The following is a 111,569-nucleotide window of genomic DNA, read 5'->3' on the forward strand; positions in this document are numbered from 1 at the left end:
GTCGACAAGTCCGTCGAGAGCCGGACGAGCTATGGCGGCGCGGCGCCCAAAAACGTGCGCGAGCAGGCGCAGGCCTGGCTGCAACGGCTTGCATAAGGTCGAGGGGGGAGCTCGGCCGTTGATGGCTTGCGCGCGAAAGACCGGAATTGAGCTACCGAAATAACGGCTCCTTTACGCGCAAGTCCTAGCTTCGAGGCCTCGCCCTCCAGCGGTCCCAGGAAACACGATGCAACTGCGCCACCCGACCCTTCACGGCGCCTCGGTTTGGGGCGACGAGGAATTTCTCCTTCCGCCCCGCGTCGGCGTGGCGAGTCCTGCGCCGCCCCCGCCGACCGTCGTCCCCCATATCGAGACCGTGCTCAATTCCATAGGCGAGCTCGTTTATGTTTGGGATCTCGTCACGGATCGGATTTCCTGGACGGGAGATCTCCCCCGGACGCTCGGGTCGCTCGGCGAGGTCGATCTCTCCTCCGGCATCGCCTTCGGCGATCGCGTCTCGCCGGAAAGCGTCGTCTCCCGATATGAGGCGATCGTAAAATCCGACCACAGGGATGAAGGAGACGGCGTCCCCTATCAGCTCGTCTATGGGCTGCTGCAGCCGCGCGAGCTGGGGATTTCCGGTTCGGTGTGGGTCGAGGACACCGGGCGCTGGTATGGCGGCGCGGACGGTCGTCCCGCGCGTGCACAGGGCGTGCTGCGTGTCGTCACGGAGCGCCACAACGCCGAGCGGCTCCGCGCGCGTCACGCCCATATCGATTCGCTGACCGGCTTGCTCAACCGCTCGCATCTTTCCGAAAAGCTGCAGCGCCTCATCGAAGCGGCTGAACGCAGCCGCAAGCCTTTCGCGCTGCTTCTGGTGGGACTTGAAAATCTGTTCGCGCTCAATCGCAACTATGGTTACGACGCCGGCGACGAGGTCATCGCGGGGCTCGCGCGGCGTCTTTGCGCCAACATGCGCGCTTCCGACCTTCTCGCCCGGCATGCGGGCAATAAGATCGCGATCGTCGCGCCCGAGTGCGACCTCGAACAGATGCAATCCATCGCCATGCGCCTGATCGACTGCGTAGCTGCAGAGCCTTTCGAAACGAAAGCGGGAGCGGTGCCCGCGACGATCCGCGTCGGCGGCGTGATTGGTCCGCGCCACGGCCGCTCGAGCCAAATGCTCTTCCAGCACGCCGAGGAAGCGCTCGACGCCGCCCGAGAGAGCTCCAGCGCGCGCTTTTCCGCTTTCAGCCCGTCCCTCGCCCGCGGGCATCAGCGGATGCAAGCCTTGAGCGTCGCCGAGAGCATCGTCTCCGCGCTCGATGAGAACCGCGTCGAGCTCGCGCTCCAGCCCATCGTGCGCGCCAAGGACGGCGAGGCGGCCTTCTACGAGGCTCTCCTCAGGGTGCGGCTCGGCGACGGCTCTCTCGTGACGCCAGGATCGATCTTGCCGGTCGCCGAAAAGGCGGGGCTGGTTCGGCTGCTCGATCGGCGCGTCTTGGATCTGGCTCTGGAAAAGATGAGCGCCGATCCCCGCTTGCGGCTTTCCGTCAACGCCTCGCTCTCAACCCTGCTCGATCCGGAATGGCCCGACCGTCTCGCCCGCGCCTTGGAGATGCGACAAGGCGTCGCGGAGCGGCTGACGATCGAGATTACCGAGACCAGCATGATCGAGGATATCGAGACGACTGGCCATGTCGTCGCCTCATGCAAGCGGCTCGGGATCAAGATGGCGATGGACGATTTTGGCTCCGGTCACACCTCCTTCCGCAATCTGCGGGCGATGGCCTTCGATCTCGTCAAGATCGACGGCGCCTTCATCCGCAACATCGTCAATTCAGAGGATGACCGCTTCTTCGCGCGCACGCTGACTGCGCTCGCCCATCATTTGAAGCTCGAGATCGTCGCCGAATGGGTCGAGGACGAGGCGACGGCGGCCATGCTGCGCGAGTGGGGCGTCGATTACTTCCAGGGCGCCTTCTTCGGAAGCGCGGAAGGCTGAGCAGGCTGAGGCGCTTTCTCGCAGGGGCTGCGGCGCGCTAACTCGCCGAGCCGCTGAGCTTGTCCACCTTCTGGTTCAACTCCGCGAGCTGGCGTTTCAATTCGTCCACCTCGGTCAGCGACGTGGCAGCGGCCGACTCCTCGCCATCAGTGCGGAGGGGGGCGCCGCCCTCGATTGCGACGCCGAACGGATTGAGGATGCTGAGCGCCTGGCGAAACACCGCCATGTTCTTCCTCGTCTGCTCCTCCATCGCGGCGAAGGCCTGTCGGGTCGGCTCGCCAAAGGGGCCGGCGACGCCCAGCGCCGTATTGATCTGCTCGCGGAATTTCTGCTGATCGCGCGTGAACTTGTCGATCGAGAACTCGAGGTAGCTCGGCACCAGCATCTGCATGGAGTCGCCATAGAAGCGGATGAGCTGCCGCAAGAAGGAGATGGGCAGCAGGCTCTGCCCGTCCTTGGACTCCTGCTCGAAGATGATCTGCGCGAGGACGGAGCGCGTGATGTCCTCCCCAGTCTTGGCGTCGCTCACGACAAAGTCCTCGCCCCGCTTGACCATGGCGGCGAGGTCCTCGAGCGTGACGTAAGTGCTCGTGCCCGTGTCGTAGAGGCGGCGGTTTGCGTATTTCTTGATCGTGGTAGGCTTCTGCTCAGTCATGAGGCGCGCCAATGCTTCCGTCTAGGACGCCGCAGCCGCCCGCGCAGCGACGCAAAGACGCCGTCCCGGTTCAGGAGATACGCACAATTCGCGGCCTGCGGCAATATTTTCGTCGGCAACGGCTTTCGCTCCGGGCCAAACCATGCAAAACGACCGAGCGCGTCGCGCCTCATCCCGCGAGGCGCGAGGATGGCCCGATGGCTCCGCAGCCCGGGCCGGCCTCGCTAAGAGGCCAGTTTTCGAGGAGAGGATCATGACGACCGACATTGTGATCGTATCCGCGGCACGAACTGCCGTCGGGTCGTTCAACGGAGCCTTCGGCGGCGTTCCCGCCCATGAGCTCGGCGCCGCCGCCGTCAAGAGCGCGCTGGAGCGGGCCAAGGTCGCCCCGAGCGAGGTTTGCGAGGTGATCCTCGGCCAGGTGCTCGGTGCGGCGCAGGGACAAAATCCCGCCCGCCAAGCGGCGATCAAGGCCGGCGTGCCGGACAGCGCCACGGCCTTCGGCATCAATCAGGTCTGCGGTTCGGGTCTGCGCGCGGTGGCGCTCGCCGCCCAGCAGATCCAGGCGGGGGATGCGCAGATCGTCGTCGCTGGCGGACAGGAGAGCATGTCGCTCTCCACCCACGCCGCCCATATGCGCGCGGGCACGAAAATGGGTCCGGTGAGCTTCGCCGACACGATGATCATCGACGGCCTGACCGACGCCTTCAACAATTACCACATGGGCATCACCGCGGAGAACGTCGCGGCCAAGTGGCAGATCTCGCGCGCCGAGCAGGACGCCTTCGCGGTCGCCTCGCAAAACAAGGCCGAGGCGGCGCAGAAGGCCGGCAAGTTCAAGGACGAGATCCTGCCCTACACGATCTCGACCCGGAAGGGCGACGTCGTCGTCGACAGCGACGAATACGTGAAGCACGGGGTGACGCTCGAAAGCGTCTCGAAGCTGCGCCCCGCCTTCACGAAGGACGGCACGGTCACCGCGGCGAACGCCTCGGGCCTCAACGACGGCGCGGCCGCCCTCGTGGTGATGAGCGCGGCGGAGGCCAAGAAGCGTGGACTCGAGCCGCTGGCGCGCATCGCCGCCTGGGCGACCGCGGGCGTCGATCCCTCGATCATGGGCAGCGGGCCCATTCCGGCGACGCGCAAGGCGCTCGAGAAGGCGGGCTGGAAAGTCTCGGACCTCAATCTTGTCGAGGCTAACGAGGCTTTCGCGGCGCAGGCGATCGCGGTGAACAAGGACCTCGGCTGGGATCCCGCCATCGTCAACGTCAACGGCGGCGCGATCGCGATCGGCCATCCGATCGGCGCTTCGGGCGCTAGGATCCTGACGACGCTGCTCTATGAGCTCAAGCGCCGGGGCGGCGGCAAAGGTCTGGCGACGCTGTGCATCGGCGGCGGCATGGGCATCGCGCTGGCGGTGGAACGATAAGAAGCGAAGGGCGATGGGCGAGCAGCGAATTAAAGATTCCGGCTCGCCGCTCGCCGTCCAAGAAACTTATTCATAAGAGGGAGAACCCATAGTGAGCAGAACAGCGGTTGTGACCGGCGGCACGCGCGGCATCGGCGAGGCCATTTCCAAGGCGCTCAAGGCGGCGGGCTACAAGGTCGCCGCGACCTACGCCGGCAATGACGAGGCCGCGAAGAAGTTCAAGGAAGAGACCGGCATCGCCGTCTTCAAATTCGACGTCTCGAACTACGACGCCTGCGTGGCGGGGATCGCGGCGATCGAGAAGGAGCTCGGCCCCGTCGAAATCCTCGTCAACAACGCCGGCATCACCAAGGACGGGCTGTTCCACAAGATGACGCTGGAGCAATGGAACGCCGTCATCGGCACCAATCTCAACTCGCTCTTCAACGTCACGCGCCCGGTCATCAATGGCATGCGCGACCGCGGCTTCGGGCGCATCATCGTGATTTCCTCGATCAACGGCCAGAAGGGCCAGGCCGGACAAACCAACTATTCGGCCTCGAAGGCCGGAGACATCGGCTTCGTGAAAGCGCTGGCGCAGGAATCCGCATCGAAGGGCGTCACCGTCAACGCGATCGCGCCCGGCTATATCGCGACCGAGATGGTGAAGGCCGTGCCGCAGGAAATCCTCGACAAGAACATCATTCCGCATATTGCGGTGAAGCGCTTGGGCGAGCCCGAGGAAATCGCCCGCGCCGTGGTGTTCCTGGCCTCCGACGACGCCGGCTTCATCACCGGCTCGACGCTGACGATCAACGGCGGTCAATATATGACCTAAGGCCGAGCCGGAAGGGTTCGAGGATGCTCGGCGCAAAAAACCTGCTGGCGATTCTGGCGCTGACCATGGCGCTGGCGGTCATATTCTTCTCCGGGCGCTACTATGCGAGCTTGCGTCCGGAGAAGGAGGATCTCGGCGAGATCTCGCTCGCGCTGGAGCGCGAGGCCGAGGAGCTCAACGCCACCCTGCCCGAGATGGTCAGCGAGAATGTGCGGCTCGACAAGGCGACGACCGGGCCGGGCAACGCCCTCACTTATTTCTATACGATCGTCGACGAAAGCGAAGCCAATGCGATCGCCTCCGACATCAGAAGGACGGACAAGCTCAGAAAGCAACTGCTCGAGCGCGTCTGCACGATGATGCCGGAGTATCGGGAGCGCGGCACGATCGTCGGCTATACGTTGAGGAACCCGGCAGGCTCGACGATTGCAGAAATCTCGGTCAATCCGCGAGACTGCTCGTAGGGCGGGCGCTTCGTGACGAAGACCCCGCCAAAGCAGCAGGGCGCCGCCCGCAACCTCGATCCGCAGGATTGGGACGCGTTCCGGGACGAGGCGCATCGCGCGCTCGATGCGATCATCGACAATATTCGCGGGCTTCGCGATGGGCCGGTGTGGCGCCCTGCGAGCTCGGAAGCGCGCGCTTTTTTCCGTCGCGAGGCGCCGCGGGAAGGGCAAGCGCTCACCCGCACGCTTCAAGAGTTCGAGCGCTACGTCGCGCCCTTCTCGATGGGCAACCGACATCCGATGTTCATGGGCTGGGTTCAGGGCGCGGGGAGCCCGACCGGCATGGTCGCCGAAATGCTCGCGGCCGGGCTCAACGCCAATTGTGGCGGCCGCAACCACATCGGGCTCGACGTCGAGCGCCAAATTGCCCGATGGATGGCGCGCGCCTTCGGCTTTCCCGAGGACGCCTCGGGGATTTTCGTCACCGGCGCGTCCATGGCCAATTTCCTCGCGCTTCTCGTCGCCCGCCATCACGCGACGCAGCAATTGAACGTGCGGCTCAATGGGCTTGGCGCGCTGAAGACCACGCTCGTCGCTTACGCATCACGCGACGTGCATAATTGCGTGCGCCAGGCGATGGAGCTATCGGGCCTCGGCGCGCGGCATATGCGGCTGATCGCCTCGGACGAACGCCGGGCCATGCGCGTCGGGGATCTCGCCCATGCGATCGCCGCCGATCGCGCGGCCGGCTTGCAGCCGTTTCTCATCGTCGGCTCGGCCGGGACCGTGGACACGGGCGCGATCGACGACCTCGACGCGCTCGCCGATCTGGCGCGCGAGGAAGACGTGTGGTTCCACGTCGACGGCGCCTTCGGCGCGCTCGCCGCGCTGTCGGAGAAGCTCAGGCCCCTGCTCAAAGGCTTGGAGCGCGCCGACAGCATCGCCTTCGATTTCCACAAATGGCTGCATGTCCCTTATGACGCCGGCTTCGTGCTGGTGCGCGATCCACAGGCGCATCTGGACGCCTTCAAATCGGATGCGGCCTATTTGACGCGCGCGCCGCGCGGACTCGCAGCCGGCGAAATCTGGCCCTGCGATCTCGGTCCCGATCTCTCGCGAGGATTCCGAGCGCTCAAGACCTGGTTCGCGATCCAAACCTTCGGCGTGGACTTGCTTGGAGAGTGCATAGAGCGCACCTGCCGCCTGGCGAAAAAGCTCGAGGGGATGATCGAAGCCTCCGCAGATTTTTCGATGCGCGCGCCGGTCACGCTCAACATCGTCTGCTTCGGCGTTACGCAGGATCCCGAGGGCGCGCTCGCTTCCGAGATCGTCATGGCGCTGCACGAGAGCGGCGAAGCGGCGCCGTCGCTCACGATCTTCGACGGGACGCCTGCGATCCGCGCCGCCATTGTCAACCACCGCACGACGGAGGAAGACATCGACCGCTTCATGGGACTGCTCAACGGCGAGCTCGCGCGGGCGCGCCAGAGGCTCGCCGCCGCTGACGCCAAAGCGCGCGCGCCGCAGCCCCGCGAGGCTCCGCGAGGACCTGGGCGCACGCCGCTTTCACAAGATTGAACAGCGGCATGCAGCAGCCCGCTGGCGCGGAGAAGCGCGAGCCCGGTCCGGATCGCCTGCGCGGCCTCGTCATCGTGCTCATGGCGCTCGATCATGCGCGCTTTTTCTTCCATGAGGACGCGCTACGCTTCAGTGCGACCGATCTGACGCAAACCTATCCGGCGCTGTTCTTCACCCGCTTCGTCACGCATTTTTGCGCGCCGACCTTCGCGCTGCTCGCGGGGCTCGGCGCCTTTCTGCATTACGCCAAGAACCGCGATCAGGCGCGCACGGCGAAATTCCTGCTCACGCGCGGCTTGTGGCTCGTCTTTCTGGACGTGGCGCTCATCAGCCCGATCTTCTCGCAGGAGATCGGCAAATTCGCGCTCGGCACGCTCTGGGCAATCGGCTGCGGTCTCGTCGGGCTGAGCGCGCTTTGCTTCCTCGGGTCGCGCGCCGTGCTCGCGATCGGCTGCCTGATTCTCGCTTCTCACGATCTCTTCGACAGCGTGCACGCCGCCTCTCTCGGCGCCTTCGGCCCCTATTGGAGCCTCCTGCACGAGCCAGGCCCTTTGCCGCTGGGGATCGCGGGCCGCGTCGCCTACCCCATCCTACCGTGGATCGGCGTCGTCGCGCTCGGCTATGGGCTCGGTCCGCTTTTCCTCGAAGACGGCGCCAAGCGCGCGCGCATCCTCACGGCGGCCGGCCTCGCGGCGGTGTTCGCGTTCATTCTGTTGCGTGGCGTCAATCTCTACGGCGACCCCAAGCCCTGGAGCGTCCAGCCGCAGACAACGATGACGGCGCTCTCCTTTCTGAACGTCAGCAAATATCCGCCTTCGCTGCTTTATGCGCTCGTCACGCTCGGCCCCGCGTTGATTCTTCTGCCGCAGATGGAAAAGCTCGGCGGCGCGGCGGGGAGAATTCTCGCCGATTTCGGAAGAGCGCCGCTCTTCTTCTATGTGACGCATCTCTATCTGGGCGTGGCGGCCGCGCTCATCTTCGCGCAGCTCGCCAAGACGCCGGAGGCCTATCGTCTCGGCCTGCCTTGGGTCTATGTCGCCTGGCTCGCGTTGGTTGCGGTGCTCTACCCGCCCTGCCGCTGGTTCGCCAATCTCAAACGCCGCAGCAGCGCCTGGTGGCTGAGCTATTTGTGAGAGTGGCCGTTTCGAATGTCGGGCTCTTGCCTGGAGAGCAGAGCTTTCCATCGCTCAAGTGAAGCTGCGGAGGGCGCCAGGCTCCGGAGCCGAAAAAGCCGGCTCGTTTTTCTTGCCTCCTAAGCGGGCTCCGATTGGAGCCTCCAATAAACCTAGAGAAGCTTCTTCAACGAATCGAGAATATCGCTCGTTAAACCCATTGCGCGACCCACGGCCTTCTCGATCAACGCAGCAACAACCTCCCACGTTCCTTTTTCTATAGCCTCGCCAAGCTCGCTAGCAAACCTCTCATCGCTATCGATGGCCTCGTTTACAAATGCTTTTAGCTCGGCTTCATTCATGGGTAGCTCCTCAATCAATCGCTTCAACATCAAAGATAACTTGATTTGTTCCTCGATCGAAGAAAACAGGCAGCCCTAGCCCTTTTACCTTCGCCCAGGCAAGATTACTGCCAGCCTTCTGGATTGACCGTCCAAATCTTAACATCGACGCTCCTTCGGAGTTTTGAGCGAGCTTCACCTTGACTGCGTTGAGGTTGAATGCGTATTTTGCAGAACAGCATACAGCTTTAGATTGTTCGTATATTCTAGAAAGCTCATCTCTCGCCGATGGATTCGCAACTATCAATTCTGCGTAGCGCGTCTCATCAAAGCCGCCCTTATGGCACAGGAAAGCTTTAGAATTGCTCATCCAAAAATCATTTGGAAGCTTCATCAATGCATCTGGATTTGAAGTTATGAATGTCCTGCGCACGATGTCGGCTTGGTGGGCGCCGAACAAGCCATCATAGAAATATACGGCCTTTCTACCGAGGGCAATCGCCGTTTCTTTGCTCGTTGCTATTGTTACATTTTCTCCATTTTTTGCAAAAATCCATGGCGAATTTGATACAGCGTCAGCTTTGGTAATCACCACGGACAAACGGCTCAGGAATTTCTCCTTCTCCTCTGCGCCAATTCTGCTTATGATCGTTTCAAGAGCCGTGCAGTCGTAAGTAATTGTACGTGTATCCGCTTGAAACGCCCAAAGGACCACGTCGCATGTTGTGGCGTAATGAGCATATAGATCGAGATAGGCCTGATCAGCGCCCACAGACTCGCCTATTCCGGGCAAATCCCAGAAAATGACCGGGTTCCCCGCGGAGTCATGACCCCTATGAGCCTGAGGCTCCTTTGTGCAGGGTTTGACGTCATCCACGTCAAAATTGGTGCCAAAAATGGCGTTTATTAGGGAGGTTTTTCCAGACCCCGTTTGACCAAATATCGCAGCAGTAAGTGGTCTCTTTCGCTCCTTAGCAATCAGTTTTTTCACCGAGAGTAAATCGGAGCCAATTTTTTGTTCGATTTTCCGCAAGAGATCAAGAAGTCCGTCTTTCATGGTTCAGACCTTTGCGTTTGACGTCTAGGTGGCGCTAGCCAGCCGCGGGCTCTTCGAATCGGGCGAGCATTTTCGCCTACTATACCTTTATCGGCAAGATCGAATCAGACAAGCGCCCCGCTTCAGCAGGCCGAAGGGCGCCATCGTGAAGGCCCATTATGGCGCATTCGTGCCCGTCGCGACGCGCGCGGATGAGGAACAGCGGACAGGCAGACCGAAGCTCAGCCATCTGCGATGCAGCTGTCGAATCGCCCTTCGCTGTGCTAACCACCCGTCATGCTTGAAGGTCTGCCGCCCAATGGGGCAAGCACGCTGCTGCGCTTTATCAGTGACGCGTCGCGAGCGCGCGCCGTCGCCGATTTCATCGTCGAGACATTCGACCCTGCCGAGACCGCGGCCTGCGTCTTCGAGGACGAGAAGACGGGCTTATGGACCGCCGAGGTGTTTTTCCAGGAGCCGCCCGACGAGGGCGAGCTGCGCGCGCTCATCGAATCCGTCTTCGACGCCGAGACTGCAGGGGCTGTCGCCTTCGCCGCAATCGAGGAGCGCGACTGGGTCGAGAACGCGCTCGCGGGCCTGAAGCCCGTGCGCGCAGGGCGGATTCTCGTCCACGGCGCGCATGATCGCGCGCGCCTCTCCGCCAATGACGTCGGCGTCGAGATCGAAGCGGCGCTCGCCTTCGGCACCGGCCATCACGGCACGACGCTCGGCTGTCTTCTCGCGCTGGAGGAAGTTCTCAAGCGCCGTCGTCCCCGCCGGGCGCTCGACGTCGGCACGGGAACGGGCGTGCTGGCCATCGCCGGCGCGAAGCTGTTGCACCAAGCTGTCGCCTGCGGCGACATTGACGCGGTCTCGGTCGCGACCGCCCGCGCCAATGCGCTCGCCAATGGCGTCGGCCCCTATGTGCGACCGTTGCTCGCCACCGGCGTGCGGCACGAGGCGCTGCGGGGGCGGCGCTTCGATCTGATCTTCGCCAATATCCTGGCCAAGCCGCTGCGCCTGCTGGCGCCGAGCCTCACGCGCGTCGCGGCGCCGAACGCCGAGCTCATCCTGTCGGGGCTCCTTGCGCGCGACGTTCCGGGCGTCCTCACCGCCTATCGCGCACAGGGCTTTCGGCTGCTGCGACGCCGCGACATCGATGGCTGGGCGACCCTGCTCCTCTGTCGGTGAGGCAAAATTGGAGGCCGCATGTTCTTCGTCGCTTCAAAGGTTCTGGAATTCTTTTTCGCGCCCTCGCATTTTGTCGTCTTCTGCGTGCTTGTCGGCGCGGTGCTCGCCTTCACGCGCTTTCGGCGTTTCGGCGCTTGGCTCAGTCTCATATCCGCGCTCTTACTGGTTTTGATGGGCTTCGGGCCGCTCGGATCTTTTCTGGTCGGCCCGCTCGAAGCGCGCTTTCCCGAGCTTGGAGACGACATGGAGGCGCCGGACGGGATCATCGTCCTCGGCGGCTCCGTCGACGAAGAGCTTTCCGCCGAGCGCAGGCATGTGGTCTTCACGGAGGCCGCGCAACGCCTGACCGCGCCGATCGAATTGAAACGGCGCTTTCCGAAGGCGCGCCTCGTCTTCACAGGCGGCAGCGGTCTGCTCGCGAGCTCTGGCGCGACGGAGGCCGACGCGGTGCGACGCTTCTGGCGCGCCATCGGGCTCGATCAGGACGACGTGATCTATGAGGATCGCTCGCGCAACACATTCGAGAATGCGGAGTTCACCAAGGCGCTCGTTCAGCCGAAGCCCGGCGAGCGCTGGTTGCTCGTGTCTTCCGCGAGCCACATGCCGCGCTCCATGGGAATCTTCCGAAAGGCGGGCTTTCCGGTGATCGCTTTTCCAGTCGATTTCCACACGACGGGCAATGTCTGGCGCCCGCGCATTCCGCACTCGACCTCGCGCGGCATGGGTCTCACCGACATGGCGGCGCATGAGTGGATCGGCCTCGTCATCTCCCGTCTGACGGGAAAAAGCGACGCCTTGCTGCCCGGATCATGAGCGCAACCGCAGAGTCTGCGCTCTGCTCCAAGCCGACTTGTGACGGGCAAGCATAGAAACGCGAAGGCCAGCGCATATCTCCTATCGCCATCGGCGCGAAACCGACGGAGACCGAAATGGGCGACCTCATCCTCACCACCTTCGACTGGGTCCCCGAGGCGCCGCGCGGCTTCGTGCGCGACATTCGCGTGCGTTGGGCGCTGGAAGAGGCTGGACTGCCCTATCGCATTAAGAGCACGCCATTTTACGATCGGGGCGACGATCATTTCGCGCACCAGCCCTTTGGGCAAGTCCCCTGGCTGACCGACGGAGACCTTTCGATCTTCGAGAGCGGCGCAATTCTGCTTCATCTCGGCGATCGCAGCGGCGCGTTGATGCCGGTCGATACCGTCAAGCGCAGCGAGGCCGTTCAATGGCTGTTCGCGGCGCTCAATTCGGTCGAGATGGCGAGCCTGCCTTGGGCCATACTGAAATTCTCGGACGGCGCCGGCGATACGCCGGCATGGAAATTTCTGGACGACTTCCTCAAGCTTAGGCTCCAACGGCTGGAGCCGGTCTTGGCGGGACGCGAATGGCTCGCAGGGACCTTCTCCATCGCAGACATCGCCATGACGGACGCGTTGCGTCTCGTCGATCGGTTCGACGGGCTCGCGCAATATCCCGCCTGTCGCGATTATGTTGCGCGCGCCGCGAGCCGCCCGTCCTTCGTGAGAGCGCATGCGGATCAGATGGCGCATTTTGCTGCGGGGGACTAAATTGCCGCCATGCTCGCAACGCTTCTCGCCAGCATTGCAGAAAAGAAGGCGCGGCTCGACCGCTTGCGTCCGTTGAGGCCGCAAGCGCTTGCCGGTCTTCAAAAGCACTATGACGTGCAGCTCACATACACGTCGAACGCCATCGAGGGGAATACGCTCACGCTGCGCGAAACGGCGGAGGTCATTGAGCATGGCCTCACGGTCGGCGGCAAACCGTTACGCGATCATCTCGAAGCGGTCGATCATTACGAAGCCTTGTTGTGGATGCGCGCGCTGGCGGCGACCGAAAATCCCGTCGATGAAAACACCGTCTGCGAATTGCATCGGCGCATCGTCGCTCGCAGCCAACCCGACATCGCCGGAATCTACAGTCGCAATCCGCGCCGTATCGCTGGCTCGCCCGTCGTCTTTCCAAACCCCGCTAAGATCCCCGAGCTCATGGAGCAATTCGGGGCATGGCTGAAAACCCCGCCGCCTGAGCCGGCCTCGGCCTTTGAAGCCCATTTCCGACTTGCGGCGATTCACCCCTTCGCAGACGGCAATGGGAGAACGTCGCGCCTCTTGATGAATTTGCTGTTGATTCGTGGGGGCTACCCACCCGTCGCCGTGCGTCCGGAAGACCGCAAGGCATATCTTGATAGTCTTGAACGGGCGTCTCTGGCCAACGATCTCCTCCCGTACAAAACGCTCTTGCACCAGCGACTGGAGGCGACCTTGGAAGAGTATTTGGGCGCGTTGCGGGAAGCGCTACCGGAATAGACTCTTTCGCTCCACCGGGGGCAAGTTCAGCTCAGCCACGCGAAGGCGCGGCGCACGAAAGCTTTGGCGTCGTGCTCTCGCGGGGCGCCGTGAGCGATAAGGACGCGCTCGATTTTCCATGCGAGAATGCGCGAGAGCGCGGCGCGGGCAGCTTTGCGATCTAGGAAGCTCAATCGCCACTCCCTTGGCGCGCCTGGATTTGGCTCGACAACGCCGTCGAGCCGGGCGACGACGGCTCTCCATCCCTTCACGGAGTCGCGCGGCAGATTCTCGATGAGATCGGCAAAAATCGCGGTGCGGCTCGCATGATGGAAGAACACCGCCTCGCTCATGATCACGCTGCCCTTGAATAGGACTTGGTCGATGTCCTCAGCCCATCCTGGGTCCGGCGCATCGTCGAGGTCGGCGTCGAAGACGAGGTCCTTTCGGCGCCGCCGAAGGCCAGGCGATGCGAGGAGCTTCGCCTCTGGAAAAGCCGCTTTCCACTCGCCAAGGAAGAGATGATGAAGCTTGTTTGGCGAAACGAGGAACTTCGGGGGCCCCAAGGCTTCGACTTCGGCCCTCAGCTCAGCTGTCAGCGCGACCGGCGACCAGACGAAGAGTCCCCCGTCGCCAAGGCGTATGAGAGCCATGCGGGTCGGGTAAGGGAAGGAGAAGAAAGACACGCTCGGGCCGTCGGCGGTCCAGATTTCTGGCCCGAAAGCGCAAAGTCGCGTCTTGGGCCCCGGAGCGGACTCCTCCATTGACGCCTTCTTTAACCGAACGGCCTTAGCGGCCCGACGACGGAAGATTACATTGTCAATCTGCGCTCGAAACGCCACTGGCCAATGCGGCCTCGGCGAGCCCGTGGCGCGTCTCCCCTACTCGATCCGCCCCTGCGTCCTGCGGCTCCGCCCTATCGGCCCATCGACGCCGCGTCCGCCGGCGCCCTGTCCCCCAGGCCAAGCGCCATGCTTCATCTCCAAGAAGAGCGCGATCGCCTGCGCGCGGTTCTTCACGTCGAGCTTCTCGAAGAGATTGCGAAGGTGGAATTTGATGGTGTTGATCGAGACCCCAAAATCCTTGGCGAGTTGACTGTTCGTCTGGCCGGAGCCAAGCGCGGAGAGCAAGCTCCTCTCGCGCAACGTGAGATTCTCGAGAGGATCGGCGCGCATCTTGCGGATGTCGACGAAAGGGAAAACCATGTCGCCCGACGCGACCGCGGCGAGAACATCGAGCAGGCGCTCGGGCGGCGCGCGCTTGCTGACGAAACCCGCGCCGCCAAGCTGCAGCGTCTCCGCCGGAGCGGCGGGATCGTTCGTGCCGCTGTAGATCACGATCTTGGGCGCCGCGGCTTGGCGCGACAACGTGCGCAGCACGTCGCGCGCATGCAGGGTCGGCAGTTGCCAGCCAATCACCGCCACTGAGAAGCGTGGGTGCCGCGCCGCCTCCAGGAACTCCTCGCCGTCCATGACTTTGAGCACCAGCCGAAAGCGACGGTCGTCATTGATGAGCGCCTCGAGTCCGGCGAGGATGAGCGGGCTCTTGTCGCAAACGGCGACGGCGATCGGCTCAAGAGCGTCCGAACGCGTTCTGTCGCCGCCGCTTTGTCCCCGCGCCGCCGCAGGCGCAGCCTGGTCCGGGCTCGCGGCCGTTATCCCAGTCGTCTGGGTGGGCGTCATTCCGCTCCTGTCTCCAAAATCCTGTGAATTTCGGCCGATCGGCAAGCCAAGCGCCTTCAAAGCCCCTGCCCAAAGATACGGGAGCGACACCATACATGGCGGCGGCGCGATTGCAACTTCGAAACCTCGAGGCCCGGAGACGCTCAAAGCTGCGGCTGCCCCATCGCGCGCAGCAGCGCAGCCGAGGCGCGCCGCGCATGAGCGGAAAATTCCGCGCCGAGACGAAATTCCGCGTCGCGCGGCGCCGTGGGATCGATCACGATCTCGCCGATGACACGCCCGCCGCCAGACGAAAGCACCACGACGCGCGTCGAGAGATAGACGCTCTCGGCGACAGAATGGGTGACAAAAACGATGGTCGTATGGGTTCGTCTCTTGAGCTCGATCAATTCGTCGTTGAGGTTGAAGCGGGTGACCTCGTCCAGCGCGGCGAAGGGTTCGTCCATCAAGAGCAGCTTGGGCCGCGTGACGAGGGCGCGTGCGATGGCGCAGCGCATCTTCATGCCGCCGGAAAGCTCACGCGGGAATGCGTCGCGCGCGGACTCGAGTCGCACCATCGCAAGCGCGTCCAGCACGCGGGGCTCAGCCTCTCTCCGATCCACGCCGGCGAGACGAAGGGGCAGATAGACATTGGCGAAGACATTGGCCCAGGGTAGCAACGTCGCATCCTGAAAGACGAAACCAATGCCCTGACGCGCCTCCTCGCTCGACCAGGAAATCTCGCCATGCGTCGGCGACGCGACGCCGGCGATGAGCCGCAGCGCTGTGGACTTGCCACAGCCCGAAGGACCGAGGAGCGTCAGCGTCTCGCCGGGAAAAACGTCGAGATCCAAAGCGTCGAGCACGACTGCGCCATTGTCGAAAGTTTTTGAGACGGCGCGCAGCGAAACGAGCGGCGTCATCGACGAACCAGCGCGAGGCGCAGGCGCGCGTGTTGAGCGCCGTCATGGCCGAGTTCGTGGCGGCGGTCCACGCCGGCCCGCTGCAGCATTCGTTGAAGAGCGCCCAAAATCCCAGGCCTCCAGTCCTCTCGCCGCACCGCTCTTGGCGAAGCCCAGAACCCAAAACGAGCAAAGGAGCGGCCAAGCTTCGCTCCCGCCAAGGCACACATATTTGATTTCGAGATAGTCGTCGACGCCGTAACGCGAGCCTTCGCGGCCTCAGCTCCGCAGGCGCCCATAGAGCGCGCCGCAAAGCAGCACGGCCCAGAGCGCAGGGAAGACGAAGGAGCCGTATCGCGCGAAGAAGGTTGGCGACGCCGGTTCCGGCAGCGCGCCGTCGATGACGCCTTCGACGCCGAGCGGCAGGCTTTGCAGGATGCGGCCGTAAGGGTCGACGATGGCCGAGACGCCGGTGTTGGCGACGCGCACGAGCGGCAGCCCCTCTTCGACGGCCCGCAGGCGCGCCTGGGCGAAATGCTGATAGGGTCCGCTCGTTTTTCCGAACCAGCCGTCATTGGTGACGTTGAGCATCCACTCCGGCCGCGGGGGCCGCCCGTCGACGGCCTCGCCTGAAAAAATCGCCTCGTAGCAGATCAAGGGCGCCACCGGCGGAAGGCCGGGAATGGACAGCCGTCGCGGTCCCGTCCCCACATCCCAGATTCCCGGCACGAGATGATTGACGCCGAAGGGCCGTAGAAGCCCCTCGAGCGGCAGATACTCGCCGAAGGGAACGAGGTGCATCTTGTCATAGGCGGAGACGAGACGCTCGCCCTCGAGCACGTCGATCGCGTTAAAGAGCTTCGTGTGGCCAGCCGCTTCCTCGGCGCGCGCTGCGCCCGTGATCAGCACACTGCCCTGCAGCCTGCGGGCGATTTCGGCCAGCGCCCTGGGCTTGCGAGTCACGACGAAGGGAAAGGCCGATTCTGGCCAGAAGACATGGGTCGCATCACCGACGCCGCCATGCGCCGGCCCCGCTTGGCGATCCGAGAGCGCAAGATAGCCTGCGAGAATGGCCTCGCCGTTCTCGGGACGGAATTTGGCGTCCTGCGGCAGATTGGGTTGCACGACACGCAGGGCGGTCCCGGGAACGAAGCTTGTCGCATGCGCCCGCAGACGCATGGCGCCGCCGAACGCCATCAGCGCAAGCGCCATGACCGCGACGCCGACGAGCGGCTGCAATCTCCAGTTCTTGCCCTCGCCAGGATCTTCGATCAGCGTCGCCGGCGCGGCAAAGATCACGATCGCCACGAGGTCGAGGCCATGCAGACCGAAGAGCGAAGCAGACTGGGCGAGCGGCAGCGCTCCGGCCAGCGCCATGCCGATATCGTTCCAGGGAAAGCCGGTGAGGACGTGCCCCCGCAGCCATTCGGCGCCGCCGAGCCCCGCGGCGAGCGCAAGCACGCGCAGCGCGCCTGGCGACCAGAGCAGACGGGCGAAGGCGAAGCCTGCCGCCGGGAAGAGCGCCAGCGCGGCCGGCATGCCCAGGATCGCGAGCGGCAAGGCCCAGGCGAACTGATCGGGCTCCACCAGCATCGCGGTCCCGAGCCACCAGAGCCCGGCCAGAAAATAACCGAAGCCCCACCACCAGCCGACGCCCGCCGCAGCGCGGATGGGCGCCATTCTGGCGGCAAGGCCTGCGTCGGCGGGAGAGTCTGCGCAGCCGTCCAGAAGCCAAACGGCCAGGATCAGCGAGGCCGCCATCGCCGGTGCGAAGCCCAAGGGCTCGAGCGCCAGGGCGCCGCTGGCGCCTGCGAGAAAGGCGAGACTCCGACGGGACCAGCCCTCGGCGAGAATGACCCGATGCGGCCAGGAAAGAAGCTTAGGCGCCGGACGCAATCTCTCGAGCGTTTCGTTCATCAGGGATTGTCTCGCCGAATCAGCACGGCGACTCTATAGCCTTTTCGCTGGCGCAGGTCCGGACGCCGCTCCTTCCTCCCTCAGGAGGCCCAGAGGCCCTCCGGACAATGAACCGGGGTCAACTCCCTTCTCCGCGCGACAGGCCCCATCGTAACAGGGCCGCGGCCATGAAGCCGAACGTCAGCCCCAGCGTGCTGGTCAGAGCGTCCAGAATGCTGGGCGAGCGCCCCGGAATGAAATTCTGCAGGATTTCGAACACGCCGCTCGCAATCGCCAAGCCGATCCAAAACAAGGCGCGATCTCGGGGACCGGAATAGCCGAACCAGAAGAGGAAGCCCGTCCCTGCATAGGCCATGGCGTGCTCGAAGCGACCCGACAATCCCGTATGAGGCCGCTCGTCGCCGGGAAGGAGCGAAAGCACCGTGATCGTCAACACGCATAGCCACGCGAGCGCGCGGACAAATCGCAGGACGGGGCCGGAGAAGATCTGCTCGAAAAGCACACGCGCTCCTTTGCCTCTTCGTCGGGGTCGACAGGCTGCCGCGCAATACAGAATTTTGGACGCCGCCGGCGCTTTCCTGAACAACAGGCGCCGAGATCACGCTTCGTTCAGGCGGAGTGCCTGAACGCAGAAAACGTGATCGATTCTAAGAGTTTAGAGCGCGATTTGTACGAAAAACCGGTTCCACTCTTTTGCGTCGCGCTCTAGGCGACCGCGCTTTCCGGCGCGCGCGCTTCGTCCGAGACGGGAACGCGCTTCGGCTTCGCCTCGATGACGATCGCGTCGCCGCCGGTGGGCGCAATCTCGAGCCCGCAGGCCTCTGCGACAAGGCCGGCGTAATAGGCTTGAATCGCGCGCGCATCGAGCGTGGCCTCGTCGGACTCGCCGGCGAGCAGCCTCGCGACCTCGGGCGCGAGACGGGCGTTTGGCCCTTTCGCCTCGACGCGGAAGGAAATCTCGTCGCCTTCGCCCTCGCCGGAAATGGTCAGCGCGCCGCCACGCGGGATCGCCATGTCGGCGATGAGGCAGAGATTGAGCAGGAGCTTCACCTTGTTCTTCGCCATCAGCACGCGCGGCAGCTTCCACTCCATGCGCGTGCGCTCGTCGGCGAAGAGCTGGCGCGCGACATGCTCGGCGTCGCCCGTGTCGATCGACGCCCCCTTCGAGCCGGCGGCGCCGAAGGCCAAACGGCAGAATTGTAGCCTCGCCGAGGCCTCCGCCGCGCTGGACTTGATCAAATCGAGCGCGTGGCCGCGCATCTCCGCGTCCTTCTCGTCCTCGAGCACCTCGAGGCCGTTGATGATCGCGCCCACGGGCGAGATCACGTCGTGGCACACGCGCGAAGACAAAAGCGCCGCGAGGTCGAGGGCGTCCAGCGAGAAAGTCGGCATGAGGTCTTCCCTAGCATCGGTCAGATTTCAGCGTCCTTGAGCGAGGCGAAGCCTTCTTTGAGCAGAGGCGGAGCCGACGCGCCGGAGGAGCGGGGTGCATTCCCTTACGCGAATCACCGTAAGCGACCGGTTAAAGGCTAGTCCTGGCGGAGGGGCTTTTCAAACGCCAATGCTCTCGGCCCGAGGGTCGACCGAGGGTCGCTCGAGGCCCAACGGAATAGCCGTTCCCCGCGGCTTCAGGCGCTTACCGGAGCACAACATTCATGCTCATATGCGAGGATCGTCAGACGACGAGCGAATCGAGAGCGAGCATGCCAGAATCTCCAATTCTCAGAGTCTATGAACCGCTTCACCCAAATTTGATTTTTGGCGCCGGTTTGCTCGCGGGCTCTCTGCTGGCGACTTTCATCGGGCTGCGGAACGGCGCGCTTCACTTCCTCCTGCTGGATATATGCCTATTTTTCTGGGCCTTTTCCCACTTGCGCAGGGCGCTGAACGCTTATCGCAACCGCAGCATTCTGGATGTCTACGAAACTGGATTCGCCTGTCCGGAACGCTTTGACGGAACGATCGCCTGGCGCGATGTGGAGGCCTATGTTGCGACGCCCGGAGAGAGTCTCTATTTGCGGTTGCGCCCGGAAGCGGCGGATCGCTTGCAATGGCGCGGGTTGGAAGCTTTCGCCCGAAGCTCGCCCGCTTGCCGGCGAGCGCCAATTTCCTTTTTCACTTACTATGGTTCTGAACGCCTTCTCGAAGCCAAGAGGCTCATAGAGGCGCGCATCAAGGCCGACCAGCCTTGGACGCGCGTCCAAAACGGCCGATCCATCGGCTTCGCGGAGAGATCTTTCGCAACCGTGCTTCATATCTGGCCGGAGCTCATCATTTTCATCCCGGCCGTCTTGTGGGTGTTCGCGACAGCCTCACAAAGCTGAAAACGATTCCTATCAACCGCCGAAGTCGCGCTAAGTGCAGGCGGGGACGCTGGGCGCGTCGGTCGTAGTCGAACGCCCCTCAGCCGTCGCATCGGAGAACTCTGAAAAACCATGACGACCTACCGCGCCCCCCTCGACGACATCCTCTTCGCCGCTCGTTTGGCGGCCGGGGCCTCCGCATTCGAGGCGGGCGGGATTTTGGCGGATCTCGGCGACGGCCTTCTGGAGGCCACCTTGAACGAGGCCGCAAAATTCGCCGAAGAGCGGTTGGCGAGCTGCTATCGCGACGGCGATCGGATCGGCGCGATCTTCGCCGACGGCGCCGTCACCACCCCGCCGGGCTGGAAAGAGGCCTATGCGGAGTGGGTCAAGGGCGGCTGGAACGCCTTAAAGGCCGACCCCGCCTATGGGGGGCTCGGACTTCCGCGTCTTCTCAACGCCGCCTGCACAGAGATCTGGCAAGGAGCCAATGCCGCTTTCGCGATCTGCCCGCTCTTGAGCCAGAGCGCGATGGAGGCGCTGGAGCGGGCGGCGAGCGAGGAGCTCAAGAAGACCTACCTTGCAAAAATGGTTCGCGGCGAATGGGGCGCGACAATGAATTTGACGGAGCCGCAAGCGGGCTCCGATCTCGCGCTCACGCGCGTCAAGGCCCGACCTCAGGCCGACGGCTCCTATCGCCTGTTTGGGCAGAAGATCTTCATCACCTATGGCGAGCATGATTTGACCGAGAACATCGTGCATCTCGTGCTCGCCAGGCTACCGGACGCGCCGCCGGGCACACAGGGCATCTCGCTTTTCCTGGCGCCGAAATTCATCGCGGATTCGCAGGGGCGCTTCACGCGCCGCAACGATCTGCGCTGCGCGGGGATCGAGCACAAGCTCGGCATTCGCGGGTCGCCAACCTGCACGATGGCCTACGGCGACGGCGACGGCGCGGTCGCCTATCTCGTCGGCGAGGAGAACAAGGGTCTCGCGACGATGTTCGCGATGATGAACGACGCGCGGCTGGCGGTGGGCCTGCAGGGCGTCGGCATTGCAGAGCGCGCGACCCAGCAGGCGCTCGCCTATGCGCGCGAGCGTCTGCAGGGTCGAACGCCCGAAAGCGACGCGCCGGCGCCGATCCTTGCCCATCCCGACGTGAAGCGCATGGCGCTGACGATGACGGCGCAGACGCATGCGGCGAGAGCCATCTGCTACGAGACGGCCGCCTCGCTTGACCGCGCCCGGCGCCAGCGCGATCCGGCGCGCGCCAGCGAGGCGCAGCGCCGCGCCGATCTTCTGACGCCCGTCGCCAAGGCTTTTTCCACGGACATCGGCCATGAGGTCGCCTCGCTCGGCGTGCAGATTTTCGGGGGGATCGGCTACATCGAGGAAACGGGGGCCGCGCAAGTCATGCGGGACGCGCGCATCGCCCCGATCTACGAGGGCACGAACGGAATACAGGCGATCGATCTCGTCACGCGCAAGCTGCAACGCACGGGCTCCGCGCTCGCGCGCGAGATCGAGGATATGCGCGCCATCGCCGCAGAGGCGAGGTTCGATGGCGCGAGCGCGCTCGTCGACGCGGTCGCCGATTTCGAGCGCACGAGTCGCTTCATGCTGAAGGCCGCCCCGGCGCTCGCCCTGGCTGGAGCGACGCCGTACCTGCGGCTCTTTGCGCTGGCGCGCGGCGGAACATTGCTCGCGAAGGGCGCGGCGCAGGGCGAGGCCCGACGCATCGCCATCGCCCGCTTCTTTGCGAGGAACCTCGCTGTCGCCAGCTCCGGGCTCGCCCGCGAGGCGATGGAGGGAGGAGCGGCGGTCATCGAAGCAGAGGCCGCCCTGCACGCGTGATTTCTCTTGAGCTGCGCGCTTGCGCCCCAAGGCGCCGGCGTGCGACAAGCCGCGGGGCGATCGGAGCCCTCAGCGGCAAGGATCGCTCGCGCCCCGTCCCCTGACGCCGCAAGCTGAATTGCGCCCGAGCCATGTCCGCGAAGCACCCCATCATCTCGATCACCGGCTCGTCAGGGGCCGGCACGAGCTCGGTCAAGGCGACCTTCGAGCAGATCTTTCGCCGCGAGCGCATCGAGGTCGCCTATGTCGAGGGCGACAGCTTCCATCGCTACGATCGCGAAGAGATGAAGCAGACGATGCAGGACGCGCAGGCCCGGGGCAATCACAATTTCAGCCATTTCGGGCCGGGGGCCAATCTCCTGGGCGACCTCGAGCGTCTGTTCCGCGAATATGGCGAAACAGGCTCGGGGCAATATCGCCACTACGCCCATGACGAAAACGAAGCGGCGGTCTATGGAGTCGAGCCCGGAAAATTCACGCCCTGGCGCGAGCTGCCGCCCAACACCGATATTCTCTTCTACGAAGGGCTGCACGGCGCCGTCGTGACCGACGAGGTGAATGTGGCGCGCTACGCGGATTTGAAGATCGGCGTCGTCCCCGTCATCAATCTGGAGTGGACACAGAAGCTGCTGCGCGACCGGGATTCGCGCGGCTACACGACAGAAGCCGTGACCGAGACGATCCTGCGCCGCATGCACGATTATGTGCATTACATCTGCCCGCAGTTCTCGGAAACGGACCTCAACTTTCAGCGCGCAGCGACGGTGGACACCTCCAATCCCTTTGTGGCGCGCTCGATTCCGACGCCCGACGAGTCGATCGTCGTGATCCGCTTTCGCAATCCGCGCGGCGTGGACTTTCCCTATCTCGTGACGATGATCGCCGGCAGCTGGATGTCGCGCGCCAATTCCATCGTCATTCCCGGCAATAAGCTCGACCTCGCGATGCAACTCATTCTGACGCCTCGCATCCTCACACTCGTGAAGCGCCAGAAGGGCGCGTGATGAAGGAAGTTTCCATGCTCGATGTGCCCGCCTCTTGCACGAGGGAGGACGCCAATGCGATCCGCGCTCTCGCCATGGACGCCGTGGACAGGGCCAAATCCGGCCATCCCGGCATGCCCATGGGCATGGCCGACGTCGCCAGCGTGCTGTTTCGCTCCTTCCTGAAATTCGACGCCGCCGATCCGCATTGGCCCAACCGCGACCGCTTCGTGCTTTCGGCCGGCCATGGCTCGATGCTGCTCTATGCGCTCGGCTATCTCGTCGGCTATCCGGGCCTCGAGATCGAGGACTTGAAGAACTTCCGCCAGCTCGGCTCCAAGACGGCGGGACATCCGGAGTATGGGCACGCGCCCGGCGTCGAGACGACGACCGGCCCGCTGGGCCAAGGTCTCGCCACCGCCGTCGGCATGGCCATCGGCGAGCGTCTCGCCAACGCCCGCTTCGGCGACGCGATCGTCGATCACTTCACTTATGTCATCGCCGGCGACGGCTGCCTGATGGAAGGGATCAGCCACGAGGCGATCGATCTCGCAGGCCATCTGCGGCTCGGCAAGCTCGTCTTGCTCTGGGACGACAATCACATCTCCATCGACGGACCCACGAGTCTTGCGACCTCGACCGATCAAGCCTTGCGGTTCGAGGCGAGCGGCTGGCATGTGCAGAAGATCGACGGTCACGATTTTTCGCAGATCGCCGCGGCGCTCAGGGCCGCGAAAGAGGACCCGCGTCCCTCGATGATCGCCTGCCGCACGGTCATCGGCTATGGCGCGCCCAACAAGCAGGGCAAGGAGAGCGTCCACGGCTCGCCTTTAGGCGCGGAGGAGAACGCCCTCGCGCGCAAGGCGCTCGGCTGGGAGCATCCGCCCTTCGAAATGCCCCAATCCATTCTCGCGGGCTGGCGTCTCGCTGGCTCCCGCGGCGCGCCGGTGCGGGCCGCTTGGATCGAGACTCTCGCGGCCTCCGGCAAGAGCCAAGAGTTCGCGCGCTTCCTTGAGGCCGACGTCGCAGAGGCCATCGCCGCGCCGCTGAAAGCGCTGCGCGAGACCGCCGCGCAAGAGAAGCCGAAGCTCGCGACGCGCAAATCCTCCGAGAATGCGCTGGGCGTCATCAACGCCGCAACAACGGCTACGATCGGCGGCTCGGCCGATCTCACGCATTCCGTGTTCACGCTGACGAAGGGGCTCGGCGTCGTCGCGCCGGAAAATTTCTCAGGCCGCTACATCCATTACGGCGTGCGCGAGTTCGAGATGGCCGCGGCGATGAACGGCCTCGCGCTTTATGGCGGCTTCATTCCATACGGCGGCACCTTCCTCGTCTTCTCGGATTATGCGCGCGGCGCGATCAGGCTTTCGGCGCTGATGGGGCTGCGCGTCATCTATGTGCTGACGCATGATTCCATCGGCCTCGGCGAGGACGGGCCGACGCACCAGCCCGTCGAGCATCTCGCAAGCCTGCGCGCCATGCCCAATCTCAACGTGTTCCGCCCGGCCGATGCGATCGAGACGGCGGAGTGCTGGGAGCTCGCGCTCAACGCGAGATCGACGCCTTCCGTGCTGAGCCTTTCGCGCCAGAACCTGCCGACCCTCGAGCGGCCCGTTTCCGAGAACCTTTCCGCACGCGGAGGCTATGTGCTGCAGGAAGCCGAGGGCGCACGCGATGTGACGCTCATCGCGACGGGCTCGGAAGTTTCAATGGCGCTTGAAGCCGCAAAGCTTCTCGCCGCTAAAGGCAAGCGTGCGGCGGTCGTCTCCATGCCGAGCTTCGAGCTTTTCGCAGCCCAGGACGCCGCCTATCGCGCCCTGGTGCTTGGGACTGCGCCGCGCGTCGGCGTCGAGGCTGCCGTTCGCTTCGGCTGGGACCGCTGGCTCGGCGAGCGCTCCGCCTTCATCGGCATGACAGGCTTCGGCGCGAGCGCTCCCGCCGACGCGCTCTATGCGCATTTCGGGATCACGCCCGAAGCGGTGGCGAAAGCGGCGCTGGGGGTGATCGGAAAGTAACGAGGTCCTCGATAAGGGTACGCTGGCTCCACTTTATCGCGTCTGCATTTTTGGAGTCGGGGCGCGCCAGGCTTCGCCGCCCCTGGCGGCGCCTTCCCATTGATTGCATGAAGGCGACTATGCGCTGGCTCGATACGAACTCAAGGATGCGCCAGAGGCGCAGCGCCTGCGGCGGCGGCCTGAAGCGCCGTCCTTGACTTCGTATCGAGCCAGCGCGACGCTCCGCCATGTAATCCAATGACAATTCATCAAGCTTGGCGGATCATTCCAGCGCCTGCCGGAACCGTCATTGCGAGCGAAGCGACGCAATCCAGAAGTGGAGCGGGCATTCGTCCTGGTTTCACGCTCGAGCGATCGAATGAAGCGACTCTGATCCGAGCCCTCATCCTGAGGAGCGCCCACAGGGCGCGTCTCGAAGGATGTGGGATTTGAGAGAAATCCGCGGTTGGGCGCCCTTCGAGACGCCCGCTTTGCGGGCTCCTCAGGGCGAGGGACCGGGGCTTAATGCGCGCTCCTCACCCAAACGCAAATCCCGATACCGACTTACTCCAGAATTCGCCATGAAAGACCTGACGCCCGCGGTCCTGCCCCGCGGCGCCGGCGATGACGAAGAGCGGCTCCAAATGCTCCGGGGTTGGATGACTGGCCCTTGCGCCCGGCGCGTCGAGCCATTCGCCGAGCCGCCTGTCGCGCGCGTCGCAATCCTCAACCAACAACGTCTGCGTCAGCCAATCGTCAAAACTCCTTGCTGACGCGCGCGGCGCTTCGTCGCCAGAAAAGAATTCGCGCAAATTATGATAGCTCAGGCCGCTGCCGATAATCAGCACGCCCTCCTCTCGCAGCGGCGCAAGCGCGCGACCGATCTCGATGTGCCGCGCGACTGAGGCGCCTTTCTGCAACGACATTTGCAGCACGGGCGTCTCGGCGCGCGGATGGATCAGCATCATCGGAACGAACACGCCGTGATCGAATCCGCGCCCGCGCGCCTCGTCGCAGGCGATACCCGCTTCGCCAAGCAGCGCGCGCACGCGCGCCGCGAGCTGAGGCGCGCCAGGCGCGGGATAGCTCAGCCGATAGGTGTGCTCGGGAAAGCCGTAATAATCGAAGAGCATGCCGGGCGCGGGGTCGGCGTCGACGGTCGGCCGTTCCGTCTCCCAATGCGCCGAGACCACGAGAAAAGCCTTCGGCGGCGCCGGCAGGCTCGCTTCAATGCCCTCGAGAAAGCTGCGCAGTCCATCCCACATGCCGGGCGGACCGAAGCCCTGCATGAACGGCCAGGGTCCGCCGCCATGCGGGACGAAGAGAACCGGTTGTCTTTGCGTCATCTCGCTCCTTTCACGGTCGAGCGCAGCCAACACGCCAGACCTTGCCCGCCGACCTTTCCTCTTGTCTGTGTCCTAGCAAACAGCGCCGCGGGGCGAAAACCGGCATTGTCCTTTTACGCCTCGGGAACAGCTCACTCCGACCCGAGACGCAAACGAGTAAAAGGACAATCGTCGTGAACTTGATCAAGACTCTTCTCCTCGCCGGCAGCGTCTCCCTGGCTCTGGTTTCCTTCGTCCCCGAGGCCTTGGCCCGCGGTGGACACGGCGGCCATCACGGCCATCACGGTCATCATCACGGGCATCACAGCCATCACGGTCATCACAGCCATCACGGGCATCACGGGCATTGGGGACGCCACGGACATTGGGGCCATGGTTGGGGCCATGGCTGGGGCCATCGCGGGTGGGGCCATCGCGGGTGGGGCGTCATCCCCGGCGGCGCGGCGCGTGCCTGCCCGGTCGGCTACCACCTCGGCCCTCTGGGCCGCCGCTGCCACCCCAATATCTAAAGCGCGATGCGAAAAAGTGGAAACCGGTTGTTCGCGCAAAGCGTGCTCTGCACTCTGAGAACCGATCACCTCTTCCGCGTTCAGGCGACCGCCTGAACGCAACGTGATCCGGCGTCGAAACCGTCGCCGGCCTCGCCCCCGACGATATCGAGGATGGGGAGCTGCCATTCTGATTTCTCCCCGACCAACCGATGACGCCATCGGCCCTCCACGTCTCTCTTTCCGCCTCCTGCCGCTCCCCCCGGCCCTACCAGATTCACATAACTTGGCTTGCCGTGATTGCGTTGACGCCCTGCTTTGCGGCTTGGAACTGGAGCCAACCCTGGAGCATGACGACGGGGCCTGGTTTTCCGTAGTATCCGGTCCAGCCTCCCAGGCGTGCGCAGACCCAGGCGGCGTAGGCGAGAGAGCCTTTGGGGTGGGGGTTCTTTTGTCTTTGCGTTTTGCCTTCGAGCGTGGCGCAAAGGGCTTCGAGGAGGGGGATGTCGGCTTCCTCGAAAGCGTCGCTGACTGGGCGCAATCGGCCTTTTGCGCCGCCGCCGTCGCGGGCGTGGACGAGTTGCTGGACGGTGACGGCGGCGATCAGCGCGGCCATCACCAGGTTGCAGCGGGGAACGTCGTCCTCGATGCGCAGGCCTTCAATGTCGAAGCCCTGCGTCTTCATCGTGCGGAACAATTGCTCGATCGCCCAGCGGCGGCGGTAAAGCTCCCCGACTTGCAGAGCTTCGCGCAAATCGGCGACGGGATAGGTGGTTATGAGCCGCCAATGGATGGTCTCGCCGGAAGGCGGATCGACCTCTCGCAGATCGACGAGATGCAGGCTCAAGCTTTCCGGCAAGCCTTCGTCGACGCTGTTTTTGGGCCGCTTCAGCTCGATGCGGGAAAAGCGCGCCGCCAAGGTCGTCTGGCGCGCGGGGCGGCCGGGTTTGGCCGGCAAATCCAGCCGGGTTCGTCCCGCCTCGGGCAGAGCGTCGGCTGTGGCGAACAGACGCCCGCCGTCCTCGAGGCTGCGATCCTGCGCCGCACGCACGATCATATGCGCCTGCGCAGGACGCTGCGCGAAGGCGGCGTAAATATCGCTCTCGCGATCCGCGACGATCGTGATCTCGCGCGCGCTCCGGCAGGCCCGCGCGGCGTCGTCCGCCCCCTCCAGCCAGCGCTGGCTCTCCTTCGCCACGGTCGGCAGGGCCCGCCTTTGCCCCTTGCGGCCTTCCTCGCGCTTGAGGAACCGCGCATGCGCCAGGCCCAGCAGCGTCCCGTCGTCCGCGTCCACCGCCGCGCAAACATGCAGATAAAGCCCGCCGCCGCCGGAAGACTTGACCACCGTGGTGTCCTGGATCGCCAGCACGTGGCGATCCGCGCAACGCAGACCGAGACGCTCCGCCGCATGCGCAGCCATCTCGCCGGGGCTCACATTCCGATTGCGAAGGAAGCGGGTCAGGCGAATTTCTCCCGCCCGATCCCCGCCCAACCGTCGCACCCGTAGTCCCCGACCGACCGCCGACACCAGACGGGCGTGCAAAAACGCCCCCCTTTTTCCAGGCGACGGTCGCCAAACCGCCCCAGCGAAACCTCCGACATCCCCAACCTCCCAAATCACGCGGGAGAAGGAATCAGAGTTCCGCGTCCGCCGCAAACCACGATGTGTGAATGCCGTAGCCCCCCGGCCGGAGGCGGCTCTTTTGCTGACGCACGCGGCGCTTCGTCGTCGGAGAAGAATTCGCGCAGATTATGATGGCTCATGCCGCTGCCGAGGATCGCCACGCCCTCCTCGCGCAGCGGCGCGAGCGCGCAGTCGATCCCGATGTGCCGCGCAACCGAGGCGCCTTTCTGCAGTGACTTTTGCAGCAGGGGCGTCTCGGCGCGCGGATGGATCGGCATCATCGGATGAACACGCCGTGATCGCACCCGCGCCCGCGCGCCTCGTCGCAGGCGATACCCGCTTCTCCAAGCAGAGCGCGCACGCGCGCCGCGAGCTGAGGCGCGCCGTGACGCCTCTCCCGCAGACCTCTCGGCTCGCCTGTCACCTGCGGAACAGCGCCGCGGGGCTGGAACCGGCATTGTCCTTTCACGCCTCGGGAACAGCTCACTCCGGCCCGAGACGCAACCGAGAGAAAGGACAATCGTCATGAACATGATCAAGACTCTTCTCGCCGCGGCCGGCGTCTCCCTGGCTCTGGTTTCCTTCATCCCAGAAGCCTCGGCCCATGGCGGGCATGGCGGACACGGCGGACACGGCGGCCATCACGGTCATCATGGGGGCCACGGCAGACATCACGGCCATCGCGGCTTCGGCCACCGGCATTGGGGACGCCACGGACATTGGGGCCATCACTGGGGCTGGGGCCACGGCCATCGCTGGGGCTGGCGGCACAGGGGCTTCCGTTGGCGCCACCACTACCGTTTTGCCTACGGCTATCGCGGGCCGAGTTTTGTCTACGGCGGCGCGGCGCGGGCCTGCCCGGTCGGCTACCACCTCGGCTATCTCGGCCGCTACTGCCACCCCAATCGCTACTGAGCCCTGCTGAACGCGCCGTCGCGTCCCTTGCAATCTCCCTCATGCGGGGATTGCAAGGCTTCGAGATCCGCGCGCCGCCGCGCCGCAATTCCTCCCCCAATCTCTCGCTCGTCATGGAGAGCATCATGAACAAGACCTCGCGGGTCTTCGCGACCCTTCTTTGCGCCAGCATGACCGGCTTCATCCTGAACGCCCAGGCCGCGACCTCGAAGCTCGCGGCGGACGACAGCGACGAGCAGCCGCCGGCGCTGGCTGTCGGCGCGCTGCAAGTCTCGACCGACGCGCCGCTGACGGTGACCGCCATGTCCATAGAGGTGACGGCCGATAAGATCGCCTATTCCTACGGCTTCAAGAATGAACGCTCGACCGCCATAGACATGCTCGGCACGGTGACGATGCCGACGCTGGACGCGAGCGGCCAGGACGACGCCCCGCAGCTCCCCCGGCTCGACGCGGGCAATCCGGTCGGGCTCAAGGTTGCAACGAGCGCTGGGCCGATCGCGACAAAAGCCCACGCCAAGGCTTGGGCGCTCGAGATGAACCGGCAGGCCGAGCTTGCGGCGGCCAACATCCCGCTGCTCCCCTTCGGGTCCGAAACGATCAAGGCTTTGCAAGATGCGCCCGCCGATGTGATTGCGAAGCTGAAGCGCCTCGGGCTGATCGCGCCTCGCGACCCCGCAAAACCCACCGAGGCCTATGAGCCGGCCTGGTCGCTCGACGTGACGCGGGAACTGGACATCAGCCTGCCCGCCAATGCGGAGACGCGTGTCAATCTCGCTTTCTCGCCGATCCGCTCGGACTATGAGCTGGCGCAAGAGAACGACGACGATCTCGACGAGCTGAAGGGCGAATATTGCCTCTCGCCGAGCACGCTCGCAAGGTTGCGCGCCCGCATGAAGTCCGGCGCCGGATGGCAAGTCTCCGAGCTCGCCGTCGACGTCTCCGCGCCCTCGACCGCCTTCAGCGCCCCTGCCGCGACTCTTTCGGTGCGCAAGCCCTCAGAGAACGCGATCGTCGCCTTCTGCGGGGCCGATGAAAAGACGCTCGGCGCCGAAACCGTCGCCGGCCTCGCGCCCGATGATATCGAGGATGGCGAGCTCCATATTCTGATTTTCTCCCCGGCTGACCGATAACGCCGCCGGCCTCCCGCTCCTCCCTTCACGCCTCCTGCCGATCCCCTGGCCGGAGGCGGCTTTTTTGCGTCTCGCAAGGCGTGACGGCCTCTCCCGCAACCGCTATGAACGCGGGGCCGCGCATGCTCGAGACACAGGGATGGAAATGGAGGAGCCCGCCGTCAAGCGCACTCTCGCCGCGATGGTGATGGCGGATGTCGTCGGCTACAGCCGCCTCATGAGCGAGGACGAGCCCGGGACGGTCCGCCGCCTCAAGGCGTGCAAGGCGCTCTGTGTCGATCCGCTCGTGCGCCGGCTCGGCGGCCGCGTCATCGACGCGGTCGGAGACAGCCTCTTTCTCGAATTCGCGAGCGTCGTGGACGCGACGCGCTGCGCGATCGCCCTGCAGCAGCGCATCGCTGAATGGAATCGCCCCTTCCCCGAGGACAAGCGGATCGTCTATCGAATGGGCGTCAACATCGGCGACGTGATCTTGAGTGACCGCAGCCTTTTTGGAGACAGCGTCAATGTTGCGGCGAGACTGCAAACCCTCGCGGAACCCGGAGGGATCTGCCTTTCCAGCGCCGCCGTGGACCAAATCCGCCAGAATATCGATGCGGATTTCGTCTCCGTCGGCGCGCACACGGTAAAGAACATCGAGCGTCCCATCGAAGCTTTCGCGCTCTCGGCCGACGCGATCGCCCATAGGCCGAGGGAGAGCCTGCCCGCGAAGGCCAGGCCGCCCTTGTGGCGCTTCGCCGTCCTCGCCAGCGCCGCCGGCTTGCTCGTGGTTGCGGCCTATTTGGTTCAGCTCGAATGGAAGCGCCTCGCGCGAGAGAGGCTCATCTCGCGCCTCGACGCCCTTCTCACTGAGACGCAAGCGAACGCGAATGAGCGGGCGCGGCGGCGCCTCATCGATCAATATCTCGCGATCGGCGAGCACCGCGCGCTGGCGATCGCGCCGCGTGCGCAAAATCACTGGTGGACGGGCGACTGGCCGAGCGCAGCGACAGCGGAAGAAAAGGCGCTCGAACGCTGTCAGATCCGTTTCGGCGAGCCTTGCGCGCTCGCCGCGCGCGACGAGACGCTCTTGCTCGGGCCCAAGGACGCCGAATCCGCCGTGCGCTCGACGGCAAAAGTCGACTACGCCGGCGTCTTCGATCCCTCCAAGATTCCCGCCGTGCGCGACGTGATCGCCGGGCGGCCCGATGTCGCCGGCTATGCGAACGCCCTCGAGCCCAAGGCCGCGGCTATACATCCAAGAGGCGTCATCACAACGGTGACCGGGGCGGCGACGCAACGTAAGGCGGAGATTCAGGCCCTGAAAAGCTGCAACGCCGAGCCCACGCGAGAGGGCGATGGCGAATGTTTTCTCTACGCCACAGGCAATCAGGTCGTTCTGCCGATGCGAAAAACGACGGCGCTGACGAAGCCTTGATCCTCGCGCGCGACGGCTGCGTCTCGCCATAGCTCTTGAACGCGCCAAGAGCGTGATCCGAAAAAGTGAAATCAAAGGACGACGGGAGAGCAGATCTTCGCTGTTCCCCGCGTGACAGCGCGGCCGGAGCGACGGGTCTAGAGCATGTCCTACCCTTGAAGGAGCCATGAGTCATGATCCCGCTTCGCCGCTCGTTGATCGCGGTCGCCCTGCTCGCCTGTCTATTCTCCTCCTCCTGCGATCGGCCGCAAGAGGCGGTCGTGACTCCGCGGGCGCGGGAGATGACCCGCGTGCTCGAAAGCATGGACGTTCCATCGAGATGGATCGCCGGCCAGCATGTCGACTGGCAGAGCGGCCTGCCGGACGGCGTGCCGATGAGGTCCGCCGGGCGTCACACCCATTGCAGCGCCTTCGTCGCGGCGGCGGCGCAAAGGCTCGGCGTCTATATCTTACGTCCCCCAGAGCACTCGCAGAAGCTGCTCGCCAATGCGCAGAACGAATGGCTCGCCGAGGAGGGCGCCGCCGCCGGATGGAAGCGGCTTGACGGACCGGCCGAAGCGCAAGACGCCGCCAATCGAGGCTTGCTCGTCGTGGCGAGCTATCGCAGCCACCGAGCCAGCAAGCCCGGGCACATCGCCGTCATCCGGCCGGCGGAGAGAAGCGCCTATGAGACGGCTCTCTTCGGTCCGGACGTGATCCAGGCTGGAGCCGTCAACAGCAACAGCATCAATATTCGCCGGGCCTTCGCCGGGCATCCGTCGGCCTGGCGCGACAATGAAATCGACTATTATGCCCACCCGGTGCATCTTGGAGAGACGGGCGGAGACAGATAGACGCATGAGCGAGGTCGAACGCATCTTTCCGCTCCTCGCCGCGTCGCCCCTCTTTGGCGTGGCCGAGCCAGAGGCCCTGCGCGCCTGCGCCGCCGGCTTCCGACGCGTGGACTTCGCCAAGAACGAGATGCTTTTCAGCCGCGGCGATCCCGCGGACCACATCTACATCGTTCTAGAGGGTCGGGTGCGGCTTTCGATCGGCACCGCGGAAGGTAAGGAGCTCAGCTTCCAGATCGCGGGGCCCGGCGACCTCTTCGGCGAGATCGGCGTGCTCGATGGCGAGACGCGCAGCGCCGAGGCGACCGCCGTGGACGCAACCACCGCCTATCAATTAGAGAAGGCTGAATTTCAACGCCTGCGTCGAGAGCATTCGAGTCTTTCGGAGTCCGTGATCCGATTTCTCTGCCGTCGGTTGCGGACCGTGAGCGACAAGCTCGAGATCATCGTTCTCTATTCACTCGAGGCACGGCTCGCGCGCTTTCTGTTGAGCGCGCTGGAGGGACAGCCGGAGGCCGCCGGCCGTCGCATTCCTCTCGCGCTCGGCTATTCGCAGAGCGAGCTTGCGCAACTCCTCGGCGCGAGCCGGCCGAAACTCAACGCCGCATTGGGGAGCCTGGAGAAGGCCGGAGCCATCAAGCGCACCCAGGACCGCCTCTTCTGCGACCGCGCGCTGCTGACGAACATCGCCGAGAGCGAAGGGCCGCCGGCCGTCAGGAAACAGTGAACAGGGGCGCGGGCCCGCCCTACCCTCTCGCGCCGAACGCCTCGCGCCAGCTCGGCAAAGCGCCGGCAATCTTCAGCGGCGTCGCCTCATAGACCGCGCGCGCGATGGCGCGCGCCAGCGTGTCGGCGGCGATCATGCCGATCTCGGCGAGCTCGCGCGCGGTGGGCGGGCGCGGGTTGCGCTCGGTCGAAGCCGCGAAGATGAGATCGCCGTCGAGCGCCGCATGCGACGGACGCAGCGCATGCGCCATTCCGTCATGCGCCTGGATCGCGACGCGCTTCGCCTGCCCCTTGCTCATCGGCGCGTCGGTGGCGACGACCGCAATGTTGGTGTTGGCGAGCGCATCGGTCTTCAGGCGCATGGAAAGCGCCGTCTCGGGCGGCGGCGACGGCCAGCCGAGGCCTCCATATTCAGCCTCGCGCTCGAAAGGCGCGGCCCAGAAATGCGGGCCGTCGCCAATGGTGGCCTGCCCCACGCTGTTGACGGCGACGATCGCGCCAACGACATAGCCGCCAGAGGTCACCGCGCTGGCGGAGCCCAGCCCTCCTTTGAGATTGACGGTGGTGGCGCCGAGCCCCGCACCGACGGAGCCCAGCGCGAAGTCTCGCGCGGGGTTGCTCGCCGCAGCGAAGCCCAGATCCCAGTAGGGCGCGCGGCCGCTCCAATTCTTGTCGCCGCCGTTGAGCAGGTCAAACAGGATGGCGCCGGGGACGATGGGAACGCGCGCGTCGCCGATCGCGAAGCCCCGTCCGCTCGCACGCAACCGCTCGATGACGCCGCCCACCGCGTCGAGGCCGAAGGCCGAGCCGCCGGAAAGAACGAGCGCGTCGATCCGCTCCACGGTCATCTCCGGTTCGAGCAGGGCCGTGTCGCGCACGCCCGGCGCGCCGCCGTGAATGGCGATGGAGGCGACGGCCGGCGCATCGAAGATGACGGCGGTGACGCCGGAGGCCAGCGTCGCATCCTGCGCATGGCCGACGAGAACGCCCGGGACGTCGGTGATGAGATTGGCGGACGCGGCCATGGCGGCGACTTTCAGCTTGAGTAACGCTTGTAGAGCGTCTCCTGCGCCTCGCTCGCCGCGGCCTCCGCCTGCTTCTCGGGAAAATTGGTCAGCACGACGACGCCGAGATCCTTGTCGCGATCGACGAGGATTTTCGCGAAATTCATCGAATTGGAGCCGTTGTGGGTCAGCACGGCCGTGGGCGTCCAGTCGAATTTCACGAGGCCCCAGCCGAGCGCATACTCGCCCTCTTGCGGCGTCCCGGGACGCGGGTTCGCCAGCTTGCCGGTGCTCACATGCGCGCGGTGAATGCGCTCCAGCGTCTCGGGCTTCACCAGCGCCGGTCCGCGCTTGCCGCCGCCCGCATTCCAGCCGGCCCAGCTCGCGAAATCGACGACGGACATATGCGCGGCGCCGGCGGGCCCGAGCGCAGGCGGCACATCGGCCGGCGCGGCCCAGGGAACGGGCGTGGCCGCGCCGTCGTCGCCGATCTGATAGCCGATCGGCGCGTCATATTTTCCGGTGGTCGCCTGCGGCCCGATCCCCGCCGTGCTCAGGCGCAGCGGCGTGAAGATCCGATTGATCATCAGCTCTTCCCAGGAGACGCCGAGGGCGGTCTCGATCATCGCGCCGGCGATGACATAGCCGAGATTAGCGTAATGGAACTCCGCGCCCGGCTTCGTCGCCGGCGCGTGATTCTTCCACGCGTTCAGCAGGCGCAACCGCTGCGTCGGCAGGTCAGATTTGAAGGCGTCGCCGGTGAAATAGAGATTGAGGATCTCGTCCGTGTCGGAGGGAATTCCCCCCGTATGCGAGAGGAGCTGCTCCAGCGTCACAGCCGCGAGCTTGGGGTCAATGCCGGTGACTTTGGCGCCGAGCACGTCGCCAATCGTCGAGTCCCAGCGCAGCTTGCCCGCCTCCACCGCCATGCCGCCGAGCGTCGCGGTCATCGCCTTGGTGTCGGAGCCGAGGTGGAAGCGATCGTTGACCGTGACCTTCCTGTCGCTATTCAACAGGCGCGCGCCCACGGCGCTGGCCGCGACGATCTGGCCCTTGCGCACGATCGCGCCAGCGAGCGCCGGCAGCCCATGCTTGGCGCGCAGAGGCTCCAGCACGTCTTCGAGGCGCGGCGCCGGTTGCGTGCGCGCGAGAGCCGCGCCGGGCGAGGCCAGCGCGGCGAGCGAAAATTTGAGCCAGGAGCGTCGATTCATACGGCCCAGTCTAGGCCCTTAATCGTCTCCGCGAAAGCGGCGCCCCAGGCCTAAGCCGCATGCGCCTTCCCTCCTGGCGCTCGATCCCCCATATTGCGCGCATGCCCGCGCCTAAGAAGCCCAAATCCCCGATTCGCGCGACGCGCGCCAAGGCGGCGAAGCCGGAGCTTTCACCGCTCGAGCCGCATCTCGCGCAGCTGCTCAACCCGGCGCTGGTCCCGCGCAGCGACGGCTTCGAGGATAGGGGGCAAGCCCCCTATGAGGCGGGGCCGGCCACCGCGCTCAGCGCCGAGGAGATGGAGCGCTACGGACTCAAAGAGCCGAAGGGAGACGACAAGCGCAAGGGGAGCGGCGCAACTGTAGGCGGCGCCGCCACGGACTCCGGAGCCCAAGCGACGATCGACAGTCTCGACGAGCTGCTGCGGCTCGGCGATCCCCACATGCGCGACAAGGCGGCCTGGACGCCGCATCGACCGGAGCGGCCGCCGAAATCCGAGGGCGGCGTCAAATTCGAGCTCGTCTCCGAATATGAGCCTTGCGGCGACCAGCCGCACGCGATCGAGGAACTCGTCAAGGGAATCGAGGCGCAGGAGCGCGATCAGGTGTTGCTCGGCGTCACCGGCTCCGGAAAAACCTTCACGATGGCGCAGGTCATCGCCCGCACGCAGCGGCCGGCGCTGATCCTCGCGCCGAACAAGACGCTCGCCGCGCAGCTCTATGGCGAGTTCAAGAGCTTCTTCCCCAAGAACGCGGTGGAGTATTTCGTCTCCTATTACGACTATTACCAGCCCGAGGCCTATGTGCCGCGCTCGGACACCTACATCGAGAAGGAATCCTCGGTGAACGAGCAGATCGACCGCATGCGCCACGCCGCGACCCGCGCGCTTTTGGAGCGCGACGACGTGATCATCGTGGCCTCGGTGTCCTGCATCTACGGCATCGGTTCGGTCGAGACCTACACGGCGATGACCTTCTCGATCGCGCTGAATGAGAAGCTCGAGCAGCGCCAGCTCATCGCCGATCTCGTCGCCCTGCAGTACCGCCGCGTGGCGGCCGATTTCATCCGCGGGACCTTCCGCGTGCGCGGTGACACGATCGACGTGTTTCCGGCGCACTACGAGGACCGCGCCTGGCGCATCAATTTCTTCGGCGACGAGGTCGAGTCCATTCACGAATTCGATCCGCTGACCGGCAAGAAGACCGTCGATCTCGAATTCGTGAAGATCTACGCCAACTCGCATTATGTGACGCCGCGCCCGACGCTCCTGCAATCGGTGAAGGGCATAAAGGACGAGCTGCGGATGCGGCTCGACGAGCTGAACCGCTCCGGACGCCTGCTCGAGGCGCAGCGGCTCGAGCAGCGCACGCGCTTCGATATGGAGATGATGGAGGCAACCGGCGCCTGCGCCGGCATCGAGAATTACTCGCGCTATCTCACGGGACGCAAGCCCGGCGAGCCGCCGCCCACGCTCTTCGAATATCTGCCCGACAACGCCATCGTCTTCGCGGACGAGAGTCACGTGTCGGTGCCGCAGATCGGCGGCATGTATCGCGGCGACTTCCGACGTAAGGCGACGCTCGCCGAATATGGCTTCCGCCTGCCCTCTTGCATGGACAATCGTCCCTTGCGCTTCGAGGAATGGGACGCAATGCGTCCGCAGACGGTCAGCGTTTCGGCGACGCCGGGCAATTGGGAAATGGAGCGCACCGCGGGCGTTTTCGTCGAGCAGGTCATCCGCCCAACGGGCCTCATCGACCCGCCCGTCGAGATCCGCGAGGCGCGCAGCCAGGTCGACGATCTGCTCCACGAGGCGCGTGTGACGATCGACATGGGCTATCGCGCGCTGGTGACCGTGCTGACGAAACGCATGGCCGAGGATCTGACCGAATATCTGCACGAGCACGGCATTCGCGTGCGCTACATGCATTCCGACATCGACACGATCGAGCGCATCGAGATCATCCGCGACCTGCGGCTCGGCGCCTTCGACGTGCTCGTCGGCATCAATCTGCTGCGCGAGGGCCTGGACATTCCCGAGTGCGGACTGGTGGCGATCCTCGACGCCGACAAGGAAGGCTTCTTGCGCAGCGAGACCTCGCTGATCCAGACGATCGGCCGCGCCGCGCGCAATGTCGACGGACGCGTGATCCTCTATGCTGATCGCATCACCGGTTCGATGCAACGCGCGATCGATGAAACGGACCGCCGCCGCAAGAAGCAGGAGGCCTACAACGCCGAGCACGGGATCACGCCGGCCTCGATCAAGCGCGGCATCGCCGACATTCTCGGCTCCGTCTATGAGCAGGACCATCTGACGGTCGAAACCGGCGTCGAGATCGCGCCGGGCCATAATCTGCAGGCGGTGATGGCCGAGCTCGAGAAGAAGATGAAGGCGGCGGCGGCCGATCTCGCTTTCGAGGAGGCCGCGCGGCTGCGCGACGAAATCCACCGTCTGCAGCGCGCCGAGCTTCTGGCCGAGGCCGGGCCGATCAAACATCTCCGTACGGCCTCGGGCGGTGCGGGCGACGGCGCCGTTCCCGGCTCACGCGCGCGAAAACCGACCGACGCCGACATGGGCCCGCACAACTTCGGCGGCGGCGAAGCGCGCCCTCTGGGCCGACCGGCGCCGGCGCCGCGCTCGACCATGGGGAAGCCCGGGACAAGGGCGGTGAAGGGCAAGAGCAAGTCGTAGGGACTCCGCCCTACCTCACGCTGATCGTATGAAACGGCTTCGCCTCTCGCTCATCGAAGAAGGCGGCGGAGAGCGTTCCGCCGTAGACGGCGCCGGTGTCGAGATCGCATCGGTTGGCCCTGATCTCGGGCGCGGGTCCGAGGCCCCGATACTGCACGGGCGTATGGCCGTGCACGACATATTTGGGGAAGGCGCCGTCAAAATTGAGGAACTTGTCTCTGATCCAGAGCTTCACATGCTCTTCCTGCTCCTCGATCGGAAGGCCGGGAGCGAGGCCCGCGTGGACGAATATGCGCAAGGAATCCTCGTAGGAGGTGGGGAGAGACGCCATCCACGCTGAGTCCTTGCTGAACTCACCCAAATGATCATGATAGGACCGCAGCGTCTCGACGCCGCCATTGGCCAGAAATTGCGAGGCCTCAATGGGACCGCTGCGGCAGCTTGACATCATCTCCTCATGGTTGCCGCGCAGACAGACGGCTCCCGTCTCTTGCAGATGGCGCAATAGCCGCACGACCTCGCGAGAGGCCGGACCGCGGTCGACATAGTCGCCGAGAAAGACCAACCGCGGCGGCTGCGGCCATTTTTGTTCTTCAGCATAGTCGGCGACCTTGTTCAGCAGGCGCGTGAGCGTCTCATGCATCCCGTGGATATCGCCGATCGCGACCTTGATCATTGTCCCTCGCGCATTTCCGAGCGAAGATGTCCCCTGCGACGGCGTTTGGCAAACTTGGCGCCGAGCCGTAGCGAATCCTACCCACCGCGTTCAAGATGGAGATGAGATGACACGCTGCAGTTGCAGCGCCTGCGCGCCCCCTGCTCGACGCGGCGCGCTCCGCGCTCTGTTGGGAGCAGTCCTCGCCGCGGCGTCCCGCCCAGCCTTCGCGCGCGCGACGCTCAAGCCGGCGCAGGCTCAGGACGAGCGCTTCATGCGCCTCGCCTTGGCCGAGGCGGCGCAAGGCGATTTCCCCTTCGGCGCGGTAATCGTGAAGAACGGACAGGCGCTGGCCTTGGGCCGCAACAGCGGCAAGCGACTCAACGATCCGACCGCGCATGGCGAGATGATGGCCATTCGCGCTTTCATCGCCGCCCATCCGGCCGAGGAGATGAAGGGCGCGACGATCTACACGACCGGCGAGTCCTGTCCCATGTGCATGGGCGCGATCCTCTGGTGCGGCTTCGGCCGCGTCGTCTATGGCGCGTCGATCGAGGAGCTTTCGAAGGTCATCGGCCAGATCATGATCGACGACAAGACAATCGCCGCCGCCGCGCCCTTCGCCACCGTCGAGATCACCGGCGGCGTGCTGGCGAAGGAGGCGCTGGCGCTGTTTTCACGCTGACGCGCGACTCTAAGCTTCCAGTCCCAGAAAACGCGCCGCGCCCTTGCCCGCGGCGACCCCGGTCGAGAAGGCCGCCTGCAGCAGATAGCCGCCGGTCGGCGCGTCGAAGTCCAGCATCTCGCCAGCGACGAATAGTCCAGGCCGGGCCTTGAGCATGAGGCTTTCATCCAGCGCCTCGAAGGCCACGCCGCCGGCGGTCGAGATCGCGCGCTCGAATCCGGCGACGCCGGCAATCGTCAAAGGCGCGGCCTTCACGCGGGCGGCGAGCGCCTGCGGCTCCGACGGCAGCCCCTCGGGTGAGGCTTCGCGCAGTAGCGCAATGTCGATCTTGCTCAGCGCAAGTGTTTTGCGCAGATGCGTCGCGAGCGACGCCTTGCCGCGCGGACGCGTGACCTTTTCGGCTAGCGCCTCGATGCTCTGATCCGGGCGCAAATCGATCGTCAGGATTGCGGTCGCCCCTCTGGCGAGACTCTCGCGCAGGGCGGAAGCGAGCGCATAGGCCGGGCCGCCTTCGAGGCCGCGGCGCGTCACGACGAGATCGCCGCGCGCGGCTTTCTCACCATGAGAGACGCGCAGCGACTTCAGCGGCTGGCCCTCGAAACTTGCCAGGAAATGCGGGCTCCAGGCGAGATGCAGCGCGCAATTGGCCGGCGCGAGCGGCGTCAGCGCCACGCCCGCCTCCGCGAAGGCGCGAGCCCAGCCGCCGTCCGCGCCCAGCCGCGGCCAGGAGGCGCCCCCGAGCGCGAAGACGGCGGCGTCCGGGGTGATGTCGAAAGCGGCGCCTGCAGCGTCGCGAAGAGACAGCGTCCGCCCCTCTCCTAGCCCCAAGAACTCATGACGCGGCTTGAAGACGACACCCTGCTGCGCGAGCCGCGCAAGCAGCCCGCGCAGTAGCGGCGAGGCCTTGAAGCTCTTGGGGAAGACCCGGCCGCTCGTGCCGAGAAAAGTCTCCTCGCCCAGTCCCGCGCACCATTCACGCAAGTCCTGCGGAGAGAAGGCGCGGATGAAGGGCTCCAGTCGCCTCGCCGCGGCGCCGTAGCGCGTGAGGAACAGATCGAGCGGCTCGCTATGCGTCAGATTGAGCCCGCCGCGCCCGGCCATCAGAAATTTGCGCGCGGGGCTCGGCATATGGTCAAAGACCTCGACGCGCGCGCCGGCGCGAGCCAAGGCCTCGGCCGCGACGAGGCCGGCAGGTCCGGCGCCGATTACGGCGCAATAGGGAGCGGCGATGGGCGTGTCCTTCTGAGAGACGGCTAGCTCCCTCTCTCCGCTTGCGGGGTCAGGGGCGGGTCGAATTTCCGCGATGGTCCCGATTTCGGCTGAGATCCTTGCGATTGCAAGCCGAGTTGATTGAAAGCCAAGCCCCTCACCCTAACCCTCTCCCCGCTTGCGGGGAGAGGGATCTCCCTCGGGTCCGGCGTCAATGACCCGCCGGCCTGCGAGCCTGGACCGCACAGGCGTAGCTCCGATAGAGTGTTCTTCGGCGGTCAGCAAGAAGCTGAAGCCTGAGTTGGCGCGCTCGCCTGAAGAGGGCGCCGCAAATGTGACGTATGAGGAAAGTCCTGAATGAAAATCCTGCTTATCGGCTCGGCCGCCTGCATTATTGCTCTCATCACCACGGCTTGGCTGATGACACTCGCCAAATGGTTTCCGATCAAAGCCGTCGATCGCTTCGTCATCGACTATAAGACCATGATCAGGGCGCATGTGGACTATGCGCTGATGGCGCTGTTCGGCGTCGGATTTTACGGTTCCGGGGTGGAGCTGCCCGTCATCGCTTGCTGGTGCGTGGCGATCGGCGGCTTCTCCAATCCGACGGTTTTCACCATCGCGTCCTTCGACCCGAATTTCTGGAGCAAACCCTTGTGGCGGGTCTACACGGCCCTCAGCTTCGCCGTGTCGTCCGTCGGATTTGTCTGGATCGCATTCGCCCTCGCGATGCACGCGATGAAATAAGGGCTCTGCTCTTCGCAATCTTGGACGCCTATAATCGACAGATGATCCCGCTTCCTCTCGCGCTCACGCAGGGCGACCCCTCCGGCATCGGTCCGGAGATCGCGCTGAATACTCGTTGCCCTTGATAAGGAGATTTTCGTGTCGGAAAGCGTCGCTGAGGAAAGTCTCGATTCAACCGGGCTCAAGGGGATCGCCGTTTCGGATGCAGATTTTGATTTTGCCGGAGTCACGGCCTTACAAGCGGCAGTCAGTATGGTTTCTTTGGGCGCTGGCCGCTTCGGGCTTATCTCCAGCCTGCGCCGTCATTTGTGGTCCAACACCAAAATTCTTGGAGATTCACTCTCCTATGACGGCGATGCATGGCCGCTTGCGCTGCGACTCGGCCTCGGCCTTGCGCCACTGGCAGCGATTTTTTTCTCAGCCTATCGATTTGGGTCGATCCTAACAGGCGACATGGAAGCATATATGTATCTGCTGGTGGCCATATTGAGCCTCGCCTATTGGCGCGCGCTGCACTTTGCCAGTTGGCGGTACCGCTTAAACCACACTCTCTGGCGCGGTCACCGTTTTCGGGCCGGCGGGTCCGTCATTGCGTATTTCCTGCTCGCTTGCGCGTGGGGAGCCGCGAGCGCCGCATCGCTCGGCTTGTTTTGGCCGTCGACGCAAGTCGCGCTCGACCGATACAAACTGAAGCACACGCATCTCGGTTCGCGCAGCTTCCAATTCGTGGGCGAAGGCTCGGCCTTGTTGAGGCGAGGGTTCTTTCTGTTGCCTCTCTGGCTGTGGTCCAGGGTCTTGTTGTGTTTCTTCGGCGTGTCGATTTGGCTGTGCTACTCGGCCTATAACGAAGACATGAGCAGGTGGGAGCTAGATTTAGAGGACTCGCGGATGGGGAGCGCCGCCGATGCGGCAGGCCGTTGTGTGACGCTGTCAGCTCTAATGGTCGTCCTCCTGCTCCCCATTGCAGCCTTCGCCTATCCGAGGTTTGTCGCGCTCGTTTGGAAATGGCGGCTCGAGGGGATCCGATTTGGAAATGTTTACGTGACATCCAGCCTGACGTTATCATCACTGATGGGACTCTATTTCGCGTTCTATGGGATTATTGCTGCTATCGTGTCATTGGCGCTGCTCGCCTCGTCGGCGCTGAAAGGCGTCTGGTCAGGGGACGAGACGTTACAGCGCGTGACGATATTCTACTTTTGCGCGATTCCCCTCGATGGCGTGTGGAATTGGATCTTCGCCGGCCGCTTTTGGGTGATCATCGTAGGCTCGCTCACCCTCCACAATGCGTCGGAATTGATTATCAGCGACAGGACCCAGGCCGCATCGCAAACCGTGGCGCCTCTTTGAGCGCCCGAAAAACCGCAAACGCAAAATGGTCGGCCTGGGGGACGTCGAAAGCGGCTCATATGACCGCGCCATCCGCCGCCCTGCCCGCGCCGCCGAGACTTGCTATAATCTCGCGATGATCCCGCTTCCTCTTGCCCTCACGCAGGGCGACCCCTCCGGCATCGGTCCCGAGATCGCGCTGAAAAGCTTTGCGGCGCGCAAGGCGCAAGCCTTGCCGCCCTTCTTCGCGCTCGGAGATCCGGAGCTCTATCGCCGCGTCGCTCAAGCGCTCGCGCTCGACGTCGCGGTGGAGGAGACGACGCCACGGGAAGCGAATGAGGCGTTTGAAAGCGCATTTCCCGTCGTGCCGCTCGGGATTTCCGTGAAGGGCGAGCCCGGCGAGAGCGATGCCGCCGACGCGGCGCTGACGATCCGCTCGATCGAAGCGGCCGTCGAATGCGTCGCGAAGGGCGAGGCGCGAGGGATCGTCACGGCGCCCATCGCCAAGGCCGCGCTCTACGCGGCTGGCTTCGCTCATCCCGGACACACGGAGTTTCTCGGCGCGCTCGCTAAGCGCTTTTTCGACGTCGAAGCGCGCCCCGTCATGATGCTCTACGCCGAGGAGCTCGCGGTCGTGCCGATCACGATCCATGTCGCGCTGAGAGAGGCGCCGCGACTGCTCACACGCGAGCTCATCGTCGAGACCGGCCGCATCGTGGCGAAGGATTACGCGCGCCGCTTCGGAATCGCCCGCCCGCGCCTCGCCTTTGCGGGGCTCAATCCGCACGCGGGCGAGGGCGGCGCGATGGGCCGCGAGGAGATCGATGTGCTCGCGCCGGGGATCGCCGAGCTGCAAGCGGAAGGGATCGACGCGCAAGGCCCCTTCCCCGCCGACACGCTGTTTCATGCGCGGGCGCGCGAGCGCTATGATGTGGCGCTTTGCCCGACGCATGACCAGGCGCTGATCCCGATCAAGACGCTCGCCTTCGATCGCGGCGTCAATGTCACGCTGGGCCTGCCCTTCATCCGCACCTCGCCGGATCACGGAACAGCCTTCGACATTGCCGGTCGCGGCGTCGCCGATGCGACGAGCCTCATCGAGGCGATCCGCCTCGCTGGCCGTTTGCAGGCATGAACGACGGCCTCCCGCCGCTGCGCGAGATCGTCGCGCGTCATGGGCTCGACGCGCGCAAGGCGCTTGGCCAAAATTTTCTCTTCGACCTCAATCTCACCGGGCGCATCGCCCGCGCGGCGGGACCGCTGGAAAGCGCCACGATCGTCGAGATCGGTCCCGGCCCGGGCGGCCTCACGCGCGCGTTGCTGAGCGAGGGCGCAGCGAAAGTGATCGCGATCGAGCGCGACGCACGCTGCCTCCCCGCGCTCGCCGAGATCGCCGCGCATTATCCGGATCGCCTCGACATCGTCGAAGGTGACGCGCTCGCTCTCGATCCCGCAGCCCTTGTGCGCGAAAGGGGCTCCGGCGGTCCCGCGCGCATCTGCGCCAATCTCCCTTACAATGTCGCGACGGCTCTCTTGACGCGCTGGCTCGCAGTCGAGCCCTGGCCCTCGATCTTCGATCGCTATGTGCTGATGTTCCAACGCGAGGTCGCGGAGCGCATCGTCGCGACGCCGAAGGAGCGCGCGGATTATGGAAGACTGGCGGCGCTTTGCGGATGGCGGACGCGCGCGCGCATTCTCTTCGACGTCGCGCCTGCGGCCTTCACGCCGCCGCCGAAAGTCACCTCTTCCGTCGTGGAGCTCGTTCCCAATCCCACGCCGCTTCCCTGCGACGCGCGGCTGTTTTCGCGCGTGACCCAAGCCGCCTTCGGCCAGCGCAGGAAAATGCTGCGGCAAAGTCTAAAGGCTCTGGGCGTGGAGCCGCTCACGCTGCTTGACGCCGCGGGCATCGATCCAACGCGCCGCGCCGAGGAGGTGGAGATCACGGGCTTCGCTGCGCTGGCGCGCGCGTTGGAGGAAGCCAATCGCCCGGCGCCGCGCGATCACGCACAAACAGATGGATAGCTCAGAAAATCGCATGCGAAGCGGCGTTCATCTCGACGCGCAGCCAAGTCGCCGCCGGTAGCAGGAACGCTCGCGCCCTCCGAAATAAAACATAAAGCGCGCTGGGAAAAACAAAGCCCCCGGAGCGGCCGCAGCAGCCTCGGGAGCCTTTGGAGCTTATCGCGTTGCTCTACCCTACTCGCCGGCGCAAGGCCGACGAGCAGCGCAGAAGACCTCAGTAAGAGGCGACGACCGGCGCGGGAACGACCGGAGCCGGCGCGAGGAGGCCGGCAACCAGGCCGAGCGGATTCGGAATGGCTTCCACAGCCGCGAGCGGAGCGAACGGCGCGCTCCACGGGCCCCAGCCCCACCACCAGCCGGGCGCAGGAACCGCGCCGACGAGCACCGGCGTATAGACGAAGCCGACAGCGCCGTTGATGGCCGTAGCCTCGCACCAGCCGTGGCGGCAGCCGCTGATGTTGATCACGGAGGCGGGGGGAAGGACTTCGATCACGCCCGACCGATGCCAGGGATGGGTGTGCAGCGCCTTCGGGGAGGACAGAACCGCCTCGAATGCGAAAGCGGATGTCGCGCTAGCCGCAAGCGCGACGCCGGCCAGCACAGAGAGGAATTTCGACGACATTAGTTCACTCCGTTTTAATCTCTTGGCTCCGCCCGAGGCTGTTCAAAGCTCCAGACCCTGCATAAACGCGACGGCTCCGGTTTCGTTCCGGCTTGGACGTAAGAATTGAAGATTTATTGTGTCTGCACTCTTGCTCGAGCGGCAACAGCCGTTTCTTCTGATGATCGCACGCGACGCAAAGCAGAGATCACACGGAACAACCGCCCCAAGCCTTTGCCAATCGACCGGTTTGCCGCGAAAAACCAGCTTCCACATTTTCGCATCGCGCTCTAGCGCGTTTCCCGCTCGAACGGAATCGTTCGAGCGATAAGGAATCGCGCGAAGTCAAAAAGTTGGAGCATGTCATGACCGGAAAACCGCTTCGCACTTTTCCGTGACATACTCTAAGCGCACACGCTTTGGTTAACACGAGCAGAAGCGGATCGCGCCACCCGCTCTGGCGTCGCAATCTGCCGGCAAGTGATAGGTCATACGAAAAAGTCCCGAGCGGACGGCTGCCGGCTCGGGACCCTCGAAATTGCTGTTGACCCCTCTCGCCGGCGAATGAGCCGACGAGAGATGTCGGCGCCTCAGTAAGAGGCGACGACCGGCGCGGGGGCGACCGGCGCCGGCGCGAAGAGGCCGCCGACCAGGTCAAGGGGAGCCGTGACCACTCCAAGCGGAGCCGTCAAACCAACCGCCGGGCCCCAGGCGGCGGGAGCCGTGCTTACGAGCAAGGGCGTGCGGACGAAGCCCGCGAGGCCGTTAGGGCCAGCGATTTCAGACCAGCCGTGACGCTCGGCGAGGATATTGATGGTCGCGCCGGGGGGAAGCACCGCAACCACGGCCGAGCGATGCCAGGGATGGACATGGACCGCTCTCGCCGAGGTCAGGACCGCGTCGAAGGCAAAAGCAGAGGTTGCGCTGGCCGCAAGAGCGACGCCTGCCAACACTGAGAGGAATCTCGATGACATTGTACACTCCGTTTGAATCTCTGAACTCCGCCGGAAGATCTTTCAAGCTCCAGCCATCAGATAAACGCGATCGCCGCGCTTTTGTTCCAGATCGAGCACGCGGCGCGTCTGTACGCTTTGGAGCTCCTTAACTGTTTGGAATCGCGCTCGTCTTTCCGAGGCGAGCAGGCGCCGGCCCGCGAGCAGACATGAAAGAGCAAATATTTGGCCGAGTTTTCTGCATTCTTTTCTCGAACCCTAAGCAAAAATCATCGACGCGATCGCCAAGAACACCAGGACGTTTTTTTGCCCTGAAACGCGCGCCGCGACGCGTAAAGGGCTATAAAGGGGATCAGGACATAGAGCGCGATGCGAAAAAGTGGAACCCGGTTTTTCGCATCGCGCTCTAAAGTTTTAGAGTCGATCGCGTTTTCTGCGTTCAGGCGGTTCCGCCCCAACGCAGCGTGATCCAGCCAACAAGAGACGACCGGTCCCGTGTCCCCCATGAACGCCGCCTCACTCGCCCTCGCCGAGCGCTCCGCGCCCCGCTACACAAGCTACCCCACCTCCCCGCACTTCTCGCGCGAGATCGGCGACGAGACGATCCGCGCCTGGCTCTCGGCGCTTGACGCGAATGCGACGCTCTCGCTTTACTTCCACGTCCCCTTTTGTCGCGAAATCTGCGCCTTCTGCGGCTGCCACACGAAGGCGCTGCGCCAGGACGCGCCGCTCACGAGCTATAAAGAGACTCTTCTGCGCGAGATCGAGCTCGTCGCGGGCGCAACAAGAGCGCGGCGCGTCGTCTCCATTCATTGGGGCGGCGGCACGCCCGGCATCCTCGGCGCTTCGCGTTTCCACGAGATCTCCGAGACCATCGCGCGTCACTTCTCCATCGGATCCGAGACCGAGCATTCGATCGAGCTCGATCCGCGCGTGCTGACCCAAGAGTTCGTCGAGGCGCTGGCGCGCTCCGGCGTCAACCGGGCAAGCCTCGGCGTTCAAGACCTCAACCGGCATGTGCAGGAAGCCTCGGGCCGCGTGCAGCCCTATGAGCTTGTCGCGCAATCGGTCGAATGGCTTCGCGGCGCCGGGATCGAAGCGATCAACATCGATCTGATGTATGGCCTGCCGCATCAGAGCGTCGAGGATGTGCGTCGAACGGCGACGCTCGCGGCCGGGCTCAATCCTTCGCGTCTCGCCGTGTTCGGCTATGCGCATGTGCCCTGGTTCAAGACGCATCAAAAGCTCATCGACGCCGCCGCGCTCGCCGGCGCGGCGGAGCGGCTCGCCCAGGCCGACGCGGTGCGCGAGACGCTGGAAGACGCGGGCTTCGTCGCCATCGGCCTCGACCATTTCGCGCGACCGCAAGACACGCTGACGCAATGCTGGCGCGCGGGAACGCTGCATCGCAATTTCCAGGGCTATACGGTCGACCCCGCCGATGCGATGCTGCCCTTCGGCGTCTCGTCGATCGGCAAGCTGCCGCAGGGTTACATCGGCAACGCCGCCGACCTCGCGGGCTGGCGGCGCGCAATCGAGGCCGATCGTTTCTCGACGAACCGCGGCCTCGCCTTCTCGCCCGAGGACATTGCGCGCGGCGCCGTGATCGAGAAGCTGATGTGCCGGTTCGAGGTCGACTATGGCGCGGAAGCGACGGCCCACGGCTTCGCCGAGGATGCGTTCGACGATGCATTACCGCGGCTGCAAACCTTCTTCGACCAGGGCCTCGCCACGCTTGAAGGCCGCCGCCTCACGATGACGCCGCCGGGACGTCATTTCGTGCGCCTCGCGGCGACGGCCTTCGACGCCTATCTCGACAGGGGCGCGGCAAGGCATTCCGCGGCGGTGTAAAGGATATCAGCGAATGCCTCGCTGGGTGTATTGGCCCCTTTTTCCTTTCCACGCGCGTCCTGACCGAAATCGGAGCAGGAGCGAGTCCTTTTCGATCGCGTGATTCCACGCGATCGGGACGCGCTCTAAAGCCGATTCAAGCCTTCCTCGTAACTAATCGATTCATAGACTTTGTCGTATTTTATCGCAGCATCCACGATGGTATCGAGCTTCTGTGCGGTATCGAATTTCTTCATTTTTGTTTTATCTATGTAAAGAAACTCTATGAGTTCATTATACACGGACGTATCGTCGATCGGCAGCACATAGATCGGCACGCCGTTGAAGTTGACCATGTAGCGAGAAGCGCGCTCCAGGTCGCCAACATAAATAAAATATTTGCCCTCCGGTTTCAGATTTGCGCCGATGGCTTCAACGAGAGCTGGAAGCTGCTTGTAGCTCGTCAGCGATCCGGCCAGAAACGACAATGCCGCGTCGTCGCCTTCAGCGGCGGCGAAGACGGCCTCCAGATTTGCGACCGGATCGAGGGAGATGGCGATTTCGCCGCGAAAGCCGAAGCGTCCAGGCGCCTTCGTCGGCGCTTTATGAGCGGGCTTCAAGAGTCGGCCCTCGGCTTCAAGACGCCCAAAAGCGGTGGATTCGATGGAGGTCATTTTCAATTCTCACGTTTCCGTCCGCCCTCGAAAAATTCGAAAACATCACGGTCGATCGGTATAGGGGGCGATAAACAGAGCGGAGTTCGCCGCGCGGGTTTGACGCTGCCGCTCCTCCGATAGCCGGCGCTCATGGACATCACTTGCCGAGCCTTGAGTCAGCTGGGCTTGTCATCATCCGCGGATGTCGGGGGCTAGTCGGAGTCTGTCGTCGAGAGGATAAAGTTTTGGGGGCCATCGCGGTCTAGGCAGCCATGTCGGCTTTCGATCCGCGTCGCCGCCTTGTCGACTCCTGCTTAGAAGTTAAGCAATAATCACGCCAAATCGGAACGAATGGCTGTCTACCCACTTGGGCGCGCGCGCGACGATCCTCAAATAGAAATGCCAGCCGTCACCGCCCCGCGAGCAGCCTCGCGATCCCCGCGCGCAGTTCTTCGAGCCCTTCGTTCTTCTCCGCCGAGGTGAAGGCGATCTCGGGATGCGCCGCCGGGCGTTTTTCCAGCGCCTTGCGCGCCGCCTCCAGCGTCGGCTCGCGCTCTGAGACCTTGATCTCGTCGCGCTTCGTCAGCACGAGCTGATAGGAGACCGCGCTCTTGTCCAGAAGCTCGAAGAACTCCTCATCGAGCTTGCCGACGCCGCGCCGCGCGTCGACGAGCGTGAAGACGCGCAGAAGCTTCGCACGGCCGCGCAGATAGTCGCGGATGAGGACCGGCCAGGAGGCCAGCTTTTCCTTGCCCACCGCCGCGAACCCATAGCCCGGCATGTCGACGAGGCGCAGCCGCGGCGGCGCGCCGAGCTCGAAGAAATTGAGCTGCTGCGTGCGCCCCGGCGTGCGCGAGACGCGCGCGAGCGATTTGCGGAAGGTCAGCGCGTTAAGCAGCGACGACTTGCCGACGTTGGAGCGCCCGGCGAAGGCGATCTCGGGCAGATCGGCCGGCGGCAGATCGCCAGCCTTAGCGCCGCCGAACATGAACTCGCAGGAGCCCGCGAAGAGCAGGCGGCCGGGTTCGGTGAAGTCGGGTTCGTCTGTCATGGGAATAGCGAGTGGCGAATAGCGAATAGCGAATAGTGAATAGACTTCTCTACTCGCTACTCCCTAGTCCCCACTCGCCTCAAGCCTTGCTGAACGTCTTGCGCAGATTGTCCCAGAGCTCGAACTTCTGGCCGGCGCGCTTGTAGATGATCCATTGCTGAGTGACCGACAACAGATTGTTCCAAGTCCAGTAGATGACGAGGCCGGAAGCGAAGCTGCCCATGGTGAAGGTGAAGATCACCGGCATCCACGAGAACATGCTCTTTTGGATCTCGTCTGTCGGCTCCGGGTTCATCTTCATCTGCAGCCACATCGTCACGCCCATCAGCATCGGCCAGATGCCGAGCACGAGATAGGGGCCGAAGAGCGCAACCTTGGTCGGATCCCAATGAATGAGACCGAAGGCCGTGAAGATGTTGGTCGGGTCGGGCGCCGAGAGATCCCTGATCCAGCCGAAGAAGGGCGCCTGGCGCATCTCGATCGTGACGACGAGCACCTTGTAGAGCGAGAAGAACACCGGGATCTGCAACAAGAGCGGGATGCAGCCGCCGAGCGGATTGATCTTCTCGCGCTTATAGAGCTCCATCTGCTCTTGGTTGAATTTCTGCTTGTCGTCGCCGTATTGCTCCTTCAACGCCGCGATCTTGGGCTGGATGGACTTGATCTTCGCCATCGACTTGTAGCTCGCATTGGCGATCGGCAGAAAGGCGAGCTTGACGACCACCGTCACGGCGAGAATGGCGAGGCCGAAGTTGCCGAGGATTCTGTAGAGGAAGTCGATCAGCCGGAACATCGGCCGCGTGATGAAGTAGAACCATCCCCAGTCGATCAGGCGGTCGAAGCCCTTGAGATTGTCGTTCTTCTCGTATGAATCGAGAACGTCGACCTCCTTCGCGCCAGCGAAAACGTGGAGTTGCGTCGTTTGGGTCTTGCCGGGCTCGATCGTCTTGGGCTCGGCGGAGGCCACCTGGGCGTCATAGACCTTTTGCGCGAGCGTCGACGCCGAATAGCGCACGTCGATCAAAGCGTCGGGATCGGGAGCGGTCACAACGCCCCAATATTTGTCGGTGAAGCCCGCCCAGCCGCCCTTTCCTCTGAAGGTCCGCTTGTCGGCGTCGGTTTCCTTCTCGACTTTGTCGTATTTCCACTCCTGCGTGCCTTGATCGCCGATGACGCCGATGAAACCCTCATGCAGCGCGGCATAGCCCGAGCCCTTAGGCGTGCCGACGCGCGTCACGCGCGAATAGGGAAAGAGCTGGACGGCCTTGTCGTCCGCATTCTCCACGCTGTCCTCGATCGTGAACATATATTCGTCATCGACCGAGATCTTGCGCTTGAAGCGCAGCCCGTGGCCATTGTCGAAGGCGAGCGTGACCGGCTGGCTCGCCGTGAGCTTGTCGTGATCGGCGGTCCAGAGCGTCTCCGTGTCGGGAATGACGGGCGCGTTCGCGACCTGCAGCGAGAAGAAGCCCGAATCCACGAAATAGGGCTCCTCGGTATTCTCGGGCGAAAGCAGCACGATGATGGGGCTATTGGGCTCCACCGTCTGACGATAATTCTTGAGCGAGAGATCGTCGATGCGCGCGCCCTTGAGCGCGATCGAGCCCTTCAGCGAGCGCGTGTCGATCGCAATGCGCGGACTCTCGGCGAGCGCCGCCTCGCGCGGCTTGACCGCCGCCGTCGCGCCAGCGCCGGCGGGCGCGGCGACGGAAGGCGCCGTCTTCGTCGCGGCGCCGAGCTTCGGAAGCTTCGCCTCTTTCGCCTGCTGCGCTTCGATCTGGCGCTGCTTTTGCACCTGCGGCTGGAGATAGAAATGGTCGTAGAGGCCGATGAAGATCATCGACAGAGCAATGGCCAGAAGCCAGTTCTTATTATGTTGCGTCATGGCTTCTTCGAGGCCTGGTGCGGAAGGGGTTTCGTGCGGTCGGAAGAGAGGCGGCGGAAGGTTTGCGCCATCTGCGCCTCGAGAGCGGAGAAAGGCGCCGTGAGCGCCTCGCGGCGGGCGACAAGGACGTAGTCGTAGCCTTGCGCTGCCGCAAGGGCCCCCGAAAGGCGCAAAGCCTCCTTCAGCCGGCGGCGGATGCGGTTGCGGCCGACGGCTTTGGCGACGCGCTTCGTCACAGTGACGCCGAATCGCGGCTCGTCCGACGCATCCTCGCGCGCGGCCATCTGCAGCTTGAAGGCCCGCGAGGAACGCGAGAGGCCGCTCGCCGCGGCGCGCAAAAACTCGCTGCGGCGTCGCAGTCGCGCGGGAGGGCTTTTCTTGGGCTGAACGGCCTGCGTCATCTCGGTCCGAGTCCCAGCGGCGCGTTCGATCCTGCGCCCCCTCTCCCGCTTGCGGGAAGAAGGCAGGAGTGAGAGGGCTGGGAGCTCAAGCGCCCAGAGGCGCTTCGGATCAGTCCGGCCGCTTTGCCCGGCCTCTCACCTTAATTTTCTCCCCGCAAAAGCGGAGGAGACGGGATGCTTACGCCGAGAGACGCTTGCGGCCACGGGCGCGGCGGGCGGCCACGACCCTACGGCCGCCGACTGTCTTCATCCGCGCCCGGAAACCGTGGCGGCGCTTGCGGACGAGCTTGCTGGGCTGGTAGGTTCTCTTCACTTTTGTTCTCCGCTCGCGACGCAGCTTCCGCCGGCCGCCGGTGTCCCGCGCAGCGAAACGCCAGGACTTCATTGCGAAGCCCGCCGAATGCGCAGCGAAATTTTCCGTTTCGCGCTGCAAAATGCGCGCGTAAAGAGGCCGGCGCCGCCCCTTTCGGAGCGACGCCGCCGCCGCGCATATAGGGGGAGAGACCGGCGTTAGTCAATCACGCGGTGGCCGGCGCCACGCCAGCAGGCTCACGCCGGCGGACACGCCGCAGACCAGGCGGCTTTGGCCAGAGTATTCTTTTGAGATGGAGCGCGCTCAATCAGTATGCACGAGCGCTTCCGATTGCAAAAGTCTGAGATTTCTCGCGAAATCGATTTTGCGGGACGAGACGCGTCAAAATTTTGCCTCTTGCTCCTGTTCTCGTCCGAAGGGCTGGGACTTCGCGGAAAGCGCTGGCGCCCGGCCGGCCCCATCGCTTGGAGCGCGTTGCGAAACAAGGGGCGCCGGTTTTTCGCATGAAGCGCGCTCCGATTTTTCAAAACCGGTCACGTTTTCTGCGTCCGGACGACGGCGCCTGAACGCAATGTGATCTGGAGCAAGTCCCGCAAATGATCCAGTTTCTCACAGCCCACCCCCAGCTTCTGCTTTTCGTGCGCACGCTGTTTCAGTCGGTTTGGATGCTGGTCGTCCTCACGATCATCTTTGCGCCGTTCGAAGTCTTTTGCGCCGAACGCAGGACGAAGTTCTTCTATCCTGGTTTCGCGGTTGATCTCGGCTGGTATTTTTTGAACGCGCTTGCGATCGCCTTCGTGCTGGCGCCGCCTATGCTGCTGATCGTCAAGGCGACGCATGCGCTGCTGCCCTCCGCTCTGACCGGCTTTGGCGCCCACCTGCCCCTGTGGCTGCGCATGATCGCGGCGATGGTCGTGGGCGAGATCGGCTTCTATTGGGGCCATCGCTGGAGTCACGAGATCCCCTTCCTATGGCGATTCCATGCGGTGCATCACAGCGCCCGGCATGTCGGCTTTCTCGTCAACACGCGCGCGCATCCGGTCGATCTCATCTTCACGAGGGTTTGCGGTTTCACCCTGCTCTTTGCGACCGGCCTCGGCGACGCGGCGGGATCGAAACCCGGCCTTGTCGTTGCGGCGATTCTCTTTATCGGCTCCGTCTGGAGTTATTTCGTCCACGCCAATATTCGCGTGCGGCTCGGCCCCTTCGAGGAGGTCTTGTCCAGCCCATTCTTTCATCATTGGCATCACACCAAGCTCGACCATAAGGACCACAATTATGCGTCGATGTTGCCGGTGATGGATCGGGTTTTCGGCACCTTCTACTCGCCGAAGCATTGGCCCGCGGAATATGGGATTGAAGCGGAAATGGCGGAGAGCCTTCCCGCGCAGCTTTTCGATCCGCTGCTGGCGAGACGCGACGACCAAGCCGCGGATGTCCGTGCCGTGACGCAGCAAGAGCGATCAGCGACGCCGCTGGGAGGACGGGAACAGGCTGGATAGCGCATGCCGTTTTCGCAGCCGCTGCGCAAAAGTGAAGGCTGCTCATAGAGCGCGTCCCGATCGCGTAAAATCACGCGATCGAGTAGGACTCAGCGCCAAATCAAAAACTTCGAGCATGCCCTGAGCGGAATGCGGCTTCGCGCATTTCCATATCATGCTTTAGATGACGCTGGGTTCAGACGGAATCGCCTGAACCCAGCGTGATCGATTCTTTAAATCGGGAGCGCGATCTGTGCGAAAAACCGGTTTCCGCTTTCCTTTGAAATCGACCGCATATTTTGCATTCAGGCGTTTCCGCCTGAATGCGGCATTGATCTGAATTCGAGTAAACGCCGCTTCGAGCGTCCCGAATCGGCGCTCTTCTTACGCTTGGCCGCGAGCGCGACGCAGGCGGGCGTAGCCCAGCCCGAGGAGGCCGAGAACCGCCAGGGGGCCGGTCGCCGGACCGGGTCCGGGCGCAGACGACGTCAAAGAGACGTCGGTGAGCAGCGCGAAGGGCGGCTCACCGGGGCTCGGGCCACCTTGCGCGATGAACGAAAGCAGCTCGCTCGTCGACGTCGCGGTGAAGGTGTAGCTTTCCGTCTGCCAGCCCGAGAAGCCTTGACTTGCAACGCTGTAATTGGGCGTCGAGGCCGAGGAGCCGCCGAGACTGAAGTTCCACTGGTTCGTGGTGTCGCCGGTGTAGCCGAACTGCTGACCGAAGGCGTAGTCGAATGTCAGGGTGTATTGATTCCCGACGGTGAGACCGGAGATATTCTGCGTCAGCGCGCCGACGTTTAGAACGCCGTCCATGGCCACGAAGTTGTGCCCGGAGACGGAAGCCCCGTTCCAAGTGCTGCTCCCGCCATTGGACTGCGTCCAAAGGGACACGGGGCCAGACTGGCCGACGACGCTGGTGGCGCCATTGTTGAAGACAAAAGCGTAGCTGCCGCCGGTGTTGGGGTCGGGAACGCTCCAGCCCGTCGCGTTCGTGTTGTAGCCGAGCTGCCCAAGACCAGCCGTCAGCTGCGAGAAGTCGCCATTGGTGATAAACTCGGTGGCGTGGGCCGAGCCGCCGAACGCCAAAGTGGCGGCGGCGATAGCAAGCCAAGAGATGCGCATGGTTAGTGCTCCTATTGCCGTGAGAAGCGCGAGCGCTAATCGCTGGCGCGGCTCAGACAAGCTTAAACACTATCATCAAGAAATATGGCGCAGAAGGTTCGCGAAACGTGTTGAAGTGGTTTTCATACATGGTGTGACATTTTTGCCACAGCCGGGGATCCAATGACAACAATGATTTGCTAATCTCGAGTCTATCTTCACGCTTCGGGCGGGCAGTGGAAACCGCCGCCCCCGGGGGGGCGCCGGTTCAATGCGTCAGCGCCTCGCGCGTGACGAGAGATCTCAGGCGCGACGGGCGCGCGCATAGAAGCCGGCAAGCGCCAGCGCGGCAAGACCGGCGAGGCCAACGCCGGGAACCGGAGCCGGAGCGGAAAAGTCGTAGAAGGCCGCCGTGAAGCCGGTGTTCGAGCCGTCGAGGTTCTGGCTGTCGAAGACGGCATTCACAAAGAAATTCTGACCCGACGACAGGGAAACGCCCGTCGGAGCAAAGAATTCCACCGTGTTCGGCCCCACGAACACTTCACTCCACGCGACCGAATTGCCATGCGAGTCGTAAGACTCGAACCGCGTATACTCGTTGTATCCGCCCGTGGACGGCGACGCCGTCTGGTCGATCACCGGCGCAGGAACGTTGAGGAAAGTGACGGCGAAGGCATTGGCGGAAGTGGCTGCGGTGTAGGTCGCGTCGCCGGTGCCGAGCCCCGGAACGCCCCAAGCGGGGCTGCCGGCAGGCACCGTCACCGGATTGCTCACGCCATTGGTCGTGCTCCAAACCCAGCTGTTCCCTTGATTGTCCGAGCCGCTATTGCCGCCGCCCGCGCTGGACGAAAAGGCTGTGCCCGGGACGAGCGTAAGGCCGGCGAAAGCCGGCGTGGCAAACGCAAAAGTTGCCGCCGCTGCGACGGCAAACCGAGATAGGCGCATGTTTCGATCTCCTGAGTTTCACGAGAGCGCATGCTGGCGAAAAAACTATGCCAGAAAACGCTCGATGAACTAGGCCGGCTTCCGCCAGCGCAGCTTCAACAGCAGAACCCTGCCTATGAGGGCTGTGATAGTCAACCAGAGCATTTTAGCAGACTTAAAGATAGTTTTAGACTGTGTCTTTGGCGCCACACCGATATTTGTGACAACACGTCATATTTAGCCGAAGGAGCATAGCTCAGACGGCGCGCGAAATACGATGATTCATGATAATAATGGCTCATTGAGCCGAGATACCTATAGAATAAAAGCATTCATGTTACGTAATACTTATGAGTTCCTTTCCAGCATAAGCGCTCCGGTTCGACCGGGGGGCGCTCGCAGCTGGCCCGTCAGCATGGCGATCGGCCGTACGTACGTGACTTGCGTAAATATCTCAAGCCTGGATTGTATTTATCCGATAGCGAGCCGTTGCCGAACGCGTTTTTTCGACAGCTGTGACATTTTTGCCACAGTAGGCGACACTGAAGCGATCACACGCCATTGATCCTTTCTTTCAAAGCGGTCGACGGCCTGAAGTTCAAAGCCTTGCGTCGGGGAAGCACCGCCGTCTCACCCGTGCGCGGGTTGCGACCGCGCCGCGCCGCTCTCTCGCGCGCGAAGAAGGTCCCAAATTCGTGCAGTTTTACGCATTCCTCGCCCTGCAGCAGCGCCTCGGCGATTTCTTGCAAGACGCAATCGAGTAATCTCGTCGCCTCCCGTCGCGAGAGTTTCGGCACGCGCTTCTTGATGGCGGCTGCGATGTCGCTTCGGGTCAGAGTTTGCGAATGCGTCTTCGACGTCCCCCTCGCGTCCGCGCACGTGCCAGAAACTGCATTGTTTCGATGAGTTGGGGACGCCCGACGCTCTCGTGCGGAACACCGGGCGCCTTCCGCGCCGGCTACAGCGAATTCCGCAAGTGTTGACAGAGTTTTGCGATGAGTATTCTCTCTAATCATCTGATTTAACTCAGCTCCTTATCGATCGAACGAATCCGTGCGAGCGGGTCACGCACTGAGCGGGAAGCGCGCTTGAGCGGCGCGCCCGTCTCGTTGCCGGCGCATAAAGGCCCGCGGCGAACTCCTCTGAGGCGCGCAGGAATGGGCCGACCACGCCTAGCATGCAACCTACAGTTGTGCAACCAACGGCGTCGGCAAATCGCGACTTTTCGCTGTTTATTTATAGAAACAGATATTTCTTCAACACTCCGACTCGCGCCGCAGGCAGCGCCCGCAACCCAGAGACGGCGCCATCCGCCCCATCAATCTGTTGTGTCGACGCCGGGACTCAAGAGAGGCCCCCCACCTGGCGTCCCCGAATGCGCATCACTCCTCGCTCGCCCAAAGACGGAGGTCGCCTCCCAGCGCGGCCGTGTTGGTCGTCACCGTGATCTCGCGCACAAAACGCCTCAGATAGTCAGCTCCGCCGGCCTTCGGCCCCGTGCCGCTCAAATTGAAGCCGCCGAAGGGCTGAGAGCCGACGACGGCGCCGATCATCGTGCGGTTGATATAAATGTTACCCGCCGGAGCTAATGCCGCGAGTCGCTTCGCGCGGGCCTCGATGCGCGAATGAAGGCCGATGGTCAGCCCATAATTGGCCGCCATGATCTCCGCGACAAGCGAATCGAAATCGCCAGCGCGCCAAGGCGCGACATGCAGGACGGGGCCGAAAATCTCTTGGTTCAGCTCCCGCCCCGAGCTGAGCCGCACGACATGTGGCGCAACGAAGCACCCCTGCCCCGGCGCCGCGCCCGTATAGACGACGCTGCCCTCCGCCCTTCGGCGAGCAAGATAGTCGTCAAGCGCAGCCTTCGCTCCCCGGTCAATCACCGGTCCGATATGGGTCGCCGGATCGCCCGGATCGCCGAGGCGCAGCTCCTTCGCCGCGCCGACGATCGTCGCGAGGCAGGCGTCAAAGATCTCCTCCTGTAGATAAAGAAGGCGCAAGGCCGAGCAGCGCTGGCCGGCCGAGCGAAAAGCCGAAGCGCAGACGTCGTCGGCGACATGCTCGAAGAGCGCGGTCGAATCGACGATCATCGCATTGATCCCGCCCGTTTCGGCAATGAGCGGAACGATCGGCCCCGGCTTTTTGGCGAGCGCGCGGTTGATCTCTTGCGCGACCGCGACCGAGCCCGTGAAGACGACGCCAGCCGTCAGCTCATGCGCGACGAGCGATGCGCCGACCGCGCCGTCGCCGGGCAGGAATTGCAACGCGTCGGCCGGAACGCCCGCCTCGCGCAGAAGCGCGACGGCCTCGAAGCCAATGAGGGGCGTTTGCTCAGCGGGCTTCGCCGCCACCGCATTGCCGGCGACAAGCGCCGCCGCAATCTGACCGACAAAGATCGCCAAGGGAAAGTTCCACGGCGAAATGCAGACAAACACGCCGCGCCCGACGTGACGCAAGCGATTTTCCTCCCCGGTTGGCCCTGGGAGAGCGCGCTCGCGCATCAGCTCGCGGGCGACATTGGCGTAGTAGCGGCAATAATCCGCGGCTTCCCTGACTTCGGCGAGCGCGTCGTCGAGCGTCTTGCCGCCCTCGCTTTGCAGGAGCGCGATGAGCCGCCCGCGGCGCGATTCGATAAGCGCCGCCGCTCGCTCCAGAATCTGCGCTCTCGTCTCGGCAGGCTGCGCGCCCCAGGCGGAGAATGCGCGATGGGCGGCGGCCATCGCCACATCGAGGCTCGCGGCGTCGGCCTCGATGACGTCGCCAACGCGCGTTCCGTCAAAGGGCGAGTGGATCGCGCGCTTTTGCGTCATCGACGCGCTCGCGGGCTGCGCAAAAAATTTCGCGCCGCGCGACGCGTCAATCTCGACGAGCAGCGCGGACAGCGCTTTCTGGTCGCCGAATTCGACGCCGTCAGAGTTAGAACGCAAAGGCCGATAGAGGTCCTTCGGCAACGGCAGATGGCGATGGCGCGCATTCTCAGGCCTGCCGAGCGCAGCAAACGGATCTTCGAGCAGATCCTCAATACCGCAATGCGGATCGGCGAGGCGCGCGACATAGGACGAATTGGCGCCGTTCTCGATGAGGCGGCGCACCAGATAGGCAAGCAGATCGCGATGTTTTCCGACCGGCGCATAGACCCTCACGGCCGCGCCCTTCTGGAGCAAAAGGCCGTAGAGCCCTTCTCCCATGCCGTGCAAACGCTGAAACTCGAAGCTCTCGGGCTTTGCGCCCTGCGCCAGTATCGCTGCGGCCGTCATCGCGTTATGCGTCGCGAATTGGGGAAAGAGCATCGGCTCGGCGAAGAGCCGCGCGGCGCAGGCGAGGTAATTCGCGTCGGTCATCGCCTTGCGCGTGAAGACGGGATAGTCGGCGAGCCCCCTCTCCTGCGCGCGCTTGATCTCGAGGTCCCAATAGGCGCCCTTGACGAGCCGCAGCATGAGGCGACGGTTAAGCGTTTTGGCCCAGCCCGCGACATGGTCGATCACGGCCTCGGCGCGCTTTTGATAGGCCTGCACGGCCAGACCAAAACCCTCCCAGCCCTTGAGCGAGGGATCGGCGACGACGCGCGCCATCACGTCGAGAGAGAGCTCGAGACGGTCGGCTTCCTCCGCATCGATCGTGAAGGCGAGATCGTGTTCCCGGGCCAATCGCGCGAGATCGAGCAGACGCGGCGCGAGCTCTGCCAGCACGCGCTCGCGCGAGATCGCCTCGTAACGCGGATGCAGCGCCGATAGCTTTACCGAGACGCCCGGCCGCTCTGGCAGCGCTTGCGCGCCCGCAGCTCCGCCGACGGCCTCGATCGCATGAGCGTAGGCCTCAAAGTAGCGTTCGGCGTCCTCCTGCGTCCGCGCCGCCTCGCCGAGCATGTCGAAGGAATAGCGCAGATGCGGCGCGCGGCGCGACAGCGCGTTCTCGATCGTCTCGCCGAAGACGAAATGAGCGCCCATCAGCCGCATCGCCTGCTTGGCGGCGAGGCGCAGCGCCGGAAGCCCGAGGCGTCGCGCGACGCTCTCAGCCGCGCCATGCGGAGACGCGCCCTCCTCGAACAAGCGCGCCGAGAGGCCCAGCGCGAAGGCGCAGGCCTGCACGAGCAGCGCGTCGCCGGCGATGCGATGATGCGCGAAGTCGCCAACCGCGAGCTTGTCAGCGAGCAGTCGATCGAGCGTCTCATCGTCCGGCACCCGAAGCAGCGACTCGGCCAGCGCCATGACGGCGAGGCCCTCACGCGAGGTGAGCGAGAATTCGCGCAGAAAATCTTCTATGCCGCCGATGAGAAGCCCCTGCGGGCGCGACGCCGCGACGAGCTCTCGCGCCAACGCCTCCGTCGCATCGCGCGCGCCTGGATCCGGGCGGCGCGCGAGGAGCCGCGCCGCGATTTGCGCATCGTCCTCCGCATAGGGCGCGGCAAAGGGAGCGAGCAGCCGGCCTTCGCTCATCGCGCCTCTTCCATGCGCGTCGCGTTCAATTTCAGCGTCAAACATTTCGCCGCGCCGCCCGCCTTGATGAATTCTCCGAGCGGCGTCAGCATCGGCTCAAAGCCCGCCTCTCGCAAACGATGTTGCAAGCCGGCGGAGGCCTCATTGAGGATGAGGCGCCCGCCGCTCTCGACCGCGTTGCACGCGAAATGAAGCGCGTCCGCGAGCTGGATCTCAAGGCGGCGCTCGGGCGGCGCAAGCCGCGCGATCGTCTCGAGCGACTCCGCGTCGAAGGCTCCCGGATAATACATGAGCCACCCGTCGGAGAGCGGACAGAAACAGGTGTCGAGATGGTAGAAGCGCGGGTCCACGAGGCGAAGGCTGACGGCGGGCCGGTCAAAGATCGCTTCGAGCAGCGGCGGCGCCTCGGGACTGGTGCGCCAGCCGTGGCCGCACCAGATCAACTCGCGCTTTGCGTCCGGCAAAGCGTCTCCCGCGCCCTCGAAGGGGATTTCGTCCGGCCAAGGCGCGACCGAGAAGCCCTGGGCTTCGAAGAACGCCTGAAAGAAGGGCTCCTCCGGCCGGCGCTCCTCGGTCATGAAGCGAGCGAGAACGACGGTCCGATCAAAGGCCAGGCCCGCGTTGGCCGTGAAGACCATGTCCGGCAGCCCGGGCTCCGGGCGAACGAAAAGCAATTCGGCGCGCTGCGCCAGCAGGCTGCGCAGAGCGTCCCATTCCTTGCGGGCGCGGGCCAGATCCGCCTGCCCAATCTGATGCTCCATCCACGGATTGATGACGTAATCGACGCAATAATGGTCGGGCGCGCACATCACGATGCGGTCGCGGGTCGTCATGGGAGCGCTACTCCGCGGCTTTGGCGTAGCTTTCGATCGGGGGGCAGGAGCAGATGAGATGTCGGTCGCCATGGACATTGTCCACTCGGTTCACCGGCGGCCAGTATTTGTCGACGCGGAAGGCGCCTTTGGGGAAGCAGGCCGCTTCGCGCGAATAGGGCCGCGTCCATTCGCCGACAAGATCCTCGACCGTATGCGGCGCGCGCTTGAGCGGATTGTCCGACCGGTCCATGCGCCCTTCGGCGATGGCGCGCGCCTCCTCGCGGATATAGAGCATCGCGTCGCAGAAGCGATCAATCTCGGCCTTGGTCTCGGACTCGGTCGGCTCGATCATGAGAGTTCCGGCGACCGGCCAACTCATCGTCGGCGGATGGAAGCCGCAATCGATGAGGCGCTTGGCGACGTCCTCCACGGTCACGCCCGCCTCTTGCTGCAAGGGGCGCACGTCGACGATGCATTCATGCGCGACGCGCCCCTTGGCGCCCGTGTAGAGCACGTCATAAGCGCCGCTCAAGCGACGCGCGATGTAGTTCGCGGAGAGGATGGCGATGCGCGTCGCCTGCGTCAGCCCCGCGCCGCCCATCAACAGGCAATAGCTCCAGGAGATCGGCAGGATCGATCCCGACCCGAAAGGCGAGGCCGCGACCGTCAAGGACGAGCCGCCCGTCTCTGGGTGACCGGGCAGAAAGGGGGCGAGATGCGCCTTGACGCCGATGGGCCCCATGCCGGGGCCGCCGCCCCCATGCGGAATGCAGAAGGTCTTGTGGAGATTGAGGTGGCCGACGTCGGCGCCCATGTCGCCCGGCCTCGCGAGACCGACGAGCGCGTTGAGATTCGCGCCGTCCATATAAACTTGTCCGCCCTCGGCATGGATGATGGCGCAGATCTCGCGCACGCTCTCCTCGAAGACGCCATGCGTCGAAGGATAGGTGATCATCGCCGCGGCAAGCGCGTCGCGATGCGCCTGCGCCTTGGCGCGAAAATCGGCGACGTCGATATTGCCTTTAGCGTCGGTGGCGACGACGACGACCTGCATCCCGCACATCGAGGCGGATGCCGGGTTCGTCCCATGCGCGGAAGCGGGAATGAGGCAGATGCGGCGACGATCCTCGCCGCGGCTCGCGTGATAGGCGCGGATCGTGAGGAGGCCCGCAAATTCGCCCTGCGCGCCGGAGTTCGGCTGCATCGAGAAGGCGTCATAGCCGGTGATCGCGCAAAGCTTTTGCGACAGATCCGCGAGGAGCTCCGCATATCCCAGCGCCTGATCCGCGGGCGCGAAAGGATGCAGTTCGGCGAACTCCGGCCAGCTGATCGGCAGCATCTCGGCCGTGGCGTTGAGCTTCATGGTGCAGGAGCCGAGCGGAATCATCGCGCGATCAAGCGCGAGATCGCGGTCGGCGAGACGACGCATGTAACGCGTCATCTCGCTTTCTGCGCGGTTCATATGGAAGACCGGATGCGTCAGATAGGTCGATTGGCGCTCGAGCGCCTTCGGCAGCCGAGATTCCGGGTAGTCGTCGCGATAGACGAGATCGTAGCCGCCAAAAGCGCGCCACACCGCTTCCAATGTCGCGGGCCGCGTGCGCTCGTCGACGGTGATCCCGATGCGATCGCGGCCGACCTTGCGGAGATTGACTCCATTGTCGACGGCGTTCTTCATGATAAGCCCCTGATAGGGGCCGACCGCGACCGTGATCGTGTCGAAGAACTCCTGCGGCGCAATCTCGAAGCCTAACGAAGCGAGGCCTTCGGCAAGGCGCGCGGCCTTGCGATGAATGCGCTCGGCGATGGCCTTCAACCCCTTCGGTCCATGGAAGACCGCATACATCGAAGCGATGATCGCGGGCAGCGCCTGCGCCGTGCAGATGTTCGAGGTCGCGTTCTCTCGTCGAATGTGCTGCTCGCGCGTCTGCAGCGCGAGGCGGTAGGCGCGGTTTCCTCGCGCGTCGATCGAGACGCCGACGAGGCGTCCCGGCAGCGCGCGCTTATGCGCGTCCTTGACTGCGATATAGGCGGCGTGGGGACCGCCATAACCCATCGGCGCGCCGAAGCGCTGCATCGAGCCGATCGCGACATCGGCGCCCATCTCGCCCGGCGATTTCAACAGAGTCAACGCCAGCGGGTCGGCGGCGACGACGGAGATCGCCTGCGCCGCATGAAGCTTTGCGATCGGCTCAGAGAAATCGTGAAAGGCGCCCGTCACGCCCGGATATTGGAAAAGCGCGCCAAAGACCTCCTCGGGCTTCAGCTCCTTGAACGGATCGCCGACGACGATGCGCCAGCCGAGCGGCTCGGCGCGCGTGCGCATCACCGCGATGCTCTGCGGCAGCGCATTCTCGTCGACGAAGAAGGCGTTGGCTTTGGACTTGGTGACGCGATGGGCGAGCGCCATGGCTTCGGCCGCCGCCGTCGCCTCGTCGAGCAGCGAGGCGTTGGCGATGTCGAGCCCGGTCAAATCCGAAACGGCGGTTTGGAAGTTCAGCAAGGCTTCGAGCCGGCCCTGGCTGATCTCGGGCTGATAAGGCGTGTAGGCCGTGTACCAGGCCGGATTCTCCAAAATGTCGCGCTGGATCGCCGGCGGCGTGATCGTGCCGTGATAGCCTTGCCCGATCAGCGACTCGAGCACGCGATTCTTATTCGCCGTCTCGCGCAGACGATCGAGCGCGCCGCGCTCCGAAAGCGGCGCGCCGAGATCGAGCGGCTCCTTGACGCGAATATCGTGCGGGACCGTCTCGTCGATCAGCGCTTCGAGCGAAGGCGCGCCCACGACCGCGAGCATATCGCGGATCTCTTCCGGCGAAGGGCCGATGTGGCGGCGGTTGGCGAAATCATAGGGTTCGTAGCGGTCTTCGCTCATGCGCCTCTCCGCGATAGCGTTTTCCGTTGGCCGAAGCCCGGCTTGGCCTTACCCCATAGACAGCGCCAAGATAGCTGCTCGCGCCGGCCTAACCAAGCGTCGCGCGATAGGCGGCTTCATCGAGCAGCGCGTCGAAAGCGCTCGGATCGGCGGGCTTCAGCTTGAAGAACCAGCCGGCGCCTTGCGGATCGCGATTCACCGCGCCGGGATCGTCGACGATCGCCTGATTGACCTCCACGATCTCGCCTTCGAGCGGTGCGAAAACGTCGGAGGCGGCCTTGACCGATTCGACGACGGCGGCGCCGTCGCCCGCTTTGAAGCGCGCCCCGACTTCGGGAAGCTCAACGAAAACGAGATCGCCGAGCGTCTCGGCCGCATGATCGGTGATGCCGATCGTCACGACATCGCCCTCGCGCTTCAACCATTCGTGGTCTGCGGTGTATTTCAGCAAGGCTCGTCTCCCGTTGATCGAGGCGAATCAGGCGCGCCGATAATGATGCGGAACGAAAGGGAACGCGAGGACTTCCGCCGGCGCTCTCTGGCCGCGCAGCTCAAGGAATACGCTGGTTCCAGGCGTAGCCAGCGAGGCCGGCAGATAGCCCATCGAGATCGGCGCGTCGAGACTTGGGGAAAAGCCGCCTGAGGTCACGCGCCCGACGGGAGCAGCATCCGTCTCATCGGCATAAACCCCTGCGCCGGCGCGGACCGGGGCGCGGCCCTTGGGCTTGAGGCCCACGCGCAGACACTTCGGGCCGGCCTCAAGCTCGGCCAAAATCGTCTCTGCGCCAGGAAACCCGCCGGCCCGCGCGCCCCCACGGCGGCGGGCTTTTGGAATGGCCCAGGCGAGATCGGCCTCGATGGGCGTCGTCGCCTCGTCAAGATCGGCGCCGTAAAGGCAAAGACCGGCCTCGAGCCGAAGAGAATCGCGCGCGCCGAGGCCGATCGGCGCGACGCCCTCCGCAGCGAGCAGCGCCTTGGCGATCTCTTCCGTCTTTTCGAGCGGAACGGAAATCTCGAAACCGTCCTCGCCCGTATAGCCCGAGCGCGTCACATAGCTCGCCGCGCAGCGAATGACCGTCTCGCGCGCGTCCATGAAACGCATGTCGCCGACTTCGGGAGCAAGCCCTAAGAGCGCCTCCGCGGCGCGCGGGCCTTGCAGCGCGATCAGCCCGCGCTCGATCGTATCGATTTCGCAGGCGTCCGAGAGGCGCGCGCGCAAAGACGCCTCATCTTCCGCCTTGCGCGCGGCGTTGCAAATAATGAGCACCGAGTCGTCGTAACGGGCGATCATCAGATCGTCAGAGATCCCGCCGTTCTCACAAGTGAGAAAACCATAGCGCTGCCGCCCCGGCGCGAGCCCCAAGAGATCGATCGGAACGAGCGTCTCGAGCGCGAGGGCGAGGTCGTCATAGCGACCGGATTTTGCGCGCAGCCAAAGCTGGCCCATGTGGGAGACGTCAAAAAGCCCCGCGCTCGCGCGCGTGTGCAAATGCTCCTTTAGAACGCCCGCTGGATATTGGATCGGCATGTCGTAGCCGGCGAAGGGCCCCATGCGCGCGCCAAGCTCAAGATGCAGCGCATGCAGCGGCGTTCGCCTCAAAGCTTCGACCATTTCCCGTTCTCCTGGCGCCGCAGCGCGGCTTCTTCTAACTGGTGCAGAGCGACAAAAAAGCGACGCTTCCGGCAAGTTTCTTTCGTTGCGCCGGCAGTGTAGGAGTAGGCGTCCCTGGCCCCCGGCGGAGAGGCGGCCCAAAGCTTGAGAGGGCGATCATGGGCGCGGGAGGCGAAGCAGAAACGGAAGATCCCCTGGCCAATCCCGCCCGGACATTGGCCTTTCTTTCCTCCGGTTCGCCCGAGGCGGAGGAAGCGCGCGCGCGCCTCGTCGAGAAATATGGGGACGCGCCGCCGGAAGAAGCCGATTGCATCGTCGCGCTCGGCGGTGACGGGTTGATGCTGCGCGTGCTGCATCGCTATCTCGGCGACGGCAAGCCGATCTACGGCATGAACCGCGGCTCCGTCGGCTTCCTGATGAACCAATATCGTGAGACGAGCCTGCGCAAGCGCATCACAGCCGCCAAGCGCTCGATCATCCACCCGCTGCTGATGCAGGCCGTCGACGCCAAGGGCTCGGAGTTTCGGGCGCATGCGATCAACGACGTGTCGCTGCTGCGGCAGACCTCGCAGATCGCCAAGATCCGCATCTTTGTAGACGGCAAGGAGGCGATGGCCGAGCTCGTCGCCGACGGCGTTCTCGTGTCCACGCCGGCGGGCTCGACCGCCTACAACCTCTCAGCGCATGGGCCGATCCTCCCGCTCAACGCGCCGCTGATGGCGGTAACCCCGATCTCCGCCTTCCGCCCGCGCCGCTGGCACGGCGCGCTGCTGCCAGACTCCGCCACAATCCGCCTCGAGGTGCTGGAAGCCGATAAACGCCCCGTCTCCGTCGTCGCCGACCACGACGAATTCCGCGACATCGTCGCGGTCGACGTCTCGATGGACCAATCCACCCGCCACGTATTGCTGCACGATCCGGGGCATTCGCTGGAGGAGCGGATACTCAAAGAGCAGTTTGGGTATTGAGGCGGAAATACCCTGCGCTTGGGCAAAGCGTGGCCGCAGGAAATTTCAGGACGCGACTGGTTCGGTGGATTGCCCCCATTCGGTGTCGTCCGTCAAACCACTTCGCGGTTCCGGGCCTTCGGCTGACCGACGACGCCGGATGCGGAGGAAGGCTTGCATATCCCTTTGGTGAGCTTTGCGCGCAAGGGCGAGCAAAGCTCACCAAAGGGATATGGATGATGAACTGCGCCTTGCGCGACGGCTCGTCACCCGAAGGGGCGAAGCGCGAGCGGAGCAGGCGTGGAACGCGCCTTGACGAGTGGTCGCGCAAGGCGCCGCCCGAGCGACGAGGCAATTATCAGAGACCGGTTTGACCGGGGGCGGTTCCGCTCTCAGAGCCATGACTCAAAAACACTCCTTCAATACCTGCGCCATCGCCTCCTTCCGTCCGCGATCGCTCGGCGCCTGATAGACATCCAGCACCTTGTCGTTCGCGAGCAGCTGCATCGACAGCTTCTTTGTGATCGCCAGCTCTTCAAACAGATCCTTTGAAAGATTGCCAACTTTCGAGGTCCATAACGACGGCCCAGCCTCATCCAAGCTTAGCTGTTCGATAGCGAATTTCATCGCTTCGCCGTCCGTGACAAAATTCACCCAGGGATAGGCTTCTGAACCAACCAATTCGGCCAACGCCGCATTCTTGAAAGAAATTTCCATTTGAACGTATTTGGCCCCGTGACCGTCGCTCTCGCACCGCCCAAAAACGAAGATCGATTCTCCCGAGAACCCGCTTGTGTATCCAAATTTGGTCGGCTCATTCCCTTCCTTGGGCGTGAAGAACCAAGTCGCTTCATCGGCCCGGAGAGGCGTAGACGCGAGCAGGGCGGCCAATATCGCTACGCAGAATGTTTTGACCGGGGCGGGACAAACGCGGGGATGAAACTGCACTTTCTAGGCTCCCTGGCCACCGCGAAGCGCTGCGAGCGAAGCTTGTATCCTCATCACTCGCCACGTTCCGCACAAGCGCCGGCCGTGGCAACACCACCACCCGCCTCCAAACTCAAAGGGCGCTCCGAAGAGCGCCCTTTTTGATCAATTCGCCTGCTTGTCCGATCAATTCGCCTTCTTGGCGTCGGCCTTGCCGGTGGCGTCCTTAGTCGGCTCCTTCGCCGCCTCTTTCTGACCGTCCTTGGCGGGGTCCTTCGCGGAGGCTTCCTTCAGCGCCGCGGCCTTCGCCGCCTCGATCTTCTGCGCTTCGACGGCGGCGAGGATCTGCGCCTTGGACTTGCCGTGCAGAAAATCGATCGCGGCGGAGAGCTGCTTGTCCTTGGCTTCGTCCGTCGGGACATAGGCCTGCGAACCGCTCTTCTCCTCGTCGCCATTCTTCAGATGTCCGCGCAGCGACGCCTCGCCGCGCGTCTCGTCGCGGCCCTTCTGATCGTCGGGCACGTCCTGCAGCAGGACGATGTCGGGATCGATGCCCTTCGCCTGGATCGAACGGCCCGACGGCGTGTAGTAGCGCGCCGTGGTGAGGCGCAGCGCGCCATTGGCGCCGCCGAGCGGGATGATCGTCTGCACCGAGCCCTTGCCGAAGGAGCGCGTGCCAATCAGCGTCGCGCGCTTGTGATCCTGCAGCGCGCCAGCGACGATCTCGGACGCGGAGGCCGAGCCGCCGTTGATCAGCACGACGACCTGCTTGCCCTTGGAGAGGTCGCCCTGATGCGCGTTGTAGCGCATTGTCTCGTCGGCGTTGCGGCCGCGCGTCGACACGATCTCTCCGTGATCGATAAAGTCGTTGACGACCTGGATCGACTGCTCGAGCAAGCCGCCCGGATTGTTGCGCAGATCGATGACATAGCCCTTGAACTTGTCCGCGGGGATCTCTTCCTGGATCTTCTGCATCGCGTTCTTGAGGCCGTCGGCGGTCTCTTCGTTGAACGCCGAGATGCGGATGTAGCCCACGTCATCATTGAGCTTGTGCCACTTCACGGATTTGACGCGAATCTCGGCGCGCGTGAGCTTGACGTCGATCTTCTGCTTGTCTTTGTTTCCGCGAAGGATGGTGAGCTTCACCGGCGTGTTGATCTGGCCGCGCATCTTGTCGACGGCCTGATTGAGGGTGAGTCCCTGCACGCTCTCGTCATCGATTCCGACGATCAAATCGCCGGTGGTGATGCCGGCGCGCGAGGCGGGCGTATCGTCGATCGGCGACACGACCTTGACGACTCCGTCCTCTTGCGTGACCTCAATGCCGAGGCCGCCGAAGCGCCCCTCGACCTGCGTACGCATTTCCTTGAAGCCCTTGGCGTCGAGATAGCTCGAATGCGGATCGAGCGACATGAGCATGCCGTTGATCGCCGACTCGACCATCTTCTGCTCGTCGGGCTTCTCGACGTAATCGCTGCGCACCTTGTCGAACACGTCGCCGAAAAGGTTCAAATTTTTGTAAGTGTCTGCAGGCGCAGCCACCGCTTCCGCGCTGAGAAGGCTGCGGGCTTGCTGGCCCAAGGTTGCGCATCCGGCGCCAATCGCGATGCCGGTCGCAAGGAGTGCAGTCTTTCGAATCATCCGCCAACCTTCCGGGTGTCAGACCGGGCCCACCATGAGCTCGGGTCTATCGAGTTTCCGTCCTTGCGGATCTCGACATATAAAATGGGCTGTTTTGCGCCAATCGCGACGGTCGCGGCGGTCTTCACCGAGCCGTCACCCATGCTCGCGACAGGCTCTCCTGCGAGAACGAACTGTCCCACGCCCACATTCATTCTGGCCACCCCTGCCAAGACGACATAATAGCCGCCGCCGGCGTTGATGATCAAGAGTCCTCCGTAGCTGCGATAGGGACCCGCATAGGCCACCCATCCATCGCAAGGAGCTGAAACGAGGCCGTTTTCCCGAACCTGCAGCGAATCGCCTCTTTCCACGCCGCCGTAGCCGTCCTGCGCGCCGAAGCGTCGCACAAAATAGCCGACGGCGGGCAGCTGAAGCTTGCCTTTGAGATCGGCGAAGCCGACCGCGGGCGCGAGCCGCGCCGGATCCCGGAAGGGCTGGGCGAGCGCCTTCGCGCGCTGCTCGCGCGAAGCTTGAGCGTCAGCGGCCTCGCGCCTGGCCTCGGCCTCCCTGGCCGCCTGCGCGCCCAGCCGCGCCGCCTCGCTTTCCTTCTCCATCCGCGCGATGAGCTCTTTGATGCTCGTCGCCTGTTCCGCGAGCTTTCGCGCGCGCTCTTCCTGGGCCGCGCGTTCGCTCGTAATCTGACGCGACGCCGCGCGCCGGTCTTCGATCATTTGCTCGAGATTGGCGCGCTGCAAAGTGAGCTCGTCGCGGCGATGCGCGAGCGCCGCTCGTTGGTTGTGCGCCGCCTCGCGCAGCTGCACCAGCTCGCTTAGATCATTTTGCAGCTTCAAGGTTTCGCCGCGCATCTGCGGCAGCACGGCGCCCATCGTCATCGCGGCGCGCAGGGCTTTCAAAATATCTTCCGGCTCGGCGAGGACAGCAGGCGGCGGCCGGCGATTCATCCGCTGCAGCACGAGCAGCACCTCGCCGATCAGCGCGCGCCTTGCGTGCAAGGAGGCGCGCAAGGTCTCCTCCCGACCGTCGATCTTTTGCAGCTCTGATTCTATTTCCGCCGTTTGCTTTTCCGTGTCGCGCAGCTTCGCCGCCGCTTCGATCAAGACCTGCGCGAGACGGCTTCTTTCGGTCTCGATGCGCTCCAGGCCCTGGTCGAGCTTGCGCTTTTCCTCCGTGAGATTCCGAAGCCCCTCCTCCACGCCGCGCAGCTCAACCTTCTTCCCCGTCAGCGGGTCCTGCGGTCCCGGCGCGGGTTCCGCCGCGGCGCCGCTCGCAAGAACCGCCAAAGCGAAGGCGGCCGGCATGTCTTCGAAGAGTTTCGTGATTTTCTTCACGCGGTCGCGTCCGCCCCCTTGCTCTTTCCCAAAAAGCTGGGGAGCGCGGGGCCTATCAACCATATGCGCGGGCAAAATTGTTCAGATTACGGCGGGAGACGCGGGCCTCCGCGTTCAGACCTCCGCCAGCAAGGCGCCCACGAAACCGCCGACCAGAGCGCCGATCAGGCCTCCCGTCGGACCCATGGTCACGGCAAAGATTGCGGCGCAGACGAGCGCGCCCACAAGCGCGCATCCCGTCATCACCGCGACCGAATTTTCACTTTCCGAAGGTTGCGACATCGATACTCCCCGCTCGACGCGCGCGCCGCGCTTTCGACGCGTGGTCGACGGAGTTTACGTGTCGCCCCACTCCGACGGCGGCAAGAGCGTGGCATATACGTAGCGTGCTGCGGCAGCGCCGAATGGATCCGATGGGTTTTTGTGGTATTATGCTACCACTACCGTCTGCCGCCCGCTTTCTCGGGGTTTCGCGGCGGTTCCTGTTTGACTTTCTGCGCCGTCTCGCCTATCAGCGGCGCTTCGCCGCACTGGGCGGCCCCAATACCGCACGGAAACTCTCCCAGATGTTTGGAAAAACCTATTCGGCGAAGCCCGCCGACATCGAGAAGCGATGGGTGCTGATCGACGCCAAAGGTCTCGTCGTCGGCCGCCTCGCTTCGCTCATCGCGCTTCGGCTGCGCGGCAAGCACAAGGCGACCTTCACGCCGCACATGGACGACGGCGACAATATCGTCGTCGTCAACGCCGACAAGGTGGTGTTCACCGGAAGGAAACGCGACCAGAAAGTCTATCACCATCACACGGGCTATCCCGGCGGGGTGAAGGAGCGTTCGGCGAAGTTCATTCTCGAAGGGCGTTTTCCTGAGCGCATCCTCGAGAAGGCCGTGCAGCGCATGCTGCCGCGCGGGCCGCTTGGCCGTCAGCAACTCGGCAATCTGCGCGTCTACAAGGGCGCGGAGCATCCGCACGCCGCGCAAAACCCGACGCCTCTCGACGTCGCCGCCTTGAACCGCAAGAATTCCCGGAGCGCATGACCATGTCCGAGACCACGCTCTCCTCCCTCTCCGACCTCAAAGACGCCGCCGGCGAGACGGTCGTCCAGACCACGCCGCTGCGCGAGCAGAAGCTCGACAAGCACGGCAGGGCCTATGCGACCGGCAAACGCAAGAACGCGATCGCCCGCGTCTGGATCAAGCCCGGCACGGGCCGCATCAGCGTCAACGGCCGCGACGTCGGTGTCTATTTCGCGCGGCCGGTGCTGCGCATGATCATCCAGCAGCCGCTCGTCGTCGCGAAGCGCTCGGGACAATACGACCTGGTCGTTTCGGTCGCCGGCGGTGGTCTCTCCGGCCAAGCCGGCGCCGTGCGCCACGGCCTGTCCAAGGCGCTCACTCATTACGAGCCAGAGCTGCGCTCGGCCTTGAAGCGCGAGGGCTTCCTCACCCGCGACTCGCGCGTCGTCGAGCGCAAGAAATACGGCAAGCGCAAAGCGCGCAGGAGCTTCCAGTTCTCGAAGCGCTAACGCTCTGCCGCGCCGTCTCTGGCGCGGGGCCAAAAAGCAAAGCATTAAAGCCGGGCGTTCGCTCGGCTTTTTTGTTGTTACCGCGCAAGCGGCGCGACGCCAAGAATGGGATCGGCCCGCCGGCGCGCCACAATGGGATCTGAAAGAGAAGCGACGTTGAACACGCTCGAGCGGACGCCGATCCTTTCGTCGCCGGAAGCCTTAGACGGCCCGCGGACGATCGCGAAAGTGCAGCGACGGCTGCTGCCCTTTCTCGCCGTCTGCTTCTTCGCCAACTACCTCGACCGCGTGAACATCGGCTTCGCCGCGCTGGAGATGAACAAGGATCTTGGCCTCTCCGCGACGATCTTTGGTTTGGGTTCGGGCATTTTCTTTTTCAGCTACGCCGCCTTCGAAATCCCGAGCAATTTCATGTTGGAGCGCGTCGGCGCGCGGCTCTGGATCGCGCGCATCCTTCTGAGCTGGGGAATCGTGTCCGCGCTGATGGCGCTGGCTTGGAGCGAGTCCAGCTTTCTGGCGCTGCGATTGCTGCTCGGGCTGGCGGAAGCCGGCTTCTTTCCGGGCGTCGTTCTCTACCTCACTTTTTGGATGCCGCAGGCGTCTCGCGCCGTCGCGATGAGCCTGTTCATGCTGGCGATCCCGATCTCCAGCGTGATCGGCGCACCGCTTTCCGGATTTATTCTCGACGCTCTGCATGACGTCGGTGGCGCGAAGGCCTGGCAATGGCTCTTCGTGATCGAGGCCCTGCCGTCGATCCTGCTTGGGATCGCGGCGTATTTCTGGCTGACCGACCGGCCGAGAGAGGCGCGCTGGCTCGCGCCGTCGGAGCGGGAATGGTTACAGAACACGCTCGACGCGGAGCGCGCGGCGCATCCCGAGACGGCCGTCGAGTCTAGTCTGAAAATGCTGCTGACGCCTGATGTCGCAAGGCTCAGCGTGATTTACTTTGGAGTCGTGCTGACGCTCTATGGTCTCGTGTTCTGGCTGCCGCAGATCGTTCACGATTTCGGCTTTGCGTCTCCCTTGGTTGTCGGTCTTCTCACAGCCACGCCTTACGTCGCCGGCAGCGTCTCCATGGTGTTTTGGAGCCGGCATGCGGATCGCCACGGCGGCCATGCGCGTCATGCGGCGCTGGCGTCGTTGCTCTCCGCCGCCGGGCTCGCGGCATGCGGCGCGCTCACGTCACCCGCTTTGACGATTCTGGCGCTGTCGGTTTCGGCGGCGGGCACATTCGCGATGTTCCCGATCTTCTGGTCTTTCGCGACGCGACGCCTGCCGCCCGCGCAGGCGACGGGCGCGATCGCGCTCATCAATGCGATCGGGGCGCTCGCGGGCTTTCTCGGTCCCTATCTTGTGGGCTGGGTGAAGGACGCCACAGGCGAATTTCATTATGCGCCGCCGGCTTTGGCCATCGGCCCGCTGATCTCGGCGCTGCTGCTGGCGACAATTCTGCGCGCATCGGCGAAGACTGAGGTTCGCGCTTAGGGCCCATCGGCGCCGAAGAAGCCTTTCTCCATCGCCCGCGCCACGCCTTCGCACTGCGACGCGCTCATATGGAGCCCGAGCTTCGAGCGGCGCCACAACACATCTTCAGCCGTGCGCGCCCACTCATTCGTCATCAGATAATCGAGCTCGCGCCGCGTCAGGCCACAGCCGAAGTCTTCTCCCAAATCCTCAAGCCTTGCGGCGTCACTGAGCAGGGAAAAGACGCGCGCGCCATAGGCATGGGCCAAACGACTGGCGAGCGGCTGCGGTAGGAATGGCTTCTCGCGAAGAAGCCGCGCCTGCAGTGGTTCGATCTCGCCCTGCAAGCTTTCGCCGCCCGCGAGCGGCGTATTGCCCGTCCAGGACGGCCCCATGCGCGCATAAGAAGGTTTCAGCGTCTCCAGCGCGTGCTCGGCGAGCTTTCGCGCGGTCGTGATCTTGCCGCCGAATACGGAGAGCGCTGGCGCGCCTTCGCGATCGAGATCGAAGGCGTAATCACGCGTCACGACCGAGGCGTCGAAAGACCCGTCATCGAACAGCGGCCTGAGCCCCGCATAGCTCGAAACGATGTCTTCGCGCGTGACCTTGCGCTTGAAGCAGCGGCTGACCGCATCGAGGAGATAGTCCGTCTCCGCATCGCTGATCGAGACCGGCCCCGGCGGTCCGTCATGCGGCGCATCGGTGGAGCCGATCAGCGTGAACTCGCCTTCATAGGGGATGGCGAAGACGATGCGGCGATCGACGTTTTGCAGAATATAGGCGTGCGCGCCTTCGTAGAGCCGTCGCGTCACGAGATGCGAGCCCTTCACGAGCCGCACATGCTTGCGCGAGACGATGCGCAGCGCGTCGTGCAGCACCTCGGACACATAGGGCCCGGCGGCGTTGACGAGCGCGCGCGCCTCGACTTCCTCGGGGCCTTGCGGCGTCTCCAGGCGCGCGATCCATCGATCGGCGCGGCGCTCGGCGGACACAAGGGCGACGCCGGGGCTAATGAGCGCGCCGAGGTCCCGCGCCGAGAGCGCGTTCGCGACAACGAGCCGCGCATCGTCCACCCAGCAATCCGCATAAGTGAAGCCTTGCGCAAAACGCGCGTCGAGCGGCGCGCCGAACGGATTGTCTTTCAACGAAACGCCGCGCGAGGCGTCGAGGCGTCCGCGCGGCGCGAGATGATCGTAAAGGAAGAGGCCGAGCCTGATCATCCAGGCGGGTCGCAATTGCGGCTCGTGAGGAAGCACGAAGGTCAAAGGCGAGACGAGATGGGGCGCGCTCGCCAGCATCACCTCGCGCTCGGCGAGTGCTTCGCGCACCAGCCGGAACTCGAAATGCTCCAGATAGCGCAAGCCGCCGTGGATGAGCTTCGTCGAGGCGGACGAGGTGCAGGAGGCGAGATCGCCCTTCTCCACGAGCCGCACGGAAAGGCCGCGTCCGGCCGCGTCGCGCGCGATGGCGCATCCGTTTATGCCGCCGCCGACGATGAGGAGGTCGAACATGGGCGCTCTCTAATAAGACAAAGAACCGCGCCATCAAAAAGCGGGTCCGGGATTAATCCAATCTCAGACCGTCCGGGTCGAAGCCCTCTGGCGCGAGCTCGAAACGGGAAAACTCGAAGCCAGGCGCGACAGTGCAGCCGACGAGCGTCCAGGCCCCGAGGCTCTTGGCGCTTTGCCACCAACCGGGCGGCGCGACGAGTTGCGGGCGTTCTCCGGCCGCAAGATCGGCGCCGAGGAGATGACGAGACGCCTCCAACCCCTCCTCGCTCAGGGAAAGCTCGAGCGGCGCGCCCGCATAGAAGTGCCAGATCTCTGCGGCGTCGATCCTGTGCCAGCGGGAGATCTCGCCCTGCGGCAGCAGGTAGTAGATCGCGGTCGAAGCCGCGCGCTCCCCCCTGGGCTCGTCGCGAAAGGTCTCGCGGAAAAAGCCGCCTTCGGGATGAGGCTTGAGGGACAGCGCGCGGATTACCTCTTCGGCGGCGATCATCCGCGGTCCCTCACCGCACGCGCGTCCAGCTGTCGCTTCCGCAAATATTGGTCCCCACGACGCAGCCCTCGAGCGTCAACTGCGTCTCGCTGGTTTGCTTGAGGCTCGCTTGATAATTCTGGCCGTCGTTTGCGTTATAGACCGTGCCCGCCCAGCTGTTGTCGCCGCTTTTCTTGAGATTGAGAATGGGAAGACCGAGCAGCCGCCGCGCGCGCTGAGCCGGATCAGGATTATTATCGTCCAAGGCGCTCTTCTCGGGTCCGGCCTCGATCACGCCGCACAGATTCGCGCCGCACATGCGCAGGCCGACCACGGCGGTGCCGTCGCCGACGCGCCATTTCCCGATCGGGCCCGCTGCGAGCGCAGTGGACGCGGTAAGGAGCGTCAATGCCGGTATCGCCAACATGAGCCGCCCGCTCTTCATTCTGCCTACTCCGTTTCGTCTAGCTTGGTCTGAGGAGTATAAAGCAGGATCGTCGCGAGAGGAAATCGTATCGGCGCGCAGATCCCGGGCGTTCTTGCGCCTGCGACGGCCTCCGACTATTGATGATGACGATGGCGCACCGCGACGAAACCGCGCGAGATTATGACCGCGCGCCGCGGCTTTTGCTGCTCGGCGGCACGAGTGAGGCGCGCGCGCTCAGCGAGCGCCTCGCAAGAGAAACCGGGGTCGAAGCCCTCGTCTCGCTGGCGGGCCGCACAAGCGCGCCGCTCGCTTCGCCGCTGCCGACGCGAGTCGGCGGCTTTGGCGGGGTCGAAGGTCTGCGGCGCTATCTCATCGAGAACGGGGTCGATCGCGTGATCGACGCGACCCATCCCTTCGCGGAGCGCATCTCCGCGAATGCGCGCCAAGCCTGCGTCGCGCTAGGAATTCCGCTTGCGGTGCTCGGGCGCGAGCCCTGGCGGCGCGCGCCGGGCGACCGCTGGATCGAGGTCGCCGATATGGCCGCCGCCGTCGCGGCGCTGGGGCCGGCGCCGCGACGCGTTTTTCTCACCATCGGCCGGCTTTCGGTCCCCGCGTTCCGCGCAGCGCCGCAACATGACTACCTCATCCGAAGCATCGAGCCTCCGGAGCCCGAAGAGCTGCCGCCGTCGACCGAGCTGATCCTCGCCCGCGGCCCTTTCAGCCTTGACGACGAGATGCGGCTGATGCGCGAAAAGAAAATCGACGTTCTGGTCACCAAGAACAGCGGCGGACCGTTGACTTACGCAAAGATCGAAGCGGCGCGCGCCCTCTCGCTGGAGACGATCGTCGTCCTGCCGCCGAGCGCACCGGCCGAGAGGCGTCTCGAGAGTCTCGAGGCGGCGCTCGATTTTGCTCGTGCGAAGCGGCCGGCATGACCCGCGCGCTGATGATCCAGGGCACGGGGTCGGACGTCGGCAAATCGCTCGTCGTCGCCGGGCTCGCGCGCGCCTTCGCGAACCGGGGCGTGAGGGTCGCTCCCTTCAAGCCGCAAAATATGTCGAACAATGCGGCGGTCGCGGGTTTTGGAGAAATCGGACGCGCGCAGGCGCTGCAGGCCCGCGCGGCGCGACTTTCTCCGCATGTCGATATGAACCCGGTGCTGTTGAAGCCGCAAAGCGGGACCGGCGCGCAAATCGTGGCGCAGGGCCAGGTCGTGGGTCAGGCCTCCGCGCGTGAATATCAGCTTTGGAAGCCGCGCCTCATGCCGCTCGTGCTCGAAAGCTTCGCGCGCCTTAGCCAGTCCGTCGATCTCATGCTGATCGAGGGCGCCGGCAGCGCGGCGGAGATCAATCTGCGCGCGGCCGACATCGCCAATATGGGATTTGCGCGGAGCGTGGACTGCCCCGTCGTGCTGGTCGGCGACATCGACCGCGGCGGCGTCATCGCGCAGCTCGTCGGCTGCCGCACGATCCTCGATCCGGAAGACGCGTCGCTCATTGCCGGCTTCATCGTGAATAAATTTCGCGGCGACCCGACGCTGTTTGACGAGGGGTTGCGCTTGATCGAGGAGAGGACGGGCTGGCCGTCGCTCGGCCTGCTGCCCTTCTTTCCGCCGGCGGCGCGGCTGCCCGCCGAGGATTCGCTTTCGCTTCCCCGCGGAGACGCGGTCGACGGAGCCGGAGGCGAGATCGAGATCGCCGTCCCGATCCCGCCAAACATCGCGAATTTCGACGACCTCGATCCGCTGAAGGCGGAGCCAGGGGTGCGGGTGACGTTCGTTTCGCGAGGGACGCCCTTGCCGGCTACTGCAAAGCTTATCGTGTTGCCGGGATCGAAGGCGAGCCTCGCCGATCTCGCCGCCTATCGCGCCGAGGGCTGGGACATCGACATTTGCGCGCATGTTCGGCGGGGCGGGCGCGTCCTGGGGCTCTGCGGGGGCTACCAAATTCTGGGCCGGCGCATCGCTGACCCCTTAGGCGTCGAGGGATCTCCCGGCGCGGCGGAAGGCCTCGGCCTGCTCGACGTCGAGACCGTGATGGGCGAAGAGAAAACCTTGCAGGCCGTTCGCGGCGAAAGCGTCGCGGAGGGCGCGCCTTTCGAGGGCTATGAGATGCACATGGGCGCAACCGAAGGGCCGGACCGCGATCGGCCGCTGCTACGCTTTTTCGATGGCCGGTCGGAGGGCGCGGTCTCGCCCGACAGACGCGTCTGCGGAACTTACGTCCACGGGCTTTTTTCGAATGACGCGCAACGCGCCGCGCTGCTCGCCCCTCTTGGCGGCGCCCCCTCGCAGCTGCGATACGAGACGATGGTGGAGCAAACCCTCGACGCGCTGGCCGATCATTGCGCGCGCCATCTCGATCTCGATCGGCTTCTGGAGATCGCGCGATGACACGCCTCGCAGAGGCTGAGACCTTAAACGGCGGAAGCACGCTCGACGCGGCTCCCCTGCACGGCGGCGGCGTTGATGCAGCCCGCCGCGCCTTCCCCCTCGCGCCCTCGCCTTGGCTCGACCTCTCGACGGGCGTCAATCCGCGCGCCTATCCCCTGCCCGCCTTCGCGCCCGAAGTCTTGGCGCGCCTGCCAGACGCCTCGGCTTTCGAGGCCGCGGAGGCCGCCGCCGCCCGCGCCTATGGCGCGCCGCCGGGTTTCAGCGTCGTCGCCGGCGCCGGGACGCAGGCTTTCATCGATCTGCTGCCCCGGGTCTTCCCGGCGCGACGCGTCGCCACGCTGGGCTTCTGTTACGCCGAGCACGCCGCTCGCTGGCGCGCCGCGGGCGCCTCCGTGACGCAAGCGCAATCGCTCGACGAATTGGCCACGATGGACGTGGCGATCGTCGTCAATCCCAATAATCCGGACGGCCGGATCGCGCCACCTTCAGACCTGCTGCATCTCGCCCGGCGTCTGAGCACGCGCGGAGGCTTGCTCGTCGTCGACGAGGCCTTCGCGGATTTTACGCCCGAGCTCTGCGTCGAGCCGTTGCTCGCCAAGGAGCCCGACGCAGGCGAGAACCTCGTTGTGCTTCGGAGCTTCGGCAAGGCTTACGGGCTGCCGGGGCTCCGGCTGGGCTTCGCGCTGTGCGCGCCGCCGCGCGCCGCCGCCTTGCGCGCGGCGCAGGGGCCCTGGGGCGTCTCCGGTCCTGCGCTCGCGGCAGGGGCGCGCGCGCTCGCCGACTCCGCCTGGCTGCGCGAGACCCGAGATTTCACGGCTCAATCTGCGCAACGTCTCGACTCGCTGCTCGCGATGGCGGGTCTTGCGCCGATTGGCGGAACGAGTCTCTTCCGCCTCGTCGAAAGCGTGCATGCGGCGAGGAGCTTCGCGCGCCTCTGCTCGGCGGGAATATTGGCGCGGCGTTTCGATGAGCGACCGAGCTGGCTGCGTTTTGGCCTGCCAGCGGGGCCGCGAGATTTCGAGCGCCTCGCAGGGGCTCTCGGCGTGAGGAGCGATGTCTGAGGAGAAGGGCGACGAGCTCGCGCCGACGGCCTCCTTCTCGCAGGCCGAACGCGACGCCGTCTATCGCGCCATCTACGAGCGGCGCGATGTTCGCGACGAATTTCTCGAGGAAGAGATTCCACGGGAAACGATCTTGCGCGTCCTGCAAGCGGCCCACCATGCGCCTTCCGTCGGCTTCATGCAGCCTTGGAACTTCGTGCTGGTGCGCGACGGCGCCATTCGCGCCCGCATCCGGGAAGCCTTCGAGGCGGCCGTGGCGCGAGAGACGCGCGAGATCCCCGAGGAACGGCAGGCGCTTTATCGCAGCCTCAAGCTGCAAGGCATCATGAAGGCGCCGCTGAACATCTGCGTCACCTGCGATCGCGCGCGGCACGGCGCCACAGGCCTCGGCCGCACACAGCAAAAGGACATGGACCTGCTCAGCACCGCCTGCGCGGTGCAAAATCTTTGGCTTGCGGCGCGCGCGGAAGGCGTCGGCGTCGGCTGGGTCAGCATTCTGCGCGAGGAGGATTTGCGCGCGATACTCGGCATCCCCGAGGAGATCGCCATCGTGGCCTATCTCTGCGTCGGCTTCATCGAGCGCGCCTATCGACGCCCGGAGCTCGAGGTCAAGCGTTGGGCCAAGCGGCTGCCGCTCGCCGAGCTGATTTTTGAGAATCATTGGGGCGAGAGGAGCGAGTAGCGTGCGACGGGGAGGCGCTTCTAAGCCCGCGTCACCTCGCCGGGGTGGAATCGCGGCGCGCCAGCTCGGGCTCGACGAGACGTCGCTTGATCAAATGGGTGAGCGCGCGGCTCCAAGATTCGTCGGTCTCGTTGCGCAGATCCGTGTGCGAGACATTCAGTAATTCGCCCGTTCTCGCATTGCGGACGCGAATCTCCAGGAACTGCTCCATCCGGCTGATCTTGCGAAAATAGCCGATGAAGGAAAGATCGGCGCCGAGAGCGCGGGCGATGTCGGCATCGCAACCGTCGCATTTTCTCAGCCAATGATCTTTCACACGAGAATCTGGGGCCCCGCCCGTTTCGACGAGCCTGAAAAGCCCCGATTCCGACAGCAGCCGGCGCGCTAGAGCCGACATGCGCGAGAGCCGCTGTGTCTCCTCGGGGGTTTCCCCGGCAAGCGGCCCGCCGGCGCTGAAATCGTCCAGCTCCAAGTCGAAGGCGGCAAGCTTTGGCGGCGGAGCCGGCGCGTCCTGAGCCTGGGACCGGCTCGCGAGGATTGGCGCAAGCGCCAATAGCGACAAGGCCGCAACGCGCCACGCAAGAATCTGCAATTGCCTTTGCATCGTCGAGCCGCCCCGGCGCTTTAGAGCGAATTTCGCAAAAACTGACAGGCTTTTGCGATCAGAATTCGCTCCGACATTTCGACCTCGCGCGATTCCTTACGCTCGAACGATCTTATTCGGGCGGGAAGCGCGCGACGACCGCAGCGACGCCGATCATGACCCTTGGAGCGGGAATGCGCCTGAGCGCCTATCCCGAAGGCCGCGAGGAATTTTGCCCGAAATCAGGAAAACGTCAGTCCTCGTGACGCCGCCGATACTCCGTCAGCATCTCTACGGCACGCGACTGCAGCCGGTCGTTTATTCGGCTCTCGATCACCCGTTTCACATATCGGTTCACGGCGGGAGCGTACCACAAGACGACCTGCAGCGTCGCAATCGGGCCGCCTCCGACAGTTGCGATGCTCTCATTCGTCTCGATCTTGAAGGCGTCATAGCTGGGGCCGAATCTGAAGGACACTTCCTCATAGCCAGTGACGACGCTCGTCGTGTCGATCGTCGACTCGCGGTCGGGGTTCTTTCGGCTCGCAGTGAAATGCGTCTCCCATTTCAAGCCAATTTTGAGCGGAAGCCGCACGCCGGTGATCGGGTCGCCGACCTTGCGCGTCCAAACGCCGTCGTCGAGAAGGCCCCAGTTCTCGTCATAGACGTAGAGCCCGCTCAGCGACTGGCCCGAACCGACCGGGTTCGTCGTGATCGCGACGCTGAAGGCGCCGTCCTTGATCTCGGTGAGCGTGTAAGTTTGGTAGGATTTGGTCTCGCCGGTGATGTCGTCGATCCACCGATAGGTCCACCGATCGCCAGGCCTGACCGAAATGCTGTCGACAATGGGGGGAGTCTTGGGAGCGTCCGGCTTCGTTTCCGTCTCGCTCTCGGCCCGGCCCGCAGCGGCGAGGAAGCAGAAGGCGGCCATCGGGATCAGGCGCGATGCGAAAAAGTGAAAACGGGCTTTTTGCGCAAATTGCGCTCTACACTTCAAGAATCGATCACCTTTTCCGCGTTCAGGCGATTGCGCCTGAACGCAGCGTGATCCAAAGGCGTCCGTCCCCAAACCCGGCATGAAAATCTCCGCATTCTTCGCGGCGAGGCCTTCGGCGACGATCGAGGTCGGCGCGGGTCGCCGCGTTAGGATATCATCGCCATGCCGCCGTTGATGTGCAGCGTCTGACCGGTGATGAAGGCGGCCTCGTCGCTCGCCAGATACAAGACGGCCGCCCCGATCTCATCAGCGGAGCCGAATCGCTCCATCGGTATGAGCTTGAGCAGCCGCTCGCGCTGCGCCTCGTTGAGAACCTGCGTCATCGGGCTCTCGATCACGCCCGGCGCGACGCAATTGACGGTGACGCCACGGGAAGCCACCTCATTGGCGAGCGATTTGGTCATGCCGGTGAGTCCGGCCTTCGCCGCCGAGTAATTGGCCTGTCCCGGATTGCCGACGGCGCCCGCGACCGAGGTGATGTTGATGATGCGTCCGTGACGCTTGCGCATCATGCCGCGCAGAACGGCGCGAGAGAGACGGAAGGCCGCCGTCAGATTGACGGCGAGAACCGCGTCCCAATCCTCGTCCTTCATGCGCATGAAGAGCATGTCGCGGGTGATGCCGGCGTTGTTGACGAGGATGTCGACGCCGCCCATGGCCCCCTCGGCGGCGGGGATGAGCTTATCGGTCTCCGCTCGGTCGGAAAGATTGCAGGGAAGGATATGGGCGCGCTCCTTCAACTCGCCCGCGAGCGTCTCCAGCGCCTCGCGCCGCGTGCCTGAGAGCCCAACCGTCGCGCCCGCTTGATGCAGCGTGCGGGCGATGGCGAGCCCGAGGCCGCTGCTTGCGCCCGTGACGAGCGCTGTCTTGCCAGTCAGGTCGAACATGTTTCCCCCTCTTGTCTTTTGTCTTGGCGGGTCGACGCCTGCGCCCGCTCGTCGCCGCTGAAAATATCCCAGCGCAAGCTTAGAGCGCGTCGCGGTCGCCTGGAATCAGGCGATCGGCAAGGACTAAGCTCCAAATCAAGCCTTAGAGCATGTCCTGACCGGAAAACCGCTTCGACTTTTCCAGGACAGGCTCTAGAGCCGGAGAATATGCGCGTCAGGTCAGTCGAAGAGGCTCGAGACGCTTTCCTCTTTCGCGGTGCGCGCGATCGCCTCGCCGATCAGCGCGCCGATGGGAAGGATCCTGATATTGTGCGCATCCGCGACCTCGGGCCGAGGCAGGATCGTGTCGGTCACGACGAGCTCGGTGAGACGGGACTTACTGACCCGCTCCACGGCCTTTCCCGACAGCACCCCGTGAGTAATGTAGGCGGAGGCCGAAACCGCGCCAGCGGCGATCAGGGCCTCGGCGGCGTTGCAAAGCGTGCCGCCTGAGTCGACAATGTCGTCGACCATGATGCAATTGCGCCCTTCCACATCGCCGATGATGTTCATCACCTCCGACTCGCCCGCCCGCTCGCGCCGCTTGTCGACAATGGCGAGCGGCGCGTCGATGCGCTTGGCGAGCGCACGCGCACGCACGACGCCACCCGTGTCAGGAGAGACAACCGTCGTCTTGTTCGCTTTGGCGCGGCTCTTGATGTCGGCGACCATCACGGGCGCGGCGAAGAGATTGTCGGTCGGAATGTCGAAGAAGCCCTGCAGCTGGCCCGCATGCAAATCGACCGTCAGCACGCGGTCCGCGCCCGCCCGCGTGATCAGATTGGCGACGAGCTTGGCCGAGATCGGCGTGCGCGGGCCGGGCTTCCTGTCCTGGCGCGCATAGCCGAAATAAGGAATGACCGCAGTGATGCGACGCGCCGACGAGCGGCGCAGCGCATCGATCATGATCAGAAGCTCCATCAGATGGTCGTTCGCCGGGGCCGAGGTCGACTGCAGGACGAAGACGTCCTCTCCGCGCACGTTCTCGAGGATCTCGACCCATATCTCCTGATCGGCGAAACGGCGCACGACGGCGCGACAGAGCGGCAAGTTGAGATAGGTGGCGATCGCCTCCGCGAGCGCCCGATTAGAATTGCCGCTGAGGAGCTTCATTAACGCCATCGCCATCCCTGTTCCTGACCCCGCGGGGTCTTAGCAGCGGAGCGCGGTCGGAACAATACGACGGGGATGTGACGACGAGCGCCGTGAGCAAGGAAACGCGGGAAGGCCGAACAGGCCGCTGTGGCCGGCTGTCACGCTTCCGTTCGGCCAGGCTTCAGCTTTCGCGAGCGGAAGCGCCCTGGCTCCCGTCGCCAGCGGCCGTCCCGCTTCGCCTTTTGGGAGCAAGAAGAGCATGCCACGGAAAAGCGCGAAGCGGTTTTCCGATCAGGACATGCTCTAACTTTTTGATTTGGGGCGAGTCCTAACGCGCGAGGAAGGCGCGCGTCCTCGCCGTCAAGCCCGCGAGCGCCAGGAACGCCAAGCCCAGCAGGCCAGCGCCGGGAACGGGGCCGGGAGCCGCCGGCGCCGGAAAGAGATAGAGTCCCAGGCCTGCCGGGGCGACGCCGTTGACGTGGATGATTGAGGCGCCCGTCAGATTGGAGCTGGCCGCCCAGATGTTGGCGCCATCCTCCCAATAGACCTGGCCGCCGCCGGCGACGACGTTGGTCGCGTTGACGCCAATGTTCCCGGCCGCCACGCCCGGATTGGCCGTGAAGAACCCGGAAATCCCGCTGCCGCCAAAGCTTTCGTAAAGAATGCCGGTTGTGGCGTCGAGGCCGAGCCCCGCGGGCGCCGCGCCGTTGACGTGGATGATGGAAGCGCCCGTCAGATTGGAGTTGGCCGCCCAGATGTTGGCGCCATCCTCCCAGTAGACCTTGCCGCCGCCAGCCACGACATTGGTCGCATTTACGCCAATCGTGCCGACTGCCTGGCCCGGATTGGCCGTGAAAAACCCGGTCACCCCGTCGCCGCCGAAGCTTTCGTAAAGAATGCCGGTCGTGGCGTCGAGGGCAAGCCCTGTCGGCGCGGCGCCGTTGACGTGGATGATCGAGGCGCCCGTCAGATTGGAGTTGGCCGCCCAGATGTTGACGCCGTCCTCCCAATAGACCTTGCCGCCGCCGGCCACGACATTGGTCGCATTGACGCCAATAGTGCCGACAGCCTGGCCCGGATTGGCCGTGAAAAACCCGGTAACCCCGTCTCCCCCGAAGCTTTCGTAAAGAACGCCCGGCGCCGCCTTCGCCGCGCCGGGAGTAAGCAGACTTGTGAAAACGGCCGCGACGGCCAGTGAAATTGACGGTCTAACGTATTGCATTTCCAATCTCCGAGCTGGGGGCCTCCTGACGGGCCAACAAGGGTCTTCGAGTCGCTTAGCCAAGATGTTACAGCCAAGACGTTACAAACAAGATGCTACAGAAAGTGACCGTCACCCTTGTCTCATGCTTTGCTGACGGTGGAAAGACGCTCGTCCCCAGCTCGAGCGGGATATGCGATAGTTCAAGGGGCTTTGAGATTACCCCGCATGATCAGCATGACCCGATGAGCCGTCTCGAGGTCGTCGACCGATAGGCCCGCGGAGAGCCGGTCGCTCCAGGGCGCCTGCAATCGCATCGCGGCTTCAAAGCGCTGCTTTCCCTCCTTCGTGAGAAGGACGAGCTGCGCCTTGCGATGATGCGGGTTGGCTTCAAAGGCGACCAAACCTTCTCTGGCCAGATCATTGACGATCCGCTGCACGTTCTGGCGATGGGCCCCGAGATCGCGGGCGAGCCAGGCGACGGGCTGCGGCCTATCGGCGGCGGCGATCGCCCCAAGCACCTGCCAACGCGCGCTCGTCAGGCCGAGCCCAGCCACCAGCCGATCGCCTGCGGCCAGAAGCTGGTTGTTCAGCCGGAACAGGTCGAGCACGAGCTTGGTCACGGCGTCGCCGGCGCCTGTGCGTTTGGGCTTGACCATTTCGCTCCCGAGCTTGGACCAACGTTGACATCATGATGTCAATAGTTATATGACACCATCAAACCATATTGGTATCATCACCCGAAGCAAGGGCTGACGACGCCGCTCCCGCCTCCTTCGACGGAGCTTGAACTTGACCTATGGGCTTTTGGTGTTCGCGCATCTCGTCGGCCTTGCGCTCATGTCCGGCGGATTGATCGGGGTCTGGCTGTTCGATCTCCGCTCACGGCAACTGACCGAGCTGCCTCTGTTCGCCGAGGCGGTGCGCAACATCGCGGTTTTCTACGATGGCGTCGTCGTGCCGGGGGCCCTGTTGTTGCTCGCGTCGGGAAGCTGGCTCATCGTCTCCTTTTATGGCGGCTGGGTTTTTCTCGACATCCCCTGGCTCGTCGGCATGGTCGCGCTTTTCGCGCTCGAATTCGTCGAGGGCAACACGATCACCCGTCTCTATTTCATGCGGTTGCGGCGCTTGACGAAGGACGCCCTGGCGCAGGGACGCGTGACGCCCGAGCTCGAGCGCGCCCGACAGGCTGAGTTGGTCCCGACCTTCACGCATTTTCTGGACATTCCGATCCTCATGGTCATCATCTCGCTCGGCGCTCTGCGCCCGACCACATGGACGCAGTTCGGCGTCGGCGTCGTCGCAGCGCTCGTCGTCGCGACGCTGCTCACGCTCGTCATTCCCCGGCTCTATCCTTGGACGCCTGCGGCAGGCGCGAAGGAGCAACCCTGAACGGCCGCGCGCAAATTTTCTCGACGGGCCCCAACATCAGCGTATCTTGCGTCGAGAGCGCATCTATAGAGCCGGCCGCGGGCCGCGCATTTCCGGAGACACGAACGACTGTGCGCGAACCGCCGCAAGATTGCCGCCTGCTCGTTTGCGTCGGGCCGCGCTGCGACGCGCAGGGAAGGGGAAGCGCGCTTCTTGCAAGGCTTCGCGCTCTGCTGGAGGATGCGGCCGGCGTCTCTTGCCAGAGCCGCGACTGCCTACGCCTCTGCACGGGGGAGCCCGTCGTGCGGCTGGAGCCTTCGGGCGACGTGCTCGCCAATCCTGACCCCGAGGAGCTGATGCGACTGGCGAGGCGACTCTAGACTAGTCGCAGGGCGCCGGTCCTTTCTCCTCGAGTGGATGGCCGGCCTTCTCCCAGGCGTCGGCGCCGCCCGGATACCAAAAGATGTTGGTGTAGCCCAATGTCATGGCGCGCTTGCCGGCGTTCCACGACGCCCAGCAATGCGTTCGGCAATAGAACAGGATCGGCTTCGATTTGTCGCCGCCGGTCGCGCGCGCGAGCCCTTCCTCGAAATAACGCTGGGCCTCCGGCGAGAGCTCTCCGAACCCCGTATCGGCGAGCCAAAGGCTGCCCGGGATGTTGCGGCGCGGCTCCGGACTCCAGAGCGCATCGGGGGCAAGATCGGCGGGGCGCTTCGGCCGCGCGATCGCGTCGATGAAGACGGCGGCCTTGCGCGTCCAAAGGTCGAAGGCCTGCGCCGTGTCGACCACGGTCGCGCCCTTCAGCGTCGCCGGCGTGGGGGCGTGGTATTTCTCCATCCGGTAGCCCTCGGGCTCCAGCGGCGGCTCCTCTTGCGCCTGAGCGGCGCATGCGGCGGCAAATGTCACGCAGAGCGCGATGATCCCGGGCCATCCGATTTTCTTCATGGGCCTTGGTCCCTCCCCTATTGCGGGAGCCTATGCCGGCCGTAGCCGCTCAACAAGGCGCAATCGGGTGGGCGATTTGCATCCGCGCCCTCATCCCGAGGAGGCTCCGCAAGGAGCCGTCTCGAGGGATGAGGCTTGCCAGATTCTCGCGAGCCCGCGCGCTAGGCCGCCCTTCGAGACGCCCGCTTTGCTGGCCCCTCAGGCTGAGGGCGCCCAGCCGCGCCTTGTCGCTGGACGACCCCCCATGCTACCGGGAGCACGTCCCAACTCTGCGAGCCTCACCCTTGCTTTCGCTCGATTCCTTCTCCCGCATCGTCGTCAAGGTCGGCTCCTCGCTGCTCGTCGAGCCGGGCGGCGCGAGCGTGCGGCGCGACTGGCTCGAGGGGCTGGCCGACGATCTGGCGGCGTTGCGCAAGCGCGGCGCCGAGACGCTCGTCGTGTCCTCCGGCGCCGTGGCGCTCGGCCGCGGCGTCCTGGGGCTGCCGCCCGGACCCCTTGCGCTCGAGGATAGCCAGGCCGCCGCCGCCGTTGGCCAAATCGAGCTCGCGCGCCTCTGGGCGCACACGCTCGCCGAGCGCGGCCTCGTCGCCGGGCAGATCCTCGTCACCTTCGGCGACACGGAAGAGCGCCGCCGCTACCTCTATGCGCGCGAATGTGTGACCCGCCTGCTCGGCCTCGGCGCCGTGCCGATCGTCAATGAGAACGACACCGTCGCCACCGCCGAAATCCGCTATGGCGACAATGACCGGCTGGCCGCGCGCGTCGCGAGCATGGTTTCGGCGGATCTTTTGGTGCTGCTCTCCGACGTCGACGGTCTCTACTCCGCGCCGCCCGGCGAGGACCCGAGCGCCGAGCATATATCGGTGATCGCGCGCGTGACCCCGGACATCGAGGCCATGGCCGGCGGCGCGGCCTCGCAATTCTCGCGTGGCGGCATGCGCACCAAGATCGAGGCGGCCAAGATCGCGACGACCGGCGGCGCGCATATGGTGATCGCCGACGGCCGAGCGCCCTCCCCCTTGAAACGCATCGCCCATGGCGAGCGCTGCAGCTGGTTCCTGACGCCGTCGAACCCGATGACGGCCCGCAAAAAATGGATCGCCGGCTCGCTCGCGCCGAAGGGCGCCGCGCATCTCGACGCGGGCGCGGCCGCCGCGCTGATGAAGGGCAAGAGCCTGCTGCCGGCGGGCGTCACGAAGCTCGAAGGCGGATTTGCGCGGGGCGACTGCATTCTCATTCGCGACGCCAACGGCGCCGAGATCGGCCGCGGCCTTGCCACCTATGACGCGTCCGACGCCGCGCGCATCATCGGGCGCTCGTCGAAGGATATCGAGAGCATTCTGGGCTTCAAAGGGCCGGACGAGTTGATCCACCGCGACGACATGGCGCTCGCGGGGGAGTGAGCGCGTTCCCTCGCCCCGTTTACGGGGAGAGGGTTAGGGGCGCGGGTTTTTTGGGCGCAAGCGTCCCGGTATCGCGCTCGGACACGGCAGAATGCGAGCCGGGCCGGCACTCTACCCAGCCCCTCACCCCACCCTCTCCCCGCGCGCGGAGAGAGGGAGAGGCGTGGCTCACAGGCCGAGGTTTTTCGCTTCTCTGTCGCCGCCAATGAGCGTACGATGTCGCTATGACCAAGCTTCTCGAACGCGCCGTCGAAGCCGCTCGCGGGCTCCCCCCGGAAGCACAAGACGAGATTGCGCGACTCGTCTTGCAGCTCGCCGGAGAAGAAGAACCGCGGGTCGCCCTAACCGATGACGAACGCGCGGCACTCGCCGCCTCGAAAGCGGCCGCCGGGCGCGGCAAGTTCGCGACGGACGACGACGTGCGGCGCTTGTGGGCGAAGTATGGGCTGTGACGGTGCATTATACGCTTCCGGCTTTGGCCGATCTCAAGGCGGTCATTAATTTTTTAATGATTGGACGTGTCCATGATCGAGCTGCCGACAGCCATTCCGGATCCTGACATCCTGCTTGCGTTGGAGCCCGAAGAACTCGGCTCAAGAATGCTTTTCCTCATCCGGGAACGTCACGGTACTGCAATGTTCCTCCTGCGGGCCCTCAGAAGCGAGCTGTGGGAACAAAGGTATGATAATCGGCCTCAATACCCAGTACACAGGAAAAGGGAGATTGATCTTGCTCTAGCCGAAGCGCTGGCTTGGCTTGAGGCGCAAGGACTAATTGTGTCAGCCGATGGATATAATGGGGAGATCGGTTGGCGCCTTTTGAGTCGTCGAGCGGTGAAATTTGAAACCGAGGCCGAATTTCGAAATTTCGCTGTTGCGCGTCTATTGCCCAAAGACACGTTGCACATGCGAATTTCCAGTATTGTTTGGCAAGCCTTTATTCGCGGTCAATATGATGTCGCGGTGTTGCAGGCAATGAAAGCCGTCGAAGTGGCTGTTCGCGAGGGTGCGGGCTTGCCGGGTAGGGACATAGGCACGACGCTCATGCGAAAGGCATTCGATCCGGACAACGGGCCGCTGACTAATCCAGATGATGAAAAGGCGGAGAGGGAAGCACGATCTGCACTGTTCGCAGGAGCAATCGGGGGCTACAAAAACCCACAATCGCATCGCGACGTAAATCTCGATGATCCGTCTGAGGCCATCGAGATCATCATGTTGGCGAATCACCTGTTACGAATTGTTGATGCGCGGATTGCCGCAAGGAAATTGCGCTAGGGAAGGCCTGCGAGTCGCTGTTACATTACACCGAAGGCGTGGGCATTTATCATCGCGTTCTATCTCTGATTGTCGGGCCTACCATCACTTCACCGCCACCGCCATCGAGGTCGGCCCGACGAGCGGCTCGATGCGCACCGAAGAAAACCCCGCTTCGCGCATCCATTCCATGCATTCGGCGCCCGTGTAGTCGAAGCCGCCGGGCGTCTCGATCAGCATGTTGAGGCTCATCAACAGGCCGTGCACGTTCTCGCGACGCTCGTCGTCGATCATCGACTCATAGACGATCAAAGCGCCGCCCTTGGGCAGCGACTCATAGGCCTTGGCGAGCAGCATGCGCTTTTGCATCAAGTCCCAGTCGTGCAGGATGCGGCCCATCACGATGACGTCGGCGCTGGGCAGCTTGTCGGTGAAGAAATCGCCGCAAAGAAAGCGCACGCGCTCGGAAAGTTCCTGGCGCGCGATGTAGCGTTCGAAAATCGGCTTCACCGCCGGCAGATCGAAGCCCGCGCCGGAGAGATGCGGATGCGCGCGCGCGACGGTCGCTGGCAGCATGCCTTGCGCCGCGCCGATATCGACAAAGCTCTCATGCTGGCTCCAGGGAAATTTCTCGGCGATCGCTCGCGCGGGGCCGGCGCTGCCGCCGCTCATCGCGGCGAGAAAGCCTTCGAGGCGCTTCTCGTCGGCGTAAAGCGCGGCGAAAACATCGTCCGATTCCTTGTTCTCGCCCTGCCGGCGGCCCGTGCGCAAGGCCTCGGTCAGATGGCCCCAATGCGCGTAGAGCCGGGCGCTCGCCATTTCCAACATGCCGCCGACATAGCTGGGCTTGGCTCGATCCAGAAACAGGTCCGTTTCCGGCGTGTTGGCGTAAACGCCCTTCTCGCGCTCCAGCAGCTTCATCGCCACGAGCGCGTCGAGAAAGTCGCGCGCGCTTCGCTCGTGCAGACCGAGCTTTTGCCTCAAAGTCTCAAGATCTGCGGGTCCTTTGGCCAGCTCTGTGAAAAGCCCGAGCTCGACGGCCGAGAGCAGCGTCCTCGCGGTCCAGAAACTCATGCCGGTTTCGAGAATTTTTTGCGGAGAAATCTCTTCGCTCATGAGTCTTTCCTTTCAGGGCTCTTGCGTCCGAGCGCCGTCTGCGCGGCGGCAAGGCGAGCGATGGGCGCGCGAAAAGGCGAGCAGGAAACGTAATCCACGCCGATCCGGTCGAAGAACGCGATCGAGTCCGGATCGCCGCCGTGCTCGCCGCACACGCCCAGGGTGATGTCGGGCCGCGCCTGACGCGCCCGCTCGCAGCCGAGCGCGATCAATTCGCCGACGCCGGCGACGTCGAGCGTCACGAACGGATCCGTCGGCAGCACGCCCTTGGCCACATAGGATCTGAGAAAGGCGCCGGCGTCGTCGCGCGAGATGCCGAGCGTCGTCTGCGTCAAATCATTGGTGCCAAACGAGAGGAATTCGGCCGAGCGCGCGATCTCGCCAGCGAGCAGCGCCGCGCGCGGCAATTCGATCATCGCGCCGATACGGTAGCGCGAGGCGATCCCGGTCTCGAGCTCCACGGCCTTGGCTGTCGCCTCGACGCGCGCTTTGACGAGATCGAGCTCCGCCTTAGCGAAGACGAGCGGGACCATGATCTCGACATGCGTCGCCCGACCGGTCTCGATCGCCGCCTCGATCGCCGCCTCGAAGATCGCGCGCGCCTGCATATCGACAATCTCGGGAAAGGCGACGGCGAGACGCACGCCGCGAAAGCCCAGCATCGGATTGGACTCGGCGAGTTCTTGCGCGCGCTTGTTGAGCTTTGCGGCATCGGCGCCCAGCGCCTTGGCGACGCTTGCGAGCTCTGCGTCGGTCTTCGGCAGGAATTCGTGCAGAGGCGGATCGAGCAGGCGGATCGTGACGGGGAGCCCCGCCATGATCTCGAACAGCTCCTTGAAATCCTCGCGCTGCATGGGGAGGAGCTTGGCGAGCGCCGCGCGCCGGCCGGCCGCATTGTCCGCGAGGATCATCTCGCGCACCGCGACAATGCGCTCGCCCTCGAAAAACATGTGCTCGGTGCGCGCGAGGCCGATCCCTTCCGCGCCGAATTTGAGCGCGGCGCGCGCGTCGGACGGCGTCTCGGCGTTAGCGCGCACGCGCAGCCGCCTCACGCGATCCGCCCAGTCCATCAGCGTCGCGAACTCGCCGGTGAGCGCCGGCCGCAGCATTCTGACCGCGCCCGCCATGACCTTGCCGGACGAGCCGTCGACCGTGATCACGTCGCCCTTGACGAAGCGGCGTCCGCCGACCGTGAAGCTTTGATCCTCGTAATCGATGCGCAGGCCGGTCGCGGCGGTGACGCAGGGCTTCCCCATGCCCCGCGCGACGACCGCCGCATGCGAGGTCATGCCGCCGCGCGCTGTGAGAACGCCTTCGGCGGCGTGCATGCCGGCGATGTCGTCGGGGCTCGTCTCGATGCGCACGAGAATGGCCTTGCGGCCGAGCGCGGCGCTGCTTTCGGCGTCGCGGTTCGAAAAGACGATCTCGCCGCAGGCCGCGCCGGGCGAGGCCGGCAAGCCGCTCGCCAGCACGAGCGGCCGGTCGCTCGGATCGATCGTCGGATGCAGCAATTGATCGAGCGAGGCCGGCTCGATGCGATTGAGCGCCGCCTCGCGGTCGATCAGGCCCTCATTGGCCATGTCGATGGCGATTTTTAGCGCGGCGGTCGTCGTGCGCCTTCCGGATTTCGTCTGCAGCATCCAAAGCCGTCCGGCCTCGACCGTGAACTCCATGTTCTGCATGTCGCGATAATGTCGTTCGACGCAGCCGGCGCATCGATCGAGCTCGGTGAAAGCTTTTGGCAACGAGGCTTCGAGCGAGCCGGCGGCGGGCTTGCCGCCGATCGCCGACTCGCGAATGGGCCATGGCGTGCGCAGGCCCGAAGTCACGTCGTCGCCTTGCGCATTCGGCAAAAATTCTCCGAACAGCTCGCGGGCGCCCGTGGCGGGATTGCGCGAGAAGGCGACCCCGGCCCCGCTCTCGCCGCCGATATTGCCGAAGACCATCGCCTGAACGACGACCGCCGCCCCGATGTCCTCGGCAATGTCGTGAAGCGCGCGATAAGCCTGCGCCCGCGGGCTGTGCCAGGACAAGAAGGCCGCCCGAATCGCCGCCCATAGCTGCTCGCGCGGATCCTGGGGAAAGCGGCCTTTTCCGATCTCGAAATAGATCCCGAGAACCTCGCGCCAATCGGCGGCCGAGAGCTCGGCGTCACGCACGTAGCCCTTGGCCTCCTTGTGCTTGTCCAGCGCCTCCTCGAACTCGTAATGCTCATGGTCGAGCGCCACGCAGCAGAACAGCTCGACGAGCCGTCGATAGCAGTCGTAAGCGAAAACTTCGTCCCCGCAGGTGCTGGCGAGCGCCGTGACCGTCTGATCGTTCAATCCGATGTTCAGAGCCGTGCCCATCAGGCCCGGCGTCGAGACGCGCCCGCTCGGCCGCACGGCGACGAGAAGCGGCCATTTGGGATCGCCGAAAGCGTGACCGGCGTCGGCCGCGAGCTTTGCCAGCGCGGCGTCGACGGCCTCGGTCAGCCCCGGCGGCATCTGGCCCGAATGCGCGTGAAAATATCGGCAGGCGTCCGATGAGATCGTGAAGCCGGGCGGCACGGGGAGGCCCAGTCGCGCCATTTCGGCGAGGCCCGCGCCCTTAGAGCCCAGGACGTCGCCGAGCGCGGCCCCGCCCTCGGCTTCACCCTGGCGAAAGCTGTAGCACCATTTGGTCATCGGACCATCGATCTCGCGTAACACGGTCTCAGACGGAGGGGCTGAAACGCCGGCGCAGGAAGAGCGCGAAAGCGAGCTGGCCCGCTCCGTACATCATCATGTCGACGCCAAGGAAAAGACCGAGAACATAGGGAGAGTTCTGCGGCCAGCCGAAGACGATCAAGAGCCCGAGCACGGTCGTCAATCCGCCGGCGAGTCCGACCTGCCAGCGGGGAGCCTCCGGCAGCCTCCTCGCAAGAAAAAGCCGCAGCGCGCCCGTCGCCACGAGCGAGAGGCCGAGCAGCAGCGTCAGCCCGACGGCGCTCGCCTCCGGGTTGGCGAGCGCGAAGGAGCCCGCGACGATGTAAAAGAGGCCGACGGCGCCGACGAGCAGCCGGCTTGTCCAGCGATGGGCGTGCAGCGCAAGCGAAATGTCGAGGCCGCCGATGATGATGACGAAGATCGCAATCAGATAGACGGAAGCGATCGTCGCCGGGTTGACGAGCACGAGCGAGGCGACGCCGAAGAACACCGAAAGCGCGCCGAATGCCGCAAACCACGGCCAGCGCGAGCGCAAGCGCTCGACGGCTTGGCCGTGAGGCAGGGGCGAATCGCCAAGAAGGGTCATGCTGCGTTCCTTTGAAGGCCGTGCGAGAGAGGCCGCGCTTTTCGGATTCCGCTGGTCCGGCGGCCCGGGAAAGCTTAACACAGCTTTAACCCTGACGGCGCGAGAGGCGCGAATATCCTTAAGGCGGGCAAGGTGGCGGAAGATCCGGACGAGAAGCCCCGGGAGAAGCCGGAGCACAAGATCGGCGAGAAGCTCGATGAAGTCTCCGTCGCCGAGCTCGACGCCCGCATCGCGCTTCTGCGCGAGGAGATCGCCCGCCTCGAGGCCGCGCGGGACGCCAAGCGCGCGGCGCAGGCGGCGGCGGACGCTTTCTTCAAGAAATAGCGTGTCGAGCTTCGCCTGAAGCGCGGCGCTTGACAGGCCCCCCTCGCCATGCGCTTTTCCGCGCCAATCCCGCCCTTTGTAACCCTCCTCGGCAAGAAGACGCCATGCATCGCTATCGCACGCACAATTGCGGAGAGCTCCGCGACGCCCATATCGGCGCAAAAACCCGCCTCTCCGGCTGGTGTCATCGCATCCGCGACCACGGCGGCGTGCTGTTCATCGATCTGCGCGACCATTACGGCATGACGCAATGCGTCATCGATCCGGACTCGCCGGCCTTCGCCCAGGCCGAGAAGCTGCGCTCGGAATGGGTCGCCCGCTTCGACGGCGAGGTGCGCAGACGTCCGGCCGGCAACGAGAACGCCGAAACGCCGACCGGCGCGATCGAGGTCTATGTGCGCGAGATCGAGGTGCTGGGGCCGGCCGCCGAGCTGCCGTTGCCCGTCTTCGGCGATCAGCCCTACCCCGAGGAGACGCGGCTCAAATACCGATTCCTGGATCTGCGCCGAGAGAAGCTGCACGCCAACATCATGCTGCGCGGCAAGGTCATCGACGAGCTGCGCGCGCGCATGAAGCGCCAAGGCTTCTTCGAGTTCCAGACGCCGATCCTGACCGCCTCCTCGCCCGAAGGCGCGCGCGACTTCCTCGTGCCCTCGCGCATCCACCCGGGCAAGTTCTACGCGCTGCCGCAGGCGCCGCAGCAATATAAGCAGCTTTTGATGATGGCGGGCTTCGACCGCTATTTCCAGATCGCGCCCTGCTTTCGCGACGAGGACCCGCGCGCCGACCGCCTCCCCGGCGAATTCTACCAGCTCGACGTCGAGATGAGCTTCGTCACGCAGGAAGACGTTTTCGCCGCGCTCGAGCCCGTGATCCATGGCGTCTTCGACCTCTTCAAGGGCGAGCGAGTCGTTCGCCCCGGCCCCTGGCCGCGCATTCCCTATGCCGAGGCGATGCTGAAATACGGCACCGACAAGCCGGATCTGCGCAATCCGCTCGAAATCGTCGACGTGTCGGAGGAATTTTCGCGCGACGACGTCTCCTTCAAGGCCTTCAGGGGCAAGGTGGTGCGCGCGATTCCGGCGCCGGGCGCCGCGGCGCAGCCCCGCAGCTTCTTCGACAAGCTCAACGACTGGGCGCGTTCCGAGGGCGCGCCAGGCTTGGGCTATGTGATCTTTGAGGAGGAGAATGGCGCGCTCGCCGGCAAGGGGCCGATCGCCAAATTCATCCCCGCGGAAGTCCAGGCCGCCATTGCCGCCAAGGCGCGCGTTAAGGCCGGCGACGCCGTGTTCTTCTCCGCGGGCGAAGAGACGGCGGCGGCCAAGCTCGCCGGGCAGGCGCGTCTTCGCATCGGCGCCGAGCTCGACGTGACCAAGACCGACAGCTTCGAATTCTGCTGGGTCGTCGACTTCCCGATGTTCGAATGGAACGAGGACGAGAAGAAGGTCGACTTCTCGCACAATCCCTTCTCCATGCCGCAGGGCGGGCTCGACGCGCTCGACACGATGGACCCGCTGCAAATTAAGGCGTTTCAATATGACATCGCCTGCAACGGCTTCGAGATCGCCTCGGGCGGCGTCCGCAACCATCGGCCGGAGGCCATGGTGCGGGCCTTCGAGATCGCTGGCTACGGCGAGGAGGAGGTGGTGCAGCGGTTCGGCGGCATGTATCGCGCCTTCCACTATGGCGCGCCGCCGCATGGCGGCATGGCGGCGGGACTGGACCGCATCGTGATGCTGCTCGCCGGCGAGCAGAATCTGCGCGAGGTGACGCTCTTCCCGATGAACCAGCGCGCCGAGGACTTGCTGATGAGCGCGCCCTCCGAGGCGACGCCGAAGCAGTTGCGGGAGCTGCATCTGCGGGTCAACCCGCCGCAGAAGACTTAGAAAAACTGTTATCGGCTTGATGCAGTTTGCGGTTCGAGGTGAACTTGCCCAGAATGGAGACCCCTAGACCGACATTTTGGGTATTCATCCGCGTCATCCTAAGCGACTGGATGGCACGCATGAGCGGCCCCGCCAGCGTTCCGCTCACCGTTGCCGCGACCTACGTGGATGGTCCATGGGCAAAAGCTGGCCTGATAGCGCTGGCGTTTTTTTGCGCGTGGTACGCCGCATACAGAGTGTGGGCCGCCGAACGTGAGAGGGTAATTGAGGCAGAGAATGCCCTAGGGAAGAGCAAAGACAAGCAAGAGCTGCTATTGATTTTGAATGAGATCTTCAATAACTCTAAAGAGTTATGCGAAAGACCTCTCGACGCGAAAGATAGTCTTTCTAGATGGCGCAAAGACATTGAATCGCTATTCAAATATACGATAGAAATATTGCAGAGTAAGTTATCGAATGCGGAGCTTAACGTTCTCATAAACGGGCCCATGGGAGAAAGATACGTATTTCACAATAGGAGTAGCGGCGAGCAACAAGATCTACAGCATGTAATATATTTTTTCCATGAAAGGATAGTGGACCTCATAAAGAAAAATTCTTGACGGATATGCAGGCGTCTCGTGATAAATAAGCCGGGAGGAGATCCGCAAATCTAGCCACTCGACCAATCTGAGAAGGATCATCTGTCAGACAATGGCCGGCCACGTACATGTCACATACATTGAGCCGATAACGCCTTAAAACAGCCGGACCCCTCACGCCTTAGCTTCCAAGTAGGCCCGCCGCGCGCGCGCCGGCGTCAGCAGGAAGTGCTCGCCCCTCTGATAGGCGGCGTTGCCGGCGAGCACTTCGAATTCGCACATCGTGTCGGCGTCCTGCGCGCCTTGCGCGAGCGCGCCGCTCAGCAGCCGCACGGTCCGGGGCAGAAGCGCCAGCGGGCCATGTTCGGCGACTTCCCGGATGAAGATGTTCGACGAACGGTCCATGGTGTGCTCGCTTTCCCTCAACGCCATGCTTTTAACGCGAGCCCGGCCCATAAATCCAATTGCCATTTTCGATGATTTCATGCATTTTTTGCATCATGGAGCTGCTCTGGATCGATGATTTCCTGGCGCTGGCCGAAACGCGGAACTTCACCCGCGCCGCCGAGATCCGCTTCACGACGCAGTCAGCCTATAGCCGGCGCGTGCAGCGGCTGGAAGAATGGCTCGGCGCGGCGCTCTTCGATCGCGAGACGCGGCCCGTGGCGTTGACGCCCGCCGGGGAGGAGTTTCTCGGTCGCGCCCGCCGCTTGCGCGAGGAGATTTTTGACGCGCGCCGCGCCGTGCTGAGCGCCTCGAGCGTCTTCAAAAAATCGCTGCGCGTCTACGCCACCAACACGCTCGCCGCGACGCTGCTGCCCTCCTGGATCGCCGAGCGGGGCTTGGAAAACTATTCGCTGATCGTCGCCTCGATCACGGGGTGTCTCGGCGCACTGCGTCGCGGACAGGCCGACCTCGCGCTCGTTCCGCATTTCGGCGACGAGGAGGCGCTGGCCGGGCTCAAGCCCGAAGAGCTCGCCGAAGACCGGCTGATTCTCGTCGCGAGCCCGAAGCTCGCGTCTTCCGTGACGCTGTCAGGCGGAAAGCTTAAGGGACGGCTCATGGTCTATGCGCCCGGCACGAGCTATGGGGCCCAGATCGCCGCCTTGCTGGCTTCGCATGGCGCAACGATAGAAGCGCCCCCCGTCTGCGAGAGCGCCTCGGCCGAGGCGCTGCTGGCGCAGGCGATTGCCGGTTTCGGCGCGGCCTGGATCCCGCGTCTGCTGCTCAAGGACGCGGCGCTAACGCGCTGCGACGTGCCGGCGTTTTTCGACGCGCCTTACAAAATCCTGCTCGTGCGAGCGGCCTGACGGCTCGTCGAACCGCTTCCAATTGAACCGAATTGCAATCGCTAGGCGCGAATCTCGTCGCACAATTCAACGAGGAAACCGTTGCAATCGCGCACATAGGCGATCGTCTGTCCCCAGGGCTTTTCGAGGGGCGCGACAAGCGCAGTCGCGCCTTCTCTCACCGCGGTCTCGTAAGCCGTCTGCACATTCTCGACGACGAAGGCGACTTCAGCTCCCGCCGGGGATTCGCTTGGGCGGTTGCGCCTGAAGCCGTGACACGTCGTCTCCACCAGCGTCTCGGCGACGAAGGCGAGGGCGGTCGCGCCCGTGTCGAGTTCGCCATATTGTCCGCTCTCATGGAGAAAGCGGCGCTTCACGCCGAGAACAGTCTCGTAAAACGAGAGCGTCGCCGCAACGTCCGGCACATACAGGATCACATAACCGAGGCGCATCGTTCCTCCTTTGTTCTCAATACCCTTGTCGCGTTCAAGCTCGAAAGTAAAGCCTCATTCGCAGGCTCTCGCGGAACGGGCGCAGTTCCCTTGGGAGCGCAAATTTTGCAAGATGGCGATAGTTGCTAGGCGGAGGAACCCATGACCGGCATCTACGACATCGAAGCGTGCGGCATCGACGGCGCGTCGCACAAGCTTTCCGAATATGCGGGCAAAACGCTGCTCATCGTCAATGTCGCGAGCCAATGCGGCTTCACGCCGCAGTACAAAGGGCTCGAGGCGCTCTACCGCGAATTCGCGCCGAAGGGCCTCGTCGTGCTGGGCTTCCCCTGCGATCAGTTTGGACACCAGGAGCCGGGGAGCGAGGCGGAGATCGCGAGCTTCTGCTCGACAAAATATGACGTGACCTTTCCCATGTTTGCAAAGATCGAGGTCAATGGCGAGGGCGCGCATCCGCTTTATCGCTTCTTGAAGGGTGAGAAGCCCGGCCTCCTCGGCACTGAAGCGATCAAATGGAATTTCACGAAATTCCTCGTCGACTCCAAGGGCCAAGTGACGAAGCGCTATGCGCCTCACGACACGCCGGAACAGATCGGCAAGGACTTGGAAAACTTGCTCGCAGCGGGTTAGATCGCTCGGGATGGAAAGCCCCCTCCCCTGCCCTCCCCCGTTTCACGGGAGAGGGAGTCCGGCTCGGCGCTTCATCGACGTTTCTCGCGACCTCGATCGCCCCCTCTCCCGCCATAGGGCGTCGAAAGACGCCCGTCCAAAGACGGGCTATGGCGGGGGAGGGTGAGGGAGGGGGCAATAGCCAAGGGCGGCGCATGACTGACGCGAAAGAATTCCTTCAACGCCTGGACGATGCCGCACAGCGCACCGAGGCGGCTCTGGATCGGCTGCTCGCAAGCGAGCCGCTCAGAGGCGAGATCGCGCGGCCGGCGCGGCTGCTCGCGGCCATGCGCTATGCGTCGCTCGGCGGCGGCAAGCGGCTGCGGCCCTTTCTCGCCATCGAATCCGCCAGGCTCTTTGGCGTCGAGGGCGAGTGGCCGTTACGCGTCGGCTGCGCGCTGGAGATGGTCCATTGCTACTCACTCGCCCATGACGATCTGCCGGCGATGGATGACGACGACCTCCGCCGCGGCCGTCCGACGACGCACAAGGCCTTCGACGAAGCGACCGCGATCCTCGCTGGCGACGGGCTGCTCACTTATGCTTTTGACGTGCTCGCCGATGAAGCGACGCACGCAGACGCGCAAGCGCGCGCAAAGCTCGTTCTGGCGCTGGCGCGCGCCGCAGGGCTTGGCGGCATGGTAGGCGGTCAGGCGCTGGATCTTGAGGCCGAATCCGCCGCACGCTCCCTCTCTCAAGAAGAAATCCTGACGCTGCAGGCGATGAAGACCGGCGCGCTGCTGCGCTTCGCCGTCGACGCCGGCGCGATCCTCGGCCATGCGAGCGCGGCGGAGACGCAGGCCCTCTCTCGCTATGGCGCGGCGCTCGGCGCGGCTTTTCAAGTCGCCGACGACATTCTGGACGCGGCCGGCGACACGGCGGCGCTCGGGAAGCGCGCCGGCAAGGACGCCGAGCGCGGCAAGGCGACGCTGGTCTCGCTCTTAGGGCTGGACGGCGCCATCGCGCGCCGCGACCGGCTCGTCGAGGAAGCCATCGCCGCGCTCGACGCGACGGGCTTCGGACCCGCGACGCAAGTGCTGAAAGACGCGGCGGTCTTCGTCGCCGCGCGCAAGAATTGAGCAGAGTTCCCAAGAAGGGGGGCGGTTTCTAGATAGAAATCCTGATCAAGGAAAGGACCCTGTCCGCCGATGGAGGAGCCCGCCAATGACGACGAAGAGTTCAAGCCGCGGCGCCCCCGGCGCTCGGTGCTGCTGAGGCCTTTCCGCGTCGTCCGAGGGCGTCCACGCCTTTTCATTTGCGCGGTTTTGGGCGTCGTGATCGGCGTTTTTTTGCCCGCCCACATGCGGCTCGCCACGCGGGCGCTGATCGCCTGGAATATCACGGTGCTCTGCTATCTCGTCGGGTCTGCGCGGCTCATCACGAAGGCCGATTCGCTGACGGTGCGCGAGCGCGCAAAGATTATCGACGAGGGCCGGGTCACCATCCTGGTGTTGGCGATTGGGGTCGCCTGCGCCTCGATGGGCGCCATCGTGCTGGAGCTTGGGCCGGTCAAGCAGATGGAGGGCTGGTCGAAGGCGCTGCATCTCGGCCTCACCGTGCTGACGGTGCTCGACAGCTGGACCTTCATGCATCTGACCTTCGCTTTTCATTACGCGCATGAATATTACGACGAATATGTCGATGATCCGGCGAATGTCGGCAAGGACCGAGGCGGCTTGAACTTCCCCGGCGGGGAAGCGCCGAACTATGCCGATTTTCTTTATTACGCTTTCGTGATCGGCTTGGCTTCGCAGACGGCCGATGTCGCAACGACCTCACGGCCCATGCGCCTGCTCACCGTGCTGCATGGAACACTCGCCTTCTTCTACAATCTCGCGATCATCGGACTGACGGTGAACATTGCGAGCGGGCTGGTGTGAGGAGGCTGGATCGCGAGGACTCTCTCTCCCCACGGGTGGGGAGAGGGAACGCGCCGGCCCCGCGTGGAAAGAGAGCGCGCGCGACTCGGTTCACTTGCTCCGAGCCGGCGTCGCGGGGTTCACTTGCACGGTGGCTGTCATCCCGGCCGAGAGCGCCACGCCCTTCGGCGCCTCGTCGATATGGACGCGCACGGGGATGCGCTGTGCGAGACGCACCCAGGTGAAGATCGGGTTGACCGAGGCGATCCCCTGATGATTGGGCTGCGCATTGGGGACATTGATGGCGCGCGCGATGCTGTTGACATGTCCGCGCAGGGTTGGGCGGTAACTCATCAGCTTGATCTCGGCGGGATCACCGACATGGATCTGGTCGAGATAGATCTCCTCGAAGTACCCGTCGACCCAAAAGGAGTCGGCGTCGACGAGCGAGATCACGTTCTGCCCGACATGCGCATAGTCCCCGCGCTGCGCCAAGAGATTCGTCACCCAGCCATTGACTGGAGCGCGCACTTCGGTGCGCTCGAGATTGACCTTCGCCTGATCGAGATCGGCCAGCGCCTGCTCATATTGCGCCCGGGACGCGATCGCCTTGGTCGCGTAGGTCTCCTCCTCCTCGACGCTGATCGAGACGTCCTTAACCAGCTTCTGCCGGCGTTTCGCTTCTATCTCGGTGTTCTCGAGAGTGGCTTTCGCTTGCTTCACCGCGGCCTCGGAATGGCTGACGGCGATCCGGAAGTCCCTTGGATCGATCAGCATCAGCCGGTCGCCCTTGTGCACGAACTGATTGTCCTTGACGGGGAATTCCACGATCTGGCCGGCGACCTCAGGCGCCAGGGCGACCACATAGGCGCGCACGGAGCCGTCGCGCGTCCACGGCGCCCCCATATAGGCGTCCCACATCGCCCAACCGAAGGCCGCGGCGAGCCCTGCCGTCACCGCCGTTAAAAGAAAGGGCGCAAGCCTGAAGTGCGGGCGCGCGGCCAAATGGGGCGCCCAGACCGGGTCGCGCTGATGAGGCGCCTCGGCGCTCTTTGCTTTGGTTTCATCCGCGGTCATGGGGCCTCAGCGCGCAAAGACGAGCGTGATGGACGAGAGCACGATCACATAAACCGAGAATACGAACAAAGCGGGATGCCAGACGAAACGCAGCAGACCGAAGCGGGCGGCGATTCGCCGCAGGGAAATCGTGACGAGCCAAGCCGCGACGATCATCATCGACATCGGCGCGACATAGACGCCGAGCACGTTGATCTCGGTGAATCTCACACGCGGTCCTTTCCGTCGAAATAAGAGGCGTGCTCTTGGAGCCCCCAGGCGATCGCGAGGATGCTCCCGCGCGCCTTCAGAGCAAGTTCGGCCTCCGCCTCGACGCCGGCGTGAGGGTGGAGCAAAGCGCCGAAGAAAGAAAGCTGCGCGGTCGCGACAGCGCTGTTTCCCTGCGCGAGAACCGCGAACGCCGGCTCGAAGGCCGAGCCAACGCCGAGCAAGGCTCCGAAGCGGCGCAGCCTGATGATTTCCGCGCCAACAGCGAGCGCCGTCAAAAGATCGGAGCGCTGCGAGGGCGTGGCGGCCTCCGGCATCGCCGCAAGGCGGCCGAGGAGGAGCCCCTGCCAGTCATCGAGAGTCCAAAAACGGCGGCCCGCCGCGAGGCGGCGGAAGTCCCGCAAGGTCAGCGCCATGAGCCGGCCGGCGCGAAACGCCGGCGGCAAAGGGGGAACCAAGAGAAAGGAAAGCGCGGCGACCACCCCGCCGGCGACGATGGCCAGCGCCGTGTTGTAAAATTGCAGCGTGTCGTAGGTCATCGCGTTGGCCGCATCGAGAAAGGCGCAGAAAAAGGCCGTCATGAAGGTGAACGTCGCGGTGCGCCAGGGCTGAAGCATCAGAGCGCCGCCAGGAACCAAATAAAAACCGATGACCAGGCTGAAGCCCTCGAAGGTTTCAACCCCTGGCAGCACGGCAAATTTGATGACCGCGGTCAACGCCATCCCGAGAAGAACGCCGGCCACGAACTCTGCGGCGGTGGCGTAAGCCTGATCGGCGCGCGTCGAAAACAGAGCGACGGCGATGGCGGCGAAGGTGATGGCCGTCGCGCCGCTCGGCCATTCGCTCAAAATCCAGAAGAGCGCGACGCCGCCGATCACAAGCACGACGCGTCCGGCGTTGACGAAGGCCGGCAGCCAATCGGCCACGCGGACCTCCACGCGCCGCGTCGGGGAGCGGTCGACCGGAGCGGCGGAAAGCAATGCAAGCCCGTTGATCGCACAAGAGATTCCCGCTAGCAGGCTCGCCGTCTGGTCTGCGAGCAGCCGTAACGAAGGCGTGCTCGCAGGCAATTCCCTCAGGCGCCGCGCCGCGACCTCGCAGGAATAATGGATCTGAGCGGGGGCGGCCATCCATGGGTCCGGCACGCCGCGTTGCGCCGACCGCAACTCGTGAGGGATTTCTTGTCCAACGGCGCGGGCCGCCTCGATAGCCTGATTATGCGGAAGCCAGGCCAGCAGCGACGCGACCGTGCGCCAGGCGGCCAGGGCTGAGAACAGGCCGTCGACAGCGCTCTGCAGCACCGGGGAGTGATAGCGGATCTGCGAGGATTCTCCCTTCGCCGCATCGATCGCCGGCTCCAGCGCGATGACGCGCCGCAAGAGCTCGCGCCGAATCGGCAGGGTCTCCGGCAGATTGGGACCGGCAAGCGCCAACATGTTGAGGAAGCGGCCGGTGATTTCGGCGGGAAGCGCCGCAAAGGACGCCGCCAGCCCGCGGCGGGTGCCGCCAAAGTCGGTCCCGGCGAGCACGAGGCCGGCGCTCACGATGCCGATGCAAATCTCGGACGCGCGCGTGACCGCGAGCAGAAAGACCGCATTGGCCCTGGGGCCGCCCGTGGCGCCGAGCGCGTCGGCTGCGACAATGACCGCCGTATAGCCGGCCAGCACCGCCGCGTAAGACGCAAAATTGCGCAGAAGCGTCGCGACGCCTGCGCATATGGCTCCCCAGAGCACGAGCCCGATGAGAAAGACCGCCCGGCTCTGCGGAAACAACGCCGTCAGCGCCACGATCGCCACGGCGCCGATCAACGTGCCGACCATGCGGTACCAGCCTTTGCGCAAGGAGGCTCCGAGTTCCGGCTGGCAGACGAGCGCAGCGCTGAGGCCCGCCCAATATTCATCCTCGAGCTGGAGATAGAAGGCGATGAAGAGGGCGAGGCTGACGGAGAGCCAAAGCCTGATCCCGAAGAGCAGCGGCCGGCCAGCGGTCCTTGCCGCGCCTCGCAGAGCGGCGCTCCATCGAGCCGAGAGCTTCCGGGGCAAGCTAGGCTCCTCGCTGAGGCGCGGCGCGGATCATGGGGCTTTTTTGCACGCTTGGAGGCGCGCGGTCCCTGTCGGCGAAGGGACCGCGAGCCTCCAGGCTCGCGAGAGGACGCCCTTCGAGGATCACTCCGCGATCTCCCAGCCGCCGCCGAGCGCCCGGTAGAGCTTCACGAGCTGGCTCGCCATCTCGACCTCGCTCTCCACAAGATCGTTCTCGCTACGCAAGAGCTGTGTAAGCGAGGCGTTCACGTTCAGGAAATCGACGAGTCCTTGCTGGTAGCGCTCTCGCGACACGCCGAGCGCGATCCTGTCCTGCCCAGCCGCGCGCGCCGCCGCGGCGCGGCGCTTTTGCGCTTGCGCATAGGCCGTCATCGCGTCGTCGACCTCCTTCCAGGCGCGCAGGAGCGTCTTCTGAAATTCGATCGCCGCCTCGCGATGTCGTGATTCCTTCAAGGCGAGATTGCCGGTGAGCCGCCCGCCTTGAAAAATCGGCAAAGTGACCGTCGGCCCTAGCATCCATTGCGTCGAGGAGGCGCGAAACAGCTTCTTCAGCGTGAGGCTCTGGACGTTGAAGTCGCCGACGAGATTGACGTCGGGGTAAAATTCCGCCTCGGCCTCTCCGATCTCCGCCAAAGCGGCGTGCAGGCGCGCTTCCGCCTCGCCTATGTCGGGACGGCGTTGCAAGAGCGTCGACGGCAGGCCGACGGCGATTTGGCGCGGAGGCGCCGGAATAGCCTTCGGCCTGCGCAATTCTCCTTCCAGAGCGCGCGGCTCGAGGCCGAGCAGCAAGCCGATCGCGTTGATGACCTCCGCTTCGCGCGTCCGCAGCACGGGCAGAACTTCGGCGATGCTCTCCCTCTGGCTTCGCGCTTGGGCGAGATCGAGAGTCGTCGTGACGCCATTGGCGAAGCGGCTTTCGACGATTCGAATATTATCTTCGGCGACGCGGAGATTGCGCTCCACGATCGCGAGCCCCGCCTGCGTTCCGCGCAGCGCGACATAGTTCTGCGCGAGCTCGGCCAGCGCCGAAATGGCTATGCCGCGCCTGTTCTCGATCGCGGCGAGCGTCGTCGCGTCCTGCGCCTCGACGGCGCGGCGCACCTTGCCGAAGAGATCGAGCTCCCAAGAGGCGTTCAGCCCCTGCTGGAGCACGGCGAAGGTCAGCGGCGCTCCGGGCGCAGCAACGGCGCGCGAGAAGATCCCGTTCTCGCTGAGCCGCTCATGGACGTCCGTGGACTGCGCTTCGAGATGCGGCAGGCCTTGCGAGGCGACGACGGTGCGCTCCGCGCCCGCCTGCTCGACGCGTTCCGCCGCCGTCTTGAGATCTAGATTTTGCGCGGCGAGGCGCTTTTCGAGCGATGTGAGCTCATCGTCGCGAAAGCAGCGCCACCATTGCGGATCCGGCTCGGCGCTGGTGGTGCGGCTCGGAACGTCTCGCGGCTCCGGTCCGAATGATTGGGGCGCCTGGACAACGGGCGCGACAAAGTCGGGTCCGACCGTGCAGGCGGAAAGCGTGAGCGCAGTGAGGGCGCAGAAGGCGACAGCGCGCATCGTCTAGCGCTCGGCGACGCGCGACGCCAAGCGCCATCGCGCGGCGGCGTCCGCGGCTCGGGCGTTGTTTGCGCCTTCGGATCGCGCCTCGAAGAGCGGCGCGATTGGCGTATGGCTCACCATGAGGCTTTCTGATCTCCGCCGGTCCGATCTGGCGGTCGCGGCGGGGGTGCGGGTCATGCTGGGGCATTCCGGCTTCCGCCAGACCGATTTGCGCAGCGGGAGCTTGACGATCGCACCATCGCACAAGGCGGCGAGTGTCTCCAACGTCCGTCATGTCGCAGGGACGCTGAGCCCCGGCTGCGCTATTCTCCTCGTCCGCCAAAGGGCTCGGCTCTCCGGGGCTGAGCCAGCGTAGACGTCGGCGGAAGACGCTCTACCGGCAGAGGAAACGCGAAGATGAAAGATCTTCCTCTCTCAAAAGTCTATCAATTTCTCGAGCCAGGCCCGGTTGTTCTGCTGACGACGGCGCACAAGGGACGAGCAAACGTCATGACCATGTCATGGCACATGATGGTGGACTTCGACCCTCCTTTAATCGCCTGCATCGTCAGCAATCGCGATCACAGCTTCACCGGGTTGCGGGCGACCAAAGAGTGCGTGATCGCTTTGCCTTCGATCGAGATCGCGGAGAAGGTCGCAGCGATCGGCAACTGCTCGGGTCGGGACACCGACAAGTTCGATGCTTTCCATCTGACGCTGGGCGAGGCGAAGCATGTCGGCGCCCCGCTCGTCGCCGAGTGCTTCGTTAACATTGAGTGCAAGGTAGTCAATACGAGTCTTGTAAATAAATACTGTCTCTTCGTGCTGGAAGGACTCAAAGGCTGGATCGACCCGACGCAAAAAGAACCAAGAACCCTCCATCACAAAGGTTTTGGCAAATTCATCGTCGATGGCGAAACGATCGAATTGAAATCCAGGATGCCGTAAAGCATCGAGCCTCCGCACGGCGCGATCCGAGCGTCGCCCGAAAAAGGCGGAGCCGTCAACCTATAACGCTCCCGCTTGGCCGATCGCGCGGCTCGCGCCAAGCGCAAGCGCCGCTCCCATGGTCGCTGAGCGCGGCGCCTGATTATTGCACTTGCATTATCGCTATGTACTCTGCTTACATATCCATGCGGCGCAGGAGGCCAGAGCGCCGATCCCCCATCGGCCTGCATGAGGAAGACATGTCCACGACGAAGGCTTTGGAAAATACCGAGTTTGCAGCCACGGTTTCGCTGACCATCGCACCGCCCCCGGAAGAAAAAGTCGCCGCGCCCGGCCTTTGCGACGCCGCCGTCGCCGCGCCCGTCGCGGACGAAGTCATACTCCATGTGCGGTTCCACCCGGACGCCCGCGTCTGGGACATCGCCGAATGTCCGAACGCGCTCGACAAGGAGCAATGGTTCAAGGTGCTTTGCGCCCGGTTCGGCTCGAAATACCAAACCCGCGCGGGCGGCCGCGGCTTCTTCCGCATTTCGAGAATCGAGCTCGAGTCAGCCAAGGCGTTTCGCCCGCACTAAAGCGCGATGCGTGCGGAATCGCCTGAACGCAGAAAACGTGATCGATTCTAAAGTTTAGGGCGCGATCTGTGCGAAAAACCGGTTTCCGCTTTTTCGCATCGCGCTCTACTGCATTTCCTGCTCGAACGATAAGGAATCGCTCCAAATCAAGGGGTGGAGAGGATTCTCATCGCAAAAGTCTGTCAACTTTTGCGGAATTCTCTCGCGCGCTTTCCGCTCCAATGGAAACGTTCGAGCGATAAGAAATCAAGCTGGATCAGTGTCCGGAAAGCGATTGGGAGAAAACTGTTTTCCATACTCACCGAATCCTCGGTCGCCGTGTGAACCTCCCCGCCCATCTTGCGAATGAACGCAGAGGATGATTTTCTAAAGACTTCCGTCGGCCTTAGGGAGTGAGAAGATGCCCAAATATATTATCGAGCGCGACATTCCCGGGGCGGGGAAGCTGAGCGCCGGCGATTTGCAGGGAATATCCCAGAAATCCTGTTCTGTTCTGCGGAACCTTGGTCCCGAGATTCAATGGGTCGAGAGCTACGTAACGGACGACAAGGTTTACTGCGTCTACATCGCCCCGAATGAGGCCATCATCCGCAAGCATGCCGAGCAAGGCGGCTTTCCCGCGAACAAGATCAGCGAGATCAAGAGAATGATCGATCCGACGACGGCAGAAGCCTGAAGCTTCGAAATGAGAGCGGGCGCCCCGACCGCGCTCGCGTCACGCCTCGCCCGGGCGGTCGCGGTCGAGGCCTTTGGCCGCGAGCTCTTGGAGGTAAAGCGCGAAGTCTTCCTCCGCACTTGCCCCGAGAGCGTAGAGTCCGGACCACGTGTAAATGCCGGTCGAATGGCCGTCGTCGAAGTCGAGACGCACGGCGTAATTTCCGACTGGGGACACAGTGAGGATGCGGACGTTGCGCTTGCCGCCTAAGGTCTTGCGCTCGGCCTCGCTATGCCCGCGCACCTCGGCGCTGGGGCTCCGGACCCGCAGCTGTTCGGCGGAGAGACGGAAGCGCAGGCCGTCGTCGAAGACGACGACGAGGCTCCCGCCTTCGTCTTCCCGGCGGATTTCTGTCGGCCACGGGTCGTTCGTGCTCAACTTCGCCTCCTGTCTCAGCGAAACCACCAGCGCCGCCGTTGCGGCACGCAGCGGCTGTGAAAGTTGAGCCGCCAGCCGGGAAGACAGAACTCTGCCGCATCTTTCGCCGGCGACGCGAGTCTCGCGGCTCCGTCACGCAACATCGGCGCCGCAGCCAAGGGCTCAAGGGCCGACGCCGAAACAGCCATCACGGCGCCCAGGATAAGAAGTCTCGCGCCGATATTCACAACCCCTGCCCCGCTGCTGGACCGAACCCTCTCGGGCGGACCCTATCAAACGAACGACGAGAACGACTAGATCACGCGGCGTTCAGGCCGAATCGCCCGAACGCAGAAAACGTGATCGATTCTAAAAATTTAGAGTGCGATTCGTGCGAAAACCGGCTTCCACTTTTTCGCGTCGCGCTCTAGCCGCTTGCTGCTTAAGCGCAGGCTCTATCGTATCTCGCCGTTTCGTGCTAATACAATGATCAACTAGTAACGATTTAGTTTCCCAGCATCTCGCGGGAAATAAAGCGCATAATTTCCATGCGCATTTTGGGGAGTGAGAAACCATGGCGGACCCATTTATCGGTCAAATCCTGCTGGTAGGGTTTAATTTTGCCCCAGTCAACTGGGCTATATGCGACGGGAGCCTATTGCCTATCTCACGATACACCGCACTATTCTCGCTCATCGGCACTTATTACGGCGGCAATGGGACGAGTAACTTCGCGCTGCCCGACTTGCGCAGCCGCGTGCCGATTGGGATGGGCCAGGGCAATGGCCTGTCGCCTTACGCGATCGGCGAAATGACGGGCGTGGAGAACGTGGCGCTGGCCGTGACCGAGATGCCCGCGCACAATCATTTGATCAACGCCGATAACGCGCCCAAAACTGCGGTGCAGCCTCCCGCCAACAATTACCTTGCCGCCGCAACCTACGAAGGCAGAGCCGCCCAGGATTACTCCGCATCGCTGACGTCGCCCACGACGCTGAACCTGAACGCTGTCACTCTTTCCGGGACCGGGCGGCCGCACACCAACATACAGCCGGTGCTGGCGATGAACTACATCATCGCGCTGAACGGCATCTTCCCGTCACGCTCCTGACGAACGCGCCGATGACGCGCGCCGCGCGCGAAATCGAATTTTCCGGCGGGCTTTTGCGCTTACGGCGCGAGACGGAGGCGGACGCAGCCTTTCGCTTCGCGCTGTTTTGCGCCTCTCGCCCACCCGGGGAGGATTTCTCGCCGCTGGGCCCGGAGCTGGCGCAGCTTCTTCTGCGCCAGCAATTTCGCGCGCAAATCCAGAGCTACCGGAGGGATTTTCCGCGGGCGCGCTTTGACGTCATTGAATTCGACGGCGCGCCGGTGGGCTATATCATCGTCGACATCAGCGACACACAGGCGCGCATCGTCGATCTCGCGATCGTTCCTGAGCGCCGCAGCGCCGGGATCGGCGAGGCGGTGATCGAGCCCCTCATTGCCGAAGCGCGGCGCCGCGCGCTCCCTTTGCGCGCCAGCGTGCTGAACGGCAACCGAGGCTCGCTGCGATTTTGCCGGCGGCTCGGCTTCGCGCCGATCGGCGAGCCGGCCGCCCTCTACACCGAGTTCGAATGGCGCGGCGCGTGATCGCGCCCCGCCGCACGAGGGGGCACGCTCTAAGCGGCGACGGGATTGGCGTCGCTGAGGTCGAAGTCTCGCGTCGCGGGCTTCGAGACATTGCGCCAGCACGCTGTCTCATAGCCCCGCGCGACAAGCTTTCCGCCCGCGGAGGCGGACATCTCGACCGCGAGACGCGTGGTCGGGTTCAAAACCGGCGGGATCACCCAGGAAAAGCGTTCGGCGTCCGAGCGCGTGGCGGCGATCGAGCGCCGGCGATCCTCATTGTTCTGCGGCCCCATGCGGCCCTTCCAGCCGCGGCGGGGAGTCTGCCAGTCATTGGCGACGATGACGGGCCCGCGCATGACATGGGCCTCGCGCTCGGTGCGCTCGACGACGGCGATCTCCTCGGGAGCGACGCCCGCCAGCGTGAAGATCGCGGGTCGCGCCAATGGCTCCTGCGACAACAGCCGGATCGCGTCCTCGAAGGTTTCGCATGTCTCGAAGGCGTAGCGCAGCAGATGATCGGGCGGCCAGCCGTCCTCGCGCAGCAGCGCCTGGGCGATGTTTATCGAGGCGTCCAGCGGCAGAGCGAGAAGCCCTGGCGCGCGACGACGCATCGGCGCTTGATTGATCACGGCGCAGAAGCGTCCTGGCGCCGTGGCGCTCAACACGCCGACCGCGCCCGGCCAGGTGGCGTTGTAGAACTCCCCCGCGGGGCCGGCCTGCCAGGCGATCTCGACGCAACGCCCCAGGCCGCCAAAGGGCCAGTCGAGCGTGCGACGGATCATCGGCCGCCCGTCAGCGGAGAGGCTCGCCGAGGTCGTGCAGGCGAAGAGATAGGACATGTTGAGCGTCAGCGTCCCCGGGAATCCGAGGATGGTCGCGACGAGCTGCAACTCATCGCGATAGGCGGAGATCGAGCTCTTCAGCCAGCGCTCCGCGAGGCGATCGATCGAGGTGAGGCAGACCCCGCGCCCCCAGCTCGGCATGGGCGCGACGCAATAGTCGCGCAGCGCGGCGGCGGCTTCCGGACGCGACAGCGCATGGGCGATCGGACCGCCCTCGCGCACGTCGACGAAGGGGATGTGATTCACGAGCGGAACGTCTCTGAACTTTGTCATCATGACGTGACCTTGTTCATAAAATTTCGTCATAATACAGAGGAAAAACCGTCATAATTCCCGTCTCTCGTGCCGCGCTGCAGCAGAGTCGTCCCACCTTCTTCAGCACTCCGCCGATCGCGGCGCCGTCGCGCTACCGTCGCGAATCCTTGCTTTCCTGCTTCGAATCGAACTCCGCCGAGCCACAACGACATGAACTTTCATCAAGCTCTCGCCGCCCTGCAATCTCACGCCGCCGCCCTCGAGCCGCTTCGCGCCCGCGATTTTTTCGCGCGCGATCCCGTCCGCTTCCGCGAGTTCTCGGTC

General features: G+C 64.3%; 111 protein-coding genes and 1 pseudogene (2 of these 112 only partly in view). 55 read left to right on the plus strand and 57 right to left on the minus strand.

Features of this window, described 5'->3' with window-relative positions; genetic code table 11:
* Together argH and QMG80_RS16725 are read left to right on the plus strand one after the other, a co-directional pair.
* A protein-coding gene (argH, locus tag QMG80_RS16720; protein ID WP_085770212.1) for an argininosuccinate lyase crosses the window boundary here: on the plus strand, positions 1-96 show its end. The gene continues 1,284 nt to the left of window position 1, outside the view; the window shows 96 of its 1,380 coding nt (coding positions 1,285-1,380); the start codon falls outside the window, past its left edge; it ends in the stop codon at positions 94-96.
* A gap of 130 nt (positions 97-226) precedes the next feature.
* A complete protein-coding gene (locus QMG80_RS16725) occupies positions 227-1,984 on the plus strand; it encodes a putative bifunctional diguanylate cyclase/phosphodiesterase (RefSeq protein ID WP_085770213.1) in 1,758 nt (585 codons plus the stop codon).
* Positions 1,985-2,021: 37 nt separating this feature from the next.
* On the opposite strand, the gene phaR is transcribed toward QMG80_RS16725, so the two are convergent.
* Positions 2,022-2,639, minus strand: coding sequence for a polyhydroxyalkanoate synthesis repressor PhaR (gene phaR, locus QMG80_RS16730; protein WP_085773449.1), 618 nt, complete (start codon positions 2,637-2,639; stop codon positions 2,022-2,024).
* A 253-nt stretch (positions 2,640-2,892) separates the two neighbouring features.
* Between phaR and QMG80_RS16735 the strand changes: the two genes are divergently transcribed.
* The 5 genes from QMG80_RS16735 (at position 2,893) to QMG80_RS16755 (ending at position 8,042) form a co-directional block, all read left to right on the plus strand.
* The gene (locus QMG80_RS16735; protein WP_085770214.1) at positions 2,893-4,068 is read left to right on the plus strand and encodes an acetyl-CoA C-acetyltransferase; all 1,176 of its coding nucleotides are present in this window, start codon (positions 2,893-2,895) and stop codon (positions 4,066-4,068) included.
* A gap of 91 nt (positions 4,069-4,159) precedes the next feature.
* Complete coding sequence (gene phbB / locus QMG80_RS16740; RefSeq protein ID WP_085770215.1) at positions 4,160-4,885, plus strand: acetoacetyl-CoA reductase; 726 nt, start codon at positions 4,160-4,162, stop codon at positions 4,883-4,885.
* A gap of 23 nt (positions 4,886-4,908) precedes the next feature.
* Positions 4,909-5,349, plus strand: coding sequence for a hypothetical protein (locus QMG80_RS16745; protein WP_085770216.1), 441 nt, complete (start codon positions 4,909-4,911; stop codon positions 5,347-5,349).
* 12 nt (positions 5,350-5,361) lie between these two features.
* On the plus strand, positions 5,362-6,909 hold the full coding sequence (locus QMG80_RS16750) for a pyridoxal phosphate-dependent decarboxylase family protein (protein WP_085770217.1): 1,548 nt from the start codon (positions 5,362-5,364) through the stop codon (positions 6,907-6,909).
* Between the two features lie 8 nt (positions 6,910-6,917).
* On the plus strand, positions 6,918-8,042 hold the full coding sequence (locus QMG80_RS16755) for an acetyltransferase domain-containing protein (protein ID WP_085770218.1): 1,125 nt from the start codon (positions 6,918-6,920) through the stop codon (positions 8,040-8,042).
* A gap of 152 nt (positions 8,043-8,194) precedes the next feature.
* Here the strand turns inward: QMG80_RS16755 and QMG80_RS16760 are convergent, their stop codons facing one another.
* Together QMG80_RS16760 and QMG80_RS16765 are read right to left on the minus strand one after the other, a co-directional pair.
* Positions 8,195-8,383: a hypothetical protein gene (locus tag QMG80_RS16760; protein WP_085770219.1), complete on the minus strand. Its 189-nt coding sequence runs from the start codon at positions 8,381-8,383 to the stop codon at positions 8,195-8,197.
* Between the two features lie 10 nt (positions 8,384-8,393).
* Entirely contained in the window at positions 8,394-9,419 is a 1,026-nt protein-coding gene (locus QMG80_RS16765; RefSeq protein ID WP_085770220.1) for a GTPase family protein, read from the minus strand.
* 276 nt (positions 9,420-9,695) lie between these two features.
* On the opposite strand from QMG80_RS16765, the gene QMG80_RS16770 reads away from it, so the two are divergent.
* The 4 genes from QMG80_RS16770 (at position 9,696) to QMG80_RS16785 (ending at position 12,916) form a co-directional block, all read left to right on the plus strand.
* Positions 9,696-10,589, plus strand: coding sequence for a 50S ribosomal protein L11 methyltransferase (locus QMG80_RS16770; RefSeq protein ID WP_085770221.1), 894 nt, complete (start codon positions 9,696-9,698; stop codon positions 10,587-10,589).
* An 18-nt stretch (positions 10,590-10,607) separates the two neighbouring features.
* Entirely contained in the window at positions 10,608-11,402 is a 795-nt protein-coding gene (locus QMG80_RS16775; RefSeq protein ID WP_085770222.1) for a YdcF family protein, read from the plus strand.
* Positions 11,403-11,518: 116 nt separating this feature from the next.
* Entirely contained in the window at positions 11,519-12,157 is a 639-nt protein-coding gene (locus QMG80_RS16780) for a glutathione S-transferase family protein (protein ID WP_085770223.1), read from the plus strand.
* A gap of 9 nt (positions 12,158-12,166) precedes the next feature.
* Positions 12,167-12,916, plus strand: coding sequence for a Fic family protein (locus tag QMG80_RS16785; RefSeq protein WP_085770224.1), 750 nt, complete (start codon positions 12,167-12,169; stop codon positions 12,914-12,916).
* A gap of 26 nt (positions 12,917-12,942) precedes the next feature.
* Here QMG80_RS16785 and QMG80_RS16790 read toward each other — a convergent pair whose 3' ends face one another.
* From QMG80_RS16790 to chpT, 7 genes and pseudogenes are all read right to left on the minus strand, one after another.
* Positions 12,943-13,659: a DUF4336 domain-containing protein gene (locus tag QMG80_RS16790; protein ID WP_085770225.1), complete on the minus strand. Its 717-nt coding sequence runs from the start codon at positions 13,657-13,659 to the stop codon at positions 12,943-12,945.
* A gap of 117 nt (positions 13,660-13,776) precedes the next feature.
* Complete coding sequence (locus tag QMG80_RS16795) at positions 13,777-14,577, minus strand: response regulator transcription factor (RefSeq protein WP_085770226.1); 801 nt, start codon at positions 14,575-14,577, stop codon at positions 13,777-13,779.
* Between the two features lie 143 nt (positions 14,578-14,720).
* Positions 14,721-15,479, minus strand: coding sequence for an ABC transporter ATP-binding protein (locus QMG80_RS16800; protein WP_085770227.1), 759 nt, complete (start codon positions 15,477-15,479; stop codon positions 14,721-14,723).
* Positions 15,480-15,671: 192 nt separating this feature from the next.
* Positions 15,672-15,737, minus strand: a pseudogene (locus QMG80_RS21760) (aldehyde dehydrogenase family protein); the annotation flags it as partial.
* Positions 15,738-17,375, minus strand: coding sequence for an apolipoprotein N-acyltransferase (lnt, locus tag QMG80_RS16805; RefSeq protein WP_085770228.1), 1,638 nt, complete (start codon positions 17,373-17,375; stop codon positions 15,738-15,740).
* A 118-nt stretch (positions 17,376-17,493) separates the two neighbouring features.
* Positions 17,494-17,877 carry a VanZ family protein gene (locus QMG80_RS16810; RefSeq protein WP_085770229.1) on the minus strand — a complete coding sequence of 128 codons (384 nt, stop codon included), beginning with the start codon at positions 17,875-17,877 and terminating at the stop codon, positions 17,494-17,496.
* Between the two features lie 203 nt (positions 17,878-18,080).
* Positions 18,081-18,767, minus strand: coding sequence for a histidine phosphotransferase ChpT (gene chpT / locus QMG80_RS16815; RefSeq protein ID WP_085770230.1), 687 nt, complete (start codon positions 18,765-18,767; stop codon positions 18,081-18,083).
* A 311-nt stretch (positions 18,768-19,078) separates the two neighbouring features.
* On the opposite strand from chpT, the gene QMG80_RS16820 reads away from it, so the two are divergent.
* The 4 genes from QMG80_RS16820 (at position 19,079) to tkt (ending at position 24,533) form a co-directional block, all read left to right on the plus strand.
* A complete protein-coding gene (locus tag QMG80_RS16820) occupies positions 19,079-19,699 on the plus strand; it encodes a hypothetical protein (RefSeq protein WP_158658564.1) in 621 nt (206 codons plus the stop codon).
* A 111-nt stretch (positions 19,700-19,810) separates the two neighbouring features.
* Positions 19,811-21,532 (plus strand): acyl-CoA dehydrogenase family protein, encoded by a 1,722-nt coding sequence (locus QMG80_RS16825; protein WP_085770232.1) that lies wholly within the window; start codon positions 19,811-19,813, stop codon positions 21,530-21,532.
* A 131-nt stretch (positions 21,533-21,663) separates the two neighbouring features.
* Complete coding sequence (locus QMG80_RS16830; RefSeq protein ID WP_085770233.1) at positions 21,664-22,536, plus strand: phosphoribulokinase; 873 nt, start codon at positions 21,664-21,666, stop codon at positions 22,534-22,536.
* Between the two features lie 14 nt (positions 22,537-22,550).
* On the plus strand, positions 22,551-24,533 hold the full coding sequence (tkt, locus tag QMG80_RS16835; protein ID WP_245300031.1) for a transketolase: 1,983 nt from the start codon (positions 22,551-22,553) through the stop codon (positions 24,531-24,533).
* A gap of 515 nt (positions 24,534-25,048) precedes the next feature.
* On the opposite strand, the gene QMG80_RS16840 is transcribed toward tkt, so the two are convergent.
* The gene (locus QMG80_RS16840; RefSeq protein ID WP_085773450.1) at positions 25,049-25,858 is read right to left on the minus strand and encodes a DODA-type extradiol aromatic ring-opening family dioxygenase; all 810 of its coding nucleotides are present in this window, start codon (positions 25,856-25,858) and stop codon (positions 25,049-25,051) included.
* A 173-nt stretch (positions 25,859-26,031) separates the two neighbouring features.
* On the opposite strand from QMG80_RS16840, the gene QMG80_RS16845 reads away from it, so the two are divergent.
* A complete protein-coding gene (locus tag QMG80_RS16845; RefSeq protein ID WP_085770235.1) occupies positions 26,032-26,367 on the plus strand; it encodes a hypothetical protein in 336 nt (111 codons plus the stop codon).
* Positions 26,368-26,623: 256 nt separating this feature from the next.
* On the opposite strand, the gene QMG80_RS16850 is transcribed toward QMG80_RS16845, so the two are convergent.
* Positions 26,624-27,889, minus strand: a complete 1,266-nt coding sequence (locus QMG80_RS16850) for an IS4 family transposase (RefSeq protein WP_245299997.1) — start codon at positions 27,887-27,889, stop codon at positions 26,624-26,626.
* Positions 27,890-27,963: 74 nt separating this feature from the next.
* Positions 27,964-28,251 (minus strand): class III extradiol ring-cleavage dioxygenase family protein, encoded by a 288-nt coding sequence (locus tag QMG80_RS16855; RefSeq protein ID WP_085770236.1) that lies wholly within the window; start codon positions 28,249-28,251, stop codon positions 27,964-27,966.
* Positions 28,252-28,495: 244 nt separating this feature from the next.
* On the opposite strand from QMG80_RS16855, the gene QMG80_RS16860 reads away from it, so the two are divergent.
* From QMG80_RS16860 to QMG80_RS16880, 5 genes are all read left to right on the plus strand, one after another.
* Complete coding sequence (locus tag QMG80_RS16860) at positions 28,496-28,885, plus strand: hypothetical protein (RefSeq protein ID WP_102938049.1); 390 nt, start codon at positions 28,496-28,498, stop codon at positions 28,883-28,885.
* 41 nt (positions 28,886-28,926) lie between these two features.
* Positions 28,927-30,018 carry a DUF4424 family protein gene (locus QMG80_RS16865; protein WP_085770238.1) on the plus strand — a complete coding sequence of 364 codons (1,092 nt, stop codon included), beginning with the start codon at positions 28,927-28,929 and terminating at the stop codon, positions 30,016-30,018.
* A 139-nt stretch (positions 30,019-30,157) separates the two neighbouring features.
* Complete coding sequence (locus QMG80_RS16870) at positions 30,158-31,435, plus strand: adenylate/guanylate cyclase domain-containing protein (RefSeq protein WP_085770239.1); 1,278 nt, start codon at positions 30,158-30,160, stop codon at positions 31,433-31,435.
* Between the two features lie 173 nt (positions 31,436-31,608).
* A complete protein-coding gene (locus QMG80_RS16875) occupies positions 31,609-32,268 on the plus strand; it encodes a hypothetical protein (RefSeq protein ID WP_199769021.1) in 660 nt (219 codons plus the stop codon).
* Between the two features lie 4 nt (positions 32,269-32,272).
* The gene (locus QMG80_RS16880) at positions 32,273-32,992 is read left to right on the plus strand and encodes a Crp/Fnr family transcriptional regulator (RefSeq protein WP_158658565.1); all 720 of its coding nucleotides are present in this window, start codon (positions 32,273-32,275) and stop codon (positions 32,990-32,992) included.
* Positions 32,993-33,011: 19 nt separating this feature from the next.
* Here the strand turns inward: QMG80_RS16880 and QMG80_RS16885 are convergent, their stop codons facing one another.
* Positions 33,012-34,016, minus strand: a complete 1,005-nt coding sequence (locus tag QMG80_RS16885; protein WP_085770241.1) for a P1 family peptidase — start codon at positions 34,014-34,016, stop codon at positions 33,012-33,014.
* An 11-nt stretch (positions 34,017-34,027) separates the two neighbouring features.
* Complete coding sequence (locus QMG80_RS16890) at positions 34,028-35,206, minus strand: serine hydrolase domain-containing protein (protein ID WP_085770242.1); 1,179 nt, start codon at positions 35,204-35,206, stop codon at positions 34,028-34,030.
* A 59-nt stretch (positions 35,207-35,265) separates the two neighbouring features.
* Between QMG80_RS16890 and uvrB the strand changes: the two genes are divergently transcribed.
* A complete protein-coding gene (gene uvrB, locus QMG80_RS16895) occupies positions 35,266-37,899 on the plus strand; it encodes an excinuclease ABC subunit UvrB (RefSeq protein ID WP_085770243.1) in 2,634 nt (877 codons plus the stop codon).
* A 10-nt stretch (positions 37,900-37,909) separates the two neighbouring features.
* Here the strand turns inward: uvrB and QMG80_RS16900 are convergent, their stop codons facing one another.
* Positions 37,910-38,575, minus strand: coding sequence for a metallophosphoesterase family protein (locus QMG80_RS16900; protein WP_085770244.1), 666 nt, complete (start codon positions 38,573-38,575; stop codon positions 37,910-37,912).
* 106 nt (positions 38,576-38,681) lie between these two features.
* Between QMG80_RS16900 and QMG80_RS16905 the strand changes: the two genes are divergently transcribed.
* Positions 38,682-39,239: a nucleoside deaminase gene (locus tag QMG80_RS16905; protein WP_245300032.1), complete on the plus strand. Its 558-nt coding sequence runs from the start codon at positions 38,682-38,684 to the stop codon at positions 39,237-39,239.
* A gap of 9 nt (positions 39,240-39,248) precedes the next feature.
* Here the strand turns inward: QMG80_RS16905 and QMG80_RS16910 are convergent, their stop codons facing one another.
* A complete protein-coding gene (locus tag QMG80_RS16910) occupies positions 39,249-40,469 on the minus strand; it encodes a TIGR03862 family flavoprotein (protein ID WP_085770245.1) in 1,221 nt (406 codons plus the stop codon).
* Between the two features lie 336 nt (positions 40,470-40,805).
* Here QMG80_RS16910 and QMG80_RS16915 point away from each other — a divergent pair, with 336 nt between their 5' ends.
* From QMG80_RS16915 to rsmA, 4 genes are all read left to right on the plus strand, one after another.
* Positions 40,806-41,195, plus strand: coding sequence for a hypothetical protein (locus tag QMG80_RS16915; protein ID WP_085770246.1), 390 nt, complete (start codon positions 40,806-40,808; stop codon positions 41,193-41,195).
* Positions 41,196-41,333: 138 nt separating this feature from the next.
* Positions 41,334-42,545, plus strand: coding sequence for a DUF898 family protein (locus tag QMG80_RS16920; RefSeq protein ID WP_085770247.1), 1,212 nt, complete (start codon positions 41,334-41,336; stop codon positions 42,543-42,545).
* A 115-nt stretch (positions 42,546-42,660) separates the two neighbouring features.
* Entirely contained in the window at positions 42,661-43,659 is a 999-nt protein-coding gene (pdxA, locus tag QMG80_RS16925) for a 4-hydroxythreonine-4-phosphate dehydrogenase PdxA (RefSeq protein ID WP_085773454.1), read from the plus strand.
* A complete protein-coding gene (rsmA, locus tag QMG80_RS16930; RefSeq protein WP_085770248.1) occupies positions 43,656-44,546 on the plus strand; it encodes a 16S rRNA (adenine(1518)-N(6)/adenine(1519)-N(6))-dimethyltransferase RsmA in 891 nt (296 codons plus the stop codon). Before pdxA ends, rsmA begins: the two co-directional genes overlap by 4 nt.
* Positions 44,547-44,760: 214 nt before the next feature.
* Here rsmA and QMG80_RS16935 read toward each other — a convergent pair whose 3' ends face one another.
* Positions 44,761-45,168, minus strand: a complete 408-nt coding sequence (locus QMG80_RS16935; RefSeq protein ID WP_085770249.1) for a hypothetical protein — start codon at positions 45,166-45,168, stop codon at positions 44,761-44,763.
* A gap of 569 nt (positions 45,169-45,737) precedes the next feature.
* A complete protein-coding gene (locus QMG80_RS16940; protein ID WP_158658566.1) occupies positions 45,738-46,121 on the minus strand; it encodes an SH3 domain-containing protein in 384 nt (127 codons plus the stop codon).
* 483 nt (positions 46,122-46,604) lie between these two features.
* On the opposite strand from QMG80_RS16940, the gene hemN reads away from it, so the two are divergent.
* Positions 46,605-47,951 carry an oxygen-independent coproporphyrinogen III oxidase gene (hemN, locus tag QMG80_RS16945; RefSeq protein WP_085770251.1) on the plus strand — a complete coding sequence of 449 codons (1,347 nt, stop codon included), beginning with the start codon at positions 46,605-46,607 and terminating at the stop codon, positions 47,949-47,951.
* Positions 47,952-48,076: 125 nt separating this feature from the next.
* Here the strand turns inward: hemN and QMG80_RS16950 are convergent, their stop codons facing one another.
* From QMG80_RS16950 to rpmH, 5 genes are all read right to left on the minus strand, one after another.
* Positions 48,077-48,604 (minus strand): hypothetical protein, encoded by a 528-nt coding sequence (locus tag QMG80_RS16950; protein WP_085770252.1) that lies wholly within the window; start codon positions 48,602-48,604, stop codon positions 48,077-48,079.
* A gap of 391 nt (positions 48,605-48,995) precedes the next feature.
* A complete protein-coding gene (gene yihA, locus QMG80_RS16955) occupies positions 48,996-49,637 on the minus strand; it encodes a ribosome biogenesis GTP-binding protein YihA/YsxC (protein WP_085770253.1) in 642 nt (213 codons plus the stop codon).
* A 79-nt stretch (positions 49,638-49,716) separates the two neighbouring features.
* Complete coding sequence (gene yidC / locus QMG80_RS16960; RefSeq protein WP_085770254.1) at positions 49,717-51,522, minus strand: membrane protein insertase YidC; 1,806 nt, start codon at positions 51,520-51,522, stop codon at positions 49,717-49,719.
* Positions 51,519-51,923 (minus strand): ribonuclease P protein component, encoded by a 405-nt coding sequence (gene rnpA / locus QMG80_RS16965; RefSeq protein ID WP_085770255.1) that lies wholly within the window; start codon positions 51,921-51,923, stop codon positions 51,519-51,521. The genes yidC and rnpA overlap by 4 nt, the downstream gene beginning before the upstream one ends.
* 178 nt (positions 51,924-52,101) lie before the next feature.
* A complete protein-coding gene (rpmH, locus tag QMG80_RS16970) occupies positions 52,102-52,236 on the minus strand; it encodes a 50S ribosomal protein L34 (protein ID WP_085773455.1) in 135 nt (44 codons plus the stop codon).
* Between the two features lie 596 nt (positions 52,237-52,832).
* On the opposite strand from rpmH, the gene QMG80_RS16975 reads away from it, so the two are divergent.
* Complete coding sequence (locus QMG80_RS16975) at positions 52,833-53,738, plus strand: sterol desaturase family protein (RefSeq protein ID WP_085770257.1); 906 nt, start codon at positions 52,833-52,835, stop codon at positions 53,736-53,738.
* 363 nt (positions 53,739-54,101) lie between these two features.
* Here the strand turns inward: QMG80_RS16975 and QMG80_RS16980 are convergent, their stop codons facing one another.
* The 8 genes from QMG80_RS16980 to gcvT all read right to left on the minus strand — a co-directional run bounded on the left by QMG80_RS16980 (position 54,102) and on the right by gcvT (position 65,483).
* The gene (locus QMG80_RS16980) at positions 54,102-54,839 is read right to left on the minus strand and encodes a carbohydrate binding domain-containing protein (RefSeq protein ID WP_085770258.1); all 738 of its coding nucleotides are present in this window, start codon (positions 54,837-54,839) and stop codon (positions 54,102-54,104) included.
* 282 nt (positions 54,840-55,121) lie between these two features.
* Entirely contained in the window at positions 55,122-55,763 is a 642-nt protein-coding gene (locus tag QMG80_RS16985; protein WP_085770259.1) for a hypothetical protein, read from the minus strand.
* A 530-nt stretch (positions 55,764-56,293) separates the two neighbouring features.
* Positions 56,294-56,758: an HU family DNA-binding protein gene (locus QMG80_RS16990; protein WP_085770260.1), complete on the minus strand. Its 465-nt coding sequence runs from the start codon at positions 56,756-56,758 to the stop codon at positions 56,294-56,296.
* A gap of 366 nt (positions 56,759-57,124) precedes the next feature.
* Positions 57,125-60,181 carry a bifunctional proline dehydrogenase/L-glutamate gamma-semialdehyde dehydrogenase PutA gene (gene putA, locus QMG80_RS16995; RefSeq protein WP_085770261.1) on the minus strand — a complete coding sequence of 1,019 codons (3,057 nt, stop codon included), beginning with the start codon at positions 60,179-60,181 and terminating at the stop codon, positions 57,125-57,127.
* The gene (locus QMG80_RS17000; RefSeq protein WP_245300033.1) at positions 60,178-61,014 is read right to left on the minus strand and encodes a dimethylarginine dimethylaminohydrolase family protein; all 837 of its coding nucleotides are present in this window, start codon (positions 61,012-61,014) and stop codon (positions 60,178-60,180) included. Before QMG80_RS17000 ends, putA begins: the two co-directional genes overlap by 4 nt.
* A 7-nt stretch (positions 61,015-61,021) precedes the next feature.
* Positions 61,022-63,871 (minus strand): aminomethyl-transferring glycine dehydrogenase, encoded by a 2,850-nt coding sequence (gcvP, locus tag QMG80_RS17005; RefSeq protein WP_085770263.1) that lies wholly within the window; start codon positions 63,869-63,871, stop codon positions 61,022-61,024.
* A gap of 88 nt (positions 63,872-63,959) precedes the next feature.
* Positions 63,960-64,322, minus strand: coding sequence for a glycine cleavage system protein GcvH (gcvH, locus tag QMG80_RS17010; protein WP_085770264.1), 363 nt, complete (start codon positions 64,320-64,322; stop codon positions 63,960-63,962).
* A 27-nt stretch (positions 64,323-64,349) separates the two neighbouring features.
* Complete coding sequence (gene gcvT, locus QMG80_RS17015; protein WP_085770265.1) at positions 64,350-65,483, minus strand: glycine cleavage system aminomethyltransferase GcvT; 1,134 nt, start codon at positions 65,481-65,483, stop codon at positions 64,350-64,352.
* Between the two features lie 158 nt (positions 65,484-65,641).
* Between gcvT and QMG80_RS17020 the strand changes: the two genes are divergently transcribed.
* Positions 65,642-66,451 carry an NAD kinase gene (locus QMG80_RS17020; RefSeq protein WP_085770266.1) on the plus strand — a complete coding sequence of 270 codons (810 nt, stop codon included), beginning with the start codon at positions 65,642-65,644 and terminating at the stop codon, positions 66,449-66,451.
* Between the two features lie 384 nt (positions 66,452-66,835).
* Here QMG80_RS17020 and QMG80_RS17025 read toward each other — a convergent pair whose 3' ends face one another.
* The 4 genes from QMG80_RS17025 to QMG80_RS17040 all read right to left on the minus strand — a co-directional run bounded on the left by QMG80_RS17025 (position 66,836) and on the right by QMG80_RS17040 (position 70,611).
* Positions 66,836-67,378: a hypothetical protein gene (locus tag QMG80_RS17025; protein WP_158658568.1), complete on the minus strand. Its 543-nt coding sequence runs from the start codon at positions 67,376-67,378 to the stop codon at positions 66,836-66,838.
* 165 nt (positions 67,379-67,543) lie between these two features.
* A complete protein-coding gene (locus QMG80_RS17030) occupies positions 67,544-68,998 on the minus strand; it encodes a S41 family peptidase (protein ID WP_085770268.1) in 1,455 nt (484 codons plus the stop codon).
* Positions 68,995-70,329 carry a murein hydrolase activator EnvC family protein gene (locus QMG80_RS17035; RefSeq protein WP_158658569.1) on the minus strand — a complete coding sequence of 445 codons (1,335 nt, stop codon included), beginning with the start codon at positions 70,327-70,329 and terminating at the stop codon, positions 68,995-68,997. The genes QMG80_RS17030 and QMG80_RS17035 overlap by 4 nt, the downstream gene beginning before the upstream one ends.
* 114 nt (positions 70,330-70,443) lie before the next feature.
* The gene (locus QMG80_RS17040) at positions 70,444-70,611 is read right to left on the minus strand and encodes a hypothetical protein (RefSeq protein ID WP_158658570.1); all 168 of its coding nucleotides are present in this window, start codon (positions 70,609-70,611) and stop codon (positions 70,444-70,446) included.
* Between the two features lie 284 nt (positions 70,612-70,895).
* On the opposite strand from QMG80_RS17040, the gene rplM reads away from it, so the two are divergent.
* From rplM to QMG80_RS17055, 3 genes are all read left to right on the plus strand, one after another.
* Positions 70,896-71,366, plus strand: coding sequence for a 50S ribosomal protein L13 (gene rplM, locus QMG80_RS17045; protein ID WP_085770270.1), 471 nt, complete (start codon positions 70,896-70,898; stop codon positions 71,364-71,366).
* A 2-nt stretch (positions 71,367-71,368) separates the two neighbouring features.
* Positions 71,369-71,854 (plus strand): 30S ribosomal protein S9, encoded by a 486-nt coding sequence (gene rpsI, locus QMG80_RS17050; protein WP_085770271.1) that lies wholly within the window; start codon positions 71,369-71,371, stop codon positions 71,852-71,854.
* Positions 71,855-71,986: 132 nt separating this feature from the next.
* Complete coding sequence (locus QMG80_RS17055; RefSeq protein WP_085770272.1) at positions 71,987-73,339, plus strand: MFS transporter; 1,353 nt, start codon at positions 71,987-71,989, stop codon at positions 73,337-73,339.
* Here the strand turns inward: QMG80_RS17055 and glpD are convergent.
* From glpD to QMG80_RS17070, 3 genes are read right to left on the minus strand one after another with little or no spacing between them, the layout of a single operon-like run.
* Complete coding sequence (gene glpD, locus QMG80_RS17060) at positions 73,336-74,829, minus strand: glycerol-3-phosphate dehydrogenase (protein WP_085770273.1); 1,494 nt, start codon at positions 74,827-74,829, stop codon at positions 73,336-73,338. The genes QMG80_RS17055 and glpD overlap by 4 nt on opposite strands.
* Positions 74,830-74,881: 52 nt before the next feature.
* Positions 74,882-75,316, minus strand: coding sequence for a cupin domain-containing protein (locus QMG80_RS17065; RefSeq protein WP_085770274.1), 435 nt, complete (start codon positions 75,314-75,316; stop codon positions 74,882-74,884).
* Between the two features lie 10 nt (positions 75,317-75,326).
* Positions 75,327-75,740 (minus strand): DUF2147 domain-containing protein, encoded by a 414-nt coding sequence (locus tag QMG80_RS17070; protein WP_245300034.1) that lies wholly within the window; start codon positions 75,738-75,740, stop codon positions 75,327-75,329.
* Positions 75,741-75,871: 131 nt separating this feature from the next.
* On the opposite strand from QMG80_RS17070, the gene QMG80_RS17075 reads away from it, so the two are divergent.
* From QMG80_RS17075 to bluB, 4 genes are read left to right on the plus strand one after another with little or no spacing between them, the layout of a single operon-like run.
* On the plus strand, positions 75,872-76,657 hold the full coding sequence (locus QMG80_RS17075; RefSeq protein WP_245300035.1) for a cobalt-precorrin-6A reductase: 786 nt from the start codon (positions 75,872-75,874) through the stop codon (positions 76,655-76,657).
* Positions 76,654-78,114, plus strand: a complete 1,461-nt coding sequence (locus tag QMG80_RS17080) for a cobyric acid synthase (RefSeq protein ID WP_199769022.1) — start codon at positions 76,654-76,656, stop codon at positions 78,112-78,114. Before QMG80_RS17075 ends, QMG80_RS17080 begins: the two co-directional genes overlap by 4 nt.
* On the plus strand, positions 78,111-79,175 hold the full coding sequence (cobD, locus tag QMG80_RS17085; RefSeq protein WP_085770276.1) for a threonine-phosphate decarboxylase CobD: 1,065 nt from the start codon (positions 78,111-78,113) through the stop codon (positions 79,173-79,175). Before QMG80_RS17080 ends, cobD begins: the two co-directional genes overlap by 4 nt.
* Positions 79,168-79,857, plus strand: a complete 690-nt coding sequence (gene bluB / locus QMG80_RS17090) for a 5,6-dimethylbenzimidazole synthase (protein ID WP_085770277.1) — start codon at positions 79,168-79,170, stop codon at positions 79,855-79,857. The genes cobD and bluB overlap by 8 nt, the downstream gene beginning before the upstream one ends.
* Positions 79,858-79,888: 31 nt before the next feature.
* Here the strand turns inward: bluB and QMG80_RS17095 are convergent, their stop codons facing one another.
* From QMG80_RS17095 to QMG80_RS17120, 6 genes are all read right to left on the minus strand, one after another.
* Complete coding sequence (locus tag QMG80_RS17095) at positions 79,889-80,461, minus strand: DUF3280 domain-containing protein (RefSeq protein ID WP_085770278.1); 573 nt, start codon at positions 80,459-80,461, stop codon at positions 79,889-79,891.
* 232 nt (positions 80,462-80,693) lie between these two features.
* Positions 80,694-81,371 (minus strand): hypothetical protein, encoded by a 678-nt coding sequence (locus tag QMG80_RS17100; protein ID WP_158658571.1) that lies wholly within the window; start codon positions 81,369-81,371, stop codon positions 80,694-80,696.
* Positions 81,372-81,583: 212 nt separating this feature from the next.
* Entirely contained in the window at positions 81,584-82,324 is a 741-nt protein-coding gene (fabG, locus tag QMG80_RS17105; protein WP_085770280.1) for a 3-oxoacyl-[acyl-carrier-protein] reductase, read from the minus strand.
* Positions 82,325-82,543: 219 nt separating this feature from the next.
* A complete protein-coding gene (locus QMG80_RS17110; RefSeq protein WP_085770281.1) occupies positions 82,544-83,476 on the minus strand; it encodes a ribose-phosphate pyrophosphokinase in 933 nt (310 codons plus the stop codon).
* A gap of 310 nt (positions 83,477-83,786) precedes the next feature.
* Positions 83,787-84,680, minus strand: coding sequence for a hypothetical protein (locus tag QMG80_RS17115; RefSeq protein ID WP_085770283.1), 894 nt, complete (start codon positions 84,678-84,680; stop codon positions 83,787-83,789).
* A 182-nt stretch (positions 84,681-84,862) separates the two neighbouring features.
* The gene (locus QMG80_RS17120; protein ID WP_085770284.1) at positions 84,863-85,318 is read right to left on the minus strand and encodes a MarR family winged helix-turn-helix transcriptional regulator; all 456 of its coding nucleotides are present in this window, start codon (positions 85,316-85,318) and stop codon (positions 84,863-84,865) included.
* A 133-nt stretch (positions 85,319-85,451) separates the two neighbouring features.
* Between QMG80_RS17120 and QMG80_RS17125 the strand changes: the two genes are divergently transcribed.
* A complete protein-coding gene (locus QMG80_RS17125) occupies positions 85,452-86,051 on the plus strand; it encodes a DUF2269 family protein (RefSeq protein WP_085770285.1) in 600 nt (199 codons plus the stop codon).
* A gap of 110 nt (positions 86,052-86,161) precedes the next feature.
* On the plus strand, positions 86,162-86,410 hold the full coding sequence (locus tag QMG80_RS17130; protein ID WP_085770286.1) for a hypothetical protein: 249 nt from the start codon (positions 86,162-86,164) through the stop codon (positions 86,408-86,410).
* 1 nt (position 86,411) lies between these two features.
* Here QMG80_RS17130 and QMG80_RS17135 read toward each other — a convergent pair whose 3' ends face one another.
* Positions 86,412-86,975: a PQQ-dependent catabolism-associated CXXCW motif protein gene (locus QMG80_RS17135; protein ID WP_085770287.1), complete on the minus strand. Its 564-nt coding sequence runs from the start codon at positions 86,973-86,975 to the stop codon at positions 86,412-86,414.
* 284 nt (positions 86,976-87,259) lie between these two features.
* Here QMG80_RS17135 and proB point away from each other — a divergent pair, with 284 nt between their 5' ends.
* The 3 genes from proB to QMG80_RS17150 all read left to right on the plus strand — a co-directional run bounded on the left by proB (position 87,260) and on the right by QMG80_RS17150 (position 89,655).
* Positions 87,260-88,378 (plus strand): glutamate 5-kinase, encoded by a 1,119-nt coding sequence (gene proB, locus QMG80_RS17140; RefSeq protein WP_245300036.1) that lies wholly within the window; start codon positions 87,260-87,262, stop codon positions 88,376-88,378.
* A 224-nt stretch (positions 88,379-88,602) separates the two neighbouring features.
* Positions 88,603-88,830, plus strand: a complete 228-nt coding sequence (locus tag QMG80_RS17145) for a hypothetical protein (RefSeq protein WP_085770289.1) — start codon at positions 88,603-88,605, stop codon at positions 88,828-88,830.
* A 72-nt stretch (positions 88,831-88,902) separates the two neighbouring features.
* Positions 88,903-89,655, plus strand: coding sequence for a TIGR02391 family protein (locus QMG80_RS17150; RefSeq protein ID WP_085770290.1), 753 nt, complete (start codon positions 88,903-88,905; stop codon positions 89,653-89,655).
* 84 nt (positions 89,656-89,739) lie between these two features.
* On the opposite strand, the gene QMG80_RS17155 is transcribed toward QMG80_RS17150, so the two are convergent.
* From QMG80_RS17155 to QMG80_RS17165, 3 genes are read right to left on the minus strand one after another with little or no spacing between them, the layout of a single operon-like run.
* Positions 89,740-90,750 (minus strand): methyltransferase, encoded by a 1,011-nt coding sequence (locus QMG80_RS17155; protein WP_085770291.1) that lies wholly within the window; start codon positions 90,748-90,750, stop codon positions 89,740-89,742.
* Positions 90,747-93,416 carry a pyruvate, phosphate dikinase gene (gene ppdK / locus QMG80_RS17160; RefSeq protein WP_085770292.1) on the minus strand — a complete coding sequence of 890 codons (2,670 nt, stop codon included), beginning with the start codon at positions 93,414-93,416 and terminating at the stop codon, positions 90,747-90,749. The genes QMG80_RS17155 and ppdK overlap by 4 nt, the downstream gene beginning before the upstream one ends.
* A 28-nt stretch (positions 93,417-93,444) precedes the next feature.
* Positions 93,445-94,023 carry an HdeD family acid-resistance protein gene (locus tag QMG80_RS17165; RefSeq protein ID WP_085770293.1) on the minus strand — a complete coding sequence of 193 codons (579 nt, stop codon included), beginning with the start codon at positions 94,021-94,023 and terminating at the stop codon, positions 93,445-93,447.
* Between the two features lie 132 nt (positions 94,024-94,155).
* Between QMG80_RS17165 and QMG80_RS17170 the strand changes: the two genes are divergently transcribed.
* The 3 genes from QMG80_RS17170 to QMG80_RS17180 all read left to right on the plus strand — a co-directional run bounded on the left by QMG80_RS17170 (position 94,156) and on the right by QMG80_RS17180 (position 96,835).
* A complete protein-coding gene (locus QMG80_RS17170) occupies positions 94,156-94,347 on the plus strand; it encodes a DUF1192 family protein (protein ID WP_085770294.1) in 192 nt (63 codons plus the stop codon).
* 104 nt (positions 94,348-94,451) lie between these two features.
* Positions 94,452-96,233 (plus strand): aspartate--tRNA ligase, encoded by a 1,782-nt coding sequence (gene aspS, locus QMG80_RS17175; RefSeq protein ID WP_085770295.1) that lies wholly within the window; start codon positions 94,452-94,454, stop codon positions 96,231-96,233.
* 119 nt (positions 96,234-96,352) lie between these two features.
* The gene (locus QMG80_RS17180) at positions 96,353-96,835 is read left to right on the plus strand and encodes a hypothetical protein (protein ID WP_158658572.1); all 483 of its coding nucleotides are present in this window, start codon (positions 96,353-96,355) and stop codon (positions 96,833-96,835) included.
* 153 nt (positions 96,836-96,988) lie between these two features.
* On the opposite strand, the gene QMG80_RS17185 is transcribed toward QMG80_RS17180, so the two are convergent.
* Positions 96,989-97,219 carry a hypothetical protein gene (locus QMG80_RS17185; RefSeq protein ID WP_085770297.1) on the minus strand — a complete coding sequence of 77 codons (231 nt, stop codon included), beginning with the start codon at positions 97,217-97,219 and terminating at the stop codon, positions 96,989-96,991.
* 71 nt (positions 97,220-97,290) lie between these two features.
* Here QMG80_RS17185 and QMG80_RS17190 point away from each other — a divergent pair, with 71 nt between their 5' ends.
* Positions 97,291-98,124: a LysR family transcriptional regulator gene (locus QMG80_RS17190; protein ID WP_245300037.1), complete on the plus strand. Its 834-nt coding sequence runs from the start codon at positions 97,291-97,293 to the stop codon at positions 98,122-98,124.
* A 41-nt stretch (positions 98,125-98,165) separates the two neighbouring features.
* Here QMG80_RS17190 and QMG80_RS17195 read toward each other — a convergent pair whose 3' ends face one another.
* A complete protein-coding gene (locus QMG80_RS17195; protein ID WP_085770298.1) occupies positions 98,166-98,555 on the minus strand; it encodes a VOC family protein in 390 nt (129 codons plus the stop codon).
* 141 nt (positions 98,556-98,696) lie between these two features.
* Here QMG80_RS17195 and QMG80_RS17200 point away from each other — a divergent pair, with 141 nt between their 5' ends.
* The 3 genes from QMG80_RS17200 (at position 98,697) to QMG80_RS17210 (ending at position 101,104) form a co-directional block, all read left to right on the plus strand.
* Positions 98,697-99,185 (plus strand): glutathione peroxidase, encoded by a 489-nt coding sequence (locus QMG80_RS17200; RefSeq protein ID WP_085770299.1) that lies wholly within the window; start codon positions 98,697-98,699, stop codon positions 99,183-99,185.
* Between the two features lie 194 nt (positions 99,186-99,379).
* Positions 99,380-100,303: a polyprenyl synthetase family protein gene (locus tag QMG80_RS17205; protein WP_085770300.1), complete on the plus strand. Its 924-nt coding sequence runs from the start codon at positions 99,380-99,382 to the stop codon at positions 100,301-100,303.
* Between the two features lie 69 nt (positions 100,304-100,372).
* Complete coding sequence (locus tag QMG80_RS17210; RefSeq protein WP_085770301.1) at positions 100,373-101,104, plus strand: DUF1345 domain-containing protein; 732 nt, start codon at positions 100,373-100,375, stop codon at positions 101,102-101,104.
* A gap of 90 nt (positions 101,105-101,194) precedes the next feature.
* Here QMG80_RS17210 and QMG80_RS17215 read toward each other — a convergent pair whose 3' ends face one another.
* The 4 genes from QMG80_RS17215 to QMG80_RS17230 form a co-directional block, all read right to left on the minus strand.
* Positions 101,195-102,160 (minus strand): efflux RND transporter periplasmic adaptor subunit, encoded by a 966-nt coding sequence (locus tag QMG80_RS17215; protein WP_085770302.1) that lies wholly within the window; start codon positions 102,158-102,160, stop codon positions 101,195-101,197.
* 6 nt (positions 102,161-102,166) lie between these two features.
* Positions 102,167-102,370, minus strand: a complete 204-nt coding sequence (locus tag QMG80_RS17220) for a DUF1656 domain-containing protein (RefSeq protein WP_085770303.1) — start codon at positions 102,368-102,370, stop codon at positions 102,167-102,169.
* Complete coding sequence (locus QMG80_RS17225; protein ID WP_085770304.1) at positions 102,367-104,409, minus strand: FUSC family protein; 2,043 nt, start codon at positions 104,407-104,409, stop codon at positions 102,367-102,369. Before QMG80_RS17225 ends, QMG80_RS17220 begins: the two co-directional genes overlap by 4 nt.
* A gap of 123 nt (positions 104,410-104,532) precedes the next feature.
* Entirely contained in the window at positions 104,533-105,960 is a 1,428-nt protein-coding gene (locus tag QMG80_RS17230) for an efflux transporter outer membrane subunit (RefSeq protein ID WP_085770305.1), read from the minus strand.
* Positions 105,961-106,359: 399 nt separating this feature from the next.
* Here QMG80_RS17230 and QMG80_RS17235 point away from each other — a divergent pair, with 399 nt between their 5' ends.
* The 3 genes from QMG80_RS17235 (at position 106,360) to QMG80_RS17245 (ending at position 108,141) form a co-directional block, all read left to right on the plus strand.
* Positions 106,360-106,890 carry a flavin reductase family protein gene (locus QMG80_RS17235; RefSeq protein ID WP_085770307.1) on the plus strand — a complete coding sequence of 177 codons (531 nt, stop codon included), beginning with the start codon at positions 106,360-106,362 and terminating at the stop codon, positions 106,888-106,890.
* A gap of 239 nt (positions 106,891-107,129) precedes the next feature.
* Complete coding sequence (locus QMG80_RS17240; protein WP_245300038.1) at positions 107,130-107,465, plus strand: hypothetical protein; 336 nt, start codon at positions 107,130-107,132, stop codon at positions 107,463-107,465.
* A 400-nt stretch (positions 107,466-107,865) separates the two neighbouring features.
* Positions 107,866-108,141 carry a DUF4242 domain-containing protein gene (locus QMG80_RS17245; RefSeq protein WP_085770308.1) on the plus strand — a complete coding sequence of 92 codons (276 nt, stop codon included), beginning with the start codon at positions 107,866-107,868 and terminating at the stop codon, positions 108,139-108,141.
* Positions 108,142-108,180: 39 nt separating this feature from the next.
* Here the strand turns inward: QMG80_RS17245 and QMG80_RS17250 are convergent, their stop codons facing one another.
* Complete coding sequence (locus tag QMG80_RS17250; RefSeq protein ID WP_085770309.1) at positions 108,181-108,558, minus strand: gamma-butyrobetaine hydroxylase family protein; 378 nt, start codon at positions 108,556-108,558, stop codon at positions 108,181-108,183.
* Between the two features lie 553 nt (positions 108,559-109,111).
* Here QMG80_RS17250 and QMG80_RS17255 point away from each other — a divergent pair.
* Together QMG80_RS17255 and QMG80_RS17260 are read left to right on the plus strand one after the other, a co-directional pair.
* Entirely contained in the window at positions 109,112-109,648 is a 537-nt protein-coding gene (locus tag QMG80_RS17255) for a phage tail protein (RefSeq protein ID WP_085770311.1), read from the plus strand.
* Between the two features lie 11 nt (positions 109,649-109,659).
* A complete protein-coding gene (locus tag QMG80_RS17260; RefSeq protein WP_085770312.1) occupies positions 109,660-110,169 on the plus strand; it encodes a GNAT family N-acetyltransferase in 510 nt (169 codons plus the stop codon).
* Between the two features lie 29 nt (positions 110,170-110,198).
* On the opposite strand, the gene QMG80_RS17265 is transcribed toward QMG80_RS17260, so the two are convergent.
* Positions 110,199-111,266, minus strand: a complete 1,068-nt coding sequence (locus QMG80_RS17265; RefSeq protein WP_281926143.1) for an Ntn hydrolase family protein — start codon at positions 111,264-111,266, stop codon at positions 110,199-110,201.
* Between the two features lie 189 nt (positions 111,267-111,455).
* Between QMG80_RS17265 and pgi the strand changes: the two genes are divergently transcribed.
* Positions 111,456-111,569, plus strand: partial view of a glucose-6-phosphate isomerase gene (pgi, locus tag QMG80_RS17270; protein WP_085770313.1) — the beginning only. The gene runs 1,521 nt beyond the window's last position; only the first 114 of its 1,635 coding nucleotides appear in the window; it begins with the start codon at positions 111,456-111,458; its stop codon lies beyond the right edge, outside the window.

Origin of the sequence: Methylocystis bryophila, from assembly GCF_027925445.1 — a bacterium.
GTDB lineage: Bacteria > Pseudomonadota > Alphaproteobacteria > Rhizobiales > Beijerinckiaceae > Methylocystis > Methylocystis bryophila.

Excerpts from the sequence above, each read along its gene's own strand:
- QMG80_RS16725 (WP_085770213.1), top strand. The coding sequence starts at position 227 with ATGCAACTGCGCCACCCGACCCTTCACGGCGCCTCGGTTTGGGGCGAC.
- phaR (WP_085773449.1), bottom strand. The coding sequence starts at position 2,639 with ATGACTGAGCAGAAGCCTACCACGATCAAGAAATACGCAAACCGCCGC.
- QMG80_RS16735 (WP_085770214.1), top strand. The coding sequence starts at position 2,893 with ATGACGACCGACATTGTGATCGTATCCGCGGCACGAACTGCCGTCGGG.
- QMG80_RS16745 (WP_085770216.1), top strand. The coding sequence starts at position 4,909 with ATGCTCGGCGCAAAAAACCTGCTGGCGATTCTGGCGCTGACCATGGCG.
- QMG80_RS16755 (WP_085770218.1), top strand. The coding sequence starts at position 6,918 with ATGCAGCAGCCCGCTGGCGCGGAGAAGCGCGAGCCCGGTCCGGATCGC.
- QMG80_RS16760 (WP_085770219.1), bottom strand. The coding sequence starts at position 8,383 with ATGAATGAAGCCGAGCTAAAAGCATTTGTAAACGAGGCCATCGATAGC.
- QMG80_RS16765 (WP_085770220.1), bottom strand. The coding sequence starts at position 9,419 with ATGAAAGACGGACTTCTTGATCTCTTGCGGAAAATCGAACAAAAAATT.
- QMG80_RS16770 (WP_085770221.1), top strand. The coding sequence starts at position 9,696 with ATGCTTGAAGGTCTGCCGCCCAATGGGGCAAGCACGCTGCTGCGCTTT.
- QMG80_RS16775 (WP_085770222.1), top strand. The coding sequence starts at position 10,608 with ATGTTCTTCGTCGCTTCAAAGGTTCTGGAATTCTTTTTCGCGCCCTCG.
- QMG80_RS16780 (WP_085770223.1), top strand. The coding sequence starts at position 11,519 with ATGGGCGACCTCATCCTCACCACCTTCGACTGGGTCCCCGAGGCGCCG.
- QMG80_RS16785 (WP_085770224.1), top strand. The coding sequence starts at position 12,167 with ATGCTCGCAACGCTTCTCGCCAGCATTGCAGAAAAGAAGGCGCGGCTC.
- QMG80_RS16790 (WP_085770225.1), bottom strand. The coding sequence starts at position 13,659 with ATGGAGGAGTCCGCTCCGGGGCCCAAGACGCGACTTTGCGCTTTCGGG.
- QMG80_RS16795 (WP_085770226.1), bottom strand. The coding sequence starts at position 14,577 with ATGACGCCCACCCAGACGACTGGGATAACGGCCGCGAGCCCGGACCAG.
- QMG80_RS16800 (WP_085770227.1), bottom strand. The coding sequence starts at position 15,479 with ATGACGCCGCTCGTTTCGCTGCGCGCCGTCTCAAAAACTTTCGACAAT.
- lnt (WP_085770228.1), bottom strand. The coding sequence starts at position 17,375 with ATGAACGAAACGCTCGAGAGATTGCGTCCGGCGCCTAAGCTTCTTTCC.
- chpT (WP_085770230.1), bottom strand. The coding sequence starts at position 18,767 with ATGCCGACTTTCTCGCTGGACGCCCTCGACCTCGCGGCGCTTTTGTCT.
- QMG80_RS16820 (WP_158658564.1), top strand. The coding sequence starts at position 19,079 with ATGCCAGAATCTCCAATTCTCAGAGTCTATGAACCGCTTCACCCAAAT.
- QMG80_RS16825 (WP_085770232.1), top strand. The coding sequence starts at position 19,811 with ATGACGACCTACCGCGCCCCCCTCGACGACATCCTCTTCGCCGCTCGT.
- QMG80_RS16830 (WP_085770233.1), top strand. The coding sequence starts at position 21,664 with ATGTCCGCGAAGCACCCCATCATCTCGATCACCGGCTCGTCAGGGGCC.
- tkt (WP_245300031.1), top strand. The coding sequence starts at position 22,551 with ATGCTCGATGTGCCCGCCTCTTGCACGAGGGAGGACGCCAATGCGATC.
- QMG80_RS16840 (WP_085773450.1), bottom strand. The coding sequence starts at position 25,858 with ATGACGCAAAGACAACCGGTTCTCTTCGTCCCGCATGGCGGCGGACCC.
- QMG80_RS16855 (WP_085770236.1), bottom strand. The coding sequence starts at position 28,251 with ATGATGCCGATCCATCCGCGCGCCGAGACGCCCCTGCTGCAAAAGTCA.
- QMG80_RS16860 (WP_102938049.1), top strand. The coding sequence starts at position 28,496 with ATGAACATGATCAAGACTCTTCTCGCCGCGGCCGGCGTCTCCCTGGCT.
- QMG80_RS16865 (WP_085770238.1), top strand. The coding sequence starts at position 28,927 with ATGCGGGGATTGCAAGGCTTCGAGATCCGCGCGCCGCCGCGCCGCAAT.
- QMG80_RS16870 (WP_085770239.1), top strand. The coding sequence starts at position 30,158 with ATGGAAATGGAGGAGCCCGCCGTCAAGCGCACTCTCGCCGCGATGGTG.
- QMG80_RS16875 (WP_199769021.1), top strand. The coding sequence starts at position 31,609 with ATGATCCCGCTTCGCCGCTCGTTGATCGCGGTCGCCCTGCTCGCCTGT.
- QMG80_RS16880 (WP_158658565.1), top strand. The coding sequence starts at position 32,273 with ATGAGCGAGGTCGAACGCATCTTTCCGCTCCTCGCCGCGTCGCCCCTC.
- QMG80_RS16885 (WP_085770241.1), bottom strand. The coding sequence starts at position 34,016 with ATGGCCGCGTCCGCCAATCTCATCACCGACGTCCCGGGCGTTCTCGTC.
- QMG80_RS16890 (WP_085770242.1), bottom strand. The coding sequence starts at position 35,206 with ATGAATCGACGCTCCTGGCTCAAATTTTCGCTCGCCGCGCTGGCCTCG.
- uvrB (WP_085770243.1), top strand. The coding sequence starts at position 35,266 with ATGCGCCTTCCCTCCTGGCGCTCGATCCCCCATATTGCGCGCATGCCC.
- QMG80_RS16900 (WP_085770244.1), bottom strand. The coding sequence starts at position 38,575 with ATGATCAAGGTCGCGATCGGCGATATCCACGGGATGCATGAGACGCTC.
- QMG80_RS16905 (WP_245300032.1), top strand. The coding sequence starts at position 38,682 with ATGACACGCTGCAGTTGCAGCGCCTGCGCGCCCCCTGCTCGACGCGGC.
- QMG80_RS16915 (WP_085770246.1), top strand. The coding sequence starts at position 40,806 with ATGAAAATCCTGCTTATCGGCTCGGCCGCCTGCATTATTGCTCTCATC.
- pdxA (WP_085773454.1), top strand. The coding sequence starts at position 42,661 with ATGATCCCGCTTCCTCTTGCCCTCACGCAGGGCGACCCCTCCGGCATC.
- rsmA (WP_085770248.1), top strand. The coding sequence starts at position 43,656 with ATGAACGACGGCCTCCCGCCGCTGCGCGAGATCGTCGCGCGTCATGGG.
- QMG80_RS16935 (WP_085770249.1), bottom strand. The coding sequence starts at position 45,168 with ATGTCGTCGAAATTCCTCTCTGTGCTGGCCGGCGTCGCGCTTGCGGCT.
- QMG80_RS16940 (WP_158658566.1), bottom strand. The coding sequence starts at position 46,121 with ATGTCATCGAGATTCCTCTCAGTGTTGGCAGGCGTCGCTCTTGCGGCC.
- hemN (WP_085770251.1), top strand. The coding sequence starts at position 46,605 with ATGAACGCCGCCTCACTCGCCCTCGCCGAGCGCTCCGCGCCCCGCTAC.
- QMG80_RS16950 (WP_085770252.1), bottom strand. The coding sequence starts at position 48,604 with ATGACCTCCATCGAATCCACCGCTTTTGGGCGTCTTGAAGCCGAGGGC.
- yihA (WP_085770253.1), bottom strand. The coding sequence starts at position 49,637 with ATGACAGACGAACCCGACTTCACCGAACCCGGCCGCCTGCTCTTCGCG.
- yidC (WP_085770254.1), bottom strand. The coding sequence starts at position 51,522 with ATGACGCAACATAATAAGAACTGGCTTCTGGCCATTGCTCTGTCGATG.
- rnpA (WP_085770255.1), bottom strand. The coding sequence starts at position 51,923 with ATGACGCAGGCCGTTCAGCCCAAGAAAAGCCCTCCCGCGCGACTGCGA.
- QMG80_RS16975 (WP_085770257.1), top strand. The coding sequence starts at position 52,833 with ATGATCCAGTTTCTCACAGCCCACCCCCAGCTTCTGCTTTTCGTGCGC.
- QMG80_RS16980 (WP_085770258.1), bottom strand. The coding sequence starts at position 54,839 with ATGCGCATCTCTTGGCTTGCTATCGCCGCCGCCACTTTGGCGTTCGGC.
- QMG80_RS16985 (WP_085770259.1), bottom strand. The coding sequence starts at position 55,763 with ATGCGCCTATCTCGGTTTGCCGTCGCAGCGGCGGCAACTTTTGCGTTT.
- QMG80_RS16990 (WP_085770260.1), bottom strand. The coding sequence starts at position 56,758 with ATGATTAGAGAGAATACTCATCGCAAAACTCTGTCAACACTTGCGGAA.
- putA (WP_085770261.1), bottom strand. The coding sequence starts at position 60,181 with ATGAGCGAAGGCCGGCTGCTCGCTCCCTTTGCCGCGCCCTATGCGGAG.
- QMG80_RS17000 (WP_245300033.1), bottom strand. The coding sequence starts at position 61,014 with ATGACGACCCGCGACCGCATCGTGATGTGCGCGCCCGACCATTATTGC.
- gcvP (WP_085770263.1), bottom strand. The coding sequence starts at position 63,871 with ATGAGCGAAGACCGCTACGAACCCTATGATTTCGCCAACCGCCGCCAC.
- gcvT (WP_085770265.1), bottom strand. The coding sequence starts at position 65,483 with ATGGTCGAAGCTTTGAGGCGAACGCCGCTGCATGCGCTGCATCTTGAG.
- QMG80_RS17020 (WP_085770266.1), top strand. The coding sequence starts at position 65,642 with ATGGGCGCGGGAGGCGAAGCAGAAACGGAAGATCCCCTGGCCAATCCC.
- QMG80_RS17030 (WP_085770268.1), bottom strand. The coding sequence starts at position 68,998 with ATGATTCGAAAGACTGCACTCCTTGCGACCGGCATCGCGATTGGCGCC.
- QMG80_RS17040 (WP_158658570.1), bottom strand. The coding sequence starts at position 70,611 with ATGTCGCAACCTTCGGAAAGTGAAAATTCGGTCGCGGTGATGACGGGA.
- rplM (WP_085770270.1), top strand. The coding sequence starts at position 70,896 with ATGTTTGGAAAAACCTATTCGGCGAAGCCCGCCGACATCGAGAAGCGA.
- rpsI (WP_085770271.1), top strand. The coding sequence starts at position 71,369 with ATGTCCGAGACCACGCTCTCCTCCCTCTCCGACCTCAAAGACGCCGCC.
- QMG80_RS17055 (WP_085770272.1), top strand. The coding sequence starts at position 71,987 with ATGGGATCTGAAAGAGAAGCGACGTTGAACACGCTCGAGCGGACGCCG.
- glpD (WP_085770273.1), bottom strand. The coding sequence starts at position 74,829 with ATGTTCGACCTCCTCATCGTCGGCGGCGGCATAAACGGATGCGCCATC.
- QMG80_RS17065 (WP_085770274.1), bottom strand. The coding sequence starts at position 75,316 with ATGATCGCCGCCGAAGAGGTAATCCGCGCGCTGTCCCTCAAGCCTCAT.
- QMG80_RS17070 (WP_245300034.1), bottom strand. The coding sequence starts at position 75,740 with ATGAAGAGCGGGCGGCTCATGTTGGCGATACCGGCATTGACGCTCCTT.
- QMG80_RS17075 (WP_245300035.1), top strand. The coding sequence starts at position 75,872 with ATGGCGCACCGCGACGAAACCGCGCGAGATTATGACCGCGCGCCGCGG.
- QMG80_RS17080 (WP_199769022.1), top strand. The coding sequence starts at position 76,654 with ATGACCCGCGCGCTGATGATCCAGGGCACGGGGTCGGACGTCGGCAAA.
- cobD (WP_085770276.1), top strand. The coding sequence starts at position 78,111 with ATGACACGCCTCGCAGAGGCTGAGACCTTAAACGGCGGAAGCACGCTC.
- bluB (WP_085770277.1), top strand. The coding sequence starts at position 79,168 with ATGTCTGAGGAGAAGGGCGACGAGCTCGCGCCGACGGCCTCCTTCTCG.
- QMG80_RS17095 (WP_085770278.1), bottom strand. The coding sequence starts at position 80,461 with ATGCAAAGGCAATTGCAGATTCTTGCGTGGCGCGTTGCGGCCTTGTCG.
- QMG80_RS17100 (WP_158658571.1), bottom strand. The coding sequence starts at position 81,371 with ATGGCCGCCTTCTGCTTCCTCGCCGCTGCGGGCCGGGCCGAGAGCGAG.
- fabG (WP_085770280.1), bottom strand. The coding sequence starts at position 82,324 with ATGTTCGACCTGACTGGCAAGACAGCGCTCGTCACGGGCGCAAGCAGC.
- QMG80_RS17110 (WP_085770281.1), bottom strand. The coding sequence starts at position 83,476 with ATGAAGCTCCTCAGCGGCAATTCTAATCGGGCGCTCGCGGAGGCGATC.
- QMG80_RS17115 (WP_085770283.1), bottom strand. The coding sequence starts at position 84,680 with ATGCAATACGTTAGACCGTCAATTTCACTGGCCGTCGCGGCCGTTTTC.
- QMG80_RS17120 (WP_085770284.1), bottom strand. The coding sequence starts at position 85,318 with ATGGTCAAGCCCAAACGCACAGGCGCCGGCGACGCCGTGACCAAGCTC.
- QMG80_RS17135 (WP_085770287.1), bottom strand. The coding sequence starts at position 86,975 with ATGAAGAAAATCGGATGGCCCGGGATCATCGCGCTCTGCGTGACATTT.
- QMG80_RS17145 (WP_085770289.1), top strand. The coding sequence starts at position 88,603 with ATGACCAAGCTTCTCGAACGCGCCGTCGAAGCCGCTCGCGGGCTCCCC.
- QMG80_RS17150 (WP_085770290.1), top strand. The coding sequence starts at position 88,903 with ATGATCGAGCTGCCGACAGCCATTCCGGATCCTGACATCCTGCTTGCG.
- QMG80_RS17155 (WP_085770291.1), bottom strand. The coding sequence starts at position 90,750 with ATGAGCGAAGAGATTTCTCCGCAAAAAATTCTCGAAACCGGCATGAGT.
- ppdK (WP_085770292.1), bottom strand. The coding sequence starts at position 93,416 with ATGACCAAATGGTGCTACAGCTTTCGCCAGGGTGAAGCCGAGGGCGGG.
- QMG80_RS17165 (WP_085770293.1), bottom strand. The coding sequence starts at position 94,023 with ATGACCCTTCTTGGCGATTCGCCCCTGCCTCACGGCCAAGCCGTCGAG.
- aspS (WP_085770295.1), top strand. The coding sequence starts at position 94,452 with ATGCATCGCTATCGCACGCACAATTGCGGAGAGCTCCGCGACGCCCAT.
- QMG80_RS17180 (WP_158658572.1), top strand. The coding sequence starts at position 96,353 with ATGAGCGGCCCCGCCAGCGTTCCGCTCACCGTTGCCGCGACCTACGTG.
- QMG80_RS17185 (WP_085770297.1), bottom strand. The coding sequence starts at position 97,219 with ATGGACCGTTCGTCGAACATCTTCATCCGGGAAGTCGCCGAACATGGC.
- QMG80_RS17190 (WP_245300037.1), top strand. The coding sequence starts at position 97,291 with ATGATTTCATGCATTTTTTGCATCATGGAGCTGCTCTGGATCGATGAT.
- QMG80_RS17195 (WP_085770298.1), bottom strand. The coding sequence starts at position 98,555 with ATGCGCCTCGGTTATGTGATCCTGTATGTGCCGGACGTTGCGGCGACG.
- QMG80_RS17200 (WP_085770299.1), top strand. The coding sequence starts at position 98,697 with ATGACCGGCATCTACGACATCGAAGCGTGCGGCATCGACGGCGCGTCG.
- QMG80_RS17205 (WP_085770300.1), top strand. The coding sequence starts at position 99,380 with ATGACTGACGCGAAAGAATTCCTTCAACGCCTGGACGATGCCGCACAG.
- QMG80_RS17210 (WP_085770301.1), top strand. The coding sequence starts at position 100,373 with ATGGAGGAGCCCGCCAATGACGACGAAGAGTTCAAGCCGCGGCGCCCC.
- QMG80_RS17215 (WP_085770302.1), bottom strand. The coding sequence starts at position 102,160 with ATGACCGCGGATGAAACCAAAGCAAAGAGCGCCGAGGCGCCTCATCAG.
- QMG80_RS17230 (WP_085770305.1), bottom strand. The coding sequence starts at position 105,960 with ATGCGCGCTGTCGCCTTCTGCGCCCTCACTGCGCTCACGCTTTCCGCC.
- QMG80_RS17235 (WP_085770307.1), top strand. The coding sequence starts at position 106,360 with ATGAAAGATCTTCCTCTCTCAAAAGTCTATCAATTTCTCGAGCCAGGC.
- QMG80_RS17240 (WP_245300038.1), top strand. The coding sequence starts at position 107,130 with ATGTCCACGACGAAGGCTTTGGAAAATACCGAGTTTGCAGCCACGGTT.
- QMG80_RS17245 (WP_085770308.1), top strand. The coding sequence starts at position 107,866 with ATGCCCAAATATATTATCGAGCGCGACATTCCCGGGGCGGGGAAGCTG.
- QMG80_RS17255 (WP_085770311.1), top strand. The coding sequence starts at position 109,112 with ATGGCGGACCCATTTATCGGTCAAATCCTGCTGGTAGGGTTTAATTTT.
- QMG80_RS17260 (WP_085770312.1), top strand. The coding sequence starts at position 109,660 with ATGACGCGCGCCGCGCGCGAAATCGAATTTTCCGGCGGGCTTTTGCGC.
- QMG80_RS17265 (WP_281926143.1), bottom strand. The coding sequence starts at position 111,266 with ATGATGACAAAGTTCAGAGACGTTCCGCTCGTGAATCACATCCCCTTC.